103 protein-coding genes, 3 tRNA genes and 2 pseudogenes (1 of these 108 only partly in view) are annotated in these 114,702 nt (G+C 71.3%); 56 read left to right on the forward strand and 52 right to left on the reverse strand.

Annotated elements, in window-relative coordinates; all coding sequences use genetic code 11:
• Positions 1-154: 154 nt before the first annotated feature.
• From leuS to FHS29_RS25970, 4 genes are all read right to left on the reverse strand, one after another.
• Complete coding sequence (gene leuS / locus FHS29_RS25955) at positions 155-2,947, reverse strand: leucine--tRNA ligase (RefSeq protein ID WP_184694874.1); 2,793 nt, start codon at positions 2,945-2,947, stop codon at positions 155-157.
• A gap of 150 nt (positions 2,948-3,097) precedes the next feature.
• Positions 3,098-4,099, reverse strand: a complete 1,002-nt coding sequence (locus tag FHS29_RS25960) for an esterase-like activity of phytase family protein (protein WP_184694876.1) — start codon at positions 4,097-4,099, stop codon at positions 3,098-3,100.
• A gap of 58 nt (positions 4,100-4,157) precedes the next feature.
• Complete coding sequence (locus FHS29_RS25965) at positions 4,158-4,721, reverse strand: Uma2 family endonuclease (RefSeq protein ID WP_184694878.1); 564 nt, start codon at positions 4,719-4,721, stop codon at positions 4,158-4,160.
• A gap of 79 nt (positions 4,722-4,800) precedes the next feature.
• Entirely contained in the window at positions 4,801-5,940 is a 1,140-nt protein-coding gene (locus FHS29_RS25970) for an esterase-like activity of phytase family protein (RefSeq protein WP_184694880.1), read from the reverse strand.
• Positions 5,941-6,050: 110 nt separating this feature from the next.
• Here FHS29_RS25970 and FHS29_RS25975 point away from each other — a divergent pair, with 110 nt between their 5' ends.
• Positions 6,051-6,449 carry an SdpI family protein gene (locus tag FHS29_RS25975; RefSeq protein WP_312865101.1) on the forward strand — a complete coding sequence of 133 codons (399 nt, stop codon included), beginning with the start codon at positions 6,051-6,053 and terminating at the stop codon, positions 6,447-6,449.
• Between the two features lie 81 nt (positions 6,450-6,530).
• Here FHS29_RS25975 and FHS29_RS25980 read toward each other — a convergent pair whose 3' ends face one another.
• Positions 6,531-6,713: a hypothetical protein gene (locus FHS29_RS25980; RefSeq protein ID WP_184694882.1), complete on the reverse strand. Its 183-nt coding sequence runs from the start codon at positions 6,711-6,713 to the stop codon at positions 6,531-6,533.
• A gap of 102 nt (positions 6,714-6,815) precedes the next feature.
• Here FHS29_RS25980 and FHS29_RS25985 point away from each other — a divergent pair, with 102 nt between their 5' ends.
• Positions 6,816-9,221, forward strand: a complete 2,406-nt coding sequence (locus FHS29_RS25985; protein WP_184694884.1) for an ATP-binding cassette domain-containing protein — start codon at positions 6,816-6,818, stop codon at positions 9,219-9,221.
• A gap of 86 nt (positions 9,222-9,307) precedes the next feature.
• On the opposite strand, the gene FHS29_RS25990 is transcribed toward FHS29_RS25985, so the two are convergent.
• Positions 9,308-9,889, reverse strand: coding sequence for a YqgE/AlgH family protein (locus tag FHS29_RS25990; protein ID WP_184694886.1), 582 nt, complete (start codon positions 9,887-9,889; stop codon positions 9,308-9,310).
• 235 nt (positions 9,890-10,124) lie between these two features.
• Between FHS29_RS25990 and FHS29_RS25995 the strand changes: the two genes are divergently transcribed.
• Entirely contained in the window at positions 10,125-11,495 is a 1,371-nt protein-coding gene (locus tag FHS29_RS25995; protein ID WP_184694888.1) for an MFS transporter, read from the forward strand.
• Between the two features lie 100 nt (positions 11,496-11,595).
• On the opposite strand, the gene FHS29_RS26000 is transcribed toward FHS29_RS25995, so the two are convergent.
• Both FHS29_RS26000 and FHS29_RS26005 read right to left on the reverse strand, forming a co-directional pair.
• A complete protein-coding gene (locus FHS29_RS26000) occupies positions 11,596-11,871 on the reverse strand; it encodes a helix-turn-helix domain-containing protein (protein ID WP_184694890.1) in 276 nt (91 codons plus the stop codon).
• Between the two features lie 102 nt (positions 11,872-11,973).
• Positions 11,974-13,401, reverse strand: coding sequence for a CCA tRNA nucleotidyltransferase (locus tag FHS29_RS26005; protein WP_184694892.1), 1,428 nt, complete (start codon positions 13,399-13,401; stop codon positions 11,974-11,976).
• 111 nt (positions 13,402-13,512) lie between these two features.
• Between FHS29_RS26005 and FHS29_RS26010 the strand changes: the two genes are divergently transcribed.
• The 12 genes from FHS29_RS26010 (at position 13,513) to FHS29_RS26065 (ending at position 26,206) form a co-directional block, all read left to right on the forward strand.
• Positions 13,513-14,082 (forward strand): NUDIX hydrolase, encoded by a 570-nt coding sequence (locus tag FHS29_RS26010; RefSeq protein WP_246440863.1) that lies wholly within the window; start codon positions 13,513-13,515, stop codon positions 14,080-14,082.
• Between the two features lie 2 nt (positions 14,083-14,084).
• On the forward strand, positions 14,085-16,340 hold the full coding sequence (locus tag FHS29_RS26015; protein ID WP_184694894.1) for a DUF6049 family protein: 2,256 nt from the start codon (positions 14,085-14,087) through the stop codon (positions 16,338-16,340).
• Positions 16,337-17,968, forward strand: coding sequence for a murein biosynthesis integral membrane protein MurJ (gene murJ / locus FHS29_RS26020; RefSeq protein WP_246440865.1), 1,632 nt, complete (start codon positions 16,337-16,339; stop codon positions 17,966-17,968). The genes FHS29_RS26015 and murJ overlap by 4 nt, the downstream gene beginning before the upstream one ends.
• Before the next feature lie 37 nt (positions 17,969-18,005).
• The gene (locus FHS29_RS26025; RefSeq protein ID WP_184694896.1) at positions 18,006-19,529 is read left to right on the forward strand and encodes a protein kinase family protein; all 1,524 of its coding nucleotides are present in this window, start codon (positions 18,006-18,008) and stop codon (positions 19,527-19,529) included.
• Between the two features lie 51 nt (positions 19,530-19,580).
• On the forward strand, positions 19,581-19,763 hold the full coding sequence (locus tag FHS29_RS26030) for a hypothetical protein (RefSeq protein WP_184694898.1): 183 nt from the start codon (positions 19,581-19,583) through the stop codon (positions 19,761-19,763).
• 45 nt (positions 19,764-19,808) lie between these two features.
• Entirely contained in the window at positions 19,809-20,426 is a 618-nt protein-coding gene (gene sigM, locus FHS29_RS26035) for an RNA polymerase sigma factor SigM (protein WP_184694900.1), read from the forward strand.
• Positions 20,423-21,157 (forward strand): anti-sigma factor family protein, encoded by a 735-nt coding sequence (locus FHS29_RS26040; protein ID WP_184694902.1) that lies wholly within the window; start codon positions 20,423-20,425, stop codon positions 21,155-21,157. Before sigM ends, FHS29_RS26040 begins: the two co-directional genes overlap by 4 nt.
• A 96-nt stretch (positions 21,158-21,253) precedes the next feature.
• Positions 21,254-22,246, forward strand: coding sequence for a thioredoxin-disulfide reductase (gene trxB / locus FHS29_RS26045; protein ID WP_184694904.1), 993 nt, complete (start codon positions 21,254-21,256; stop codon positions 22,244-22,246).
• A 26-nt stretch (positions 22,247-22,272) separates the two neighbouring features.
• The gene (gene trxA, locus FHS29_RS26050; RefSeq protein ID WP_184694906.1) at positions 22,273-22,602 is read left to right on the forward strand and encodes a thioredoxin; all 330 of its coding nucleotides are present in this window, start codon (positions 22,273-22,275) and stop codon (positions 22,600-22,602) included.
• 169 nt (positions 22,603-22,771) lie between these two features.
• Positions 22,772-23,914, forward strand: a complete 1,143-nt coding sequence (locus tag FHS29_RS26055) for an N-acetylmuramoyl-L-alanine amidase (protein ID WP_184694908.1) — start codon at positions 22,772-22,774, stop codon at positions 23,912-23,914.
• A 373-nt stretch (positions 23,915-24,287) separates the two neighbouring features.
• Positions 24,288-25,577, forward strand: coding sequence for an AAA family ATPase (locus FHS29_RS26060; protein ID WP_184694910.1), 1,290 nt, complete (start codon positions 24,288-24,290; stop codon positions 25,575-25,577).
• A gap of 2 nt (positions 25,578-25,579) precedes the next feature.
• Positions 25,580-26,206, forward strand: coding sequence for an RloB family protein (locus FHS29_RS26065; protein WP_184694912.1), 627 nt, complete (start codon positions 25,580-25,582; stop codon positions 26,204-26,206).
• On the opposite strand, the gene FHS29_RS26070 is transcribed toward FHS29_RS26065, so the two are convergent.
• The 3 genes from FHS29_RS26070 to FHS29_RS26080 form a co-directional block, all read right to left on the reverse strand.
• On the reverse strand, positions 26,203-27,198 hold the full coding sequence (locus tag FHS29_RS26070) for a YdcF family protein (protein ID WP_184694914.1): 996 nt from the start codon (positions 27,196-27,198) through the stop codon (positions 26,203-26,205). The genes FHS29_RS26065 and FHS29_RS26070 overlap by 4 nt on opposite strands.
• Positions 27,199-27,228: 30 nt before the next feature.
• Positions 27,229-27,981, reverse strand: a complete 753-nt coding sequence (locus FHS29_RS26075; RefSeq protein ID WP_312865102.1) for an ArsR/SmtB family transcription factor — start codon at positions 27,979-27,981, stop codon at positions 27,229-27,231.
• Between the two features lie 70 nt (positions 27,982-28,051).
• On the reverse strand, positions 28,052-28,684 hold the full coding sequence (locus FHS29_RS26080) for a GNAT family N-acetyltransferase (RefSeq protein ID WP_184694918.1): 633 nt from the start codon (positions 28,682-28,684) through the stop codon (positions 28,052-28,054).
• A gap of 146 nt (positions 28,685-28,830) precedes the next feature.
• On the opposite strand from FHS29_RS26080, the gene FHS29_RS26085 reads away from it, so the two are divergent.
• Positions 28,831-30,150, forward strand: a complete 1,320-nt coding sequence (locus FHS29_RS26085) for an aminotransferase-like domain-containing protein (protein ID WP_184694920.1) — start codon at positions 28,831-28,833, stop codon at positions 30,148-30,150.
• Positions 30,151-30,165: 15 nt separating this feature from the next.
• Complete coding sequence (locus FHS29_RS26090; RefSeq protein ID WP_184694921.1) at positions 30,166-31,110, forward strand: D-alanine--D-alanine ligase family protein; 945 nt, start codon at positions 30,166-30,168, stop codon at positions 31,108-31,110.
• Positions 31,111-31,286: 176 nt separating this feature from the next.
• Here the strand turns inward: FHS29_RS26090 and FHS29_RS26095 are convergent, their stop codons facing one another.
• The 9 genes from FHS29_RS26095 to rpmH form a co-directional block, all read right to left on the reverse strand.
• Positions 31,287-32,264: a ParB/RepB/Spo0J family partition protein gene (locus FHS29_RS26095; protein WP_184694923.1), complete on the reverse strand. Its 978-nt coding sequence runs from the start codon at positions 32,262-32,264 to the stop codon at positions 31,287-31,289.
• Positions 32,261-33,187, reverse strand: coding sequence for a ParA family protein (locus FHS29_RS26100; protein WP_312865123.1), 927 nt, complete (start codon positions 33,185-33,187; stop codon positions 32,261-32,263). Before FHS29_RS26100 ends, FHS29_RS26095 begins: the two co-directional genes overlap by 4 nt.
• 173 nt (positions 33,188-33,360) lie before the next feature.
• The gene (gene rsmG, locus FHS29_RS26105; RefSeq protein WP_184694925.1) at positions 33,361-34,038 is read right to left on the reverse strand and encodes a 16S rRNA (guanine(527)-N(7))-methyltransferase RsmG; all 678 of its coding nucleotides are present in this window, start codon (positions 34,036-34,038) and stop codon (positions 33,361-33,363) included.
• A gap of 159 nt (positions 34,039-34,197) precedes the next feature.
• Positions 34,198-34,656: an NUDIX hydrolase gene (locus FHS29_RS26110; RefSeq protein ID WP_184694927.1), complete on the reverse strand. Its 459-nt coding sequence runs from the start codon at positions 34,654-34,656 to the stop codon at positions 34,198-34,200.
• A 150-nt stretch (positions 34,657-34,806) separates the two neighbouring features.
• On the reverse strand, positions 34,807-35,349 hold the full coding sequence (locus FHS29_RS26115; protein ID WP_184694929.1) for a Jag family protein: 543 nt from the start codon (positions 35,347-35,349) through the stop codon (positions 34,807-34,809).
• A gap of 18 nt (positions 35,350-35,367) precedes the next feature.
• Positions 35,368-36,429, reverse strand: a complete 1,062-nt coding sequence (yidC, locus tag FHS29_RS26120) for a membrane protein insertase YidC (RefSeq protein ID WP_184694931.1) — start codon at positions 36,427-36,429, stop codon at positions 35,368-35,370.
• Between the two features lie 3 nt (positions 36,430-36,432).
• Entirely contained in the window at positions 36,433-36,702 is a 270-nt protein-coding gene (yidD, locus tag FHS29_RS26125; RefSeq protein ID WP_184694933.1) for a membrane protein insertion efficiency factor YidD, read from the reverse strand.
• Entirely contained in the window at positions 36,699-37,085 is a 387-nt protein-coding gene (gene rnpA, locus FHS29_RS26130) for a ribonuclease P protein component (protein ID WP_184694935.1), read from the reverse strand. The genes yidD and rnpA overlap by 4 nt, the downstream gene beginning before the upstream one ends.
• A 13-nt stretch (positions 37,086-37,098) precedes the next feature.
• The gene (gene rpmH / locus FHS29_RS26135) at positions 37,099-37,242 is read right to left on the reverse strand and encodes a 50S ribosomal protein L34 (protein WP_015105868.1); all 144 of its coding nucleotides are present in this window, start codon (positions 37,240-37,242) and stop codon (positions 37,099-37,101) included.
• Between the two features lie 439 nt (positions 37,243-37,681).
• On the opposite strand from rpmH, the gene dnaA reads away from it, so the two are divergent.
• From dnaA to FHS29_RS26190, 12 genes and pseudogenes are all read left to right on the forward strand, one after another.
• Positions 37,682-39,217, forward strand: a complete 1,536-nt coding sequence (gene dnaA / locus FHS29_RS26140) for a chromosomal replication initiator protein DnaA (protein ID WP_184694938.1) — start codon at positions 37,682-37,684, stop codon at positions 39,215-39,217.
• A gap of 1,131 nt (positions 39,218-40,348) precedes the next feature.
• A complete protein-coding gene (gene dnaN / locus FHS29_RS26145) occupies positions 40,349-41,485 on the forward strand; it encodes a DNA polymerase III subunit beta (protein ID WP_184694939.1) in 1,137 nt (378 codons plus the stop codon).
• On the forward strand, positions 41,482-42,432 hold the full coding sequence (gnd, locus tag FHS29_RS26150; RefSeq protein ID WP_281391737.1) for a phosphogluconate dehydrogenase (NAD(+)-dependent, decarboxylating): 951 nt from the start codon (positions 41,482-41,484) through the stop codon (positions 42,430-42,432). Before dnaN ends, gnd begins: the two co-directional genes overlap by 4 nt.
• A 3-nt stretch (positions 42,433-42,435) precedes the next feature.
• Entirely contained in the window at positions 42,436-43,551 is a 1,116-nt protein-coding gene (gene recF, locus FHS29_RS26155; RefSeq protein ID WP_184694943.1) for a DNA replication/repair protein RecF, read from the forward strand.
• Between the two features lie 118 nt (positions 43,552-43,669).
• Positions 43,670-44,170 (forward strand): DciA family protein, encoded by a 501-nt coding sequence (locus FHS29_RS26160; RefSeq protein WP_184694945.1) that lies wholly within the window; start codon positions 43,670-43,672, stop codon positions 44,168-44,170.
• 238 nt (positions 44,171-44,408) lie between these two features.
• Complete coding sequence (gene gyrB / locus FHS29_RS26165; protein WP_184694947.1) at positions 44,409-46,379, forward strand: DNA topoisomerase (ATP-hydrolyzing) subunit B; 1,971 nt, start codon at positions 44,409-44,411, stop codon at positions 46,377-46,379.
• Positions 46,380-46,428: 49 nt separating this feature from the next.
• A complete protein-coding gene (gyrA, locus tag FHS29_RS26170) occupies positions 46,429-48,945 on the forward strand; it encodes a DNA gyrase subunit A (protein WP_184694949.1) in 2,517 nt (838 codons plus the stop codon).
• Positions 48,946-48,970: 25 nt separating this feature from the next.
• Positions 48,971-49,765 (forward strand): DUF3566 domain-containing protein, encoded by a 795-nt coding sequence (locus FHS29_RS26175; RefSeq protein ID WP_184694951.1) that lies wholly within the window; start codon positions 48,971-48,973, stop codon positions 49,763-49,765.
• Positions 49,766-49,840: 75 nt separating this feature from the next.
• Positions 49,841-49,914: transfer RNA gene (locus FHS29_RS26180), tRNA-Ile, on the forward strand.
• 35 nt (positions 49,915-49,949) lie between these two features.
• A pseudogene (locus tag FHS29_RS36350) lies at positions 49,950-50,066 on the forward strand (DLW-39 family protein); the annotation flags it as partial.
• Between the two features lie 39 nt (positions 50,067-50,105).
• Positions 50,106-50,178, forward strand: a tRNA-Ala gene (locus FHS29_RS26185).
• Between the two features lie 124 nt (positions 50,179-50,302).
• Positions 50,303-50,896: a dihydrofolate reductase family protein gene (locus tag FHS29_RS26190; RefSeq protein ID WP_184694953.1), complete on the forward strand. Its 594-nt coding sequence runs from the start codon at positions 50,303-50,305 to the stop codon at positions 50,894-50,896.
• A gap of 60 nt (positions 50,897-50,956) precedes the next feature.
• On the opposite strand, the gene FHS29_RS26195 is transcribed toward FHS29_RS26190, so the two are convergent.
• On the reverse strand, positions 50,957-51,382 hold the full coding sequence (locus FHS29_RS26195; protein WP_184694955.1) for a DoxX family protein: 426 nt from the start codon (positions 51,380-51,382) through the stop codon (positions 50,957-50,959).
• Between the two features lie 127 nt (positions 51,383-51,509).
• Between FHS29_RS26195 and FHS29_RS26200 the strand changes: the two genes are divergently transcribed.
• A complete protein-coding gene (locus FHS29_RS26200; RefSeq protein WP_184694957.1) occupies positions 51,510-52,055 on the forward strand; it encodes a DUF2020 domain-containing protein in 546 nt (181 codons plus the stop codon).
• A gap of 226 nt (positions 52,056-52,281) precedes the next feature.
• On the opposite strand, the gene FHS29_RS26205 is transcribed toward FHS29_RS26200, so the two are convergent.
• Positions 52,282-52,890: a hypothetical protein gene (locus FHS29_RS26205; protein WP_184694959.1), complete on the reverse strand. Its 609-nt coding sequence runs from the start codon at positions 52,888-52,890 to the stop codon at positions 52,282-52,284.
• Positions 52,891-52,984: 94 nt separating this feature from the next.
• Between FHS29_RS26205 and FHS29_RS26210 the strand changes: the two genes are divergently transcribed.
• Both FHS29_RS26210 and FHS29_RS26215 read left to right on the forward strand, forming a co-directional pair.
• A complete protein-coding gene (locus FHS29_RS26210) occupies positions 52,985-53,533 on the forward strand; it encodes a peptidylprolyl isomerase (RefSeq protein ID WP_184694961.1) in 549 nt (182 codons plus the stop codon).
• A complete protein-coding gene (locus tag FHS29_RS26215; RefSeq protein ID WP_221456673.1) occupies positions 53,530-54,399 on the forward strand; it encodes a rhomboid family intramembrane serine protease in 870 nt (289 codons plus the stop codon). Before FHS29_RS26210 ends, FHS29_RS26215 begins: the two co-directional genes overlap by 4 nt.
• A gap of 25 nt (positions 54,400-54,424) precedes the next feature.
• On the opposite strand, the gene FHS29_RS26220 is transcribed toward FHS29_RS26215, so the two are convergent.
• Together FHS29_RS26220 and crgA are read right to left on the reverse strand one after the other, a co-directional pair.
• Positions 54,425-54,838 (reverse strand): PH domain-containing protein, encoded by a 414-nt coding sequence (locus FHS29_RS26220; protein WP_312865103.1) that lies wholly within the window; start codon positions 54,836-54,838, stop codon positions 54,425-54,427.
• A 214-nt stretch (positions 54,839-55,052) separates the two neighbouring features.
• On the reverse strand, positions 55,053-55,319 hold the full coding sequence (crgA, locus tag FHS29_RS26225) for a cell division protein CrgA (RefSeq protein ID WP_184694967.1): 267 nt from the start codon (positions 55,317-55,319) through the stop codon (positions 55,053-55,055).
• 1,196 nt (positions 55,320-56,515) lie between these two features.
• On the opposite strand from crgA, the gene FHS29_RS26230 reads away from it, so the two are divergent.
• Positions 56,516-57,430, forward strand: coding sequence for a class E sortase (locus FHS29_RS26230; RefSeq protein ID WP_312865104.1), 915 nt, complete (start codon positions 56,516-56,518; stop codon positions 57,428-57,430).
• On the forward strand, positions 57,430-57,588 hold the full coding sequence (locus FHS29_RS26235; RefSeq protein WP_015097467.1) for a hypothetical protein: 159 nt from the start codon (positions 57,430-57,432) through the stop codon (positions 57,586-57,588). Before FHS29_RS26230 ends, FHS29_RS26235 begins: the two co-directional genes overlap by 1 nt.
• Positions 57,589-57,592: 4 nt before the next feature.
• Here the strand turns inward: FHS29_RS26235 and FHS29_RS26240 are convergent, their stop codons facing one another.
• Positions 57,593-58,939: an FAD-dependent oxidoreductase gene (locus tag FHS29_RS26240; protein WP_184694969.1), complete on the reverse strand. Its 1,347-nt coding sequence runs from the start codon at positions 58,937-58,939 to the stop codon at positions 57,593-57,595.
• A 66-nt stretch (positions 58,940-59,005) separates the two neighbouring features.
• Here FHS29_RS26240 and FHS29_RS26245 point away from each other — a divergent pair, with 66 nt between their 5' ends.
• A complete protein-coding gene (locus FHS29_RS26245; protein ID WP_184694971.1) occupies positions 59,006-59,650 on the forward strand; it encodes an aminodeoxychorismate/anthranilate synthase component II in 645 nt (214 codons plus the stop codon).
• A 64-nt stretch (positions 59,651-59,714) separates the two neighbouring features.
• On the opposite strand, the gene pknB is transcribed toward FHS29_RS26245, so the two are convergent.
• The 7 genes from pknB to FHS29_RS26280 form a co-directional block, all read right to left on the reverse strand.
• Positions 59,715-61,706 (reverse strand): Stk1 family PASTA domain-containing Ser/Thr kinase, encoded by a 1,992-nt coding sequence (gene pknB, locus FHS29_RS26250; protein ID WP_184694973.1) that lies wholly within the window; start codon positions 61,704-61,706, stop codon positions 59,715-59,717.
• Positions 61,707-61,775: 69 nt separating this feature from the next.
• Positions 61,776-63,185: a serine/threonine-protein kinase gene (locus FHS29_RS26255; RefSeq protein WP_184694975.1), complete on the reverse strand. Its 1,410-nt coding sequence runs from the start codon at positions 63,183-63,185 to the stop codon at positions 61,776-61,778.
• A complete protein-coding gene (locus FHS29_RS26260; protein WP_184694977.1) occupies positions 63,185-64,648 on the reverse strand; it encodes a peptidoglycan D,D-transpeptidase FtsI family protein in 1,464 nt (487 codons plus the stop codon). Before FHS29_RS26260 ends, FHS29_RS26255 begins: the two co-directional genes overlap by 1 nt.
• On the reverse strand, positions 64,645-66,129 hold the full coding sequence (locus FHS29_RS26265; protein ID WP_246440867.1) for an FtsW/RodA/SpoVE family cell cycle protein: 1,485 nt from the start codon (positions 66,127-66,129) through the stop codon (positions 64,645-64,647). The genes FHS29_RS26260 and FHS29_RS26265 overlap by 4 nt, the downstream gene beginning before the upstream one ends.
• A 4-nt stretch (positions 66,130-66,133) precedes the next feature.
• Positions 66,134-67,519, reverse strand: a complete 1,386-nt coding sequence (locus tag FHS29_RS26270) for a PP2C family protein-serine/threonine phosphatase (protein ID WP_184694978.1) — start codon at positions 67,517-67,519, stop codon at positions 66,134-66,136.
• Positions 67,516-67,977 carry an FHA domain-containing protein FhaB/FipA gene (locus FHS29_RS26275; protein WP_184694980.1) on the reverse strand — a complete coding sequence of 154 codons (462 nt, stop codon included), beginning with the start codon at positions 67,975-67,977 and terminating at the stop codon, positions 67,516-67,518. Before FHS29_RS26275 ends, FHS29_RS26270 begins: the two co-directional genes overlap by 4 nt.
• Before the next feature lie 54 nt (positions 67,978-68,031).
• The gene (locus FHS29_RS26280; RefSeq protein ID WP_184694982.1) at positions 68,032-69,210 is read right to left on the reverse strand and encodes an FHA domain-containing protein; all 1,179 of its coding nucleotides are present in this window, start codon (positions 69,208-69,210) and stop codon (positions 68,032-68,034) included.
• A gap of 116 nt (positions 69,211-69,326) precedes the next feature.
• Between FHS29_RS26280 and FHS29_RS26285 the strand changes: the two genes are divergently transcribed.
• From FHS29_RS26285 to FHS29_RS26295, 3 genes are all read left to right on the forward strand, one after another.
• A tRNA-Leu gene (locus FHS29_RS26285) sits at positions 69,327-69,412 on the forward strand.
• A 459-nt stretch (positions 69,413-69,871) separates the two neighbouring features.
• Complete coding sequence (locus FHS29_RS26290; protein ID WP_184694984.1) at positions 69,872-70,648, forward strand: SAM-dependent methyltransferase; 777 nt, start codon at positions 69,872-69,874, stop codon at positions 70,646-70,648.
• A complete protein-coding gene (locus tag FHS29_RS26295) occupies positions 70,642-72,867 on the forward strand; it encodes an ATP-binding protein (RefSeq protein ID WP_184694986.1) in 2,226 nt (741 codons plus the stop codon). The genes FHS29_RS26290 and FHS29_RS26295 overlap by 7 nt, the downstream gene beginning before the upstream one ends.
• Here the strand turns inward: FHS29_RS26295 and FHS29_RS26300 are convergent.
• Together FHS29_RS26300 and FHS29_RS26305 are read right to left on the reverse strand one after the other, a co-directional pair.
• Complete coding sequence (locus FHS29_RS26300; protein WP_184694988.1) at positions 72,833-74,182, reverse strand: purine-cytosine permease family protein; 1,350 nt, start codon at positions 74,180-74,182, stop codon at positions 72,833-72,835. The genes FHS29_RS26295 and FHS29_RS26300 overlap by 35 nt on opposite strands.
• Positions 74,179-75,162, reverse strand: a complete 984-nt coding sequence (locus tag FHS29_RS26305) for a nucleoside hydrolase (protein WP_184694991.1) — start codon at positions 75,160-75,162, stop codon at positions 74,179-74,181. Before FHS29_RS26305 ends, FHS29_RS26300 begins: the two co-directional genes overlap by 4 nt.
• Before the next feature lie 618 nt (positions 75,163-75,780).
• Between FHS29_RS26305 and FHS29_RS26310 the strand changes: the two genes are divergently transcribed.
• On the forward strand, positions 75,781-76,398 hold the full coding sequence (locus FHS29_RS26310; protein ID WP_184694993.1) for a hypothetical protein: 618 nt from the start codon (positions 75,781-75,783) through the stop codon (positions 76,396-76,398).
• Positions 76,399-76,413: 15 nt separating this feature from the next.
• The gene (locus tag FHS29_RS26315) at positions 76,414-77,046 is read left to right on the forward strand and encodes an NAD(P)H-binding protein (protein WP_184694995.1); all 633 of its coding nucleotides are present in this window, start codon (positions 76,414-76,416) and stop codon (positions 77,044-77,046) included.
• On the opposite strand, the gene FHS29_RS26320 is transcribed toward FHS29_RS26315, so the two are convergent.
• Complete coding sequence (locus tag FHS29_RS26320; protein WP_184695495.1) at positions 77,043-78,320, reverse strand: D-arabinono-1,4-lactone oxidase; 1,278 nt, start codon at positions 78,318-78,320, stop codon at positions 77,043-77,045. The genes FHS29_RS26315 and FHS29_RS26320 overlap by 4 nt on opposite strands.
• Before the next feature lie 72 nt (positions 78,321-78,392).
• Between FHS29_RS26320 and FHS29_RS26325 the strand changes: the two genes are divergently transcribed.
• Complete coding sequence (locus tag FHS29_RS26325; RefSeq protein WP_184694997.1) at positions 78,393-79,580, forward strand: amino acid deaminase/aldolase; 1,188 nt, start codon at positions 78,393-78,395, stop codon at positions 79,578-79,580.
• 67 nt (positions 79,581-79,647) lie between these two features.
• On the opposite strand, the gene FHS29_RS26330 is transcribed toward FHS29_RS26325, so the two are convergent.
• Positions 79,648-80,262 (reverse strand): TetR/AcrR family transcriptional regulator, encoded by a 615-nt coding sequence (locus FHS29_RS26330; RefSeq protein WP_184694999.1) that lies wholly within the window; start codon positions 80,260-80,262, stop codon positions 79,648-79,650.
• A 120-nt stretch (positions 80,263-80,382) separates the two neighbouring features.
• Here FHS29_RS26330 and FHS29_RS37105 point away from each other — a divergent pair.
• The 3 genes and pseudogenes from FHS29_RS37105 to FHS29_RS26340 form a co-directional block, all read left to right on the forward strand.
• Positions 80,383-80,447: pseudogene (locus FHS29_RS37105) on the forward strand (hypothetical protein); the annotation flags it as partial.
• Positions 80,448-80,474: 27 nt separating this feature from the next.
• Entirely contained in the window at positions 80,475-81,392 is a 918-nt protein-coding gene (locus FHS29_RS26335) for a family 1 glycosylhydrolase (RefSeq protein WP_312865105.1), read from the forward strand.
• Between the two features lie 36 nt (positions 81,393-81,428).
• A complete protein-coding gene (locus FHS29_RS26340; RefSeq protein WP_312865106.1) occupies positions 81,429-82,193 on the forward strand; it encodes an SDR family NAD(P)-dependent oxidoreductase in 765 nt (254 codons plus the stop codon).
• A gap of 417 nt (positions 82,194-82,610) precedes the next feature.
• On the opposite strand, the gene FHS29_RS26345 is transcribed toward FHS29_RS26340, so the two are convergent.
• Positions 82,611-82,973, reverse strand: a complete 363-nt coding sequence (locus tag FHS29_RS26345; protein ID WP_184695003.1) for a hypothetical protein — start codon at positions 82,971-82,973, stop codon at positions 82,611-82,613.
• Positions 82,974-82,986: 13 nt separating this feature from the next.
• Positions 82,987-83,331 carry a hypothetical protein gene (locus FHS29_RS26350; protein ID WP_184695005.1) on the reverse strand — a complete coding sequence of 115 codons (345 nt, stop codon included), beginning with the start codon at positions 83,329-83,331 and terminating at the stop codon, positions 82,987-82,989.
• A 252-nt stretch (positions 83,332-83,583) separates the two neighbouring features.
• Here FHS29_RS26350 and FHS29_RS26355 point away from each other — a divergent pair, with 252 nt between their 5' ends.
• The 3 genes from FHS29_RS26355 to FHS29_RS26365 all read left to right on the forward strand — a co-directional run bounded on the left by FHS29_RS26355 (position 83,584) and on the right by FHS29_RS26365 (position 86,197).
• A complete protein-coding gene (locus tag FHS29_RS26355; RefSeq protein ID WP_246440895.1) occupies positions 83,584-84,906 on the forward strand; it encodes a helix-turn-helix domain-containing protein in 1,323 nt (440 codons plus the stop codon).
• A gap of 14 nt (positions 84,907-84,920) precedes the next feature.
• On the forward strand, positions 84,921-85,811 hold the full coding sequence (locus FHS29_RS26360) for an aminoglycoside phosphotransferase family protein (RefSeq protein ID WP_184695498.1): 891 nt from the start codon (positions 84,921-84,923) through the stop codon (positions 85,809-85,811).
• Positions 85,812-85,903: 92 nt separating this feature from the next.
• Positions 85,904-86,197, forward strand: coding sequence for a hypothetical protein (locus FHS29_RS26365; RefSeq protein WP_312865107.1), 294 nt, complete (start codon positions 85,904-85,906; stop codon positions 86,195-86,197).
• Positions 86,198-86,327: 130 nt separating this feature from the next.
• On the opposite strand, the gene FHS29_RS26370 is transcribed toward FHS29_RS26365, so the two are convergent.
• Positions 86,328-87,161, reverse strand: coding sequence for an NAD(P)H-binding protein (locus FHS29_RS26370; RefSeq protein WP_184695009.1), 834 nt, complete (start codon positions 87,159-87,161; stop codon positions 86,328-86,330).
• 60 nt (positions 87,162-87,221) lie between these two features.
• Between FHS29_RS26370 and FHS29_RS26375 the strand changes: the two genes are divergently transcribed.
• Positions 87,222-90,299, forward strand: coding sequence for an NACHT domain-containing protein (locus FHS29_RS26375; protein WP_221456643.1), 3,078 nt, complete (start codon positions 87,222-87,224; stop codon positions 90,297-90,299).
• On the opposite strand, the gene FHS29_RS26380 is transcribed toward FHS29_RS26375, so the two are convergent.
• The 4 genes from FHS29_RS26380 to FHS29_RS26395 are packed head-to-tail and all read right to left on the reverse strand — an operon-like array spanning position 90,296 to position 93,195.
• A complete protein-coding gene (locus FHS29_RS26380) occupies positions 90,296-91,318 on the reverse strand; it encodes a CopD family protein (RefSeq protein ID WP_184695011.1) in 1,023 nt (340 codons plus the stop codon). The genes FHS29_RS26375 and FHS29_RS26380 overlap by 4 nt on opposite strands.
• Positions 91,315-91,863 carry a copper resistance CopC family protein gene (locus FHS29_RS26385; protein WP_184695013.1) on the reverse strand — a complete coding sequence of 183 codons (549 nt, stop codon included), beginning with the start codon at positions 91,861-91,863 and terminating at the stop codon, positions 91,315-91,317. Before FHS29_RS26385 ends, FHS29_RS26380 begins: the two co-directional genes overlap by 4 nt.
• Positions 91,860-92,618 carry a YcnI family copper-binding membrane protein gene (locus FHS29_RS26390; RefSeq protein ID WP_184695015.1) on the reverse strand — a complete coding sequence of 253 codons (759 nt, stop codon included), beginning with the start codon at positions 92,616-92,618 and terminating at the stop codon, positions 91,860-91,862. The genes FHS29_RS26385 and FHS29_RS26390 overlap by 4 nt, the downstream gene beginning before the upstream one ends.
• 34 nt (positions 92,619-92,652) lie before the next feature.
• The gene (locus FHS29_RS26395; protein WP_246440868.1) at positions 92,653-93,195 is read right to left on the reverse strand and encodes a hypothetical protein; all 543 of its coding nucleotides are present in this window, start codon (positions 93,193-93,195) and stop codon (positions 92,653-92,655) included.
• 91 nt (positions 93,196-93,286) lie between these two features.
• Here FHS29_RS26395 and FHS29_RS26400 point away from each other — a divergent pair, with 91 nt between their 5' ends.
• Positions 93,287-94,969 (forward strand): BCCT family transporter, encoded by a 1,683-nt coding sequence (locus FHS29_RS26400; RefSeq protein WP_184695019.1) that lies wholly within the window; start codon positions 93,287-93,289, stop codon positions 94,967-94,969.
• Here FHS29_RS26400 and FHS29_RS26405 read toward each other — a convergent pair.
• A complete protein-coding gene (locus tag FHS29_RS26405) occupies positions 94,947-95,381 on the reverse strand; it encodes a DUF6474 family protein (protein WP_184695021.1) in 435 nt (144 codons plus the stop codon). The two genes, FHS29_RS26400 and FHS29_RS26405, sit on opposite strands and share 23 nt — an antisense overlap.
• Before the next feature lie 116 nt (positions 95,382-95,497).
• On the opposite strand from FHS29_RS26405, the gene FHS29_RS26410 reads away from it, so the two are divergent.
• On the forward strand, positions 95,498-97,135 hold the full coding sequence (locus FHS29_RS26410) for a TM0106 family RecB-like putative nuclease (RefSeq protein ID WP_184695023.1): 1,638 nt from the start codon (positions 95,498-95,500) through the stop codon (positions 97,133-97,135).
• A gap of 609 nt (positions 97,136-97,744) precedes the next feature.
• On the opposite strand, the gene FHS29_RS26415 is transcribed toward FHS29_RS26410, so the two are convergent.
• Both FHS29_RS26415 and FHS29_RS26420 read right to left on the reverse strand, forming a co-directional pair.
• Positions 97,745-98,041, reverse strand: coding sequence for a hypothetical protein (locus FHS29_RS26415; protein ID WP_184695025.1), 297 nt, complete (start codon positions 98,039-98,041; stop codon positions 97,745-97,747).
• 401 nt (positions 98,042-98,442) lie between these two features.
• Positions 98,443-99,195 carry an SDR family NAD(P)-dependent oxidoreductase gene (locus FHS29_RS26420; RefSeq protein WP_184695027.1) on the reverse strand — a complete coding sequence of 251 codons (753 nt, stop codon included), beginning with the start codon at positions 99,193-99,195 and terminating at the stop codon, positions 98,443-98,445.
• A gap of 295 nt (positions 99,196-99,490) precedes the next feature.
• Between FHS29_RS26420 and FHS29_RS26425 the strand changes: the two genes are divergently transcribed.
• Together FHS29_RS26425 and FHS29_RS26430 are read left to right on the forward strand one after the other, a co-directional pair.
• Positions 99,491-100,786, forward strand: a complete 1,296-nt coding sequence (locus FHS29_RS26425; RefSeq protein WP_184695029.1) for a UDP-glucose dehydrogenase family protein — start codon at positions 99,491-99,493, stop codon at positions 100,784-100,786.
• Positions 100,787-100,871: 85 nt separating this feature from the next.
• Positions 100,872-102,665 carry a gamma-glutamyltransferase family protein gene (locus tag FHS29_RS26430; RefSeq protein WP_184695031.1) on the forward strand — a complete coding sequence of 598 codons (1,794 nt, stop codon included), beginning with the start codon at positions 100,872-100,874 and terminating at the stop codon, positions 102,663-102,665.
• Between the two features lie 178 nt (positions 102,666-102,843).
• Here FHS29_RS26430 and FHS29_RS26435 read toward each other — a convergent pair whose 3' ends face one another.
• On the reverse strand, positions 102,844-103,173 hold the full coding sequence (locus FHS29_RS26435; RefSeq protein WP_184695033.1) for a hypothetical protein: 330 nt from the start codon (positions 103,171-103,173) through the stop codon (positions 102,844-102,846).
• Positions 103,174-103,406: 233 nt separating this feature from the next.
• Between FHS29_RS26435 and FHS29_RS37820 the strand changes: the two genes are divergently transcribed.
• Positions 103,407-104,336 (forward strand): sensor histidine kinase, encoded by a 930-nt coding sequence (locus tag FHS29_RS37820; RefSeq protein ID WP_312865108.1) that lies wholly within the window; start codon positions 103,407-103,409, stop codon positions 104,334-104,336.
• On the forward strand, positions 104,218-104,862 hold the full coding sequence (locus FHS29_RS26445; protein ID WP_221456684.1) for a response regulator: 645 nt from the start codon (positions 104,218-104,220) through the stop codon (positions 104,860-104,862). Before FHS29_RS37820 ends, FHS29_RS26445 begins: the two co-directional genes overlap by 119 nt.
• Positions 104,863-105,057: 195 nt before the next feature.
• On the opposite strand, the gene FHS29_RS26450 is transcribed toward FHS29_RS26445, so the two are convergent.
• The gene (locus FHS29_RS26450; RefSeq protein WP_184695036.1) at positions 105,058-105,432 is read right to left on the reverse strand and encodes a hypothetical protein; all 375 of its coding nucleotides are present in this window, start codon (positions 105,430-105,432) and stop codon (positions 105,058-105,060) included.
• A 374-nt stretch (positions 105,433-105,806) separates the two neighbouring features.
• Here FHS29_RS26450 and gmd point away from each other — a divergent pair, with 374 nt between their 5' ends.
• The gene (gene gmd / locus FHS29_RS26455; protein ID WP_184695038.1) at positions 105,807-106,796 is read left to right on the forward strand and encodes a GDP-mannose 4,6-dehydratase; all 990 of its coding nucleotides are present in this window, start codon (positions 105,807-105,809) and stop codon (positions 106,794-106,796) included.
• A complete protein-coding gene (locus FHS29_RS26460) occupies positions 106,793-107,677 on the forward strand; it encodes an FkbM family methyltransferase (protein WP_184695040.1) in 885 nt (294 codons plus the stop codon). Before gmd ends, FHS29_RS26460 begins: the two co-directional genes overlap by 4 nt.
• Positions 107,678-107,842: 165 nt before the next feature.
• Here FHS29_RS26460 and FHS29_RS26465 read toward each other — a convergent pair whose 3' ends face one another.
• From FHS29_RS26465 to FHS29_RS26480, 4 genes are all read right to left on the reverse strand, one after another.
• On the reverse strand, positions 107,843-110,254 hold the full coding sequence (locus FHS29_RS26465) for a glycosyltransferase family 4 protein (protein ID WP_184695504.1): 2,412 nt from the start codon (positions 110,252-110,254) through the stop codon (positions 107,843-107,845).
• A gap of 14 nt (positions 110,255-110,268) precedes the next feature.
• Entirely contained in the window at positions 110,269-111,402 is a 1,134-nt protein-coding gene (locus tag FHS29_RS26470) for a class I SAM-dependent methyltransferase (RefSeq protein WP_184695042.1), read from the reverse strand.
• A 143-nt stretch (positions 111,403-111,545) separates the two neighbouring features.
• The gene (locus tag FHS29_RS26475; protein WP_184695044.1) at positions 111,546-112,844 is read right to left on the reverse strand and encodes an alginate O-acetyltransferase AlgX-related protein; all 1,299 of its coding nucleotides are present in this window, start codon (positions 112,842-112,844) and stop codon (positions 111,546-111,548) included.
• Positions 112,841-114,702, reverse strand: partial view of a glycosyltransferase family 4 protein gene (locus FHS29_RS26480; RefSeq protein ID WP_184695046.1) — the 3' portion only. The gene runs 619 nt beyond the window's last position; the window shows 1,862 of its 2,481 coding nt (coding positions 620-2,481); its start codon lies beyond the right edge, outside the window; its stop codon occupies positions 112,841-112,843. Before FHS29_RS26480 ends, FHS29_RS26475 begins: the two co-directional genes overlap by 4 nt.

Here is a 114,702-nt window from a genome sequence, read left to right on the forward strand (position 1 = left end):
CCCCGCCCGTTGTGCCCCCGCGCGCCCCCCGCCCCCGGGGGCCGGGGGGGGGGCGCCGGCCGGGGGGGGGGGGGGGGGGGGGGGGCGGCGGGGCCCCCCCCCCCCCCCCCGGCCCCCCCCCCCCCCCACCGCCGGGCCTGCCGCACCACGTCCGCTACAGCACCACGTTCACCAGCCGGCCGGGCACCACGATGACCTTGCGCGGCTCGCCGGTCAGCAGCTCGGCGACCTTCGGGTCGGCCAGCGCCGCCGCCTTCACCTCGTCCTGCGACGCCGAGGCGGCCACCACCACGCGGGCCTTCACCTTGCCGTTGACCTGGATCGGGTACTCGACGGTGTCCTCCACCAGGTACTTCTCGTCGGCCCGGGGGAACGGTCCGTGCGCCAGCGACTCGGCGTTGCCCAGCTTCGACCACAGCTCCTCCGCGATGTGCGGCGCCAGCGGGGCCAGCAGCAGCACCAGCGGCTCGGCCAGCACGCGGGGCGCGCCGCCGGGGTAGTGCTTGGTGACGAAGTTGTTCAGCTCGATCAGCTTCGCGCCCGCCGTGTTGTAGCGCAGGTTGCCGTAGTCGTCGTGCACGCCGGCGATCGTCTTGTGCAGCAGCCGCAGCGCTTCCTCGGTCGGCTCCTCGTCCGTCACGCGCAGCGCGCCGGTCTCCTCGTCCACCAGGTTGCGCCACAGGCGCTGCAGGAACCGTTGCGCGCCGACGACGTCCTTGGTCGCCCACGGGCGGGACACGTCCATCGGGCCCATCGACATCTCGTACAGGCGGAACGTGTCCGCGCCGTACCGGTCGCACATGTCGTCCGGCGTGACGACGTTCTTCAGGCTCTTGCCCATCTTGCCGTACTCGCGCTTGACCTCCTCGCCCTCGAAGAAGTACCTGCCGTCGCGCTCCTCCACCTGCTCGGCGGGCACCGGCGTGCCGCGACCGTCCCGGTAGGCGTACGCCTCGATGTAGCCCTGGTTGAACAGCCGCCGGTACGGCTCGTCGCCGGACACGTGGCCCAGGTCGAACAGCACCTTCTGCCAGAACCGCGCGTACAGCAGGTGCAGCACGGCGTGCTCGACGCCGCCGATGTACAGGTCGACGCCGCCGGGGTCGTTCGCACCGTGCTCCCCGGTGCGCGGCCCCAGCCAGTACCGCTCGTTCTCGGCGTTGACGAACCGCTCGGTCTCCGTCGGGTCCACGTACCGCAACTGGTACCAGCACGAACCGGCCCAGTTGGGCATGGTGTTGGTCTCGCGGCGGTACTTCCGGGGGCCGTCGCCCAGGTCCAGCTCCACCTCGACCCAGTCGGCGGCCCGGGACAGCGGCGGGGACGGCTCGGAGTTCGCGTCCTCCGCGTCGAAGGTGCGCGGCGAGTAGTCGTCCACGTCGGGCAGCTCGATCGGCAGCATCGACTCGGGCACCGCGATCGGCGTGCCGTCCTCGTCGTAGACGATCGGGAACGGCTCACCCCAGTACCGCTGGCGGGAGAACAGCCAGTCGCGCAGCTTGAACTGCACGGTGCCCTCGCCGCGGCCCTGCTCCTCCAGCCAGGCGATGATCGTCTTCTTGGCCTCGGCGACGTCCATGCCGTCCAGGCTGATGCCGTTGTCCTGGTGCGAGTTGATCGCCGGGCCGGTGCCGGTGAACGCCTCGCCCTCGAAGTCCTCGGGCGGCTGCACGGTCCGGATGATCGGCAGGTCGAACGCCTTCGCGAAGTCCCAGTCCCGCTGGTCCTGACCGGGCACCGCCATGATCGCGCCGGTGCCGTAGCCCATCAGCACGTAGTCGGCGACGTAGACCGGGATGTCCTCGCCGTTCACCGGGTTCACCGCGTGCGCCCCGGTGAAGACGCCGGTCTTCTCCTTGTTCTCCTGCCGGTCCAGGTCGGACTTGCGGGAGACCTCCCGGCGGTACGCGGCGATCGCGTCCGCGTGCTCGGGGGTCGCGATCACGTCCACCAGCGGGTGCTCCGGCGCCAGCACCACGTAGGTCGCACCGAACAGGGTGTCCGGGCGGGTGGTGAAGACCTCGATGTCGTGGTCGCCCACGGCGAACCTCACCCGCGCGCCGTGCGACCGGCCGATCCAGTTGCGCTGCATCGCCTTGACCTTCTCCGGCCAGTCCAGCCGGTCCAGGTCGTCGATCAGGCGGTCGGAGTACGCGGTGATCCGCATCATCCACTGGCGCAGCGACCGGCGGAACACCGGGAAGTTGCCGCGCTCGCTGCGGCCGTCGGCGGTGACCTCCTCGTTCGCCAGCACGGTGCCCAGGCCGGGGCACCAGTTGACCGGCGCCTCGGACAGGTACGCCAGGCGGTACCGGCCCAGCACCTTCTGCTGCTCCGCCCGGCTCAGCCCACCCCAGGCGCGACCGTCCGGCGTGCGCCGCTCGCCCCGCGCGAACTGCGCCTCCAGCTCGGCGATCGGCCGCGCCCTGCCCGCCTCCTCGTCGTACCAGGAGTTGAAGATCTGCAGGAAGATCCACTGCGTCCACTTGTAGTAGCCGGGGTCGATGGTGGAGATCCGGCGGCGCTCGTCGTGGCCCAGCCCGACCCGGCGGATCTGCCGCAGGTAGGTCCGGATGTTGTCCTCGGTGGTCTCGCGCGGGTGCCGGCCGGTCTGCACCGCGTACTGCTCGGCGGGCAGCCCGAAGGCGTCGAAGCCCATGGTGTGCAGCACGTTGCGGCCGGTCATCCGGTGGTACCGGGCGAACACGTCGGTGCCGATGAAGCCCAGCGGGTGGCCGACGTGCAGCCCGGAGCCCGACGGGTAGGGGAACATGTCCTGCACGAACAGCTTGTCGGCGGGGACCTCGCCCTCGAGCGGACCGACCGGGTTGGGCGCGTGGAAGGTGCCGCGCTCCTCCCACTCCCGTTGCCACCGCTGCTCGATCTCGCCCGCCAGCTCGGCGGTGTAGCGGAAGGCGGGCGTCTCAGCCGCCGCGTCGGTGCTCATCTGACGATTTCCCTTCGGTTGCCGGCCCCTGACATGACGAAACCCCCCAGCCCGTGGATGGGCATGAGGGGTTGCCGCGCCGACCCTGTCTTGGTGGGTCCGCGCGGCTAGCTAAGGAGCAGGCGGGCCGTGCTCATGACGTCAACGGTATCAGCGGACCGCGAGGACGATGAACTGGGTGACCTGGGTCGCGCTGAAGTTGTCGTCCGAGACCAGCAACAACGTGCGGTTCGGGCCCCACGCCATGCCCTCCACGTTGTCGACCCGGCTCAACGGGAAGTCGGCGAGGTCGGCGAGCAGGCGCTTGCGCATCGGCTCGGCGTCGTCCAGCGACCGGTCCTTGACGTCCGTCGCGCCGTGCGCGGTGGCCTCGTAGAGCCGCACCTTGTTGCCCACGCCCGGGACGAAGGACCGTTCCAGGACCAGCAGCCGGTCGCCGTCGGGCAGGATCGCCGCGACACCCGTGCCGCCGCCTCCTTCGGCGAACACCGGTTCCTGCCGGTAGGCGTACTGGGCGAGGACCCGGCCCGGCGTCTGCACGGTGATCCGGGAGACCGCGCCGCGGGTGTGGTCGGCGGGCGGGCCGTCCTGGAGGAGCGGGCCTTCGACGGCGGTGACGGTCCTGCCGCGGACCAGGGCCAGGCCTTCCAGGGCCTCGTTGCGGCGGGGACCGGAGTCGGGGCGCATCCGCAGGTTGTCGGCGAGCGCGTACTCGCGGACGAACGCCCCCGTCCGGGTGGCCTCCCGGACCGACGGGTCGACCAGCGTCGCGCCCCGGTCGCCCTCCTGGCTCCAGACGTAGTGGCCGGTGCGCGGGTCGACCCGGATGTCCTCGGGGTCGACGGTGTTCGCCGGGTACTGGACGCCCGCCTCGTCGCGCAGGGCGTGGACGGCGGTGAACGTCGGGACGCCCTTGGCGGAGATCCTCGCCGTGTAGAAGCGGGCGGCGACGCGGTCGTCGCTGATCAGGACGTACTGGCCGGTCCACGGGTCACGGTCGATCCCGGACAGGCCGCCGACCTGCGTGCCCCCGAACGTGGTGCCGTGGGCGAGGACGTGCTCGGCCACGAACCGCACCTCCGGTCCCGCGCCGGCCTGGGTCGCCGGGAGCAGGGCCAGGAGCAGGGCGGGGACGAGCGCGGTCCGCAACATGTGGTCCAGCACAGCAGACCGGGATGACGGGTGGGTGGCGTCGCGGTGACGGGCCGGGTCAGCGCCTGGGCGCGAACAGCACGTCCACGTCCAGCTTCACCGACACGCCTTCGACCACCTGGACCTCCACCGGCTCACCCGACCTCGCCACCGCGACCTCGGTGTAGGCGTTCCCGTCCAGCGCGCTGCACCGGATCACGGGGAGACCGTCCCTCGGCAGCTCCACCAGCCAGTACACCGGCACACCCACCGCGGCGTAGGCGGCGGGCTTCTCCAGCCGATCGATCGAGGCGGTCGACGGGGAGAGCACCTCCACCACCAACCGGACGTCGTCGGACGGGATGCTGGTGGCGTCATCGGTGGTGCACACCACGACGTCCGGGATGTAACCCAGCTGACCCACGCGCACACCGGTCGCGCTGACCGCCTCCAACCCGACTGGAGCCACCGCGTCGTCCAGCAACCGACAGATCCGGTCCGCGACGCGTTGGTGGGGTTTAGCGGGTGCCGCGCTCACGCGGAACCGGCCGTTGGCAAGTTCAATCCGACGTCCTTCTCGCGGCTCAAGGGCTTCCCAGTCGTCCAAGGTGTAGCCCTCGTAACGATGTGCTGTGCTGCTCATGGCCATCACCACCCAACCTTGATCGACAGGAAGCCCTTGCGCCTTGAGTGTGGCACGGAACGACTCACCCGACTTGGCGTCAGCGCACCGCGAGGGCGATGAAGCGGGTGAACTCCTCGGCGGCGAAGTTGTCGTCGCTGACCAGCACGAGGGTGCGCTCGCCGGACGGCAGGCGCGGTCCCCAGGTGAGGCCTTCGACGTTGTCGATCACCGGCAGCGGGAAGTCGTCCAGGTCGGCGACCAGGCGCTTGCGGACCGGCTGGACGGCGCGGTCCTTGAGCGAGGGCACGCCCTTCACGTCGGTGGTGCCCCACAGGTCGATCTCGTAGACGCGCACCTTGTAGTCCGAGCCCGGCACCCAGGAGCGCTCCAGGGTCAGGTAGCGGCCGGGGCGCAACGGGTCGGCGAGGATCGCGGGCACCCCGGTGTCCGGGCCCCACGGACCGGGTTCGGGCTTCGCGAACAGCGGTTCCAGCGGGTAGACGTGCTGGGAGAGGACGTGGCCGAAGCGGGTCTGCACGGTGATGCGGGCCGGTGAACCGCGGTCGACGGTGGACTCCTCGCCGTCCTCCAGCAGGGGTCCTTCGACGACGCTGGTCAGCAGGGCGCCACCGGCGTCGAACGTGATGGCCTCCAGGGCGCGGTTGCCGCGCGGGCCGGTCTCGGCGGCGATCGTGTAGTTGCCGGGCAGCGGCAGGGTGGACTTGTACGCCCCGTCACGGGTGGCGCGCTGGATGGACGGCTGGATCACCGCATCGGTCGGCCGCCACGGGCGGTTGCCCTCCTGGCTCCACCAGTGGTCGCCGGTCAGCGGGTCGACCCGGATGTCCTCCGGGTCGACGGCGTTGGCCGGGTAGGTCGTGCCGTCCGGCGTGCGGAGGGTGTCGGTCCCGGTGACGGCGAGGTCGCGGATGCCGGACGCGTCGACGGTCGCCCTGGCGGTGTACGTGCGGACCGGGTTGGTGTTCGAGCGGTCGTCGCTGATCAGGACGTAGTCGCCGGTGCGGGGGTCGCGGTCGATGCCGGACAGGCCGCCGACGGTGGTGCCCTCGAACTGGAACTTGTGGGGGAGGGTCGCCTGGCCCAGGTAGCGGGCTTTGCCGACTTCGGCCTGCGTCGCGTCCGCCGGTGACGCGGCCGGTTGGGCGGTGGCCGGCTGAGCGGTGGCGGCGGTCGTGGCGACCAGGGCGAGCACCGTCAGACAAGATCGAACTCTCATTGTGCCGAGCCTGCCCGGAACTCCGGGCGCAGCGGAAGCGTGCCTTCGGGTGACCCCGTTCGGCGGACCTGGTTCGGCCCGGGCCGCGGCCCGCGCTTACCCTCGACGGTGTGAACATCGTGCTGCTCGTGGTGCTGGGCCTGGTCGGCGTCGCCTTCGGGACCGTCGGCACCCTGGGAATGCGCGGCCGACTCCACCGCAACCGGTTCTTCGGGGTGCGGACGAAGGCCACTCTCCGTGACGACGAGGCGTTCGGCCTCGCCAACCGGATCGCCGGCGTGCCCAACCTGGTCGCCGGGGCGGTCGCCCTGGTGACGGCGGCGGCCGTGGCCCTGAACCCGGCCACCGCGCTGGTCGTCGGGCTGATCGGGCTGGTCGGCGCACTGACGATCGCGGCAGCCGGCGGCGTGCTGGGCCACCGCGCGGCCGAGGCGATGCCCGAGCCGGAGACCTCGGGCTGCGGTGGCTGCGCCTGCGCCGGCGCGTGCGGGGTCCTGCAGCGCGCCTGACCAGGCAGGGCTCCCACCGGGGTCCTCCCGCGACCGGGACACGACCGCGACACGACTGCGACAGGTCCGCGTCAGTCCGCGTCACTCCGACGACCGGACCGTGACCGGCTGCTCGTCGCCGCTCGCCTTCGGCACCCACTTCACCGGCCTGGTCGGCGTGCCGCCCGGCGGCTGTCTGCGCCACGCGACGCGCGCGACGGCGGGCTCTCCCTCGCGCGCCGCGGAACCGGTGACCGGACGGGTCAGGAATCGAGAAGCGCGCACCCACCGTTCCGCAGCTAGCGTGACCGCTCGAAGCCGGTCGGATCGAGCCAGGCGACGGCGGCGGAGACCGCGAAGGCGGCCCGCGCGACAGATGGAGACACCATGAGCAAGGCCGCGAAGACCGCCCCGCAGTCGCCTGCGCCGCACGTGGCCGACAGCCACGACCTGATCCGCGTGCACGGCGCGCGGGTGAACAACCTCAAGGACGTCAGCATCGAGATCCCGAAGCGCCGGCTGACGGTGTTCACCGGGGTCTCCGGCTCGGGCAAGAGCTCGCTGGTGTTCAGCACGATCGCCGCGGAGTCGCAGCGGATGATCAACGAGACCTACAGCGCCTTCGTGCAGGGCTTCATGCCGACGCTGGCGCGGCCCGAGGTCGACGTGCTCGAAGGGCTGACCACCGCGATCATCGTCGACCAGCAGCGGCTGGGCGCCGACCCCCGCTCCACGGTCGGCACCGCCACCGACGCCAACGCGATGCTGCGCATCCTGTTCAGCCGCCTCGGGCAGCCGCACATCGGGTCACCCCAGGCGTTCTCCTTCAACGTCGCCTCGATCAGCGGAGCGGGTGCGGTCACGCTCGAACGCGGCGGGAAGACCGTGAAGGAGCGGCGCAGCTTCAACATCACCGGCGGCATGTGCCCGCGCTGCGAGGGCCGCGGCTCGGTCACCGACTTCGACCTCTCCGAGCTGTACGACGACAGCAAGTCGCTCAACGAGGGCGCGCTGACGATCCCCGGCTACAGCGTCGACGGCTGGTACGGCCGGATCTTCAGCGGTTGCGGTTTCTTCGACCCGGACAAGCCGATCCGCAGGTTCACCAAGAAGGAGCTTCACGACCTCCTGCACAAGGAGCCGACCAAGATCAAGGTCGACAACGTCAACCTGACCTACGAGGGCCTGATCCCGAAGATCCAGAAGTCGTTCCTGGCCAAGGACAAGGAGGCGCTGCAGCCGCACATCCGGGCGTTCGTGGACCGGGCGATGACGTTCACCACCTGCCCCGGCTGCGACGGCACCCGGCTCAGCGAGGGCGCCCGGTCGTCGAAGATCGCCGGGATCAGCATCGCCGACGCCTGTGCGATGCAGATCAGCGACCTGGCCGCGTGGGTGCGCGAACTGGACGAGCCGTCGGTCGCGCCGCTGCTGGCGGCGCTGCGGCACACGCTCGACTCGTTCGTGGAGATCGGGCTGGGCTACCTCTCGCTCGAACGGCCGTCGGGCACGCTGTCGGGCGGCGAGGCGCAGCGCGTCAAGATGATCCGCCACCTCGGCTCCGCGCTCACCGACGTCACCTACGTCTTCGACGAACCCACGATCGGCCTGCACCCGCACGACATCCAGCGGATGAACGACCTGCTGCTGCGGCTGCGCGACAAGGGGAACACGGTCCTCGTGGTCGAGCACAAGCCGGAGGCGATCGTGATCGCCGACCACGTCGTCGACCTCGGCCCCGGCGCCGGTACGGCGGGCGGCACCGTCTGCTTCGAGGGCACCGTCGAGGGGCTGCGGGCCAGCGGCACCATCACCGGCCGGCACTTCGACGACCGGGCTTCGCTCAAGGAGGCGGTGCGGACGCCCACCGGCACGCTGGAGGTCCGCGGCGCGGCGACGCACAACCTGCGCGACGTGGACGTCGACATCCCGCTCGGGGTGCTCTGCGTGGTCACCGGTGTGGCGGGCTCCGGCAAGAGTTCGCTGGTGCACGGGTCGCTGCCCCGGCTGTCCGGGCCGGCCGGCGAGGGAGTGGTGTCGATCGACCAGGGCGCCATCCGCGGCTCGCGACGGAGCAACCCGGCGACCTACACCGGGCTGCTCGACCCGATCCGCAAGGCGTTCGCCAAGGCCAACGGCGTGAAGCCGGCGCTGTTCAGCGCCAACTCCGAGGGCGCCTGCCCCAACTGCAACGGCGCCGGCGTGGTCTACACCGACCTGGCGATGATGGCCGGTGTCGCGACCACCTGCGAGGAGTGCGAGGGCAAGCGGTTCCAGGCGTCGGTGCTGGAGTACCACCTCGGCGGCCGGGACATCAGCGAGGTGCTGGCGATGTCGGTGACCGAGGCCGAGAAGTTCTTCGGCGCCGGCGAGGCCCGCACGCCGGCCGCGCACGCCGTCCTCGTCCGGCTCGCCGACGTCGGGCTCGGCTACCTCAGCCTCGGCCAGCCGCTCACCACGCTGTCCGGCGGCGAGCGGCAGCGGCTCAAGCTGGCCACCCACATGGCCGAGAAGGGCGGCGTCTACGTCCTGGACGAGCCGACCACCGGGCTGCACCTGGCCGACGTCGAGCAGCTGCTCGGCCTGCTCGACCGGCTGGTCGACTCGGGCAAGTCGGTCATCGTCGTCGAGCACCACCAGGCGGTCATGGCGCACGCCGACTGGATCATCGACCTCGGCCCCGGCGCCGGCCACGACGGCGGCCGGATCGTCTTCGAGGGCACGCCCGCCGACCTCGTCGCCACCCGCTCCACCCTGACCGGCGAGCACCTCGCGGCCTACGTCGGCGGCTGAGGCGAAGCCCTCGCGGCCGATCGGGGTCGGTTCGTGCTCGACCGCGGGCGGGACCGTCGGGTACCCCGGGCGGGCCGGGGCGCACGTCAGTTGCGGCGCACGTCCATCGGGAACGTGGCCAGCAGCGCCGTCGGCATGCCCTGGCGGCGCAGCACCCGGCCCCACAGGTCGGCGTTGGGCGGGGAGAGGACGTCGTCGGGCAGGCCGGGCACCACGATCCAGTCGCCGCGCTCGATCTCGCCGGACAGCTGGTCCTCGCCCCACCCCGAGTACCCCGCGAACACCCGCAGGCCGCGCACCTTCGGGATCAGCGCCTCCGGGTCGGAGTCCAGGTCGATCAGGGCGACCGGGCCGTGCACGTTCACCACGCCCTCGATCGACCGGTGGTCCTCGCCCGTGCGCAGCGCGGCCAGGCACAGCGCCGTCTTCTGCTCCACCGGGCCGCCGATGTAGACGGCCCTGGGCCGGCTCACGTGCGCGCCCCAGGCGGGCAGGACGTCGTGCACGGCGACCTCGCTGGGGCGGTTCAGCACCACGCCCAGGGTGCCCTCGCCCCGGTGGTCGATGATGTAGACCACCGTGCGGCGGAAGTTCGAGTCGGTCAGGCTCGGTGCCGCGACCAGCAGGGAACCCGGTTCGACTTCGGCATCAGGTCGCACGCGCACCATGATCCCAGACGACGCACGTCACACCGGGAGCGGCACATCCGGGTTACCGTTGTCGTTGTAGGAACCGTCAGGCGCCATCGAGTCCCCCGGGCCCAACACAAACCGCCTTCGCGGAATACCGTCCGGCTGGAGCCGCGTAGCGCAATCCGCCGAGAGGCGACCGGGCGCCTGACCCAGGGAGGCCGGACCCGCTGCGGGTCCGGCCTTCCTGGTCGGGAAGGCATAGGCTCATCGGGTGACAAGTGCCGGGACGACCACGGCAAAGCACCACCTGGGTGTCCGGAAGCTCCTCGCGGTCGCGGACTTCCGCAGGCTGTTCGCCACCCGGCTGGCGGCCCAGTGGGGCGACGGGTTGTTCCAGGCCGGTCTGGCCGGCGCGGTGCTGTTCAACCCCGAGCGGCACACCGATCCGCTCGCCGTCGCGGCCGGGTTCGCCGTGCTGCTGCTGCCGTACTCCGTCGTGGGGCCGTTCGCCGGAGCCCTGCTGGACCGGTGGGACCGCCGCCGGGTCCTGGTCGTGGCGAACCTCACCCGTGCCGTGTTCATCCTGCTCACCGCGTCGGCCGTCGGGCTCGGGCTGGACGGCGTCCCGCTCTACACCGCTGCGCTGTTCGTCACCGGCGTGAGCCGGTTCGTGGGGTCGGGTCTGTCCGCGTCCCTGCCGCACGTGGTCGAGCAAGACCACCTGGTGGAGGCGAACGCTTTCGTCACCACCTCCGGCGCCCTCACCTCCGTGCTCGGCGCGGCCTGCGCGGTGGGCCTGCGGCAGCTGCTCGGCGCGGGCGACGGCGGTTCGGCGTGGACCACCGCGTTCGCCGTCGTCGGGTCGCTGACGGCCGCGTTCCTGGCGTCCCGGTTCGCCAAGGGCCGGCTCGGCCCGGACCAGGTGGACGAGCCGAGTCGCACGGTCACCGCCGTGGCGATGGGCCTGCTGGACGGCGGGCGGGCCGCGTGGCGGACGCCGAGCGTGGCCGCCGCGCTGCTGGCGCTGCTCGCGCACCGGGTCGCGTTCGGGGTGTCGCTGCTGCTCACGCTGTTGCTGATGCGCAACGCGTTCACCGACGTCGGCCCGTTCAAGGCGGGCATGGCGGGCCTCGGCGAGGTCGCCGTCGCGGGCGGCGCGGGCATCCTGGTCGCCGGCCTGGTCACCGACCGGCTGGTGGACGTGCTGGGCCGCAAGGGCACGGTGGGCGCGGCGCTGGGGCTGGCCGCCGCCACCCAGCTCGGCCTCGGCCTGCCCATGCTGCTGCCGACGACCCTGGCCGCGTCGTTCTTCCTCACGTTCGCGGGCCAGGTGGTCAAGCTGTGCGTGGACGCGGCCGTGCAGAGCGACATCGGCGACGAGGTGCGCGGCCGGGTGTTCGCCCTCTACGACACCCTGTTCAACGCCACCCAGGTAGCCGCCGTCTCGGCCGCCGCCGCCGTGGTCCCCCTGGACGGCCGGTCTCCCGGCCTGATCATCGCGGCCACCACCGCCTACCTGATCGGCATACCCGCCTACCTACTCCTCTCCCGCCGAGGCGAAGCAGTCTCGCCCAGCTCAGATCACCGACTTTCCCCCCGCCGAAATCGCCGCCCCCCGCCCCCGGCGAGGTCGCGTCGGTAGGTCGTGCCCGGTTCGCCGTGATCACGCCCTTCGATCGCCGCGAACCGGGCACGACCTACCGACTTCCCCGGCGACCTCGCCCGACCCGGCGGGAGCCGGGTCAATCCAATAGAGCACCCCCCGGCACCGGGAGGCGGATGATCCCGGTCTCGTGCGCGAAGACCACCGCCGCGATCCGGTCCCGCAGGTTCAGGATGCGCAGGATCTCGTTGACCACGACACCGACCTGGCGCTGGCTGACCGCCAGCACGCGCGCGATCTCGTGATCCGCCAAGCCCCTCGCCAAGCACCGGAGCACGGCCCGCTGGTGATCCGACAGCGCGGCCAGGCCCTGCGCCTGAGTGCCCCCCTCGGTGGACAATCCCCAAGCGTTCATGCGACACCACCCCCAGTGTGCGTCTGACGCACACAGTCATGGTCTCGCAACTGGCTGTCACTTGGCTAACGGGAAGCGGGTGATACCGACGTCATCCCGGCGTCATCCCGGCGGTTCGATGCCCTCCGACCGCGCCCACGCGAACAGCTCCGCCACGGCCTCGTCGTGGTCCAGCGGCCCGCGGTCCAGCCGCAGCTCCTTCAGGAACTTCCACGCCCTGCCCACCTGCGGGCCCGGCGGCAGGCCGAGCAGCCGCATGATCTCGTTGCCGTCCAGGTCCGGCCGCACCCGCCGCAGGTCCTCCTCGGCGGCGATCCGGTCGATCCGGCGCTCCAACTCGTCGTACGTCCGCTGCAGCGCGTTGGCCTTGCGCCGGTTGCGGGTGGTGCAGTCGGCCCGCACCAGCTTGTGCAGGCGCGGCAGCAGGTGGCCGGCGTCGGTCACGTACCGGCGCACCGCCGAGTCCGTCCACCCACCCGAGCCGTAGCCGTGGAACCGCAGGTGGAGGTACACCAGCTGCGCTACGTCCTCAATGACGTCCTTGGCGTACCGCAGCGCCCGCAAACGCTTGCGGACCATCTTCGCGCCGACCACCTCGTGGTGGTGGAACGAGACGCCGCCGCCCTCCTCGAACCGCCGGGTGTCCGGCTTGCCGATGTCGTGCAGCAGCGCGGCGATGCGCAGCACCAGGTCGGGGCCGTCCTCCTCCAGGTCGATCGCCTGCTCCAGCACCACCAGCGAGTGGTGGAACACGTCCTTGTGCTGGTGGTGCTCGTCGATCTCCAGCTTCATCGCGGGCAGCTCGGGCAGCACGACGTCCGCCAGCCCGGTCGCCACCATCAGCTCCACGCCCGCCCGCGGGTGCGCGCCGGTGAGCAGCTTGGACAGCTCGGCCTGCACCCGTTCGGGGGTGATCCGGCCCAGCTCGCCGGCCATCGCGGTCATCGCCTCGACCACCCGGGGCGCGGGCGTGAAGCCCAGCTGGGACACGAACCGGGTCGCGCGCAGCATCCGCAGCGGGTCGTCGGAGAACGACTCCTGCGGCGTCGCCGGCGTGTCCAGCACCTTCGCGGCCAGCGCCGCCCGGCCGCCGGTCGGGTCCACCAGCACCCGCTCCACCAGGTCGAACGCCATCGCGTTGACGGTGAAGTCGCGCCGCACCAGGTCGCCCTCGATGGTGTCGCCGAAGGTCACCTCGGGGTTGCGGGTCACGCCGTCGTACGCGTCCGCCCGGAAGGTGGTGATCTCCACCGTCTGGCCGCGCTTGGCCGCGCCGACCGTGCCGAACGCGATACCGGTGTCCCAGATCGCGTCCGCCCAGCCGGCCAGCAGCTTCTGCACGGCGGGCGGGCGGGCGTCGGTGGTGAAGTCCAGGTCGCCGGACAGCCGTCCGAGCAGCGCGTCGCGCACGCTGCCCCCGACCAGGTACAGCCGGTGGCCCGCGGCGGCGAACCGCTCGGCCAGTTCGTCGGCCACGGGGAAGGCGCTCAGCAGCTCCACCACGTCGGTGGACACGTTCGTTCCGGACACGAAGAGCCAGCGTACTGGCCGACCCGAGCCGTCATCCCCAACCCGAGTTGATCACCACTGGCAATGGGCCGGCCACGCCCCGTAATCGCTGGTCGGCACTACCATCAGGACATGCCCCACTCGTCCGGTCGCTCCGGCGGTCCCAAGCCGAGGCGCCGGAACCGCCGCCGAGGCCGCCGCCTGAAGACGGTCGACGAGACCTCGGCGGGCGGGCTGGTGCTGGATCCGCTGCGCCGGGCCGCCGCGATCATCGGGCGGCTGGACCGGCGTGGCAGGCTGCTCTGGTCACTGCCCAAGGGTCACATCGAGGCCGGCGAGACCGCGGAACAGACCGCGGTGCGCGAGGTCGCCGAGGAGACCGGTATTGATAGCAGGGTGCTCCAGCCCCTCGGCTCGATCGACTACTGGTTCGTCGCCGAGGACCGCCGGGTGCACAAGACCGTCCACCACTTCCTCCTCGAAGCGCTGGGCGGCGAGCTTTCCGACGAAGACGTGGAGGTCACCGAGGTGGCGTGGGTGCCCCTTGGCGAACTGGACGAACGGCTCGCCTACGCGGACGAGCGGCGCCTGGTGCGCCGTGCCGTCGAACTGCTTGCCGACCGGAACCCGACCGGGCCGGACCGGGCGCCGGCGGCGGCCGGTCTCGACCTGGCCGACGCCAACGTGGACGGAGCGGAGTAGGCGTGAAACGGCTGCTGTCCGCGCTCGCGGCGGCGGGATTCCTGCTCGCCGGCGCACCTGCCGCGGCGGCTCCCTCCGACGGGGGCCGGATCCCGGTCAAGCCGGCGCCCGCCACCCAGGTGTGGGCCACCCGCCCGGCGTCCAACCAGCCCGGCAGCACCGCCCAGCAGTGGCTGCGGCTGGACATCGAGGAGCTCTCGCCCCGGGTGGTCACCCCCGGCGAGGACTCGGTCACCATCACCGGCAAGATCGTCAACGTCGGTGACCGGGACATCTTCGACATCGAACTCCGGCTGGAGCGCGGCAAGGCGCTGACCAGTGAGGAAGCCGTCCGCCAGGCGCTGCGCGAGCCGACCGACGCGGAGGTCGTGCAGCCCTGGTTCACCCGCATCGCCGACGAGCTGCGGATCGGCCAGAGCAAGCCGTTCAGCCTGGCCGTGCCGGTGAACGGGCCGGGCAACACCTCGCTGGACATCGACCAGCCGGGCGTCTACCCGGTGCTGGCCAACATCAACGGCCGCCCCGACGACGGCGGTCGCGCCCGGCTGGCCGCGCTGAGCACCCTGCTGCCGGTGCTCGCGGTACCCGGCGGCGCGACCCTCGGCCCGCCGCCGAACCCGGCGAAGATCACCGTGCTGTGGCCGCTGGCCGACCGCCCCCGGATGGTCGCGAGCGGCCTGGAGCCGGTGCTGACCGACGACGAGCTGGCCAGCTCGCTCGGCTTGGGCGGACGCCTGTACGGCCTGCTCAAGGCCTACGAATCGGCCCTGGACGGCCCGTTGGGGCAGGGCGTGTGCCTGGCCGTCGACCCGGACCTGCTGCGCACCGTGGAGGCGATGAGCAAGGGCTACCAGGTGCTCGACCACGGTCCGGGCAAGGGCCGCAACGAGGCCGGCCTGTGGCTGGCGCAGCTGCGGCTGCTGGCCGGCGGCCGGTGCGTGGTGGCGCTGCCGGACGCGGACGCCGACCTGGTCGCGCTGTCCCGGGCCAAGCTGACCGACCTGTTCGCGCTCGCGGGCCGGGGCGCGGACGTGGTGCGCGAGGTGCTGGGCGTGCAGCCGCAGGCCGGCCTGGCGTGGCCGGAGGACGGCGTGGTCGACCAGCAGACGCTGGACGCGCTCGGCGCGCAGGGCGTCACGTCGCTGGTGCTCGACCAGTCGGCGGTCGCCGGCACGCCCGGCGCGGGCCCGGTGCGGTTGGACGCCGCGGGCAAGCCGGTCACCGCCGTGCGGATCGACGGCATGGTGTCGGACGCGCTGCGCGGCCCGGTCGTGGCCCGGCCGGTGGCCGGCATCACCACGCCCACCGAGACCCGGCCGGTGTCCGTGCAGAACGCGCTCGCCGCGCTCGCCTACCGCACCGTCTTCCAGGGCAACGGGCAGAACGTGGTGATCAGCCCGCCGCGCCGGTGGAACGCGCCCACGGGCGAGGTCAACAAGTTCCTCCAGGTCACCAAGAACCTGGTGGGCACCGGGTTCGCCACCCCGGTCGGGCTCCAGGCGCTGGTCGGCGCGCCGCCGCCGGAGCAGGTGGCGGCGCTGAGCTACCCGGTCGAGTCCGGCGCGCAGGAGGTGGCGCCCACGGTGACCGCCGACGTCGCCAGGTCGTGGCAGGAGCTGCAGCGGCTGTTCGGCGCGATGAGCCAGCAGGACGCGTTCTCCACCGAGCCCGGCGCGCTCATCTCGCCGCTGCGGCTGAGCCTGTTGCGGGCCGTGTCGGGTACGTGGCGCGGCAACGAGACGGGTGCGCGCGCCTCGCTGGACATCGCCGACAAGCAACTCGCCGCGTTGCGCGGCCAGGTCACGGTGAGCGAGCCGGCCAGCCCGATCCTGCTGGCGTCCGGCGACAGCCCCATCCCGGTGACCATCCGCAACCGGCTCGACGTGCGGGTCACCGTGCGGATCACGGTGGAGGACACCCCCGGCATCCTGGCCCGGCAGCTGCAGGACCAGGTGCTGCCCGCGCGCGGCGAGCGGCAGCTCACCGTGCCGGTGGAGGTGCTGCGGTCCGGGCGGTTCCCGGTGCACATCAGGCTGACCACGCCGGACGGCGTGGTGCTGGGCGAACGGGCCCGGCTGGAGGTGTCGTCCTCGGCGTACGGGACGATCACCACCGTCATCACCATCCTCGCCGGCGCCCTGCTGGTGCTGCTGTCCGCCCGGCGCATCTACCGGCGGGCACGAGCCTCGCGGGCCGCCGCCGCGGCGGTGCCGAACGACGCGTCGGGCGTCACGCCGGAGAAGTCGAGCACGAGTTGAGCGGAACAACCACGGTGGTCGAGCAGCAGAACCCCCCGTCGGTGGCCCGGGCCTCCGGCTCGATGGCCATCGCCACGATCGTCAGCCGGGCCTCCGGGCTGCTGTCCAAGCTGCTGCTGATCACCATCATCGGCTCGGGCATGCTCAACGACTCGTACCAGGCCGCGACCACGCTGCCGACGATGATCAACGAGCTGCTCCTGGGCGGTGTGCTCACCTCGATCGCGATCCCGCTGCTGGTGCGCGCCGAGAAGGAGGACGGCGACGGCGGCGAGTCGTACGCGCAGTGGCTGATCACCATGTCCGTCGTCCTGCTGGGCATCGGGACGCTGATCGCGGTCGCCTGCGCGCCGCTGCTGACCGCGCTGTTCACCGGTGACGCGGACAAGGCGAACCCGGCGCTGGTCACCGCGTTCGCGTACCTCGTGCTGCCGGGCATCGTGTTCTACGGCCTGTCCGCCCTGCTGGGCGCCATCCTCAACACCCGTCACGTGTTCGGCCTGCCCACCTGGGCGCCGGTGCTGAACAACCTGGTGATGATCGCGACGCTGGTCGTCTACTGGCTGATGCCGGGGGAGGTCTCGCTCGACCCGGTGCGCATGGGCGAGCCGAAGCTGCTGGTGCTGGGCCTGGGCACGATGCTGGGCGTGGCGGTGCAGGCGGGCGTGATGGTGCCCGCGATGAAGCGCACCGGCCTGCGGTTCCGCTGGCGGTGGGGCTGGGACCGGCGGCTGGCCGAGTTCGGCGGGCTGGCGTTCTGGGTGCTGCTGTACGTGGCGCTCGGGTTCGTCAGCATGGCGGTCCTGACCCGGGTCGCGCTGAACGACGAGGGCGCGCTGGTCGCCTACAACTACCAGTGGCTGGTCGCGCAGGTGCCCTACGGCGTGCTCGGCGTGTCGCTGCTGACCGCGCTGATGCCGAAGATGTCCCGGGCGGCGGCCAAGAACGACACCGGGGCGCTGGTGGGCGACCTGTCGTTCGGCAACCGGATGTCGGCGATCATGCTGATGCCGTTCAGCGCGCTGATGACGGTCGGCGGGCTGCCGATCGGGCTGGCGATCTTCTCGCACGGCGAGTCGGGGCTCGACGGCGGCGAGCGGATGGGCATGGCGCTGGCGCTGTCGGCGTTCGGGCTGGTGCCCTACGCGATCACGCTGCTGCAACTGCGGGTGTTCTACGCGTTGAAGGACGCGCGGACGCCGACGCTGATCCAGGCGATCATCGTCGCGGTCCGGATCGCGCTGCTCTACGCGTTCCTGGAGTTCGCGCCGCGGGACAAGCTCGCGGCCGGCGTGTCGATCGCGATGTCGCTGAGCTTCGTCGTCGGCTGCCTGGTCGGCCAGCTGTGGCTGCGGATCCGGTTGGGCCGGCTGCGAACCGGGTACACGGCGTGGACGATCTGCCTCACCGTGGTGGCGTCCGCCATCGGTTTCGGAGTGGCGGCCGGCGCGGCGTGGCTCGCCGTCCGGCTGCTGGGGACCGAAGGACCGGTCGCCACCGCCTGGGTGCGGATGGTGGTGCTCACGATCGTGGGCCTGCCGCTGAGTTTCGCGTTGTTGGCCGTGTTCCGCGTACCCGAGGTGAAGCCGGTGATGGACAAGATCAGCCGACTGGTGCGGCGCCGATGACCGCGCCGGCGCAGCCGATTCCCGTACCCTCGGGCGCGTGAGCAGCGGCCCGATCCAGAACACCTCGCTGGTACCCGGCGGGGTGATCGGCGACGGCCGCTACCGGCTGCTCGCGCAGTCGGGAATCGACCAGCGCTGCGACGCCCACCTGTGGCGCGCGCGGGACGGCCAGCTCAACCGGGACGTGGCGCTGACCGTCCTGGTCGGCAACCCGACCGACCAGGCGGCGCTGACCCGCGCGAAGCGCACCGCCGAGCGCGCGATGCACGCGGCGAGCTTCACCCACCCCGGCGTGGCGCGGGTGATCGACGTGCTGACGCCCGGCGCGGGGATCAAGTTCGACGAGGGCATCCTCGGCATGGTGGTGGCCGAGTGGACCCAGGGCACCGACCTGATGGACCTGATCGCCGAGGGACCGCTGCCGGCGGGTGCCGCGACCAGGCTGCTGGAACCGCTGGGCGCGGCCATCGAGGGCGCGCACCACGCCGGTCTGGTCCTCGGCGCCGACCACCCGCAGCGCATCCGCGTCACGTCGGACGGCAGGCTGCGGATGGCGTTCCCCGGCCCCCGGCCGGACGCGATCGCCCGGGACGACGTCAAGGGCCTCGGCGCGATCCTCTACCTGCTGCTGACCGGCCGCTGGGCGCTGCCGGGCGGCCCCGAGGGCGTGCCGGTGGCCCCGACCGGTCCCGACGGGGCGGTCGTCGCGCCGAGCGTGCTGCACCCCCACGTGCCGCACGAGCTGTCGTCGGTCGCCGTGCGGTCGCTGGAGGACACCAGCGTCGGCGGCATCCGGACGTCGGCGGCGATCCTGCAGGTGCTCGACCAGATCTCGGAGTCCGAGGCGCAGACGGCGCTGATCAAGCCGGTGCCGGAGTCGTCGGACGACGGTGCGGTGTGGACGACGCAGCGGCCGGAACGCGGCAAGGACCACAAGCGCAAGCTGATGATCAGCGTGGCCGTGCTGGCGATCGCGACCCTGGCCGTGGTCGTGTGGCTGGGCGTGCAGATCGTGAGCTTCTTCAGCGACGAGCCGACCAGGGGCGGCGGGCCCACGGTGGTGATCGGCCAGTCCACCCCGCCCGGCTCCGGCCAGCCGGCGCCGCCGGCCCCCACCCCGGCCGGCCCCGTGCGGCCCGCTTCGGTGGGCGTGTACGACGTGACGAACCAGCCGGACAACGCCAACCGGGCCGACCGCGCGGTGGACAACAACCCGACGACGGTCTGGCAGACCGAGAACTACTTCCAGCCGTTCCCGTCGTTGAAGCCGGGCATCGGCCTCATGGCGTCGTTCGCCGAGCCGGTCAAGCTGGCTTCGGTGACCGTGACGTCGCCCAGCGAGGGCACCGTCGTGGAGATCCGGGTGGCCGCGTCGGAGAGCGCCCCGCTGGAGGAGACCAAGGTCATCGCCACCGCGACGCTGTCGGCGGGGCAGACCCAGATCCAGCTCAACGACCACGAACCGACCCCGCACCTGCTGGTGTGGGTGACCAAGCTGGCGGGCAGCGGGCGCAACAACAAGTCCGAGATCGCCGAGCTGGTCTACGCGCGGGCCCAGTAGCCGCCGACGCGCCATCCGCTCCACCACGCCCGCGAGAGGAACAACCCCGCCATGTCGTCCCCGTCCCCGCAGCACCCCACGCCCTACCTGCCGCTGGCGGCGCTGGGGCTCGCGGTGTCCGTGGCCGTGATGGACGGCGACTCGCTGCTGTGGCTGCGCATCGCCCTGCTCGTCTTCGCGGCCGTCGTGCTGGTGGTGTGGGCGGTCGGCTACCGCCGTCGGCGGCTGCACTGAACGGGTGATAGGAGCGGCGCTGGTGAGGGCCGATACCCTCTTTCCGTGACCGCCGCAGCCAGCTCGGACGCAGACCTCATCGCGGCGCACGCCGCCGGAGACCCGCACGCGTTCTCGGAGCTGGTGAAACGGCACCGAGATCGGATGTGGGCGGTCGCGCTGCGGACGCTGCGCGATCCCGAAGAGGCGGCGGACGCGCTGCAGGAGGCGTTCATCTCCGCGTTCCGGGCCGCCGCGAGCTTCCGGGCCGAGTCGCAGGTCACCACGTGGCTGCACCGAATAGTCGTGAACGCCTGCCTGGACCGGATGCGCAGGCGGCAGACCAGGCCGACCGTGCCGCTGCCGGAGGCCGGGCCCGGTGAGCCGGTCGCGCCCCGGGACGCGATGGCGGAGCGGGAGACGCGGCTGGTCGTGCAGGACGCGCTGGCCGAGCTGCCGGAGGAGCAGCGCGCGCCCATCGTGCTGGTGGACGTGGAGGGCTACTCCGTCGCGGAAACGGCCCAGCTGCTCGGTATCGCCGAGGGCACGGTCAAGTCGCGGTGCGCGCGGGGCCGCGCGAAGCTGGCCAAAGTTCTGGGTCACCTCCGGAACCAGAGTGCAGATGCGAACGTCCCAGTGACCGATGTGCAGGTGCAACAGGGACGTCAGTTGGAGGAACGATGACCGGCAATGTGCGGCGCTCCGGGCCGCCGTGGTCCGTCGACCTGCTGGCCGATCTGCACGCAGGCGTCCTGGACCCGCGGAGCGAGGCCGAGCTGCGGGCGATCGTCGCGAACGACCCCGAGGCGCGGGAGGTCCTGGCCGCCCTGGACGCCACGCTGGAAGACCTGCGTGGGTTGCCGCCGATCCCGATGCCGCGTCAGGTCGCCGAGCGGATAGACGCCGCGCTGGCCGAGGAGGCCCGCCCGGTCGCCCCGGTGGTCGACCTGGCCGCGAAGCGGCGCAAGAAGCAGCTGGGCTGGGGCGCGGGGCTGCTCGCGGCGGCGGCCGTGGCGGTCGGCGTGGTGTTCGTGTCGACGCAGGGGAACACCGACTCGTCGCCGCCCGGTGACAACCAGGCGCAGCCCCCGGCCGCGACGAACACGCCGGTGACGCAGCGGCTCGCGGTCAAGGGCAACGACTTCGGGCCGGTGTTCGGCGACGTGCTCAAGGCGCAGAACTACGGCCCCCTGGAGAACCAGGAGAAGCTGGCGGGCTGCCTGAAGGGCGGGGACATCGTCGGCTCGAAGCCGCTCGGCGTCAGCCCGATCACCCTGGACGGCCGGGACGCGGTGATGGCGATCATGCCGGGTGGCAAGCCCGGTGCGTTCCAGATCGTGGTGCTCGACCCCGAGACGTGCGGCCCGGACAACCCGAACGGTGTACTGGCGAAGTCCAACATCACCCCGGAGTAGTCCACCTCACCCGATCGACGCGGAATCTCCGCACCCTACGATCCGTTGAAGGCAGTGCAGGCCCAGTGCCTGTCACGCGACTAACGGAGGTCGAGGGTGTCGGACGTTCGGAACCTGATCGTCGTGGGATCGGGGCCCGCCGGGTACACCGCGGCGGTCTACGCAGCGCGCGCGCAGCTCGAACCGCTGGTGTTCGAGGGCTCGCAGTACGGCGGTGCGCTGATGACCACGACCGAAGTCGAGAACTACCCCGGCTTCCGGGACGGCATCATGGGCCCCGACCTCATGGAGCAGATGCGGGAGCAGGCGAAGCGCTTCGGCGCGGAGCTGCGCGCCGAGGACGTGGAGAAGCTGGAGCTGACCGGGGACGTCAAGTACGTCCACGCCAACGGCACCCGCTACGCCGCGAAGACGGTCGTGCTCGCCATGGGCGCGGCGGCCCGCTACCTGCACGTCCCCGGTGAGCAGGAGCTGCTCGGCCGGGGCGTGTCGGCGTGCGCGACCTGCGACGGCTTCTTCTTCCGCGACCAGGACATCGCGGTGGTCGGCGGCGGCGACTCGGCGATGGAGGAGGCGACCTTCCTCACCCGGTTCGCCCGGTCGGTGACGATCATCCACCGCCGGGAGGACTTCCGCGCCTCCCGGATCATGCTGGAGCGCGCCCGGTCCAACGAGAAGATCAAGTGGCTGCTCAACGCCGAGGTCGTCGAGGTGGTCGGCGAGGGCACGGTGTCCGGCGTGAAGACGAAGGACACCCGGACGGGTGAGGTGACCGAGCACCCGTTCACCGGGTTCTTCGTCGCGATCGGTCACGACCCGCGCAGCGAGCTGGTGCGCGGACAGGTCGACGTGGACGACGCGGGCTACGTCCAGGTGGAGGGCCAGACCACCTACACCAACTTGACCGGCGTCTTCGCCGCCGGTGACCTGGTGGACCACACCTACCGGCAGGCGATCACCGCCGCCGGTTCGGGCTGCTCCGCCGCGATCGACGCGGAGCGCTGGCTCGCCGAGCACGGGACGCCGGAGGCCGAGATCGCCGCCGAGCACGTGGGCGGCGGCTACGGCGAGCCTGTCGCCACCAGCTGAGAACCATTCCGACAGAGGAGAACACCATGGCAGGCTCCACCGTGCCCGTGACCAGCGACACGTTCACCGAGAGTGTCTTGCAGAGCGAGAAGCCCGTGCTGGTCGACTTCTGGGCGACCTGGTGCGGCCCGTGCAAGATGGTCGCGCCGGTGCTGGAGGAGATCGCGGCCGAGCACGCCGAGAAGATCACCGTCGCGAAGCTGGACATCGACGCCCACCCCTCGATCGCCCGCGACTACCAGATCATGTCGGTGCCGACGCTGATCCTGTTCCAGGGTGGCCGTCCGGTGAAGCAGATCGTGGGCGCCAAGCCGAAGGCCGCGCTGCTCAACGACCTGTCCGAAGTCCTCTCCTGACCGCAACCCACCCGTGGCCCGTCCGTCCTACCAAAGACGGACGGGTCACGCTTTTGTGGCTGGGTAACCACCGGGAGTAGCCCTGCGAGAAGCACCAGCGCACGCAAGGCACAATAGGGCGTCAACTCGAACGCCGGCAGCTGTCGGCGCCATAGCGAACGAGGGGTACATGCTGCTACTCCGCCGCGGAGATTTCGGACCGGACGTCGCCGAGGTCCGGGCCACGCTGACGAAGCTCGGGTTGCTGTCCGATCCGCAGCCGTCGCAGGTGTTCGACCTCCCGGTCGAGCACGCCGTCCGCGCGTTCCAGCAGCAGCGTGGCCTCATCACCGACGGCATCGTCGGTCCGGCCACCTACCGCGCGCTGCGCGACGCGACGTTCCGGCTGGGCGACCGGCCGCTGGCGTTCCTGATGTCCCAACCGGTCACCGGCGACGACGTCTTCGCGCTCCAGGAGCGACTGCTGGAACTCGGCTACGACGCCGGTCGGCCCAACGGCGAGTTCGGCCAGCAGACGGAGCAGGCGCTGCGCAGCTTCCAGCGCGACTACGGCCTGATCGCGGACGGCATGTGCGGTCCGGACACGGTGCGCGCGCTGCGCCAGCTCCAGCCGAAGGTCAGGGGCGGGCGGCCGGTGTTCCTGCGCGAGCAGGAGCGCGTCCGCAAAGCGGGTCCGCGGCTGTCCGGCAAGCGCATCATCATCGACCCGGGGCACGGCGGGCAGGACCGCGGCGTCGTGGTGGACGGGGTGGCCGAGGCCGACGTCATGCTCGACCTGGGCAGGCGGCTGGAAGGCAAGATGGCCGCCACCGGCATGGAGGCCCTGCTCACCCGCGGGCCCAACCACTGCCCCGACGAGGGCGCACGGGCCAAGTTCGCGAACGAAGCGGGCGCCGACCTGATCCTCTCCCTGCACACCGACGCCAACCCGTCGCCGCTCGCGTCGGGCGTGGCGACCTTCCACTTCGGGACGGGCAACGGCACGTCGTCCACGGTCGGCGAGGCGCTGGCGGGCTTCATCCAGCGCGAGATCGTGGCGCGGACGGGCATGCTGGACTGCCGGACGCACCCCAAGACCTGGGACATGCTCCGGATGACGAGGTGCACGGCCGTGCGGGTCGAGGTCGGGTACCTGAGCAACCCGGAGGACCGCGCGCGACTGGCCAACCCGTCGTTCCGGGACGTGGTGGCCGAGGGCATCCTGGTCGCCGTGAAGCGGCTGTACCTGCTGGGCAAGGACGACCAGCCGACCGGCACGTTCACGTTGAGCGACCTCGTGCGGCACGAACTGACCACCGGGCAAGCCCGCTGACCGGCTGACCCCTCGGGCCGATTCCGCCCCTGATCAGGACTCATGCGCTGGTGGCGGCACCAGCGTCGAACGCCGTGAAACCCGAACGCCCCACCACCGTCCGCAGCAGTGATCCGGGCGCGGGACTCCGCGAAGCCCGCACCCGGATCAACCTCAACGCCGACGAACTCGCCGGGCGGGCTGGAAGGCCGGATCAGCCGAGACCGCATCCCCAACCTCGCCAAGGAACGCGACCTGGGCCACGGCGTTCCCATGGCTCAACGCCCCTGATCAGCCCTACCGCGCACCTCAAGTGTCGACAACTGGCGGTTTTCGACCATACTTGACGAAATCAAGGCTCTGACCGCCTCCTGGACGACCGAGAGGGACCACCGTGCTGATCCGGTTCGAGGTGGCGAACTTCCGCTCGATCCTGGATCCGGTTGAGTTCTCCATGGTCGCGGTCGACCGCGACCGCCCCGAAGCACGCCCCGTACCGAGCCTGAACGAAAGCCTCCTGCCCGTAGCGGCGATCTACGGTCCCAACGCCTCGGGGAAGTCGAACGTCGTCGCCGCGTTCGACTGGCTCGCCACCGCAGTCAGGCATTCGCTGCGGCTCTGGGACGAACAGATTCCCGTAGAACCGTTCGCCTTCGCCGGCGGCTCCGAACTCTCGTCGGAGTTCACGGTGGAGTCGATCATCTCAGGTGTCCGCTACGAGTACGTGGTCGAACTCGACCAGCACCGGGTGCGTTACGAAGGGCTGTTCCACTACCCGGAGAAGAAGCGCCGACGGGTCTTCGAGCGCGAGGGCGAAGACCTCAAGCTCCAACGCGGTCTGGGCCACCTCTCGGGCACCCGGGAACTGCTCACCCCTCGAACGCTCGCGCTCACCATCGCCCGGAGGTTCGACGAGCCTCTGGTCTCCGACTTCTACCGCGACCTGACCAGGACGCAGGTACGCGGGTTGAGATCGCGCAACCGCCAGTTCCCGCTATCCCCGGGGATGTCCCGACCGACCCGTGCCTGGTTCGACGATTCTTCGGAACGAACGCAGTTGCCGCTGCCCGGTCTGGATGACGCGCTCAAGTCCGCACAAGAGGATCGTGCTCAGGCCTTGGCGATGCTGCGCATGGCCGATCTCGGAATCGACGATGTGGTGATCGAGGGCGAACACTTCGCACCGGCGGCCGACGGTGGGCGAGACCCTGGCTCGCGGCGGCGGATTCGCCTCGTGCACCGCACTGCCGATGAGCGCGTGCCGTTCGAACTGGAAGACGAGTCCGAAGGCACCAGGACCTGGTACCGCCTGATCGGGCCTGTGCTCACCGCGCTCCGACATGGCTCGCTGCTGCTGTTCGACGAGCTCGACGCGAGTCTCCACCCGACGCTGTCCGCGCAGCTGATCGGCCTGTTCCACGACCCGAAGACGAACCCCGAGGGTGCCCAACTGATCTTCACCTCGCACGACACCAGCCTGCTCAACCACCTCAACCGCGACGAGGTCTGGCTGACCGAGAAGACCGAGAAGGGCACCACCAGGCTGGGCGCCTTGGCGGAGTTCGCCGGGGAACGTGTGCGGAAGTCGCAGAACCTGGAGAACGCCTACCTGCACGGCAGGTTCGGCGCCCTGCCGGACGTCGACCGCACCGAAGTGCTGCGGGCTCTGGGACTGATCGGCTGACGATGACCCGCAGGAGGACCGGCGGCAAGGATCTCCGCCGCAAGACCGCCACCAGGCCGGAACGCAAGACCATCGTGGTGTTCTGCGAAGGTGTCGCGTCCGAGCCGGACTACATCAACGGCCTGAAAAGACTGCCCGAGGTTCGCGGTAACACCGCGATCAGCATCGAGATCGACCCCGGGCAGGGCGTGCCGCTCACGCTGGTGAAACTCGCGATCGAGCGCGCCGCCGACAAAGAGGTCGACGAGTGCTGGTGCGTCTTCGACGTCGAATGGCCCAAGCAGCACCCCAACCTCCAGCAGGCCATCCGGTTGGCGACCGACAACGGCATCAGGCTGGCCGTCTCGAACCCCTGCTTCGAGCTGTGGCTGGCGCTGCACTTCGAGGACTGCACCGCCCACCAGGACACCCCGGAAGCTGAGCGGCGCAGTCGTCACCTCGAAGGACGCACTGGGAAACGCATCGACGCTGACCGGTACATGCCACTCCGGAACACGGCCTCGGCACGCGCTTCGGCGTTGGCGCGGCGTCATGCGCGAAACCACACCGAGTCGCCGCACGACAACCCGTCGTCCTCGATGTACGAGTTCCTGGCCGCGATCGAGCCACCTCGCCCGGCCTCGGGCTAACGCAGGACCAGCAGCAGGTACAGGGCCACGAGCAGGCCGGGCAGCACGGTGTGCGTGATCGGGTGGCGGGCCAGCAGGGCCACGAACTCGCGCAGGAACGCACTCGGCAGGAAGTACCAGGCCGTCCGTGACCCGATGACCTCCAGCCGCATCCGCATCCGCCGCGCCAGCACCGCCGTCCGGAACACGTGGAAGTTGTTGGTCACCGCGACGGTTCGGCCGGTGTGGCCGCGTTCGGTCAGCAGCGCCCGGCTGTAGCGGAGGTTCTCCTCGGTCGTCGTCGCCCGGTCCTCCAGCACGATCAGCTCCTCCGGGACGTCGCGGCCGATCAGGTAGCGGCGCATCGCCGTTGCCTCCGAGACGTCCTCATCCGCCCCCTGGCCACCGGAAACGACCACCAGCGGTGCGTGGCCGGCCGCCACCTCCCGGCGGAAGACGGCGGCTGCGCGGTCCAGGCGGCTGGCCAGCAGGGGCGGCACCCGTGAGCCGTTGAGGCCCGCGCCGAGCACGATCACCGCGTCGAAGCCGGTCCGGCGGCCGGTCTTGCCGTAGATGATCGAGTACAGCAGCAGGCTGACGAACAGGAACGCCACGTAGGCCGCGACGATCACCAGCGACCCGACGACGGCGTGCACCCAGGTCCGCTCGTCGGCCAGGGCGAGCACGAAGAACGCCACCAGGACGATGATCGCCACGCCGGTGAGCAGCGACAGCAGGTTGGCCAGGCCGCGGCCCTCGCGGCGCAGCATCACCACGCCGTTGACGATCAGCGCCACCGGCAGCACCAGGACCGCGCCCAGCACGCCTACCAGCACCGCCCACCCGATGGCGTCGTCCAGCCACACCGGCAGGTCGTCCCGGGACACCAGCCACAGGAAGGCGAACACCAGGGTCAGGCCGAGCCAGACGGCGTTGGCGATCCGCCGTCGGTCGCGACGCACGCCCAGGACGAACAACACAGCCGACAACACGGCGATGATCGCGTAGAGCACGACGTCAAACTAGCCCGATCACCCCCGGTCTCACGTCGTCGGCATCTCCCACGGGAGCGACGGCAGCACCTGCCCGGTCTCCAGCAGCGACTTCAGGTTGGACAGCACGGCGGCCCACCCGGCGGCGGCCTGCGCGCGCTCGGCTTCGTCGACGAGGTTCTCGTGGGTCACGGTGAGCCGCACGATCTCCCCGTACGGCTGCACGAGGAACGTGACGGTGGACGTCGCCTGCCCGCCCTCCGGCTCGCGCCAGGTGGTCACCAGGCGGCGCGGCGGGTCGCTCTCCAGCACCTCGCCCACCACGTCGTCGATGCCGGAGCCGTCCGCCCGGCGGTGGACCCACGGGGAGCCGACCTGCCAGTCGGAGACGTTGTGGTGGCCCCAGTAGGCGGCGGTGAGGTCGGCGTCGGTCAACGCCTCCCAGACCTTCTCCGGGGTGCTCCGGATGTAGGTCACGTACACGAACTCCGGCTTCATGGCGGCCTCCGCCTGTCGTTTGATCGCACTCAGCACCCCGAGGCGGGGTTGCTCGAACCGCTCGATCCACCGTTGCTGGATCTCGTGGATGGGCACCGGGTTGAGGTAGTGCAGCTTCTCCCGTCCCCGGCGGACGGTGGTGACCAGGTTCGCGGCCTCCAGCACGCCCAGGTGCTGCGTGGCGGACTGCCGGGTCATGCCCAGCCGCCGGCACAGCTCACCGAGCGTCTGGCCGTTCTCCTCGCGCAGCCGGTCCAGCAGGTAGCGCCGGGTCTCGTCGGCCAACGCCTTGAACACCTCGTCCACACCCACAGTAATGCAGGCATTTACCTGCATGTCAAGCCGCCCGAAAGGAACCGCAGGTCGGAGCGGTAAATCAGACGGGGCGGAAGCTCGGTTCGGCCGTCGACACGGTGACCGTGCCGAGCAGGCGCTCCAACGCGGCCTCGACGTCTTCCTTCCACGAGGAAGCGCTGCGCAGCTCCAGCCTCAGCCGGGGCCAGCGCGGGTGCGGTCGCACGGTCTTGAACCCGACCTGGAGCAGGAAGTCGGCCGGCGTCACGCACGACCGCTCGTCCTCGGACGGCCGGTTGTCCCCGAACGCCTCGATGGCCTTGACGCCGCGCCGGGTCAGGTCCTTCGCCACGGTCTGCACCAGCACCCGGCCGAGCCCGCCGCCGCGGAACTCCGGCAGCACCTCCAGGCCGGTCATCAGCACCGCGTCGGGGCTGGCGGGGGAGGTGGGGAAGGCCGAAGACCTGGGCACGGCGGCCGGCGGCGCGTAGAACACCGAACCGGCCGGGATGCCGTCGGCGTAGATGATCCGGCCGCACGAACCCCATTCGAGCAGGACGCTGGACACCCAGGCTTCCTTCTCGAACTCGGTGTCGCCGTACTCCTCGGCCTGTTCCCGCAGGTGGGGCGCCAGTTCCCAGAACACGCACGTCCGGCTGTGCTTGGAGAGGTGCTCCAGGTTGTCCAGCGTGACGCCCACGACGCGTCGCGACACCCCGACCTCCCAAGCCCCCGGTGAAAACCCCCTATCAGGATAGGCGGATGTGACCCCGGTCTGGAAGGCGGATGCCCCGAACGGGACGGCGGTTACACTCAGCCGGGAACAAACCCGCCGGTAACCGCTACTACGTCGGAGTTCCCGTGAACGTGCCCGTTCAGCCTGCGAAGCAGGGAGCCAGGAGTCTCGATCCCCATCTGCGCCGGTACGCGGCGCGCACGGCGGGGATGACGGCATCGGAGATCCGGGCGCTGTTCGCGGTGGCAAGCCGACCCGAGGTGGTGTCCCTGGCGGGAGGGATGCCCCACCTGGCGGCGCTCCCCCTGGACTCCCTGTCGGCGGAGGTCGGCGACCTGATCGCGTCCGACGGCCTGGTGGCGCTCCAGTACGGCTCCGCGCACGGCGTGCCGGAGCTGCGGGAGCAGATCTGCGACGTGATGGCGCTGGAGGGCATCAACGCCCATCCGGATGACGTCGTCGTCACCGTGGGCTCCCAGATGGGCCTGGACATGGTCACCCGGATCTTCTGCGACCCCGGTGACGTCGTGCTGGCCGAAGGTCCCTCGTACGTCGGTGCGCTCGGGTCGTTCGCGGCCTACCAGGCGCAGGTCGTGCACGTCGCCATGGACGCCGACGGCTTGGTGCCCGCGGCGCTCGAGGAGGCGGTCCAAGCCGTCGAGCGCGCCGGTCAGCGGGTCAAGTTCCTCTACACGATCCCGAACTTCCACAACCCCGCCGGGGTGACGCTGGCCGTGCGGCGGCGAGCCGAGGTGCTGGAGATCTGCCGGTCGCACGGCATCCTGGTCGTGGAGGACAACCCGTACGGGCTGCTGGGCTTCGACGGCGTGACCTACCCGGCGCTGCGGTCCACCGACCCGGACAACGTGGTCTACCTGGGCTCGTTCTCCAAGACGTTCGCGGCCGGCCTGCGGGTGGGCTGGGTGCTCGCGCCGCACGCGGTGCGGGAGAAGCTGGTGCTCGCCGCCGAGTCGGCCACGCTGTGCCCGCCCACGCTGAACCAGCTCATCGTCTCCCGCTACCTGTCGACGCACGACTGGAAGGGTCAGGTCAAGACCTACCGGGAGGCCTACCGGGAGCGCCGGGACGCGGCGATCTCGGCCCTGGAGCAGCACATGCCGGTTGGTTCCACGTGGAACAAGCCGAACGGCGGGTTCTACGTGTGGCTGACCGTGCCCGAGGGCATCGACACCAAGGCCATGCTGCCGCGTGCCATCACGCAGCGCGTGGCGTACGCGTCCGGCACCGGGTTCTACGCGGACGGGCTGGGCAGCAGGCAGCTGCGCATCTCGTACTGCTACCCGACGCCGGAGCGGATCCGGGAAGGCGTGCGCCGGCTGGCGAACGTCATCAAGGACGAGTTGGAGCTGCACGAGACGTTCGGCCCGACCGGCACCTCGCGCTCGGTCTCCGGACCGCAGACCCCCTCGCCCGACACCGCCTGATCAGGAGAAGAGAAGTTGTCTGACCGCTGGGTCGCAGTGCTGTCCGGTGGTCTGTCGCACGAGCGGGAGGTGAGCCTGCGATCCGGTCGCAGGCTCTCCGCCGCGCTGCGTTCGGCGGGCCTGGTCGTGGAGGAGTGGGACGCCGACGCCCGACTCCTGACCCGGCTGCGCGACCACCGACCCGACGCCGTCGTGGTGGCGCTGCACGGGGGAGAGGGCGAGAACGGGTCGGTGCAGACCGTCCTGGAACTCGTCGGGGTGCCGTTCGTCGGCACGGACTCGCGGGCGTGCCGCCGGGCGTGGGACAAGCCGACCGCCAAAGCCGAGATCGCGCGGGCCGGGCTGACGACGCCCGAGTGGACCGTCCTGCCGCACGCGACGTTCCGCGAGCTGGGCGCGCAGCCGGTGCTGGACGCGATGGTGGAGAAGCTCGGCCTGCCGCTGATGCTCAAGCCGGACCAGGGCGGGTCGGCGCTGGGTGCCCAGGTCGTGCGGGACGCGGCCGAACTGCCGACGGCGATGGTCGGGTGCCTGGCGTACGGGGACACCGTCCTGGCCGAGCGGTACGTCGAGGGCGTCGAGGTGGCCGTGGTGGTCATCGACGGGCCGGATGGTCCCTACGCCCTGCCGCCGGTCGAGATCGTGCCGGAGAACGGCGTCTACGACTACACCGCCCGGTACACGGCCGGGCTGACCGACTTCCACGCGCCGGCGCGGCTGGACGAGAAGGCGGCGCGGGCGGTCAGTGAACTCGGGGTCGCCGCGCACCGGCTGCTCGGGTTGCGGGACGTGTCGCGGACGGACGCGATCGTGGCGGCCGACGGCACGGTGCACTTCCTCGAGGTGACCGTGTCACCCGGACTCACCGAGACCTCGCTGATGCCGATGGCGGTCGAAGCGGCCGGCCAGTCGATGGGGGAGATCTACGCGGGCCTCGTGGAGCGCGCTGTTTCACGTTGAACCTCGCGACGCCACCGCGAGGTCGCGTCGGCCGTCCGCCGCCCACCCCGCGGTGATCACGCTTCTCGATCGTCGCGGGGTGGGCGGCGGACGGCCGACTTCCAGGCGACCGAGCCTCGACCCGCCGGAGGCGGGTCAATTCAACACTGTCACCGTGACGTAAGTCCCGTGGGTGATCACACGTCCGTCGAACGTGTCCGTTTTGCCGCTTCCGGTGACATCAGGTGGATGATGCGTTCAAGATCGTCCACCGAGCCGAACTCGACCACGATCCGGCCCTTCCGCTGACCCAGCTCGACCTTCACCCGGGTGTCGAAGTTGTCCGACAGCCGCTCCGCCAGCTCCTGCAGTCCCGGCGCCTGGATCGGCTTGCGCCGGGCCTGCTTCGCCTTCGCGGGCTCGGCCGACTTCGCCAGCGTCACCGCTTCCTCGGTCGCCCGGACCGACATGCCCTCGGCCACGATCCGGGTCGCCAGCTCCTCCTGGACCCCCGGATCCTCCAGCCCCAGCAACGCCCGCGCGTGACCCGCCGACAGCACGCCCGCCGCCACCCGCCGCTGCACGGGGAGGGGCAGCTTCAGCAGCCGGATCGTGTTCGTCACGACCGGGCGGCTGCGACCGATGCGGTCGGCCAGCTCCTCGTGCGTGACGCCGAACTCCTCCAGCAGCTGCTGGTACGCCGCCGCCTCTTCCAGCGGGTTGAGCTGGACGCGGTGGATGTTCTCCAGCAGGGCGTCGCGCAGCATCACGTCGTCGGCGGTGCTCCGGACGATCGCCGGGATCGTCTTCAGACCGGCCAGCTGGGTGGCCCGCCAGCGGCGTTCACCCATCACCAGCTCGTAGGTGCCCGGCCCCGCCTCCCGCACCACGATCGGCTGCATCAGCCCGAACTCGCGGATGGAGTGCTCCAGTTCGCGGAGCGCCTCCTCGTCGAAGACCTGGCGCGGCTGCTTCGGGTTCGTCCGGATCGACGTGACCGACAGCTCCTGGTACACCGCGCCGGCCACTTCACCCGACGGCGACGCGTCGGGGGAGGGCGCAGGGGTGGTGCCGTTCGGAACCGCCCGGATCTGGGTCGGCGCACCCACCGGTGGACCGCTCGGGATCAGGGCCGCGAGACCGCGACCGAGGCCACCCTTGCGCTGCTCCGTCATGCCGACCCCATCCCCGCGCCGTACTCGGCGATCTCCCGTGCCGCGTCGAGGTAGCTCATCGCGCCCCGTGAGCCGGGGTCGTAGGTGAGCACCGTCTGACCGAATCCTGGTGCCTCGGAGACCTTCACGCTGCGCGGGATCACCGTCTTGAGCACCGTGTCGCCGAAGTGGCCGCGCACCTCGCTGGTCACCTGGTCGGCCAGCTTGGTGCGGCCGTCGTACATGGTGAGCAGGATGGTGGACACCAGCAGCGTCGGGTTGAGGTGCGCCTGGACGAGTTCGATGTTGCGCAGCAGCTGCCCCAGACCCTCCAGCGCGTAGTACTCGCACTGGATCGGGATCAGCACCTCCTGGGCCGCGACCATCGCGTTGACGGTCAGCAGGCCGAGCGACGGCGGGCAGTCGATGAACACGTAGTCCGGGCGGATCGGGTCCAGCGCCTCCGGGCTGAGCGCCTCCTTGAGCCGGGACTCGCGGGCCACCATCGAGACGAGTTCGATCTCCGCGCCCGCCAGGTCGATGGTCGCGGGCACGCAGTACAGGTTGGGGGACTGGTTGCTGACCTGGGCGGCCTCCGCGACGGACATCTCGCCGATCAGCACCTCGTACACGGACGGCGTGCCGGAGCGGTGCTCGACGGCCAGCGCGGTGCTCGCGTTGCCCTGCGGGTCCAGGTCGATCACCAGGACCTTGAGCCCGTGGATGGCCAGGGCGGCGGCCAGGTTCACCGTGCTGGTGGTCTTGCCGACGCCGCCCTTCTGGTTCGCCACGGTCAGCACGCGGCGGTGGCTCGGCTTGGGGAGTTGGGAGGAGTCGGGGTGCAGCACGCGGGTAGCGCGCGCTGCTTCCTCCGCGATGGGGGTCCACACGGTGCTGTCTCCTGCGTTGTCGTCCGTGCCGTTGCCGTTCGGCCCGCCGGGGATCGGTCCGCCGGGGATCGGTCCGTTCGCGTTCGGTGCTCCGCGAGCCGGTCCGGTATCGGGGCGGAGCACTGCGCCCGCCCCCACCACGCCCTCCGGCGCGGTTTCACGTGGAACACCGGCCGCCTGGAACACCGGTTGCAGCGGGTCGGGCTGCCGGGGGTCGGGGTACACGGTCACCGATCCTTCCTTCCGCGGCGCGCGCCGTCACGGCGGCTCGCCTGCTCCTCGCGCTCCACGAGCACGACCGTCGTCGGCAGTTCGAGTACATCGCCGCCACAGGTGGTGACCCGAGCGCCGGTTCCCCCGGCCCGCCGCACCGCCTGGGCGTCACGTTCCAGTTCCTCGGCGGCGCTCTCGCCCTTGAGCGCCACCAGTTGACCGCCCGGACGCAGCAGCGGCAGGCACCACCGGGCCAGCCGCTCCAGCGGAGCCACGGCACGGGCCGTCACGACGTCGCTGTCCGCCAGCCGTTCCCGCACCGCCGCCTCCTCGGCCCGTCCCCGGAGCACCTCGGCCGTCAGGCCGAGCGCGTCGACCACCTCGGTCAACCACGCGACCCGCCGTGCCATCGGCTCCAGCATGGTCAGCTGGAGGTCGGGGCGGGCGATCGCCAGGGGGATGCCCGGCAAGCCCGCGCCCGAGCCTACGTCCACCACCCGGCAACCTCGGGGAAGCAACTCCGCGACCACGGCGGAATTCAGCACGTGCCGCTCCCAGAGGCGGTCGACCTCGCGCGGGCCGATGAGCCCGCGCTCGACGCCGTGCTCGACGAGCAGGTCCGTGAAGGCGACCGCCTTGGGGTAGTGGTCACCGAAAACCCGCTTCGCGCGGTCCTCCAGAGCTGCGGCCATGTCTCCGTCGTTTCACGTGAAACCACGCGGCGGTGGTCAGCCGGTGGGTTGATGGGGGGCGTCCACGGGGGCGCCCGGCGCCCCACAGATGTGCCGACGCCCACTATGACGGATCACCCCGGCGACACGCCAAATCGACGTGACGAGATCGACCGTGTTTCACGTGGAACGAGCGATCCGGCCGTCCCGCGGTCGGGTCCGGTACATCTCCAGCCCGATGTCGACCGACTCGACGTGGTCCAGCGCGGGCACATCTTCGAGCGGGAACCAGGCCGCTTGGTCGGTCGTCCCGCCCACCTCGTAGGTCAGATCGCCGCCGACGACCTTCGCCTCGTACAGGATGCGGATCCGGTGGTAGTCCAGGTCGACCCCGTCCCGGTTCAGCGGGCCGTGCACGTTCTGGATGCCGAGCAGCCGTCCGACCTCCGCGCGGTAGCCGGTCTCCTCGAACACCTCGCGGATCACCGCGTCGTACGGGTCTTCGCCGTGGTCCACGCCGCCGCCCGGCAGGATCCACCTCGGCCGCTCCGGCCCCAGCCACCGCGACAGCAGGATGCGGCCGTCGTCGATGATCACCGCGTACGCGGCGACGCGCAGCTTCCGGATGATCTCAGTCATGACCGGACCGTTTCACGTGAAACCTGAGGAAGGGAAGTCTTTCGGTTGAACCCCACTTCGGCGGCGGCCGGGGCTGCGACAGGACGACAGCACGAAAAAGCGCCTCCTGGTTTCACGTGAAACCAGGAGGCGCTCTCCGTCGAAACGGGGTCAGGGCTTGGGCAGCACCACGACCCGGCGCTGGGGCTCCTCGCCCTCGCTCTCGCTGTGCACACCCGCCACCGACGCGACGGCGTCGTGCACGACCTTGCGCTCGAACGGGGTCATCGGGTGCAGCCGCACCTTCTCCCCGGACGCGAGCACCTTCTCCGCGGTGGTCCTGCCGAGGTCCGCGAGCTCCGCCCGTCGACCCGCCCGCCAGCCGGCGATGTCCAGCATGAGCCGGCTGCGCACGCCGGTCTCCTGCTGCACGGCCAGCCGGGTGAGCTCCTGCAAGGACTCCAGCACGGTGCCGCGCGGACCGACCAGCTTCTCCAGGTCGTCACCGCCGTCGATGCTGACGATCGCCCGACCCGCTTCGACATCGAGGTCGATGTCGCCGTCGTAGTCGAGCAGGTCGAGCAGCCGCTCCAGGTAGTCCCCGGCGATGTCGCCCTCCTGGACGAGCAGGTCCTCCGAACTCCCCGACCGCGCCGGCGGGGCTTCGTCAGCCTCCGGCGTGTCCACGTCGGTAGCCTGCAACGTCTCCGACACGATGTCTCCTCTCCAGGGTCAACGACGCCTCTTGTTGCCCTGCTTCTTGCCCGCGGATCGGTCTGGGCTCAGACCGGGAATCTCGGTGGACGGCTTGCCGTTCGCGGCGGGCTCGTCCGAAGGTGGCGTGTCCTGCTTCTCGGCCTCGCCCGCCGGCTTCCCGGCGGGCTTCGCACCCGCCGCGGACTTCGCACCCGCCGCGGACTTGGCGCCGGGCGCCGGCTTCGCGCCCGGCCTCGGCGGCTTCACACCCGGCTTGGGGGCGAGCGCCTGGCGCTGCTGCGTGGCCGCTTCCTTCTTCTCCGCTTCCTCGCGGTCGATGCGGTGGTACACGAAGTACTGCTGCGCCAGCGTCCACGCGTTGTTGCTCAGCCAGTAGAGCAGGATCGCGATGGGGAAGAACAGGCCACCGACCAGCACGCCGATCGGGAAGATGTAGAGCGTCAGCTTGTTCATGATCGCGGTCTGCGGGTTGTCCGCCGCCGCCTGCGTCTGCCGGGCCACCGAGTGCCGCGCGGTGAAGTGGGTGGCGATCGACGCGACGATCATCATCGGGATCGCGACGTAGAGCACCGAGGTGCGCTCGGTGGCGAACTGCGCCAGCTCGCGCTCCGGCATGGTGATGAAGGTCGACAGGTTCGCGCCGAACAGCTTGGCGTTGACGAACGACTCCACGCCCTTGGCGTCGAAGAAGTACACCTCGCCCCAGCCGGGCTTGAACGAGCGCAGCACGTGGAACAGACCGATGAACACCGGGATCTGCACCAGCATCGGCAGGCAGCCGCCGAGCGGGTTCACCCCGTGCTCGGACTGGAGCTTCTGCATCTCCTGCGCCTGGCGCTGGCGGTCGTTCGCGTACTTCTTCTTGATCTTCTGGAGCTCGGGGGCGAACTCCTGCATCTTGCGCATCGACCGCACCTGGCCGACGAACGGCTTGAAGAGCAGGGCGCGCAGGGTGAAGACGAGGAACACCACCGACAGCGCCCACGCGAACCCGCTCGCCTCGCCGAAGATGTGGCCGAACACCCAGTGCCAACACCACAGGATGAAGGACACCGGGTAGTAGATGAAGTTGAGCACTGGCTACTCCTCGGCAGGAAGGTCGGGGACCGTGGTCCGCCTCGGCGGAACGGGGTCCAGGCCACCAGGGTGCCAGGGTCCGCAGCGGCCCAGCCGGCGGATGGCCAGCCAGGAGCCGCGCAGCGGACCGTGGACGGTCAGCGCCTCCACCGCGTACGTGCTGCAACTCGGGTGGAAACGGCAGGTCGGGGGCAACGCGGGGGAGATGAACCGCCGGTAGAAGTTGATCGGCAGCAGCAACGCCCGCGTCACGGGGCTCACCCGCTCGGTCATCGCAGCAGCCTGCGCAGCGCGGCGTCGAAGTCGTCGGCCAGCTCGGCGCTGGTCGCCCCGGCCGCCGGCGCGAGCGCGCGCACGACGAGCGACGACCCGGTGGGCAGCCCGGCGAGCCGGTCCCGCACCACGTGCCGCAGCCTGCGGCTCACCCGGTGCCGGACCACGGAGTTGCCCACGGCCTTGCTCACGACGAAGCCCACCTTGGACTCGTCCAAGGTGGGCTGCGCCGACGGTGGTGCTGCCGGGTCCGCCGGGGTCGGTGCAGTGAGCCCCGGCATCAGGGCGTGCACGACCAGCCGGGGCCGGCCGGCCCGGCGGCCTCGGCGGACCACCAGGCCGAAGTCCTGGCTGCGGGTCAGCCGGTTGGCCGCCGGGAGCACGGCGCTGCGGCGATCAGGCGGACAGCTGCTGGCGGCCCTTGCTGCGACGGGCGGCCAGAATGGCGCGACCGGCGCGGGTGCGCATACGCAGCCGGAAGCCGTGCGTCTTCGCGCGGCGGCGGTTGTTGGGCTGGAAAGTGCGCTTACCCTTGCTCACGGTCGGACTCCCGTTGCTGAACGTCTGTGGTCGTCCCCGGCGGGTCCATGGGCGCGCGCAAAGAGCGCGCCTCGCAAGCGGAGACCGGTCCAGGGTACGCAGCCCCGGGGGCGGGACTCAAATCGGGGTGGCCGGTAGGGTGGCGCCGACCGCGTCCGGCGAGGTGCCGGGCAGGTAAAGCGCTTGCGACGACCTGCGTCTTGTGGCATGGCCCCGCGCCTTGTTAGCGTGCTGCCTTCGCGGGTTGCCGTGGGCCGACGGAGTCTCGCCGCACGCACCGCCCCGGTGTTCGGAAAGCAACGAGGGGATCGCTGCGACCGACGCGCGTTCGTGCACAGTTGTGGATAACTCTGTGGATGCCTCTATTCTCCGTGTCCACGTCGTGGCAGTCCCCGGGGGCGGGCCGCGGGGGAGTCACCGAGGGGAGGGGAGCGCGGAGGTGTCCGACCACCAGACCGATCTGGGTCGAGTGTGGGAACAGGTCGTGCAGGAGCTGGCTGCCAGCACGTTGTCCCCGCAGCAACGCGCCTGGATGCGCGTGACCCGTCCCATCGGTCTGCTCGACGGAACCGCGCTGCTGGCCGCGCCGTCCGACTTCGCCAAGGAGGCGATCGAGCGCGCCCTGCGCGAGCCGATCACCGCGGCGCTGTCCCGCAGGCTGGGCCGCGCGGTGTCCCTGGCGGTGAAGGTCGACTCACCCGAACCGGTGAACGGTCCGCCGACCACGCCCATCCCCGTGCCGGCGGTGGCCGCGGTCGCGGTCGTCCCGAACGGCGTGCCGGAGCTGTCCCTCGTCGGCGAGGAGACGGACACCGACGAAGAGGTCGACGAGGAAGGTGACGCGCTCGCCGCCGTCACCGAGATCTGGCCGACCTTCGGCGGCGGCGCGCCGAGCGGCACCCCGTTCACGCGACCCGCGAACCCCGCGTCGTCCCAGACGAGGCTGAACGAGAAGTACAACTTCGACACCTTCGTGATCGGCGCGTCGAACCGCTTCGCCCACGCCGCCGCGGTAGCGGTCGCCGAGGCCCCGGCCCGCGCGTACAACCCGCTGTTCATCTGGGGCGAGTCCGGTCTGGGCAAGACGCACCTGCTGCACGCGGTCGGGCACTACGCCCAGCGGCTGTTCCCCGGCATGCGGGTCCGGTACGTGTCGACCGAAGAGTTCACCAACGACTTCATCAACTCCCTGCGCGACGACCGCAAGGTCGCGTTCCAGCGCCGCTACCGGGACATCGACGTGCTGCTCGTCGACGACATCCAGTTCCTGGAGGGCAAGGAAGGGACGCAGGAGGAGTTCTTCCACACGTTCAACACCCTGCACAACTCGAACAAGCAGATCGTGGTCTCCTCCGACCGGCCGCCCAAGCGGCTGGAGACGCTGGAGGACCGCCTGCGCACCCGGTTCGAGTGGGGCCTGATCACCGACATCCAGCCGCCCGAGCTGGAGACCCGCATCGCGATCCTGCGGAAGAAGGCCGCCCAGGACCGCCTGGCGGCGCCCGCCGAGGTGCTGGAGTTCATCGCGGCCCGGATCGAGCGCAACATCCGCGAGCTGGAAGGCGCCCTCATCCGGGTGACGGCGTTCGCGTCGCTCAACCGCCAGCCGGTGGACGTGCAGCTGGCGGAGATAGTGCTGCGCGACCTGATCCCGGACTCGCACGCCCCGGAGATCACCGCCCCGACCATCATGGCGGTCACCGCGGAGTTCTTCAGCGTGAGCATCGACGACCTGTGCGGCCCCGGCAAGACGAAGGTGCTGGCCCAGGCCCGGCAGATCTCCATGTACCTGTGCCGGGAGCTGACGGACCTGTCGCTGCCCAAGATCGGGCAAACGTTTGGCGGCCGGGACCACACCACGGTCATGCACGCGGACAAGAAGATCCGCAAGGAGATGGCCGAGCGCCGCCGGGTGTACGAACAGGTGCAGGAACTGACCTCGCGCATCAAGCAGCGGGCCCGCCACACCCCCTGAGGCCCGCTCCGACCGACCTTCGGCTCAGATCGTCGGCCCGGTTCATCAGCCCGGTTCATCAGCCCGGTTACGTCCACGATCACGGCCGGTTTGCCGTCGTCTCGTCGTCTCGTCGTCTCGGCGCGCCCTCCATCCGCGACCGCTCGGCTCGCGTTCCACGGGTGTCCCCGGCCCACGACGGCCCGGTCCGACTTCGGCCACCGTCCCCGCCCGCCACCGGCCGCCCGCCACCGGCCGCCCGCCACCGGCCGGCCCCACCTTCCCCACGCATCCCCCGCAGCCGACCGCCTGGCCGGAACCCCCCGGCGGTCCCCGCGTGCCCGGCCGCACCCGGGCGCGGACTCGACGCCCGGGTGCGGCCGGCGACCGCACCCGGGCGCGCGGCGTCGTTCCCCCGGGGCGGGCGCGCCTGCCCCGGCCCGCCGACCGCCCGCCCGATCCGCCTCCCCCGGGTGACCGGTCGGTGTCCGGGCGCCCCCGCCGGGGGCCCGATCGCGGGTTCCGACCGCGCCGCCGGACGGTCCCCGACCTCGCCGGAACGCCCGCCGCCGGGCCCCGATCCAGGTTTCCCGGCCGGTATTCCAGGTAAATCAGGGGTGACGAGTTGTCCACAGGCCCGGCAAAAGCGCCGTTCGGGGGAGATCCAGGCCACGATCACCCTGTGCAGCACCCGGGTACAACTCGGCCCACACCCGGGGATGCACCCGGGGACAACTCGGCGGATCTGTGGACCGAACGGAGCACGCCGGTAGTTCTCCCCGGGGGCGGCGACTTGTCCCCGGGTGCCGACCCGTGTTCGTCCACACCTCCGCGCGGGCGATCACCTGCGAGAACGCCTGTTGTCCACACAATCCACAGCCCCTACTGCTGTTGCTGTTGTCTTCCCTTGAAGAGAAGAACAAAGAAAAAACAGGCGGGGGTCGGTCCCGGGGACAGCGCCCCGCCCCGGGTGGAACCCGGGTGTGGCCCCGAGGTGACGAAGCCCGCCCCGACGCTCTACGGTGGAGCCTCCGCGCCGAGGGTCGGAACCGTCGACAGCGATCCGGCGAGGGACGCGGCTCCCCGAACCCCCACCGCAACGCTTGCTGCTGTGGGTCATGCCGACTTGAGGAACTTGGGAAAGGACGCCTCATGAAGATCCGCGTCGAGCGCGACGGCCTGGCCGACGCCGTCGCCTGGGTCGCGCGCAGCCTGCCGTCCCGGCCGTCGGTGCCGGTGCTCGGTGGGGTCCTGCTCGATGCCGGGGCGGAGGACGGGTCCGGTGAAGCGCTCACCGTCTCCGGGTTCGACTACGAGGTGTCCGCCCAGTGCGGCGTCCCGGCGACCATCGCGGACGGCGGCAAGGCCCTGGTCAGCGGCCGACTGCTGGCCGACATCACCAAGGCGCTGCCGAACCACCCGGTCGAGATCGCGGTGGACGGCTCCCGGATGACGATCAGCTGCGGCTCCGCGCGGTTCAGCCTGCCCACCATGCCGGTGGAGGACTACCCGCAGCTGCCGTCCATGCCGCAGCTGATCGGCGAGCTGCCGGGCGAGGTGTTCGGCGAGGCCGTCTCCCAGGTCGCCGTCGCGGCGGGCCGGGACGACACGCTGCCGATGCTGACCGGTGTCCGGCTGGAGATCGGCGAGGGCAAGCTGACACTGGTCGCGACCGACCGGTTCCGGCTGGCGATGCGGGAGTTCCCGTGGCAGCCGGACGAGTCGCTCGGCGAGGTCGCCGTGCTGGTGCCGGCCAAGACGCTCAACGACTCGGCGAAGACGCTCGGCGCGTCCGGCGCGAAGATCGAGCTCTCGCTGGCCGCCAACGACGGGCTGCTCGGCCTGTCCGGCACCGGCCGCCGCACCACCACCCGGCTGCTCGACGCGGACTTCCCGAAGTACCGCCAGCTGCTGCCGACCGAGCACAGCGCCGCCGCGGTGATCGAGGTCGACTCGCTGGTGCAGGCGATCAAGCGGGTGTCGCTGGTCGCCGAGCGCGGCACGCAGGTCCGGCTGGAGTTCGTGGACGCGAGCCTGCGGCTGTCCGCCGGCGGCGACGACGAGGGCAGCGCGGAGGAAGAGCTGCCGGTCGACTACACCGGCGACGCGGTCACCATCGCGTTCAACCCGACGTACCTCCTCGAAGGGCTCCAGGCGGTGCGCACCCCCCGGGCCCACCTGTCGTTCACCACGCCCAGCCGCCCGGCGCTGCTCAAGCCGGTGGACGAGGATGGCAACGTGGCGCCGGGCTACCTCTACCTGCTCATGCCCGTGCGCCTGCCCGGCTGACCAACCACCGAACCCCAGGGGAGACAACGACCGTGCAGCTTGGACTCGTCGGCCTCGGCAAGATGGGCTTCAACATGCGCGAGCGGATCCGCCGCGCAGGTCACGAGGTGGTCGGCTACGACCGCAACCCCGAGGTGACCGACGCCGACTCGCTCGCCGACCTGGTGGGCAGGCTCGAAGCGCCGCGCGTGGTGTGGGTGATGGTCCCGGCCGGTGACATCACCCGGCAGACCATCGCCGAGCTGGGCGAGCTGCTCAGCGCGGGCGACCTGGTCATCGACGGCGGCAACTCGCGCTACACCGACGACTCGAAGAACGCGGAAGCCCTGGACGCCAAGGGGATCGCGTACGTCGACGCCGGCGTGTCCGGTGGCGTGTGGGGGCTGGAGAACGGCTACGGACTGATGGTCGGCGGCGAGGCCGAGCACGTCGAGCGGGCGATGCCGATCTTCGACGCGCTGCGGCCGGAGGGGCCGCGCGAGGAGGGCTTCGCGCACGCGGGCAAGGTCGGCGCGGGCCACTTCGCGAAGATGGTGCACAACGGCATCGAGTACGGCCTGATGCAGGCCTACGCGGAGGGCTTCGAGCTGCTGGAGGCCTCCAAGCTGGTGGAGAACGTGCCGGCCACCATCAAGGCGTGGCAGCGCGGCACGGTGGTCCGGTCCTGGCTGCTGGACCTGCTGGTCCGCGCGCTGGACTCGGACCCGGAGCTGGACGACCTGCGCGGCCACGTGGAGGACTCCGGCGAGGGCCGGTGGACCGTCGAGGAGGCGATCAACCACGCGGTGCCCGCGCCGGTGATCTCCGCCGCGCTGTTCGCCCGGTTCGCCTCCCGGCAGGACGACTCGCCCGCGATGCGCGCGGTCGCCGCGCTGCGCAACCAGTTCGGCGGCCACGCCGTGCAGGCTGCCGGTCCCACCTCCGGTTCCGGCTCCACGCAGAGCTGAGCGTTGTACGTCCGGCACCTGCAAGTCGCGGACTTCAGGTCGTGGGAACAGGCGGACCTGGCGTTCGAGCCGGGGGTGAGCGTGCTGGTCGGGCGCAACGGCCAGGGCAAGACGAACCTGGTCGAGGCGCTGGGCTACGTGGCCACCCTCGGCTCGCACCGGGTCGCCACGGACGCGCCGCTGATCCGGCACGGCTCGGCGCGCGCGGTGGTGCGGGCGGCGGTGGTCAACGAGGGCCGCGAGCTGCTGGTGGAGCTGGAGATCACCGCGGGCAAGGCGAACCGGGCGCGGATCAACCGCGGTCCGGTGCCGCGCCCCAGGGACGTGCTGGGGATCCTCCGCACGGTGCTGTTCGCGCCGGAGGACCTGGCGCTGGTGCGGGGTGACCCGGGCGAGCGGCGCAGGTTCCTGGACGAGCTGCTGACCAGCCGGTCGCCTCGGTACGCCGGTGTGCGCGGCGACTACGACCGGGTGCTCAAGCAGCGCGGCGCGCTGTTGAAGAGCATCCGGTCGGTGCGGTCGGCCGACCTGGGCACGCTCGACGTGTGGGACGGGCACCTGGCCCGGCTCGGCGCGGAGCTGCTGGCGGGCCGGCTGGAACTGGCGGCGGACATCGCGCCGCACGTGGCCCGGTCGTACGCGGAGGTGGCGCCGGAGTCGCGGCCCGCCCGGATCGCGTACCGGTCGAGCCTGGGCGATGCTTTCCCGGGCACGCACGACCGGGAGCCGCTGGAGGAGGCGTTGCTGGCGGAGTTGCAGCGGGTGCGCGGGCAGGAGATCGAGCGGGGCGTGTGCCTGGTCGGTCCGCACCGCGACGACCTCGACCTGGTGCTCGGCGACCTGCCGACGAAGGGCTACGCCAGTCACGGAGAGTCATGGTCGTTCGCCTTGGCGCTGCGCCTGGGCGGGTACCAGATGCTGCGCGCCGAGGGGGCGGAACCGGTGCTCGTGCTGGACGACGTGTTCGCCGAGCTCGACCGCGGCCGGCGCCGGCAGCTGGCGCAGGTGGCGGCCGCGGCGGAGCAGGTGTTGATCACCGCGGCGGTCGCGGAGGACGTGCCGGAGGAGCTCGACGGAGCCCGGTTCGAGGTTCGCCACGGGGAGGTGCACCGTGCCTGACGAGCTAGGCCAAAAGGGTGTGACACGCGGCACAACTGGGGACAACCCTGTGGATGGTGTGGATAACTCGGCCACCGATCGGCACATATCCACACCTGAAGTCGCTCAAGAGGGTGGATTGAAGGGATCGGACCTCGCTCGGGCTGCCCTGGAGGCCGCTCGGGCGTCCGCGAAGGAACGCGGTTCACGGGTCGTCCGCAAGGGTGTGCAAGGTGCCGGGGTGCGCCGCCGGCGGCGTCGCTGGTCGGGGCCGGGACCGGACGACCGCGACCCCCAGCCGCTGGGTCGGGTGGCCTCCCGGATCGCCGCCGACCGGGGTTGGACGGAACGGCTGGCGGGCGGACAGGTGTTCGCGCGGTGGGGAAAACTGGTCGGAGAGGACGTGGCCGAGCACGCGCAACCGGTTGCGTTCAGTGACGGTGAGTTGACCGTCCAGGCCGACTCCACGGCGTGGGCCACCCAGTTGAGGCTGTTGCAGCGGGAGCTGCTCAAGCGCATCGCGGCGGGCGTCGGGGTCGGCGTGGTGCGCAGGTTGAAGGTGCAGGGCCCGGCGGCGCCCAGCTGGCGCTACGGCCCCAGGCACGTCCCCGGCCGCGGACCACGTGACACCTACGGGTGAGCCGCGCCAGGGCGTCAGCGGCGATTCTGTGGCCCGATGAGCGTCCACCAGCCGATTCGCACCCCTTGAACCGCCGGCCGGCCCCGGCTCCTTCACTTCCGGCCGTCTGTGAGCAAGCCAGAGGTGTCCTTGATGGGTTTCTGGACGTCCCGCCCAGTAGAATCGAGGGGTACAGCGTGACCGCAGCGTCGCACCCTCCGGTGGCGAGTCGCTTGAAGTCCGAGGAGACACCAGGCCCGTGGCAGCCAAGAAGAATGAGTACAGCGCGTCTTCGATCACCGTCCTAGAGGGCCTGGAGGCGGTCCGCAAGCGGCCCGGCATGTACATCGGGTCGACCGGCGAGCGCGGTCTGCACCACCTCATCTGGGAGGTCGTGGACAACTCGGTGGACGAGGCCATGGCCGGGTACGCGACCATCGTGGACGTGACGCTGCTGGCCAACGGCGGTGTCCGGGTGATCGACGACGGCCGCGGCATCCCGGTCGGCATGCACCCCGTGGAGCAGAAGCCCACCCTGGAGGTGGTGCTGACCAAGCTGCACGCGGGCGGCAAGTTCGACAGCGACTCCTACGCGGTGTCCGGCGGCCTGCACGGCGTCGGCATCTCCGTGGTGAACGCGCTGTCGACCGCGATCGACGTAGAGGTCAAGACCGACGGTTTCACGTGGAACCAGCGCTTCGAGGCCAGCAAGCCCGCGCACGAGCTGCGCAAGGGCGAGCCGACCGAGGAGACCGGCACGTCCATCACGTACTGGGCGGACCCGGACATCTTCGAGACCACCGAGTACAACATCGAAACCATCTCCCGCCGGTTGCAGGAGATGGCGTTCCTCAACAAGGGCCTCACCATCGTCCTGCGCGACGAGCGGGTGCAGGAGACCGACGAGGAGGCAGACGCCGAAGGGCACGTGGCGGCGGTGCGCGAGCGCCGGTTCCACTACCCCGGCGGCCTGGAGGACTTCGTCCGCCACATCAACCACACCCGCGAGGCCGTGCACGAGAAGGTCATCTCGTTCGAGGCCAAGGGCGAGGACCTCGAGGTCGAGGTCGCGATGCAGTGGAACACCGGCTACACGCCGTCGGTCTACACCTTCGCCAACACGATCAACACGCACGAGGGCGGCACCCACGAGGAGGGCTTCCGCGCCGCGCTGACCCGGGTGGTCAACGAGTACGCGCGCGAGAAGAAGCTGCTCAAGGAGAAGGACACCAACCTCACCGGCGACGACATCCGCGAGGGCCTCGCCGCGATCATCTCGGTGAAGCTCAAGGAGCCCCAGTTCGAGGGCCAGACCAAGACCAAGCTGGGCAACAGCGAGGCCAAGTCGTTCGTGCAGAAGTCCACCAACGAGCACCTGGCGGACTGGTTCGAGCGGCACCCGAACGAGACCAAGGTCATCGTCACCAAGGCGGTGTCCTCCGCGCAGGCCCGCATCGCCGCGCGCAAGGCCCGCGAGCTGGTGCGCCGCAAGGGCGCGCTGGACATCGGCGGCCTGCCCGGCAAGCTCAAGGACTGCCGCTCCACCAACCCGGAGGAGTGCGAGATCTACGTCGTGGAGGGCGACTCCGCGGGCGGCTCGGCCAAGGAGGGCCGGGACTCCATGTTCCAGGCGATCCTGCCGATCCGGGGCAAGATCATCAACGTGGAGAAGGCGCGCATCGACCGCGTGCTGAAGAACAACGAGGTCCAGTCGCTGATCACGGCGTTCGGCACCGGCATCCACGAGGACTTCGACCTGTCGAAGCTGCGCTACCACAAGATCGTGCTGATGGCCGACGCCGACGTCGACGGCCAGCACATCCGCACCCTGCTGCTGACCCTGCTGTTCCGGTTCATGCGCCCGCTGATCGAGCACGGCCACGTGTACCTCGCGCAGCCGCCGCTGTACAAGATCAAGTGGCTGCGCCAGGAGCCGGAGTACGCCTACACCGACCGCGAGCGCGACGGTCTGCTCGCCGAGGGCCTGGCCGCCGGCAAGAAGATCGGCAAGGAGGACAACATCCAGCGCTACAAGGGCCTCGGCGAGATGAACGCCGCGGAGCTGTGGGAAACCACCATGGACCCGGCCAACCGGGTGCTGTTGCAGGTCACGATGGACGACGCGGCCACCGCCGACGAGTTGTTCAGCGTGCTCATGGGCGAGGACGTCGAAGCGCGCCGCTCGTTCATCACCCGCAACGCCAAGGGCGTCCGCTTCCTCGACGTCTGAGTCCGGCCCCGCTGCCCGTAGCCCGCCGCAGGAGAAGGAAAGAAGAATCGTGACGGAGACGACCCTGCCCCCGGATGGCGACCGCACCGAGCCGCGCGACATCCAGCAGGAGATGCAGAACTCGTACATCGACTACGCGATGAGCGTGATCGTCGGACGAGCCCTGCCCGACGTGCGCGACGGCCTCAAGCCCGTCCACGTCCGCGTGCTGTACTCGATGTTCGACTCGGGCTTCCGCCCGGAGCGCAGCTACAACAAGTGCGCCCGCGTGGTCGGCGACGTGATGGGCAACTACCACCCGCACGGCGACTCGGCGATCTACGACGCGCTGGTCCGCCTCGCCCAGCCGTGGGCGCTGCGCTACCCGCTGATCGACGGCCAGGGCAACTTCGGCTCCCAGGGCAACGACCCGGCAGCCGCGATGAGGTATACCGAATGCCGGCTCACGCCGCTGGCCATGCACATGCTCGCGGACATCGAGGAAGAGACCGTCGACTTCCGCGACAACTACGACGGCCGCATCCAGGAGCCCACGGTCCTGCCGTCGCGCATCCCGAACCTGCTGATCAACGGCAGCTCGGGGATCGCGGTCGGGATGGCCACCAACATCCCGCCGCACAACCTGCGCGAGGTCGCGGCCGGTGTGGTGTGGGCGCTGGACAACCCCGAGGCGCCGGACGAAGAGACGCTCGAAGCGATGATCGAGCGGGTCAAGGGGCCGGACTTCCCGACCTACGGCCAGATCCTCGGCACCGCCGGCATCGAGGACGCGTACCGCACCGGGCGCGGTTCGGTGAAGATGCGCGCGGTCGTGGAGATCGACGAGGACGCCAAGGGCCGCACGATCCTGGTCGTCACCGAACTGCCCTACCAGGTGAACCCGGACAACCTGGTGGAGAACATCGCGAACCTGGTGCGCGACCAGAAGCTCAACGGCATCGCGAACATCGCCGACGAGTCCAACCGGCGCAGCGGCATGCGCATCGTCGTCACGCTCAAGCGGGACGCGGTCGCCAAGGTGGTGCTGAACAACCTCTACAAGCACACCCAGCTGCAGTACTCGTTCGGCGTGAACATGCTGGCCCTGGTCGACGGCGTGCCGCGCACGCTGCGGCTGGACCAGATGATCCGGCACTACGTGAAGCACCAGATCGAGGTCATCGTCCGGCGCACGCGCTTCCGGCTGCGCAAGGCCGAGGAGCGGGCCCACATCCTGCGCGGCCTGGTCAAGGCGCTGGACCACCTCGACGAGGTGATCGCGCTGATCCGCCGGTCGGACACGCCCGACGTGGCGCGCACCGGCCTGATGCAGCTGCTCGACGTCGACGAGATCCAGGCCAACGCGATCCTGGAGATGCAGCTGCGCCGGCTGGCCGCCCTGGAGCGGCAGAAGATCGTCGACCAGCTGGCCGAGATCGAGCTGGAGATCGCCGACCTCAAGGACATCCTGGACAAGCCGGAGCGGCAGCGCGCGATCGTGCGCGAGGAGCTCATGGCGATCGTGGACAAGTACGGCGACGACCGGCGCACCAGGATCGTGCCGTTCGACGGCGACGTGTCGATGGAAGACCTGATCGCGGTCGAGGACGTGGTCGTCACGATCACTCGGACGGGCTACGCGAAGCGCACCAAGACGGACCTGTACCGCTCGCAGAAGCGCGGCGGCAAGGGCGTGCAGGGCGCGCAGCTCAAGCAGGACGACATCGTGCAGCACTTCTTCGTGTGCTCCACGCACGACTGGATCCTGTTCTTCACCAACAAGGGCCGGGTGTACCGGGCCAAGGCCTACGAGCTGCCCGAGGCCAACCGCAACGCGCGCGGCCAGCACGTGGCCAACCTCCTGGCGTTCCAGCCGGACGAGGAGATCGCCCAGGTCATCCAGATCAAGAACTACGGCGTCGCGCCCTACCTGGTGCTCGCCACCAAGAAGGGGTTGGTGAAGAAGTCGAAGCTGTCCGACTTCGATTCCAACCGATCGGGTGGTCTGATCGGCATCAACCTGCGCGAGGACGACGAGCTGGTGGGCGCGGTGCTCTGCTCGGCCGAGGACGACCTGCTCCTGGTGTCCGCCGACGGCCAGTCCATCCGGTTCCACGCCAGCGACGAGGCGCTGCGGCCGATGGGTCGGGCCACGTCCGGCGTGCTGGGGATGCGTTTCAACAGCGGTGACGAGCTGCTGTCGATGGGTGTGGTCCAGGAGGGGCTGTTTGTTTTGGTGGCCACCGATGGTGGGTACGCCAAGCGCACCCCGATCGAGGACTACCCCGTCCAAGGTCGCGGTGGCAAGGGTGTGCTGACCATCCAGCACGACCGCCGGCGTGGGAGGCTTGTCGGCGCACTCATCGTCGAGGTCGACGACGAGCTGTACGCCATCACCTCCTCCGGCGGGGTCATCCGGACCAGCGCCGTGGAGGTGCGCAAAGCGGGCAGGCAGACGAAGGGCGTCCGGTTGATGAACCTCGGCGAAGGGACCACTCTCATCGCGGTGGCACGCAACGCCGACGAGACCGGAGACGTCCCCAACAGTGACGGCGGGGACCAGGCCGAGGCCGAGCCTGCCAACTAGCGCAACGAGAGGTTGAGGACTGCTCGTGACTTCACCCGAGAAGCCAGAGGACAAGACCACGGTGATCACCCGGCCCGGCGCCGAGGCGACACCCGAGCAGCCGGCGGCGCAGACCTCGTCGGGTGCCGACGCGGTCGACGGGCAGGACGCGCCCGCCGCGCCGCCGCCCTGGCAACGGGTGACCAGTGACGCGCAGTACGGCGAGGCGCGCCAGGTGGGGCCGGGCGACCCGGCCCCCGAGCAGCCGGCGGCGGAGGGCGGGTCGCAGCCCGCGTACCCGGCCTCCGACCCGGACACGGTGGCGGTGGCCCGCCCGGCGATCACCGGGACGGCCGCCCGCCAGGCGGCGGACCAGGCCGGGTCGGGTCAGGCGGGCTCGGCGCGCACCTCGGTGAACCTGGGTGCCGCGAACGGCCGGCCGGCGGCGTCCGGGTCGGCGTCGCGGCGACCGGGTCGGGGACCGCGCCGGGCGAGCCTCCAGGTCAAGCGGGTCGACCCGTGGTCGGTGCTGAAGCTGGCGCTGGTGCTGAGCGTGGCGCTGTTCTTCGTGTGGCTGGTCGCGGTCGGCGTGCTGTACGGGGTGCTGAACGGCATGGGCGTGTGGGACAAGATCAACAACACCGCCAACGACCTGTTGCAGGGCAACGAGTCGTCCGGTGACCCGTTGATCAGCGCCGGGCGCGTGTTCGGCGTCGCGGCGATCGTGGGGGCGGTGAACATCGTGCTGTTCACGGCGTTGGCGACGGTCGGCGCGTTCGTCTACAACGTGTCGGCGGACCTCGCGGGCGGCCTGGAAGTGACCCTGTCCGAGCGCGAGTGACGGGGGAGTGGATCAAGACCCCCCTGATTTGGGGCCACGACAGAGCTTCGTGTACTGTTGCCGTCGTTGCCCCGAGGGCCTATAGCTCAGGCGGTTAGAGCGCTTCACTGATAATGAAGAGGTCGGAGGTTCAAGTCCTCCTAGGCCCACCGGATGTTTCGCAGGATTGCAGAGGGGAACTGCTGTGAAGAAGATCATCGCACTTGTCGCCGTCGCCGGTGCGGTCCTGTTCTTCGTCAAGCGCAACCGCTCGGCCAAGGCCGACGCGGACCTGTGGCGCGAGGCCACCGCTCCGACCGACTGAACCCGCGAGGGCGGTTCGGCTGCCGCCCCTCGTGAGGGGGACGTAGCTCAATTGGCAGAGCACCGCCTTTGCAAGGCGGGGGTTAGGGGTTCGATTCCCCTCGTCTCCACGCGCTTTGAGCGAGGTATGTCCGCGGACTGAGCGGACCTGCCTCGCTCGTTGTGTTTCCGGGGGGTCGCCACCCCCCGGTCCAGCCGGCGGGCTCCGGCTCCCGGACACCCAGGAGGTCGGCTGTGGCCGGTTCGGTGACGTGCGGCATCGGGGTGTCGGTCGACGGGTTCGTCGCCGGGCCGAACCAGAGCGCGGACGATCCGCTCGGCGAGGGCGGCGAGCAGCTGCACCGCTGGATGTTCGAGCAGGCCGACCAGCACGCCGCCGAGATCGAGGCGCTCGTGTCGGCGGGCGCGTACATCATGGGGCGCAACATGTTCGGCCCCGGTCGCGGGGAGTGGGACGAGTCCTGGCGCGGCTGGTGGGGCGACGAGCCGCCGTACCACGCGCCGGTGTTCGTGCTGACCCACCACCCGCGCGAGTCGGTGGAGATGCGGGGCGGGACGACGTTCCACTTCGTCACCGAGGGGATCGGACGGGCTTTGGAACGGGCGCGGGCGGCGGCGGGCGACGAGCACGTCGCCATCGCGGGTGGCGCGTCCGTGGTGAACCAGTACCTGGCCGCCGGGCTGGTGGACGAACTGTGGCTGCACATCGCGCCGGTCGTCCTGGGATCCGGTGAGCGGCTGTTCGAAGGGGTCGGGTCACCGACCCTGGAGCCGGTGGAGGTGCGCACCACCGACCTGGTCACCCACGTCCGCTACCGGGTGTCCTAGGACGGGGCACAGCGCGCGGCGGCCCGTGCTCCCCGGCGGGGAACACGGGCCGACCGGTCACTACGCGCTGGCCAGCGAGGACGACGTGTGCTGCTGCCTGCGCGAGGCGATCACCCGGTCGAGCGCGAACGCACCCGGACCGGTGAACACCAGGAGCAGGAACACCCACGCGTACACCGCGGCGAGCTCCCCGTGGTTCTGGATCGGCAGCAGCCCTTCCGGCTGGTGCACCACGAAGTACGCGTACGCCATCGCACCCGACGAGATCAGTGCGGCGACGCGCGTCCCCAGGCCGACGACGATCAACGCGCCGCCGACGAGTTCGATCAGCCCGGCCGGACCCGCCGGCCAGGACGTGATGGACACCGCACCCTTGGCACCCAGAACTCCGAACAGCTTCTGGGCCCCGTGACACACGAACAACACGCCGACGACGATCCGGAACAGCGCTAGAGCGTGATCACGACCGCGGTCTAAGACGTTCATCTTGGGTCAGTCCTCACATCGCAGGGCGGCCTGGCAGGGGTAAGGACAAGCTAACCCCGATGACGTTACGTGCATAGGTCGTCACCCTGTCGATTCGCTGTTGGAATTCTGATTGACTGATCACCCTATGAACCGAGCGCTGCGCAACGCCCTGCCGTCCTTGCTGGTCCTCGGCGTGCTGACCGCGTGCGGCAGCGGGGAACCGGCCGCCACGAAGACGTCCACGCCCTCGCCGAGCACGCAGAACACGCAAACCTCCGCCGGCCCGCCGCCCGTACCGGAGCCGACCGGTGATGGGACGTGTCCGTATTTGGAATCGGCGTTCGTCGCCGAGGCCAACGGGCAGCTGGTCCGGAAAGTGCGGCTGTCCGCCGACCGGCCGGACCCGGCCTGTTTCTTCTACGCGGACGCGACCGACGTGCAACTGTCGGTGTGGGTATTCCACGGCGATCCGAAAACGGCGAAAGCCGTGGTGGACCGGGCCGCGCCGGTCGCCGAGTCCAGCCCGGCGAGCGCGCCCGCGGGGTGGGCCGGCGGGGCGCTGGCGGTCGGCGAGGGCGCGGTCTACGCGGTCGCCAAGGACGGCGACGCGGTGGTCGTGAACAGCAACCAGAAGCAGACCATCAAGGCGAAGCGGATCGCCGAGACGGTGATCGGCAACCTCGGCCTGTGACCCTCGGCCGGTGACTTACGGCTTGCGACCCACTTGCCGGTGACTCGACCGGTGACTTACGGCTTGCGGCCCCGACCGTCGAACCACGACTCGGTGACTTCACGCCGGTGACCCACGCCGGCGCCTACCACGGCGGTGATCCCGCGTCGGTGCACACCGGTTCGCGGACAGGGATCCGCGCCCGCCTCCGGAGTCGGGGCGGGCGCGGGTTCGTGCCGGGGGTCGCCTAGCTGCGGTCCTTCACGCTGTTCTCGGCGACGTGACCGTTGCGCGCGGCGTGGTCGGCGACGGGCTTCTCCGGAGTCGGCTCGACGACCTCCTCGACCTCCTCCAGGTGCACCTCCTGCGGCCTGCGGGTCAGCGCCACGTAACCGGCGACCGCGCCCGCGACCAGGATGCCGAGCACCCACGGCCACTTGCGGCCCTTGGGCTTCTGGGACGCCGCGTAGTCCTTGCGCGCCTGCTTGGCGGCCTTGCGCACGTCCTTCGCGCGGGACTTGGCCTCCTTGCGGGCCCGCTCGGTGGCCTTCAGGACGTCCTTGCGGACACCCTTGGCCTTCTTGGCGAGCTGCTTGCGCCGCTTGCGGGTCGACTTCTCGACCTCTTCGGCCTTCTCGACCAGCAGGCCCGCGCGGTCCGCGACCACACCGCGGAGGTGGTCGGCCGTGACACCGCGCTCGGCGAGCTTGCCCTCGGCGCGCTCTGCCCAGGTGACCGCCGCGTCCGCACTGGCGTGGCCGGCGCGCACGGCGCCGCGGCGCACGGCGCGCAGACCCGTGCCGACCGCCTTGCCAACCGACTCCCCGGCTCGGGTCATGGCGTCTACCTCATCCATATCGCGCTCCACAAGCTGTCGGTCAGTCACGACTTGGCTATACCCATCCTGCCCCTTCCCGAACCCCCACGCTGCCGGATGGCACGATGGGGGTGTGGCAGACAGCAACGACTCCCTCGTCGGGACCAAGGTGACGGCGACCCTGCACACCTCGCAGGGCGACATCCGGATCACCCTCTTCCCCGACCACGCTCCCAAGACCGTGGCGAACTTCGTCGGCCTGGCGGAGGGCACCAAGGACTACTCCGAGGCCAACGCGCGCGGGGAGGCCACCGGTCCGTTCTACGACGGTGCGGTCTTCCACCGCGTGATCGCCGGCTTCATGCTCCAGGGCGGCGACCCGACCGGCACCGGCCGCGGTGGCCCCGGCTACAAGTTCGCCGACGAGTTCCACCCGGAACTCCAGTTCAACAAGCCCTACCTGCTGGCGATGGCGAACTCCGGGCCCAACTCGAACGGTTCGCAGTTCTTCATCACGGTCGCGCCCACCACGTGGCTGAACTTCAAGCACACCATCTTCGGCGAGGTCGCGGACCAGGAGTCGATCAACGTGGTGAACAAGATCGGCAACCTGCCGACCGGCGCCGGCGACCGCCCGGTCACCGACGTGGTGATCGAGAAGGTCTCCGTCGAGCGCGCCTGACAGCCGTGAACCAGCCTGTCGTCCCCGGTGACCCGGTCGGAGCCCCCGCCTGCGTGCGGCACCCCGACCGGGTCACCGGGTTGCGCTGCACCCGGTGCGAACGCCCGGCGTGCCCCGAGTGCCTGCGGGAGGCCTCGGTCGGGTACCAGTGCGTCGACTGCGTGTCCGAGGGTCGGCGCACGGTCCGCCCGGCGCGCACCTTCGTCGGGGCGGAGCTGTCCTCCCGGCTGATCGTGACGCCGGTGCTGATCGCGCTGAACGTGCTGCTGTTCGCGGTGACCGCGGTGCAGGCGGGCAGCGTGATGGGCAACCAGAACTCGCCGTTCTTCGCGGAGTTCTTCCTGTGGCCCGCCGGGGTGTACTACGGCGAGTGGTGGCGGCTGTTCACCTCCGGGTTCCTGCACTTCGGACCGGCGCACCTGGCGTTGAACATGATCGCCCTGTACGTGCTCGGGCGTGACCTGGAACCGGTGTTCGGCAAGGTCCGGTTCCTGGCCGTCTACCTGGTGTCGCTGCTGGGCGGCGGGGTCGCGGTGTACCTGTTCGGGGCGGTGAACACGCCCGTCGCCGGCGCTTCCGGCGCGGTCTACGGCCTGATGGGCGCGATGCTGGTGGCCGTGCTGCGGCTCAAGCTCAACCCCGGCTCGGCGTTGGGCGTCATCGGGTTGAACCTGGTGCTCAGCTTCACGCTGCCGGGCATCTCGCTGCTCGGCCACCTGGGCGGCCTGGTCGTGGGCGCGGCGGTGACCGCGGGCCTGGTCTACGCGCCGCCCGCCCGCCGGAACGCGTGGCAGGCGGGCGCGGTGGCGGCGGCGTTCGCGCTGCTGGTCGTGATGGCGTTCGTGCGGACCGGGCAGCTGGGCTGACGCTCCCTCCGGCACGTGCCCGCGTTCAGGGCCTCATGGCGTGCAGGACGTCGGCCACGTCGCGCGGGTCGGTCCCCAAATCCATCAGGGTCAGGACGTACAACTGCTCGTCCTCGCCCCGCTGCCAGTCCAGCTCCAGCGTCGACACCTCGCGGCCGAGCCGCCGGGTGTGCGCGAGCTTCACCTTCACCTCGTGCCACGGCAGGTGCCGGGAGCCGGTGACGGTGCGGACGGTCAGGCCGGTGTCGTCCGCGGTCAGCTTCGGGCGCAGCAGCGTGCCGTAGGCGGCCAGAGCGGCCAGCAGCGCGGTCGCGGTGCCCAACAGGACCCTGGTGGTCGCTTCGGCGCTCAGGGAGGCAGCCAGGAGGGCGAGCGCGGCCAGGATCCAGGCGAGGACCACGACGGCCGGTCTGGGGGACCAGGAACGGGGTTCGGTCACGCCTTCGAGTGTTCCGCATGTGGACAACTGGAGGGCTCTACCGGGGCTTGTGCAAATTGGCGCAAAGTTGTCCACAGGAGTTGTCCCCATTGGGGATGAGTTACACCCCTGTGCTTCGGTGACCGTCCGGTGAACTGGGTAAACTACCGGGTAACGTGCGACGACCCGGACGTGTGACACGTCCGGGTCGTAGGCCACGTGGCGTAGCGTGTGGTCAGCGCCACCGCATGGTCATCAGCAGGCCGACGATCATCAGGGCGAACCCGACACCGAAGTTCCAGCTCCCGAGGTCCATCATCACCGGGACCTTGTCACCCGCGATGTAGTTGACCACCAGCCACGCCAGGCCGAGCAGCATCATGCCGAGCATCACGGCGATGTAGACCGGGTGCGACGGACCGGCCGCCTTCACCTTCACCGGGGTGCGGCGATCGGCCGGCGCCGTGTAGACGGCCTTCTTGCGGACCTTGGACTTGGGCATGCTGTCCTCGCCTGACGGGGTGGATGAGCCTCCAGTGGCGCGAGTTCACGTCCACTGCTGGATGAACACGTTAACGTAACCGAGCAGGTCGCTGAAGCCTGTGTAGTTCTGGCACGTTCGGACCGGGAGGTTTTTCGGTGAGCTACGACCCGCCCCCGCCGCAAGGCGGCCCGTCGGGCCCGCCGCCTGGCCGACCGCCTCGTCCCAGGCCAGGGCCCCCGCGCCCGGCGCCGCCGCCGGTCGCCCCGGAGGAGGTCACCCGGAACTCGCCGGCCGGCTGGGACGAGCCTTCGGCCCTCCGCCCGCCGACCCCGCCCCGAGGACAGCCCCGGTCGGGTGAACCCCGCCACGAGGCCCGGCACGCCGACTCCTCCGCACCCCGGCCCCACACCCCACCGGACCGCGCGCCGGGTGGCCGCCGGGCAGCTCCGGAGACGGGTGGTTTCGGCGGGTCGCTCGGGGGGTCGCTCGCCGGGGCCGACGAGCGCGGGTACCGGGGCCGGTACGCCGATGACCCGGATGTCGTCCCGGGTGGTTACGGCGGTGCCACGGACTCCCGGTCCGGCCGGTACGCCGATGAGGTCGACGCTGTCCCCGGCGGCTACGGCGGTGCCACGGACCCCCGGTCCGGCGGGTACGCCGCTGACGCCGACGTTGTCCCGGGCGGCTACGGCGGTGTCGCAGACTCCCGGTCCGGTCGGTACGCCGCTGAGGTCGACGCTGTCCCGGGCGGCTACCGCAGCGCGGCCGACACCCGGTCCGGTCGGTACGCCCCGGACACCGGGCCTGGCGGGTTCCGCCGCCCCGTTCCCCCCGCGGGTGGACCAGGCCGGTTCGACGGCCCCGACCCCTCACCGCTCAACCGGCGGCTGAACGGCGAGCCGGACCAGAGCTTCCGCGGCGAGGCCCGGGGTGGCGAGGCCCGGAGCGGCGATCCCGAGCCGCTGTCACCCGGCCGCCGACCCCGCCCCGGTCCGCCGCCCGCACAGCCACTCGCGCAAACACCGGCACAGCCACTCGCACCGTCGGCGGTCCCGGCGGACGCCACCCGCTACACGAACGCGTTCTCCGGCAGCCTCCCGCCGCCTCCGCCGCCCGCCGGTCTCCCGCCGGCCGGCCCGCCCCAGGCCGGTGCGCCGCGCCCGGCGCGCCCGCGGCCTCGCCCCGTCGACCCGCCCACCGAGGTCATCGCCCGGGTGGAGGACGACTACGACGCCGCGGACCGGGACGCCGAGGACTACGAGGACGAATACGAAGACGACTACTACGACGACGACGTGGCCGACCACGAGGACGAAAAGCCTCCGGCCCCGGAGGACAGCACCGCGCGCAAGACCGTCCGCACGGTCGGCGAGCTGCTGATCACCGCGGGCCTGGTGATCCTGCTGTTCGTCGTCTACGAGGTCTACGTCACCGACCTCATCTCCGCGGGCAAGCAGGACGACGCGACGCACGCCCTCGACGACCAGTGGAACGCCAACACCGTCGAGCCGGCCGACGCCCAGCGCCAGGCCAAGTACGACCTGATCGAGGGCCAGGCGTTCGCCAAGATGTACATCCCGGTGTTCGGCCCGGACTACAAGTTCTCCGTGGTGGAGGGCACCACCGACAAGCACCTCGAGATCGGTCCCGGCCACTACGTGGACACCGCGCTGCCCGGCGACCCCGGCAACTTCGCGGTCGCCGGGCACCGGGTCGGCAAGGGCGCCCCGTTCAACGACCTGGACCTGCTCGACTCGTGCGACGCGATCGTGGTCGAGACGCAGACCCAGTGGTTCGTCTACCGGATGCTGCCCAAGTCGGGTGAGGTCGCGAATTGGGCGCAGAGCCCCAAGGCCAAGGACCCGAAGTGCGCGAAGGTGTCGCCGCTGGGCGGCTCCTACGACAAGACGGTCGGCCAGGAGGTCGTGCTGCCCTCCCAGGGCGAGGTGATCAACGCGATCCCGCACTTCACCGGCACCGCGCCCGAGGCGCAGCAGGTGGCGCTGATGACGCTGACCACCTGCCACCCCCGGTTCTCCGACAAGCAGCGGCTGATCGTGCACGCGGTGCTGGCGCAGGGCTACCCCAAGGCGCCCGGCTTCGTGCCCGAAGAGCTCAAGGAGCAGTGATGTACGGCTGGATATGGCGCCACCTCCCCGGACCGCTGCCGGTGCGCGTCCTCGAAGCACTGGTCCTGGTGGCCGGGGTGGTGGCGCTGCTGATGTTCGTCGTGTTCCCGTGGGCGGAGCCGAAGCTGCCGTTCAACAACGTGACGACCGCCCAGTAGGGCGTCAGGACCGGGCGACCGCCGTCATCGTCTCCCGGTCCACGACCTTGATCCGCTCCCGGCCCCGCTCGGCGCCGAGCGCGAGTTCGTGCGCGTCGAGCTTGCGCCAGCCGTCCACGGTGGTGAACGGCACGGCGCGCTGCTCCAGGAACCGCACCACCGCGTCCGGGTCGGCGACCGGGGCCTCGGGCAGCCCGGGGGCGTCCGCGAGCAGGCTGGTCACGGTCTCCAGCGCGTCGCCCTTGGTGTGGCCGATCAGCCCGATCGGGCCGCGCTTGATCCACCCCGTCACGTAGACGCCGGTGATGGCCTGGTCGTCCAGGTCGAGCACCCGGCCGGCCTGGTGCGGCACGGTGCCCGAGGTGTGGTCGAACGGCAGGTCCGGCAGGTGCGTGGAGAGGTAGCCGACCGCCCGGTACACGGCCTGGACGGGCCAGTCGGTGAACTCGCCGGTGCCCGCGACGCTGCCGTCGCCCACCAGCTTCATCCGCTCGGTGCGCAGGCCGACCACCGCGCCGTCCGCGCCGAGGACCTCGACCGGGGCCTCCAGGAAGTGCAGGTGCAGCCGGCGCGGCCGGTCGCCGACGTCGCGGATCGCCCACTCCTGGAGCGTCTTCACCACCATCTCGACCTGCTTGTTGGACCGGATGGACGCCATGCTGGCGGCGCAGAAGTCGATGCCCTCCGGGTGCACGACGACCTCGACGTTCGGCGAGTGGTCGAGTTCGCGCAGCTCCAGCGGGGTGAACTTGGCCTGGGCCGGGCCACGCCGGCCGAACACGTGCACGTCGGTGACCGGGCTGGCCAGCAGGCCCTGGTGGACGTTGTCCGGGATCTCCGTGGTGAGCAGTTCGTCGGCGGTCTTCGCCAGGATGCGGGCCACGTCCAGCGCCACGTTGCCGACGCCGAGCACGGCGACCCGCGAGGCGGTCAACGGCCAGGTGCGCGGCACGTCCGGGTGGCCGTCGTACCAGGACACGAAGTCGGCCGCGCCGTGCGAACCGGCCAGGTCGATGCCGGGGATGTCCAGCGGCCGGTCCTTCTCGGCGCCGGTGGAGAAGATCACCGCGTCGTAGAACTGGCGCAGCTCCTCCAGCTTCACGTCGACGCCGTACTCGACGTTGCCGAAGAACCGGACCTCCGGGCGGTCGAGCACCCGCTGGAGGGCGTTGACGATGCCCTTGATGCGCGGGTGGTCGGGCGCGACGCCGTACCTGATCAGGCCGTACGGGGCGGGCATGCGCTCGAACAGGTCGATGCGGACGTCGGCGTCGGACTTGATCAGGGTGTCGGCGGCGTAGATGCCCGCCGGGCCCGCGCCGACGACGGCGACGCGCAGTGAACGTGTCATACTTCCAGGTTAGGTGAGCCTAAGCTGCCTTCTGGCGAGAGGTTGGTCACGGCTACCCTGGTGGACATGCGCGTGCTCGTGGTCGACAACTACGACAGCTTCGTCTACAACCTCGTCCAGTACCTGGCCCAGCTGGGGGTCGAGTCCGTGGTGCGGCGCAACGACGCCGTCGAACTCGACGAGATCGACGGCGTCGGCGGCGTGCTCGTCAGCCCCGGCCCCAGCACGCCCGAGAAGGCGGGCAAGAGCATGGACGTCATCCGCCGCTGCGCGGACCGCGGCGTCCCGGTGTTCGGGGTGTGCCTGGGCCACCAGGCCATCGGCGCGGTCTGGGGCGGCACCGTCGACCTCGCGCCCGAGCTCCTGCACGGCAAGACCAGCGTCGTGCACCACGGCGGCGTCGGCGTGCTGGCCGGCGTGCCCACCCCGTTCACCGCCACCCGGTACCACTCGCTGACCGTGCTGCCGGACACCATCCCGGACGAGTTCGAGGTCACCGGCCGCACCGAGACCGGCGTGGTGATGGCCATGCGCCACCGCGAGCTGCCGGTGGAGGGCGTCCAGTTCCACCCGGAGTCCGTGCTCACCGAGGGCGGTCACCGGATCCTCGCCAACTGGCTCAAGGTGTGCGACTTCGAGGTGCCCGAGGGCACCGTGGCCCAGCTGGAGAACGGCATGAGGCAGCTCGCCGCGGCAGCCGGCCGCATCTGACCCCGCCCCACGCGAGAGGCCCCCGCTCCGGTCCGGAGTCGGGGGCCTCTTCCGCGTCGCGGGACTACCTGGTCGGCCCGCCGGTGCCGCCGACCTTGAAGTCGAACAGGATCACGTTGATCCGGGCGTTCTTCGCGACCGCCGCCTCCGGCTTGATCTCCGTTTCGGCGATCTTCTTGTCCTGGTTCAGGTCGTTGGTCGGGGTCCGGTTCGACACGTTGAGGTCACCGGTCCAGCCGAGCTGACCGAGCTTGGCCCGCGCCTGGCCCTCCGTCATGCCGGTCAGGTCCGGCATCAGGAACTGGTTGCCCTTGGACACGCTCAGCGTGACCAGGGTGCCCTTCTCGGCCCGGCCGGGCGCCGGGTTCTGGGCGACCACCTCGCCCTGGTCCCGCGGGCTGTCCACGTCCTTGGTCTGCACCTTGAACCCGTTGCCCTCCAACGTCTCCCGCGCGCGCTGGATCGTCTGGCCGGTCACGTCGGGCAGCTGCACGGTGTCCGGGCCCTTGCCGATGAACACGGTGATGGCGCTGCCCTTGGCGGCCTTCGTGCCGGCGCCGGGGTTCTGGTCGGCGACCTTGCCGATCAGCCTGTTGTCCTCCACCTCGACCGTCTCGGTGGACTGCTTGAACACCCACTGCGCTTCTTCCAGCTTCTTCTGCGCGTCGACGGGCGACAGGCCCTTCACGTCGGGCACCTCGACCTGCTCGGCGGGTGCGCCGACGATCAGCTTGACCTTGTCCAACTTGGCGACCTCGCGGCCGATCGGCGGGTCGGTCTCCAGCACCTTGTCGATCTGCTCGGCGGTGCACGTCGGCTCGGGGCCGGGCTGGCACGGGCGCGTCACCATGCTGGCGTCCAGGCCCAGCCTGCGCAGCTCGTCCAGCGCGGCGGCCGAGGTCTGGCCCTTCACGTCCGGGATCGGGAACTTGGTCGAGCCCGTGTTGCCGCCCTTGTCGGCCAGCAGCGACGCGGTGATCCAGGCGGCCAGCGCGAGGACCGCGATGCACAGCAGGACGACCAGCGTGATCATGATCGTCTTCTTGCGCCGGGCCCGCCGCTCCTCCTCTTCCTCGGCCACCGGGTCGTAGTCGTCCGGTTCCGCGCGCAGCGCCGACGGGCGGTGCCTGCCGCCGGCGGCCGCCTCGGTGCGCGGCGACTGGTTCAGCACCGCGGTGCGGTCCTCGGGCGTCATCACGGCGGGCGCGGACGGGCGCTGGCCGGACAGCACGCGCACCAGGTCCGCGCGCATCTCGGCGGCCGACTGGTAGCGGTTCGCCGGGCCCTTCGCCATCGCCTTGAGCACGATCGCGTCCAGCGCGGGCGTCACCTTCGGGTTCAGCGACGATGGCGGCTTCGGGTCCTCGCGCACGTGCTGGTAGGCCACCGCCACCGGCGAGTCCCCGGTGAACGGCGGTTCACCGGTCAGCAGCTCGAACAGCACGCAGCCCGACGCGTACACGTCCGACCGGGCGTCCACCGCCTCGCCGCGCGCCTGCTCCGGCGACAGGTACTGGGCGGTGCCGATCACGGCCGCCGTCTGGGTCACCGCCGCCTGGCCGTCGTGCACGGCCCGCGCGATGCCGAAGTCCATCACCTTCACCGCGCCCGAACGGGTGATCATCACGTTCGCGGGCTTCACGTCCCGGTGCACGATGCCGTGCCGGTGGCTGAAGTCCAGCGCCGCCGACACGTCGGCCATGATCTCCATGGCGCGCTTGCCGGTCAGCGGTCCCTGCGTCTTGACGATGTCGCGCAGCGTCCGGCCGTCGACGAACTCCATCACGATGTAGGGCAGCGGGCCGTACTCGGTGTTCGTCTCACCGGTGTCGTAGACGGCGACGATGGCGGGGTGGTTCAGCGCCGCGGAGTTCTGGGCCTCCCTCCGGAACCGCTCCTGGAACTGGGTGTCGCGGGCGAGGTCGGCACGGAGCACCTTGATCGCCACGTCCCGGCCGAGCCGCACGTCGCGGCCCTTGTGGACCTCCGACATGCCGCCGTAGCCGAGGGTCTCACCCAGTTCGTAGCGGTTGGAGAGCAGTCGCGGAGTGCTCATCAGTGCTTCGTCCCGCTCCTCGTCAACGGTCCTGCCATCGCTTCCGTCCGCCTTCGTACCGTTCGGGCGTTACGTCGGTACACACGTCACCGTCACCCGTGAGCCGATCGCAACCTCGCCCGTCGGGCTCAGATCCATCACCAGGCACCGCTCCTGATCCCTCGGCGCGCCACCCTGTTCGGCGTGCACCTCGGGCTCCAAGCCGTACCCGGAGAGCTTCTTCGCGACCTCGTCGGCCGGGCGGTCGACGAAGTCGGACTTCGTGATCGTGACCTTCGGTGTGCCGGGGATCCGATCGGTCGAGTCCTGCGCGGTCGTGCCGGCGCTCGTGGCACCCGGCCTGCCGGCCCCGCCGGGCACCTCTTCTTCCTTGCCGATCGCGCGCAGGATGACCACGCCTAGAACCAACAGCGCGGCCACCAGCACAGCGACCATAACCCACAGCACGGCCCTGTTGCGCCCCGGTGGGCGCGCCGGCGGCGGCAACGGTCCGAAAGCGCCCGTGCGCGGAGTGTTCACCTGCGGCGGTACCGGCTGCATCCCCGGTCGGGAGGCCGGCTGGCTCACCGGCACGCCCGGCGGGGTGAGCTGCGCCATAGGGGCCGGCCCGAGGGCCATGGCGAACCCGGTCGGCGCGGGCAGCGGCTGCCCGGCGCGCACCGCGCCCACCGCGGCGGCGAACTCGCCCCCGTTGCGGTACCGCTGGCGCGGGTCCTTCACCAGGGTCGCCTCGATCAGCGCGCGCGGGCCCGGCGGCACGTCCGGCGGCAGCGGCGGGGCGATGTCCCGGATGTGCATCATGGCCACGGTCACCGCGTTCTCGGACAGGAACGGCCGGTGCCCGGTCAGGCACTCGTAGCCGCACACGGCCAGCGCGTACACGTCGCTGGCGGGCTCGGCCGCGTGGCCGAGGGCCTGCTCGGGGGCGATGTAGTGGGCGGTGCCCATGACCATCCCGGTGTGCGTCACCGGGGCGGCGTCGGCTGCCTTCGCGATGCCGAAGTCGGTGATCTTCACCGTGCCGTTCGGGGTGACCAGGATGTTGCCCGGCTTCACGTCCCGGTGCACCAGGCCGCGCTCGTGCGCCGCCTGCAACGCGTTGCCCGCCTGCTCCAGCACGTCCAGCGTGCGGTCCGCGCCGAGCCGGCCGCGCGCGATGATCGCCGCCAGCGGCTCGCCCTCCACCAGTTCCATCACCAGGTACGCGGTGTCCTCCGGCCCGTCGGGCACGGACGCCGTCTCGCCGTAGTCGTGCACCGCGGCGATACCGGGGTGGTTCAGCGACGCCGTGGTGCGCGCCTCGATCCGGAACCGGTTGAGGAACTCCGAGTCGCCGGACAGCTCCGCCTTCAGCACCTTCACCGCGACCTTGCGGTCCAGCCGGGTGTCGGCCGCTTCCCAGACCTCGCCCATGCCACCCACCGCGATCCGCTTGGACAAGCGGTACCGCTCGGCGAGCAACTGGCCGGAGGTCAGCATCAGCGGCTCCCGAGATAGGCGCCGACGACCGCGCGGCCCAGCGGCGCGGCGACCCGGCCCCCGGTCGCGGCCAAGCCCGCGTCACCGCCGTTCTCCACGATCACGGCGATCGCGATCTCCGGCTTCTCGGCCGGCGCGAACGCCACGTACCAGGCGTGCGGCTTGGTGTTCTTGACGTTCTCGCCGTGCTCGGCGGTGCCGGTCTTGGAGGCGATGGTCACGCCGGACAGCTTGCCGCCACCGGCGGTGTTCTTCTCCGACTCGACCATCATGTCGCGCAGCGCGTGGGCGTGGTCGACCTTCATCGCGTCTTCGACGTCGTCGCCCTTGTCCTCGCTGATCACCTGGAGGTCGGGGGCGAGGATCTTCTGCACCAGGTGCGGGCGCATCCGCACGCCGCCGTTGGCGATGGTCGCCGCGACCACCGCGTTCTCCAGCGGTGTCACCAGCACGTCCCGCTGGCCGATGCCGGTCTGGTAGACCGCCGGCCGCTCCGTCATCGGGCCGAGCCGGGAGGTCTCCACCGGCATCGGGATGTTCAGGTCCTGGTCGTCGAAGCCGAACTTCGCGGCGGCCTTGCGCAGCTTCTCCGGGCCCAGCTGGTCGGCCAGCACCGCGAACGCGGTGTTGCACGACTTCGCCAGCGCCTCCTGGAGGGTGGCGGTCACGCCGTTGCCGCAGTTGGTGTCGTTGTAGTTCGGCAGCGGTGTGTTGGTGCCCGGCAGGGTGATCACCGGCCGGCCGTCGACCTCGCTGTCCTTGGTCTTGCCCTCGGCCAGCGCGGCGGCGGCCACGATCAGCTTGAACGTCGAACCGGGCGCGTAGAGCCCGGCGATCGAGCGGTTGAGCATCGGCAGGTCGCCGTCCGGCGCGTTCAGCGCCTTCCACGCCGCCATCTGCTCTTCCACGTCGTGGCTGGCCAGCGCGTTCGGGTCGTAGGACGGGGTGGACGCCATGGCCAGGATCTCGCCGGTCTGCGGCCGGATCGCCACCACCGAGCCGTTGACGCCCTGGAGCTGCTCGAAGGCGACCCGCTGGAGCGCCGCGTCGATGGTCAGCTGGAGGCTGCCGCCCTTCGGGTCGCGCCCCGTGATCAGGTCGGACACCCGGCGCGCGAACAGCCGGTCGTCCGAGCCGTTGAGCAGGTCGTCCTCGGCCCGCTCCAGCCCGCTCGAACCGTAGACCGTGGAGAAGAAGCCGGTCACCGGGGCGAACGCCGCGCCCTGGTACTTGCGCAGGTAGCGCAGCCGGTCGGTGGTCTTCTCCACGGTCGCCAGCGGCTCGCCGCCGGCCGCGATGATCTGGCCGCGCTCGCGCGAGTACTGGTCCAGCACCACCCGCCGGTTCAGCGGGTCCTTGCGGTAGTCGTCGGCCTTGATGACCTGCACGTAGGTGGCGTTCGCCAGCAGCAGCAGCATCATCGCCATCATGGCGAGGCCGACCCGGCGGAGCGGTTTGTTCATTTGGGACGCTCCACCATGACAGTGAACTGGTCGGCGATCGCGGGCTGCTGCGGACGCGGCTTGGGCGTCGTCTTCGGGGCGCGCGCCGCGTCCGAGATGCGCAGCAGCAGCGCCACGAGGATGTAGTTCGCCAGCAGCGACGAACCGCCGTAGGACAGGAACGGCGCGGTGATGCCGGTCATCGGGATCAGCTTGGTGACACCGCCGACGACGATGAAGATCTGGAACGCCACCGCGAACGCCAGGCCGCCGCCGAGCAGCTTGCCGAACGTGTCCCGCACGGCCAGCGCCCCGCGCATGCCGCGCATCGCGAACACGGTGTAGATCAGCAGCACCGCGGCCAGGCCCACGAAGCCCAGCTCCTCGCCGATCACCGCGGTGATGAAGTCGGTGTTCGCCTCCGGGATCTGGTCCGGCCGGCCACCGCCCAGACCCGCGCCGAACAGGCCGCCGGTGCCCAGGCCGAACAGCGACTGGACGATCTGGTAGCCCTTGTTCGCCGCGTCCGCGAACGGGTCCAGCCAGTTCTGCACCCGGATCTGCACGTGGCCGAACATCTTCCACGCCGCGACCGCGCCCACGCAGAACATCACCACGCCGAGCACCACCCACGCCGCGCGTTCGGTCGCCACGTAGAGCAGCACGAGCACGATGCCGAAGAAGAGCAGCGAGGAGCCCAGGTCCTTCTGGAGCACCATGATGCTCACGCCGACCAGCCAGGCCGCCACCAGCGGGCCCAGGTCGCGGGCGCGCGGCAGGTCCATGCCCAGCACCCGGCGGCCGGCGGTGGTGAACAGCTCCCGCTTGGACACCAGGAACGCCGCGAAGAACACCATCAGCAGGATCTTGGCGAACTCACCCGGCTGGATGGAGAACGCGCCGAAGCTCAGCCAGATCTTCGCGCCGTTGATCTCCGGCGCGATGAAGCTGGGCAGCACGCCCGGCAGCACCAGCGCCACCAGGCCCAGGAACCCGCACGTGTAGCCGTAGCGGGCCAGCGTGCGGTGGTCGGACAGCACCTTCAGCGCGGTGCAGAACAACACCAGCGCGATCGCCGTCCACAGCACCTGCTTGGGCGCGGCGGGCGACCACACGACGCCCTTCGGCAGCTTCACGTCCGCCATCGCCAGGTCGATCCGGTGGATCATCACCAGGCCCAGGCCGTTGAGCAGCGCCACGCACGGCAGGATCACCGGGTCCGCGTAGGGCGCCCACCTGCGCACCGCGAAGTGCGCCACGGACAGCAGGCCCAGGTAGGCCAGGCCCAGCCACACGATGCGCATGGTCAGTTCCTGCTCCTGGTTGGCCTCCACCAGGATCAGGGCGATCGTCACGAGCAGGGCGGCGAACGCGAGCAGGAAGAGTTCGCTGCCCCGTCTGGTGGGCGGCTTCAACCCCGGCGACGTGCTCGACGCCGCGGGCGGAGTGCCTCCCGCCGCCGCGGGCGGCGTGCCCTGCGCGCCGGGGACCGGCGAACCCATACGTCTACTGACCCTTCCGGCAGTCCGTGCCCGGCTTCTGCACGGGCGAGGGCACCGGTGTGCCCTCCGGAGTGGTGGACGTGGTCGGCTGGACCGGGGTTGCCGACGGGTCGACCGGAGTGGTGGTCGTCGCCGGGCTGGTCGTCTGCTCCTTCGGGCAGAACGGCAGCGTCTGCTCGGTGCGCAGCCGGCGGATGGCCTCCCGCGCGCCCTCCAGCCCGTCCACGTCGGTGATGCCGTTGCGCACCACGTCCCTGGTGGCCACCTTCAGGTCGTCCACCGTGATCGGCTCGCACGCCTGCGCACCCGGCGGGCACGAGCCCTCCACCAGGGTGTGCAGCTCGAACCCGAAGACGCTGCCGGTGACCCCGCGGAACACCGACACCTGGCCGTCCGGCCCGGCGCCCACGTAGTACTGGCGCAGCACGTACCAGCGGGTGCCCAGACCGGCCGCCACCAGCAGCAGGAGCAGGAACACCACCAGCGCCAGCGCCTTGATCCGGTTGCCGCGCGACCGGCGCGGGTCCACCGGCGGCGGCTGCGGCTCGGCCCGCTGCGGGATCGGCCGGGGCCCCGTTATCGAACTCGCCCGCGAGGCGGGCGAGTCGGGGGGAGGCGGGTCGTCGCTGCCGTCACCGGCCGCGCCGCCCAGTATCGGGGCGTCCTCCCCGAAGTCCACGTCGACCACGTCGGCGATCACGACCGTCACGTTGTCCGGCCCGCCGCCCTTGAGCGCGAGCTCGATCATCCGGTCCGCGCACGCCTGCGGGTCCGGGATGCGGATCGCCTCTTCCAGCGTCTCCATGCTCACCACGCCGGACAGCCCGTCCGAGCACAGCAGGTAGCGGTCGCCCGGCCGGGCTTCCCGCACCATCAGCCGGGGCTCCACCTCGTGCCCGGTCAGCGCGCGCAGCAGCAGCGACCGCTGCGGGTGCGTCGCCGCCTCCTCCTCGGTGATCCGGCCCTCGTCGATCAGCGACTGGACGAACGTGTCGTCGTGCGTGATCTGGGTGAACGTGCCGTTGCGGGCCATGTAGGCGCGCGAGTCGCCGATGTGCACCATGCCCAGCCGGTTGCCCGCGAACAGCACGGCGGTGAGCGTGGTGCCCATGCCGTCCAGGTCGGGGTCGGACTGCACGAGCTCGGAGATCGCGCCGTTGCCGGCGATCACCGCCTCGCGCAGCTGGCCGAGCAGGTCGTCGCCCGGTTCGTCGTCGTCGAGCGGGGCCAGGGCGGCGATGACCACCTTGCTGGCCACCTCGCCGGCGGCGTGGCCGCCCATGCCGTCGGCGAGCGCGAGCAGGCGGGGGCCCGCGTACACGGAGTCCTGGTTGTTGGAACGCACCAGACCCCGGTCGCTGCGGGCCGCGTATCGAAGGACGAGGGTCATGAGCGCAGCTCGATCACCGTTTTGCCGATTCGGATCGGGGAGCCGAGCGGGACGCGGAGTGGGGCCGTGACCTTCGCCCGGTCGAGGTAGGTGCCGTTCGTGGAGCCCAGGTCCTCCACGTACCAGTCGGTGCCGCGCATGGACAGCCGCGCGTGCCTGGTCGACGCGAAGTCGTCGTCCAGCACGAGCGTGGAGTCGTCCGCGCGCCCGATCAGGATCGGCCTGCCGTCCAGGGAGATGCGGGTGCCCGCCAGCGCGCCGTGCGTGACGACGAGCTGCCGGGGCGCTTTGTTGCCCTTCGCGGCCTTCTTGGCGCCTCTACGCAGACCCGGCGTCGGAACGCGCAGTCCCGACGCCGCGTACAGGTCGGACCGGACCACCCTCAGCGCAGCCAACACGAACAACCAGAGCAGGACGAGGAAGCCCGCTCTGGTCAGCTGCATCACCAGCTCTGGCACCGGTTGTAACCGCTCCTGCCTTGAGTGCCGTCACGCCTTCGCCCGTCTCGACCGCTAGCCCTGGGTGCGGAAAACCAGTGAAGAGTGGCCGATGCGGACGACGTCGCCTTCCGCGAGCTGCCAAGTCTGCACCGGAGTGCCGTTCACCGTGGTGCCGTTTGTCGAACCGAGATCAGCGAGCATGGCACTGTGCCCGTCCCAGGTGATCTCCAGGTGCCTCCTGGACACGCCGGTGTCGGGCAGCCGGAAGTCGGCCTCCTGCCCGCGGCCGACCACGTTGCCACCCTGCTTGAGGTTGTAGGTGCGGTTCGAACCGTCGTCCAGGTGCAGCGTCGCGGTCAGCTGGCGCGGGCCGGACTGGACCGCCGGCGGGGCGTAGCCCTGCGACGCGTCCGGGTAACCGCCCTGGCCGTAGCCCTGGTCGTAACCGGGCTGGCCGTAGCCGGGCTGCTGCCCGTAGCCCTGGTCGTAGCCGGGCTGAGGTTGCTGGCCGTAGCCCTGGTCGTAGCCCTGCTGGCCGTAGCCCTGGTCGTAACCGGGCTGGCCGTAGCCGGGCTGCTGCCCGTAGCCCTGGTCGTAGCCCTGCTGACCGTAACCCTGCTCGTAGCCCTGCTGCTGTTGGCCGTAGCCCTGGTCGTAGCCGGGCTGCTGCTGCTGCCCGTAGCCCTGGTCGTAGCCGGGCTGCTGCTGCTGGCCATAGCCCTGGTCGTAGCCCTGCTGCTGGCCGTAGCCGCCCTGCGCATAGGGGTCGTAGCCGGGCTGGCCCTGTCCTTGTCCGTAGCCGGGAGGCTGGCTCATGGATCCGTCTCCTGCAGTGCGAGGTGGTGCTGACCGTCGGCTGTCAACTTTCACGTCGGGGTCGACGGACGAGCTGGTTCGGAACTGACCGGTGTGCAGCGCGTCGGAGCGCTCCAAGGAGACTACGACGTCACCATAGGTATCCCATCCGCTCTCTTCGAGGTGCTCCCGGATGGAGTCACCGAGAAGCTGGGTGATGCGTAGTTCATCCTGGCCGTCACCGGCAAGCCGATCGTGGTCCTGGGGGCCCAGCAGGACCTGGTAGTGGTTCGGTGCGAGCAGCCTGCCACCCGCGAGCTCGCGGATGTTGACCTCGGCTTCCCGGGCGAGGGCCTGTGCCACTTCCTGCGGGACGACGTTGCCGCCGAACACACGGGCGAAGGTGTTGCCGACGATGCCTTCCAGACGGCGCTCGAAGCGCTGTACGAGGCCCACGGCAACCCTCCGACTCGGTCGACTTCCAACCCCGATCGTATCCGGGGTGACGTGCCGGTACACGGGGCAATTGGTAACCCGGACGAGCGCCGTGCTAGTGTTCTCCACGTCGCTCCGGGCGAGTGGCGGAATGGCAGACGCGCACGGTTCAGGTCCGTGTGTCCGAAAGGACGTGGGGGTTCAACTCCCCCCTCGCCCACCAAAGGGCTGATGGAAATCAGCCCGATCGGACCGGTGTTTTCCGGTTTCGAGTCGAGATAGCGGTTCGACGAGGCCCCGCGGTTGCGGGGCCTCAGTGCTGTCCGGGGTCCTTCGGCGGCCGGTGCGCCTGTGGCGTAGACCACTCGTTCGGGCTAGTGGGGCGGGTCGGGCCGGTACGACCGATCGGTGAGGGGCAGGGTGGGCGTCGCCGGGTTCCGGAGGGTTCCGGGCCGGCATCGGTCCGATCCCGGGGTACCCGTTGACGACTCGCGCACCGCTGCGAAGCGTGTGATCCGCGTTACGTCCGTTCCGGTCGGAATCGTCGGTGCCCGACACCAGCGCGTCGGTGCGGCGGCTGTGGTGATCTTCGTCGCAGTCGGGTGAGCGTTGCTTGCGTTGTTGGTGTGAGAAGTCGGGCCGGCGCTTGCCCCGTGCGGGGTGGGCGACCAGGGTTTGGGCAGTGAGCACCGAGGTTGGCGAACCCACGATGGCCGGGGTGTACGACGGTCTGCTCGGGGGGATCGCCAACTTCGACCCGGATCGGCGCCTGGTGGAGGAGATCGGGAAGCTCTCCTCGTCGCCGCAGCGGTTGGAGCGGGAGAACCGGGCGTTCCTGCGGCGGGCCGTCGGGTACTGCGCCGAGGTCGGGGTTCGGCAGTTCCTGGACCTGGGGTGCGGGGCGCCGCGGGACGACTCGGCGTTCGCGTTGGTGCGCGGGTTGGGCTGCCGGGTGGTGTGCGTGGACGTCGACCCCGAGGTGGTGGCCCACACGACGTTGGCGGTGGACGGCATCGACAGCGCCGGCGTGGTGGAGGCCGACTGCCGGCGGCCGGAGGCGGTGTTCGGGGCGGACGCGGTCCGGTTCGGGCTGGACTTCGGGCTGCCGGTGGCCGTGCTGATGGTGTCGGTGTTGCAGTTCGTGCCGGACGCGGACGACCCGGCCGGGGTCGTCGCCGGGTACCGCTCGCGGCTGGCGCCGGGGAGCGTCGTCGCGGTGTCGCACCCGAGTGCGGACGGCGAGCCGGTGCTGCACGCGGTGGCGGCGATGTGCCCCGGCCGGCCCACGCTGCGGACGCGGTCGGAGGTGGCGGCGCTGTTGCCTGCGGGACGGGTGGTGGAGCCCGGACTGGTGCCGGTGCCGGACTGGCGGCCGGACGACGGCCCGGTCGGCGGTGCGGTGAGCGGCCCGGTCGGCGGTGCGCGGTACCCGTACTACGCGGCGGTGGTCCAGTGCTGAGCACCGGGGAGCACGACGCGTTCCGCAAGCTGATGAAGCGGTTGCGGGAGGAGCAGGGCCGGTCGTTCCGGTCGTTGGCCGAGCACACGAACTACGACCCGAGCCACCTGGCCGGGGTGGAGCGCGGCCGGCGGTCGCCGAAGCTCGACCTCGCCGAGCAGGTGGACCGGGCGCTGGGCGCGGGTGGGCGGCTCATCGCGACTTTGCGGCGGCGGCCCGCGCAGTTGTCGGCGGTGGTGAGCCCGTTCGTGGGACGGGAAGAGGAACTCCGGCTGCTGCACGAGGCGGTGGACGGCGACCGGACCGACGGGTCGCCCCGGGTGGTCGTCGTGGAAGGGCCGCCCGGCGTGGGCAAGACGAGCCTGGCGCTGCGGGTGGCGCACGACGTGAAGGAGCGGCACCCGGACGGGCAGGTCTACGCGAACCTGCACGGCTACTCGCCGGCGCGGGCCCCGGCGCACCCGGCCGACGTGCTGGAGGAGTTCCTGTCGGCGTTGGGGCTGCGGGACATCCCGCCGGGCCTGGACGAGCGGGCCACCACGTTCCGCTCGGTGCTGGACGGCCGGCGGGTGCTGATCGTGCTGGACAACGCGGCGCGGGTGGAGCAGGTGGAGCCGCTGCTGCCGGGGTCGGCCTCGTGCACGGTGCTGGTGACCAGCCGGCGCGAGCTGACCGGGCTGGCGGTGCGGAACGGGGTCACCAGGCTGACCGTGCGCCCGATGACGCCGGTCGAGTCGACCACCCTGGTGCGCGGTGTGATCGGGGAGCGGGCCGCCGCCGAGCCGGAGGCGGTGGACGTGCTGGTGGAGCGGTGCGGGCGGCTGCCGTTGGCGCTGCGGATCGCCGGGGAGTGGGTGGCCCGGCGTCCCGGTCACGCGGTGCACGACCTGGCGGCGCGGCTCGCGGACGAGCAGCACCGGTTGGACGGCCTGGACACCGGGGACCGGTCGACCGCGATGCGGGCGGTGATCGGGTGGTCCTACCGGGAGCTGCCGGAGCAGGCCGCTCGGCTGTTCCGGCTGCTGGGCCTGTACCGGGGGGTGCACTTCAGCGTCGACTCGGCGGCGGCGTCGGCCGGGTTGCCGCACGAGGTGACGCGACGGCTGCTGGAGGAACTGGCGTCGGTGCACCTGGTGGAGCCGTGTGCGCCGGGCCGGTACCGGCTGCACGACCTGCTGCGGGCCTACGCGGCCGAGCAGGCGGAGGTCGCCGAGTCGGAGGCGTCGCGGGAGGCGGCTGTCCGCCGGTTGGTCGAGTGGTACGTGCACACCGCACGGGCGGCCGGGCGGATGCTGGCCCCGCACCGGGCGGTCCCCTTCACCCTGCCTCGCGTGTCGGAGGGGGTGGAGCCGGCCAGGTTCGTGTCCGACCTGACCGCGCTGGCCTGGTGCGACACCGAGTCGGACAACTTCGCGCCGATGATCCGGCTGGCCTACCGGTACCGGCAGTGGACGCCGGCCTGGCAGTTGGCCGTGGTGCTGTGGGACTGGCTCCAGGTGCGCAAGCCGTTGTCGGTGTGGATCGAGACGCACGAGGCGGCGTTGCGGGCGGCGCGGCGGGCGTTGGACGCGGAGGCGGACGCCTGGGTGTGCACGAACCTCGCGCAGGCGTTCCACCAGCAGCGGTGCTTCGACGCGAGTCGGGCGCGGTACGAGTACGCGCTGGAGGTGCGGCGGCGCCGGGACGACCTGCACGGGCAGGCCTGGACGTTGGCGGGGCTGGTGTTCCTGTCCGTGGACGAGAGGCGGATGGCCGAGGCGCTGGACTGCGCCGAGCAGTCGTTGCGGATCTTCGCCGAGGTCGGCGACCAGGAGGGCACCGCCGAGGTGCTGCTGGCGCGGGTGGACGCGTGGCGGGCGGGCGCGCCGGACCGGGTCGGCGAGGCGGAGGAGCAGGTGCGCGAGGCGTTGGGGCTGTTCGAGGCGCTGGAGATCCACGACGGGCAGGGGCGGGCGTGGCTCAAGCTCGCGGCGCTGTTCGAGGAGCGCGGTGAGCTGGTGCAGGCGTTGCAGGCCGCCGGGCGGGCGCTGGACGCGTACCGGCGGGGCGGGGACCGGCGGGGTGAGGCGGACGCGTTGCTGCGGCAGGCGGACCTGCTGGACGCGGCCGGGCAGTCGGGGCGTCCGGAGCGGGAACAGGCGTGGGAGCTGTACGACCTGCTGTCGGATCCGCGTGCGGACGAGATCATCCAGCGGGTGCAGTCGGTCCGGCCGGAGTGACGGGTCTCCGCGGGCGCAGGACCGTGGTGGTCAGGGCGGTGTAGAGGGCGGCGGCGACGAGGAATGCCGTTGCCGCGCCGAGGAAGTGACCGGCGATCGTCGCGGCGACCAGCGCGGAGGTGCCGGCCGGGTTGACGCGGCCGTAGCCCCCGTCCGGGTTCGTCAGGTCCGGTGCCGAGTAGCCGTCCCGGCGGTGCAGCAGGAGGTCGGCGACGAAGATCGCGGACCAGGCCGCGGCCACGGTGCCGAGCGCGGACAGGAACGCCTGCCACGGGCCGAGGAAGTCCGGTGCCCGGAACACCACGTAGCTGCCGAAGGCGACGACCAGGACGGCGTCGACGACGACCGTGAGCGGTCGGCGGATGCGCACGCCCAGGGCTTGCAGCGCCAGGCCGGACGAGTAGACGCCGAGCGTGCCGGACGCGACCAGGCTGAGCAGCACTGCGGTCAGGAACGGCAGCAGGAACCACGTGGGCAGGCGGTCGGCCAGGGCGCCGATCGGGTCGGTGGCGGCGGTGGCGGCCAGTTCGGGGTCGGCGCTGAGCAGGACGCCGGCCGTCATCAGGACCAGCGGGGCGAGCGCGCCGCCGAGCGCGGTCCAGCCGGCGACGGCGCGCGGTGACGACGTGCGGGGCAGGTAGCGGCTGTAGTCCGCGCCGCCGGTGATCCAGCCCAGGCCGGTCGCGGCGGCCACCAGGGCGACACCACTGAGGATCGCGGTGGCGCCGCCGCCGGTCGGCAGGTTCGCCGGGTCGACGCCGGGCAGCACCATGGCGAGGTAGCCGGCGGTCATCACGGCGAGGGCGACGGTGATCCACCGGTGCACGCGCGTGATCACGTGCAGGCCGTAGACGCCCAGGACCACCGATGCCCCGGTGACCAGCACGAACCCCAGGACGAGGGACAGCCCGGCGTTGACGCCCAGGCGGGTGAGGACGGTGCGGGCGGACAGCGCGCCCAGGGTGACGGCGAGGGTTTCCCAGCCGATCAGGGCCAGGTAGTTCAGCGCGCCGGGCAGGGCGTTGCCGTGCACGCCGAACGCGGCGCGGGAGAGCACCATGGTGGGAGCGCCGCCCTTGGTGCCGGCCACCGCGACCAGGCCGAGCAGCGGGTACGACAGCAGCACGCCGAGGGTGATCGCGATCAGCGCCTGCCACCAGCCCAGGCCGAGCGCCACCACGTACACGCCGGTCGTGACGCCGTAGATGCCCAGGTTGGCGGCGGCCCACGGCCAGAACTGGCGGCGCGGCGTGCCGTGGCGCTCGGCGTCGGTGATCCAGTCGATGCCGGTCTGCTCCACGGTCCACCTGCTCATGGCGGCGATCCTCCCGGACCGCCGGTGAGGGTGCGCAGGAGGCGGCGGAGCACCTCGTCGGTGCGGGCTTCGAGCACCACCTCGACCGGTGGTCTGGGCGGCAGCGCCACGCCGAACCGCACCGGGCGCCGGTCGGTGAGCAGCCGGCCCCGGCAGTGGCCGGCGGTCTCGCAGGTGACCTCCAGTTCCTGGGTGACCAGGGCGAGGCCCGGGTCCAGCGCGATCGCGGCGGCCACCACGTCGTCCAGCCGGCAGCCCCGCCGGCCGTGCTCCTCGGTCTGCGCGTCGACGTAGTGCCCCATCCAGTCGGCGACCCGGCGGGCCGGCGGCGTGCTCGCGGCCTCCACCGCCGCCACCCAGCCGGCGTCCGCCCAGGCCCCGGCGGTCGCGTCCACCGGGACCAGGGTCAGCGGGAACCCGGCGGCCAGCACGTGCTCGGCGGCCTCCGGGTCGTGGAAGGCGTTGGCGTCGGCGAACGGCGTGACGTTGCCGTGCTCGGTGAACGAGCCGCCCATCCACACCACCCGGCGGAGCAGTCGCGGGAGGCGGGGCTCCAGGTCGAGCGCGAGCGCGAGGTTGGTCAGCGGGCCGAGTTCCAGCACGGTCAGCTCGCCGGGGCGGTCCCGGGCCAGCCGCACCAGTTGCTCCGCGGCGGACTCCCGGACCGGCGTCCCGGCCGGCGGCGGGCCCGCCCGGCCGCCCAGCCCGTCCGGTCCGTGCACGACCTGGCCGCTGAGCTCGGGCGCGGGCTCCCGGCCGTTCCACATCCGGGTCGCGCCGACCGCGACCGGCACCCGGTCCCAGCCCACCAGCTCCAGCACCCGCAGCGTGTTCACGGCGGCGGCCTCGGCGGGCAGGTTGCCGTGCACGCTGCCGGCCGCGACCAGGTCCGCCCGCAGGCCGGCCAGGTGGATCAGCGCGAGGGCGTCGTCCAGGCCCGGGTCGGTGTGCACGACGAGCGGGTGGCGGCGGTTGTCCATGGCGGTCCATGGTGGGCGCGGACGGGCGGCGGGTCACGCGTGCGCGCGTTTTGACCACGACTGACCACGCCACCCGATTCCGGTGCGGCTCGCGGGCCTGCATAGTTGCCGGTGGACCGGCCCGTCAGCGTGGGGGTGTTGACGGTTCCGGCGAGGCGGCCGGGGACTCTCCCCCCTGTGCCGCCGCGGTGGTGCCCGGCGGGACGGATGGGGGCCTGCCCCGCCGGGCACGCCGAACCCCCGTCCCGGTGTCCTCGGCCGCTGGGCGGCAGGTTTCCGGTGCTCGGTGGGCGGTCGGTCGATTTGGGGCGGTGAACGGTCGGTCCGCCGGCCGTCCTCGCGGTGGCGTGGGTCACTTCCGGGGCCGGCGCACGGCTCGGCTGAGCACGCTGAGCACGTTTTTGCGGGGTTTCGGGTCCGCCATGTCACCCGGACGGCAGCATCGCCGGGCCGAACTCCCGAAAAGCGGTATCGACCGGTCACCGATCGGTCCGCGCCGTCGATCGCAGGCACCCGCTGAGCCGGCGGGCGGCAGGGTAGCCGGGTGGTAGGCCTTATGCAGAGCACGAGTCGAAACGCGGCGGGCCCAACCGCCGTGGTTGCCGAGGAGGCCCTGGCGTGAGCAGCACACCAGCACGGATCGCGGACACCGGCGAAGCACGGGCGCTGTCGTCCACCGCGATCCCGGTTCCGGAACTGCCCGGCTCCGTGGCGGAGTTGGCGGCCGCCGCGGCCGTGCGGCTCGGCTGGCACGGGGTGGTGCTGCCCGAGATGGTGCTGATGGGGCGCAAGGTCGTCGTCGTCGCCGAACTGCTCGCCGACGCGCACGCCGAGCGGGTGTGCCTGGGCGCGGACCCCGAGTCGGACCGCACCACGGTGTCCACCTGGGTGTGGCCCGAGATGGACGGCCGGGTGCCACCGGCCGCCGTGCGGATCGTCGGGGTGCTGGCGGTGGCCCGTCACTGGCGGACCGCGCTGGCGTCGGCCGTGCCGTTCGCCCGGTTCGGCAACGCGGCGGCCGTGCTGCCCTCCTCGGTCGCGTTCACCCACGACTACCTGGCCAACTGCCTGCCCCGGGTCCGTCGGTACGGCGTGTCCGTGCTGCTGGCGGACGAGGAGTGCGACCTGTCGACGGACGTCGCCGGCCGCAACGAGACCGTGCCGGTGGAGGACACCGCGACCACCCGTTGGGTGAATGAACTGGTCTACGAGCAGCTGCTGGTTTCCGCGTCCTGATCTACCGTCGGTCACATGCACCTGGTGATCGCGGGCGGGCACGGCAGGATCGCACTGCTGGTGGCGGAGTTGTCGGCCGGCCGGGGTGACCGGGTCACCTCACTGGTGCGCAACCCGGACCACTTCGACGACGTCCGCGCCACCGGGGCCTCCCCGGTGCTGTGCGACCTGGAGGCGGTGAACGTCGCCCAGGTCGCCGCGGTGCTGAGCGGGGCGGATGCCGCCCTGTTCGCCGCCGGTGCGGGGCCGGGCAGCGGCGTGGCGCGCAAGGACACCGTGGACCGCGCGGCTTCGGCGCTGTTCGCGGCCGGTGCGCAGGCGGCCGGGGTGTCGCGGTTCGTGCAGATCAGCACGGGCGGCATCGGCCGGGTGACCGGCGACGAGGTGTTCGACGCCTACCTGGCCGCCAAGGGCGCCGCCGAGGAGGACCTGCGGGAACGCCCGTTGGACTGGACGATCCTGCGGCCGGGTCGGCTGCTCGACTCGGCGGGTACCGGGCTGGTGACGCTGGCCGAGACGCCGTTGAGCGGGTCGGTCCCCCGTGCGGACGTGGCGGGTGTGGTGGTCGCGCTGCTGGACCGCCCGGCGACCGTCCGCCGGACCTACGAGTTGATCTCCGGGACGACACCGATCGAGTCGGCGTTCTAGCCGAGGACGCGGTCCAGGTAGCCGTTGGTGAACTTGCCGTCGGGATCCACCTCGGCGCGCACCCGGCGGAAGTCCTCGAAGTGCGGGTAGACCGGGGCCAGCGTGGTCGAGGTCCGGCTGTGCAGCTTGCCCCAGTGCGGCCGGCCGCCGACCGCGGTGGCGATCTTCTCGAACGCGTCGAAGTACTGCTCGTACGGCATCCCGAGGTACTGGTGGACGGCGATGTACGCGGTGTCGCGGCCGTTCGCGGTGGACAGCCAGATGTCGTCGCCCTGGGCGACGCGCACCTCCACCGGGACGATGACGCCGTGGTCCAGCCGGGCCACCGCGGTGCGCAGCTCGCGGAGCACGTCGTGCAGGTCGGCGCGCGGGACGGCGTACTCGGACTCGACGAACCGGACGCGGCGGGGCGTGACGAACACCTTGTGCGACACGTCCCGGTAGACGCGCTCGGAGACGAGGTTGCCGCAGACCCGGTTGAGCGTCCTCGTGGTGCGCGGTACGGCTCGGGCGATCCGGCAGACCAGGCCGAACGCGCCGTTCTCCAGCACCTCGTACTCGTAGAAGCGGCGGAAGCGGGACAGCGGCGCCGGCTCCTCGTCCACCCGGTTGTTGCGCTTCACGATCACGTCGTCGCTGTGCGGGAACCAGTGGAACTCGACGTGGTCCTCGACGGCGGTCAGGTGGTCGAACTCGTCGAGCACCTGGTCCAGCCGACCGGGGGACTCCCTGGCGTGCAGCACGAACGCCGGCACGCAGTGCAGGGTGACGGTGCTGATCACGCCGAGCGCGCCCAGGCCGACGCGGGCGGCGTGGAACAGGTCCGGGCGCTCCTCGGCCGAGCAGCGGACCTGCTCGCCGTTCGCCAGGACCAGCTCCATGGCCGTGATCCGGGTGGCGAGGCCGCCGAGCTTCGCGCCGGTGCCGTGGGTGCCGGTGGACGTCGCGCCGGCGATCGTCTGCGCGTCGATGTCGCCGAGGTTGGGCATGGCCAGGCCGAGGCCGTCGAGCAGGGCGTTCAGCCGGCGCAGGGTGGTGCCGGCGCGGACCGTGACGAGGGGGCCGGAGACGTCGGCGATGCCGGTCCACGCGTCCAGGTCCAGTGCCACCTGCGGGGCGGCGGCGATGTCGGTGAACGAGTGGCCGCTGCCGCGCGGGCGCACGCTGCTCGCCGCGGCGACGGCCTCGGCGATCGCGTCGGCGCTCGCCGGGTGCTCGACCCGGTGTGGATTCGCGGACGCGGTGCGCGCCCAGTTCGTCCACGGCGTCGCCATGCCCACCTCCGGTGTGACGGGATCCACGAACCGTAGGTGAAACAGATTCACCTTTCAAGTACCGTGAGCCACATGCAACCCCGTAGCCGACTCGACGGCGCGACGAAGGAGTTCGACCCCCCGTTCGCCGTCGTCGACCTGGACGCGTTCGACCACAACGCGGCCGACCTCGTGCGCCGGGCCGGCGGGAAGCCGGTGCGGGTGGCGAGCAAGTCGGTGCGGGTCCGCCGGCTGCTGGAACGGGTGCTGGCGCGGCCGGGGTTCGCCGGGGTCATGTGCTACTCGCTCGCCGAGGCGTTGTGGCTGTCGTCCGAGGACGTGTGCGACGACCTGCTGGTCGCCTACCCGACGGTGGACCACGGGGCGTTGCGCGCGCTGGCGTCGGACGAGGAGGCGCGGCGGCGGGTCACGATCATGGTCGACTCGGTGGAGCACCTGGACCTGGTGTCCGCGGCGTTGGGTGCCGGGCACCCGGAGGTGCGGGTCTGCCTGGAGCTCGACGTGTCCTGGCGGCCCGCGCCCGGCCTGCACGTCGGGCCACGTCGATCGCCGGTCCACACGGCTCGGGACGCCCGGGTGCTGGCGGAGCGCATCGGCGAGCGAACCGGGTTCCGGCTGGTCGGGGTGATGGCGTACGAGGGGCAGATCGCCGGGCTGGGTGATTCGCCGCCCGGCCGGCCGGTGCGCGGGGTGGCGCTGCGGTGGATGCAGCGCCGGTCGGCGGCCGAGTTGGTCGAGCGGCGGGGTGCCGCGGTGGCGGCGGTGCGGCGGGTGGCGGACCTGGAGTTCGTGAACGGTGGCGGGACCGGGAGCCTGGAGGTCACCGCCGCCGACGCCTCGGTCACCGAGCTCGCGGCCGGGTCGGGGTTGGTCGGGCCGACGTTGTTCGACGGGTACCGGGGGTTCCGGCCGCGGCCGGCCGTGCTGTTCGCGCTGCCGGTGGTGCGGCGGCCCAAGCGGCAGGTGGCGACGTTGTTCTCCGGCGGGTACATCGCCTCCGGGACGGCCACCGCCGACCGCCAGCCGACGCCCTACCTGCCACCGGGGTTGAAGTTGCTGCCGCTGGAAGGCGCGGGCGAGGTGCAGACGCCGGTGGCGGGCAAGGCCGCGGACTCGCTGGCGTTGGGTGACCGGGTGTGGCTCCGGCACGCCAAGGCCGGTGAGTTGGCCGAGCGGTTCACGCACTACCACGTCGTCAAGGGGGACGTGGTAGTGCGGACCGTGCCGACCTACCGGGGTGAAGGGCGGTCGTTCGGCTGAGCCGTCGTCCGGCTGGGTGGCTGTACGGCTGAGCCGTCGTTCGGCTGGGTGGTTGTCCGGCTGGGCCTCAGTCGGGCAGGCGGGTCGAGAGGTAGCCGCGGACCAGGACCTTGGCCTCGTCCAGGATCCGCTGGTCACCGGCCGGGTCACGGCGGAAGGCCAGGTTCAGCACGCCGTCGGCGGCCTCCACGGCGATCGAGATCGGCAGCTGGAGCTCGGCCAGCGGGATGTCGAACTTGGCCGAGATCATCTCCGCGATCCGGTCCGAGATGACCGTGTTGTTGTCCCGGCGGTCGTCCAGCAGGCGCATGTCGACCACGTCGCCGAAGTGCAGCTTGCTGAACGCGGGCACCTCGCGGTGCATGGACACGTACACGTCGAAGATCGAGTCGACGGCGTCCCACCAGTGCTCCAGGGTGGTGGACGTGAAGCGGCCGTCCACCGTCTGGATGAACTTCTCCAGGTTGCGCAAGGTCAGCGCCTGCACGACGGCCCGCTTGTCCGGGAAGAACTGGTAGAGCGAGCCGACCGCCACTCCGGCGCGTTCGGCGATCAGTGTCGTTGTCACGCCGTCGTAGCCGACCTCCTCGATGAGCGAGGCACAGGCTTCGAGCATCCGCTCGACGCGCTTGGCGCTGCGCTGCTGCACCGGCTGCCGGCGCAGTGGGGTCGTACTCGTCACGGCGACTCCTGGTCGATGGGTTGCGGGATTCCATAGTGCCCGCTCCTGGACGACCGCACTTCCAGTTGCGGTGCAACACGCCTACGATCCGAATTACTTTCATGTTCTGGGAGGCCTCGCGTGACCTTGCCCGACGGGTTCCTCCGGGGTGTTTCGACCTCCGCGTTCCAGGTCGAAGGGGCGTTGCGGGAGGACGGGCGGGTCCGGTCGGTGTGGGACGCGTTCCCCGCTTTCGAGGGCTGTACCACTGGGACGCGCCGGCTTCCGTTGAAGAAGAGGGCGGTTGGCTCAGTCGGGATACTCCTTTCCGGTTCGCGGAGTACGCGTCGCGGGTCGGGGAGCTGCTGGCGGACCGGGTCGCGATGTGGATCCCGGTCAGCGAACCCGCGATGGTGACGTTGCTCGGGTACGCGACCGGGCAGCGCGCGCCGGGCAAGGCACTGCTGTACGACGCGCTGCCCGTTGCCCATCACCTGAACCTGGCGCACGGGCCGGCCGTGTCGGCGTTGCGCGACTGCGGGGCGCGGGCGGTGGGGACGGCCGACAACGACACGCCGGCGTGGGGTGACGGGGATGGCGGTGAGGAGGCGGCTGCCGCCTATTCATCGCTGCACAGCTGGCTGTTCGCCGACCCGGTGCTGGTCAGGAGCTACCCGGCGGACCTGGCCGACCGCTTGCCGATCGTGGACGGCGACCTGGCGATCGTCTCGCCGGAACTCGATTTCTACGGCGTGAACTACTACAACCCGACGCGGCTGCGAGCGCCGTCGCCGGGCAACCCGTTGCCGTTCCAAGGTCGGCGGGCTGGTCGGGGTCAGCCAGATGCTGGGGACGGTGTCGGGGCATTCGTGGTGACCGTGCTGGTATCCGGGGTGGCGGACGGGTACCTGGCCTGCGCGGTGGTGGTCGTGGCGGGTGCGTTGGCGTTCGTGGTGCTGACGCCGGACGCACGGCTGGCGGTTCGGCCCGCCTTCGAGTGGCGCGGGCTGTGGGTCTCGCCCTGGGCGGCACTCAGGTCGGTGGCGTTGGGCGGAGTGGGTTGGGCAGGGCGGAGTAGGGCGGGGAAGGGAGAGAGGGAGGAGAGGGCGCAAGGGAGAGGGGGCGGGGTTGGTCTTGGTGGTTCGGAGTAAGGGGTTCCAGTGCGGTTGGCAGGTCGGACGGTTGTCGTGACAGGGGCGTCGCAGGGGATCGGAGCGGCGGCTGCGGAGACGTTGGCTCGGCGTGGAGCGGTTGTCCTGCTTGTGGCCCGGAGCGCCGAAGCGCTCGAATCCGTCGTTGAGCGGGTCTCACATTTCGGTGGTCGTGCGGTGGCGTTGCCCGCGGATCTGACGGATGTCGACCAGATCCGTACGTTGGCCGAGCGGGTGGTGGCGGAGTACGGGGCGCCGGACGTGTTGGTCAACAACGCCGGGGCGGGGCGGTGGTTGTTCCTGGACGACACCCCGGCGGACGAGCTGGCCGCGATGACCGCGTTGCCGTTCGGTGCGGCGTTGCGGCTGACCAGGGAGTTCCTGCCGGGGATGCGGCAGCGCGGATCGGGGTGGGTCGTCAACGTGAACTCGCCGGTGTCCCGGCTGCCGATTCCGGGCGCCACCGGGTACGCGGCTGCGCGGTATGCGTTGCGGGGCTTGACGGCTGCGCTGCGGCAGGACCTGCGGGGGACGGGCGTGGGGGTGAGCGAAGTGGTGCCGGGGAAGGTGAGCAGCCGGTACTTCGTGAACAACCCGGGGGCGGAGGAGCGGATCCCCGGGGTGGCGCGGCTGATCCCCACGGTGACGCCGGAGCGGGTGGCCCGGGAGATCGCGTTCGTGGTGGAGCGGGAGCGGGCTGAGCGGGTGTTCCCGTGGCAGCTCAAGGCGTTCGAGGTGTTCGGGAGGGTGCTGCCGGGGGTGGCGGGGTATCTGACCTGGCGTACCGGGGTGCATCGCTGAGGGGGCGGAGGGTGGGAGTGCGGCGAAGGAGCTGAGTGATCACAAGCAGGCGCTCGCCGCTGGGCAGGCCATACGGGGAGAACGCGGGGGTGACGGGTGTGCTGCGCACGGCGTTCGGTGGGTGCTTGCTCGTGCGTGCTTGCTCGTGGGTGGAAACGGCCCCGATGCCGTGGGTGGAAACGGCCCCCGATGCCTGCGCGGGAGGGGCAGGCATCGGGGGCCGGGGTGGTGCCCGCGGACCAGTGCCGGTCGGGGAGGGAAGGTGCACAGCACCGGCCCGCGGATGTCTTCGTGTTCAGTTGTGGCCGGCCGGCGGTCCGTTCGTCGCGGTCGGGGGTTCGCTCGTCCCGGACCGCCGGCCAGTAGGCGGGTGCTCGACCGTGTCGCGTCGGGGGAACGACAGGTCGGGGCCGCCCGTCAGTGGGCTCGAAGCACCGCGGCACGTCTGGTCCTGGTGACCGGAGGGGTCACCAGGGCCGAGCGCAGGTGTCGAGCCGGGCGCGGGGCCAAACCGCCCGCGACCAGGTGTTCGTACGCGGCGCGCCACACCGGGCAAGGGCTCTTCTGCTGGCGCCAGCGACCCGAGCACTCAGGGCAGTTGCCCTTCTCGTCCGGTTCGTGGGCGGCCAGCAGGGCCCGCCATCCCTCGGTCAGCCGAGGGAGCTCGGATCGTGCCACCGACAGCAGGGACGGGGCGTCGGCCTCGTTGGCCAGCTCGGTGAGCAGGTCCAACCTCTCCCACACCGCGTTGCGAAGAACTTGTCCGAGGATCTCGTCCACCGAAACGTCACCGTCACCTTTCCGCCTGCTCGGCGGCTTCGCGTAGCGCTGCCCTGAGCTGTACGAGTTGGTCTGCCGACAGCACCGCCGTCTCGCCCGGCGGGCCGACCAGGACCACGCGGCCCTGGTCGACCAGCACGGTGAGGCAGCGCTCCCGGTCGACCACGTCGCTGCAACGAATCCGCCACCAGCGACGCTGCCCGGTCGAGCCGCGCCATCCGGAGTCGAGGTCGGTCGACTCCTGGACAGTTGTCGGAGCAGGAGAAGGGGCCGTGGCGACGGCGCGCGCTGCCGGTCCACCTGTGGTGGTCACCGCCCGCTCGATCAGGTCCACTGCCGGGTTCCTCTCCGTACTCACTCGCTTACCGGAACTTAGATTGCGATGATTCAACCCGGATCGGGACGTCATAGCGCTGGCCGGTGGCCGTTCCACGGTAAGCGGTCAGTGGAGTTCGGCAGGGCCGATCAGCCTCGCCGATCGACACTTCCTGCACTTGGGGGAGTGCCCCTACTCTGCCGTTGACGCCCAAGGGACTGTGAGGGGGCGCAATTGAACACCACCGGTTCGCAAGGCTCTCCTGTTACACCGGACGTCTGGGACCAGCAGGAGATGCGGGACGCGCTGGCCAGGCGGGAGATCAGCTCGGTGTACCGGCTGCTCCGACGGCACGGCGTGTCCCAGCGCCAGATCGCGGCGCTCACGGGCCAGTCGCAGTCCGAAGTGTCGGAGATCCTCAAGGGTCGTCAGGTCATGGCCTACGACGTCCTGGCCCGGATCGCCGCCGGCTTGGGTGTCCCCAGGGGATACATGGGCCTCGCCTACGACGAGGCCACGGCAGTGCGGGTGGCCGCGACCGCGGAGGCACCCCAGTCTGAGGAGGACGAGTCGGTGAAGCGAAGGAAGTTCCTCGCGCACGCCGCCGCCATCACCGTCGGCGCGGCCGTGTTCGGTACGGACTCCGGGTCTTGGGCTTCGTCGCCCGCGCAGACTCCGGCTCCCGGCCGCATCGGCATGACCGACGTGCGACAAGTCGAAGCGGCCACGAGGGCGCTGCGCACCTTGGACTACCAGTACGGCGGCGGCTCCTGCCGCGACGCCGTGGTCGCGCAGCTCTCGTGGGGTCAGCAGATGCTCGGCGCGAACGCCACGGACCTGGTGAAGGAGCGGCTCTACGTCGCCCTCGCCGACCTGCACAACCTGGCCGGCTGGACGTCGTTCGACACCGGCCTCTACGACTCGGCGCGCAACCACTTCGGCCAGGCACTGGGTCTGGCGAAGCAGGGTCGCAAGGAAGAGCTGGTGGCGAACATCATGTACCGGATGGGTCGCGTGTACCTGCACCAGAACGCGCCGGACGACGCGCTGAAGGTGTTCCAGCTGGGCCAGCTGGCGGCGCAGAACTCCGGTTCGGAGCTCGCGGTCGGCATCCTGTGCGCGAACGAGGCCTGGGCCTACGCCAAGATGGGTTCCGACGACCAGGCGCTGAAGCTGCTCGGCCGGGCGCGCGACGAGTTCGCGCGGGCCAACATCAGCGAAGCGCCGGCGTGGGCGAAGTTCTTCGACGCCAACGACTTGTCGGCGATGATCGGCACGGTGCACACGGAGCTGGCGCAGACCGTGGACGCGAAGTACACGCGGACCGCGATCCCGGCCCTGTCCAAGGCGATCAACGGCTACGGCGAGGACATGAGCCGCAGCCGGTCGTTCAACCTGACCTCGCTGTCGATCAACCACCTGCTGGAAGGCGACATCGACCACGGCGCGAAGATCGGCCGGCAGGCGATCGACCTGTCCGAGGGCCTGAAGTCGGTGCGCACCAAGGACCGCATGAAGCCGTTGCAGCACGAGGCGGAGAAGCGCCGCAACAACCCCGACGCACGTGAACTGGCCGACCGGGTCGCCAAGTTCACCGGCAACGACAGCGCGGCCTGATCCTGGAGGTCGGGCTGGACGGCAGGTTCACCCCCGCCGCGCTGACCGCCGTGTTGGAGCGGCTGTGCACACCGCTGGGCTTGACGCACCGCGACGCCCGGCTGGTGAAGTTCACCTCCAACGCCGTGTTCGACCTCCCCACCGACCGGGTCGTGGTGCGGATCGTCGGATCGATGGCGTTGCGGCACCGGGCCGAGAAGGTGGTCCGGGTCGCCCGGTGGCTGGCCGCGCACGACGTGCCCGCGGTGCGGCTGGTCGAGGAGTTCCCGCAACCGCTCGCCGTGGGCGGGCACCTGGCGACGATCTGGCACACCGTGGCCTCGGACGGGGCCCCGGTCGACGGCCGTGACCTGGGACTGCTGTTGTGCCGCATCCACGAGCTGCCCGCGCCGCCGTTCGAGCTGCCGCGCTGGTCGCCGTTGGACGACGTGCGCAGGCGCATCGCGGACGCCGAGGAGCTGTCGGCGCCGGATCGCGAGTACCTGGAGGAGCGGGTGGCCGTGCTGGAAGCGCGGCTGACCGACCTGCCGACCGTGCTGCCGGAAGGCGTGGTGCACGGCGACGCGCACCTGGGCAACCTGATCCCCAGCCCCGACGGGCCGGTGATCTGCGACTTCGACTCGACCAGCATCGGGCCCCGGGAGTGGGACCTGAGCACCCTGCCGGTCGGCGTGGCGCGCTTCGGCCACCCCGCCCACTGGTACCGGCAACTGGCCCGCGTGTACCGGTTCGACGTGACCCGGTGGGCGGGCTTCGCGGTGCTCCGGGACGTGCGGGAACTCAAGCTCACCACCAGCGTCCTGCCGATCCTGCGCAGCCACCCGGAGGTGCGCGACGAGTTGCGCCGACGCCTCCAGGCACTGCGGGTCGGGGACACCACGACTCCGTGGACCCCATACCGTTGACCCGGTGGGAGTTGGGGAACGAACCGGTAACACTCGGGCCGTCGATTCCGACTCACGCAAAGACGGGGACGGGTGAGTGCGGTGAGGTGCGCGTGATCGGACAGCTGGTGGGTGCTCGGCGCTGGCGCACGAAGCGCGCGCTGAAGGCTGCGCGGATGCTCGACGAGGTCGTGGACACCCAGTTGCCGCTGCTGGCCTCGTTCGACGAGGACCGGCGCCGGCGCTCCGCCGACTACCTGGCCGAACTGGTCAAGCTCGCCCAGGACTACCGGTACTTCGCGCACGGCTGGATCGACGCGAAGGAGCTGGACCGGCGCGGCCACCAGGCGATGGCCAAGCTGAACAAGCTCCGCGAGGACCCTACGGCGCGACTGATCACCGACTAGACCGCTCGGCGCAGCTCACCGCACCGAACGGTCCATTCACCGATCATCGCCGTTCGAGGTCTCATCCACTGATCAGCACCGGCCGAGGCGTCGGCCGATCTCCGGCTCCGCGGGGCCGGCGGCCGTGTGGTCAGCGGTCGGTGGACCACGTTCGTGCGGCGTAGTCGGCGAAGTCGACGGGTTCGCGGCCGGTCACGTCGGCGACTGCGGTGGTCGTCCGCGCGGCGGGCGGTCGGGCGTCGGTCGGTTGGGCGGACTCGACCAGGCGTTGGAAGGCCGCCACCTCCTCTTCGGTCTGGTCGGCGGGCATGCCGAGGGCTGCCTGTTGGGCCCGGTAGTCGTCGGGCGAGCCGCGGAAGGTCAGGGATCGGCCGGACGCCCGCCCGATGAGGTCGAGTGCCTCGCCGAACGTCAGCGCGCGCGGCCCGGTCAGCTCGTAGGTCTGCCCCTCGTGGCCGTCCTCGGTCAGCGCGGTCGCCGCGACGGCCGCGATGTCGTCGGCGTCCACGAACGCCTGTGCCAGGTCGCCGACCGGCAGGGCCAGTTCGCCGGCTTCGACCGCCGGGCGGAAGAAGCCCTCGTCGAAGTTCTGGTTGAACCAGTCCGGCCGCACGATCGTCCAGGCCGCGCCGGAGGCCTTGACGGTCGCCTCGGCCGCCAGCAGCCGTTCGTCCCGCATCGCCTCGATGCCGCGGCTGGACAGCAGCACGAGCCGCCGCACGCCCTGGTCGACGGCCTCCCGCACGAACGCCGGATCGATCGGCAACTCGTGCGGAGCCATCAGGTACATGCTCCGGGCACCGGTCAGCGCGGGGCGCCAGGTGTCCGCGTCCGCCCAGTCGAACCGCACGTCACCGTGCCGGGACGCGCCCCGGACGGCGTGCCCCCGCGCCTTCAGCCGTGCGACTACCCGGCGGCCGGTCGAGCCGGTGGCGCCCAGGACCAAGATCGGTGTGGTGTCCATGCTCCGATTAGAGCAGGGGGGTACGACATTTTTGCGGGGACGGTCTCCGGGCTGTCGGTTATGCATCTGTCGAGTGCGGGGGAGGCGGTCATCGTCGGTCTGGAGAGCGCAGCGCTGAAGCTGGGCACGACCATCGCGGCGCACGCGGCGAAGTTCTGGTTGCAGCGGCGGAAAGCCGGGTTCGAGCGCGGCGCGAGCCTGGCGGAGTTGGCGCAGGCGGAGCTGAGAGGGCCGTTGCAGCAGCGGAAGCTGGAGAACCTGGTGGAGAGGATCGGCCAGCAGGTTGCCGAGCAGTTGGCCCCGGTGCTGGAACAGCGGTTCGGCGGCGTGCCGGGGAACGAGGTCGAAGCCGCGCTGGCGGCGGTGGTCGACGTCCTGGCGGAGGTGGACCTGTCCGACGAAGCGCTCCTGGCCGCTGACGCCGACGCCGAGATCCTGGCGCAACGGATTCGCGAGCAGTTCCCCAGACGGGCCGCGCTGCTGTCCGAGGAGGCCGGGCGGTTGCACGAACTGGCGCTGGACCAGGCGTGCCGCCACCTGGTGCAGGTGGTCCGCTACCTGCCGTCCTTCCAGCCGGCCGCGTTGGCGGAGGCGTTGAGCCGGTTGACCGCGCAGTCCGAGCAATTGGAGTCGCTGCTCTCCCGAACTCCCACGACCAGCCTCTACGCCCCGCGCGGGGTGGACCGTGACGAGGCTTTCCGGGTCGAGTACCTGAGCAGGTTGGCGGCGAAGCTGGACCGCCTGGAACTGCTCGGGCTGCCCGGCGACGAGCAGCCCACGCTGGCGCTGACCGTGGCCTATCTGAGTCTCAGCGTGTCGGGCGCCGCTGATCGGACGCGGCCGCGGCGCGGTGGTCGGGTACAGCCGGAGAGCTGGTTCGACCCGTTGGCGAGAACGCGGGACCAGGACGCTGAAGGTGTCCCGGTGGAAGCGGCGATCGGCGACGAGTCGAGGGTTCTGCTGCGCGGTGACGCCGGTTCGGGAAAGACGACGCTGCTCGATTGGCTGGCGGTGCGGGCCGCGCGGGACGAACTCGGCGGGGCGCTGGGCGACTGGAACGACTGCGTCCCGTTCGTCATCCGACTGCGGACCTTCGCCGAGGGCGACCTGCCGAACCCGGAGCGTTTCGTCGCGCAGTGCACGCCGATGATCGTGGAAGTCATGCCGGAGGGCTGGGTGCACCGGCTGCTGAAGACCGGGCGGGCCATGCTGTTGATCGACGGCGTGGACGAGGTGCCCGCGGCGCGGCGCCGAACGGTGAAGTCGTGGCTGCGGGATCTGCTGCTGACCTTTCCCGACACCCGCGTGGTGGTGACCGCCCGGACGGCCGCCGCGGACAGCCGGTGGTTGGCCGAGGAGGATTTCCGCGCGGTGACCCTGGAACCGATGAACCCGGGGAACATCCTCGACTTCGTGGCCCGCTGGCACCAGGCGGCGGAACTGTCCGGCGCGGAGGTCGCCGAGGCGGAACGCCGACTGCGCGGCCAGTTGGAACGGCCGCACCTGAGGCAGCTCGCGGCGAGTCCGCTGTTGTGCGCGATGCTGTGCGCGTTGAACCTGTCGCACCGATCCGAACTGCCGCGCAACCGCATGGACCTGTACGCCAAGGCGTTGGCGATGCTGCTGCACCTCCGTGACGCCGAACGCGGCATCCCGGGATTGCTGGGTGACACGGAGAAGCGGGTCCTGCTGCGGGATCTGGCCTGGCGGCTCACGTTGGCGAACAAAGTCGAGCTGTCGACGGCCGATGCGCTCGGCCACATCGCGCGCAAGCTACCCGGGATGCCGAACGTGGCGATCGAACCGGAACCGGTCTTCGACCACCTGCTGGAACGGAGCGGGGTGCTCCGGGAACCCGTTCCGGGACGGGTCGACTTCGTGCACCGCACGTTCCTGGAGTACTTGGCGGCCGACGAGGCGATTCAGCAGCACCACGTCGACACGCTGATAGCGCACGCGCATCTGGACACGTGGTGGGAAACCGTGGTGATGGCGTGCGGCCACGCCACGGCGAAACAGGCGAGCGACCTGCTGACGGGCATTGTGGATCGCAGCGAGAACGAGCCGACCAGGGCCCGGCACCTCAGGTTGTTGGCAGCGGCGTGCCTGGAGACGGTGCGGGACATCGCGCCCGAGGTGAGCACCCGGGTGGACACCATGGTCGAGCGGAAACTCGTCCCGCCGCGCAGCCTGCCGGAGACCGGCTCACTGGTCGCGATCGGCCACCGCGTGCTGCGCTACCTGCCGAGAAGCCTGGAAGGGCTGTCCGAGGCGAAGGCGGTCGCCACCGTCCGGGCCGCCGCGCTCACCGGCACGGTCGACGCGCTGCCGCTGCTCGCCGGATACGCGCGGGATCCCCGGAGCGCGGTGCACGTGGAGCTGGGTCGTGCGTGGCCCTACTTCGACCCGGAACGCTTCGCCGACGTGGTGCTGTCGAATTCCCTGCTCGGTGGTGGTCGGTTGACCATCTCATCCAGGAAACTGATCCCCTACGTACACCGACTGCCCGCGTTGACCGCACTCGCGATCCGGCTGGACTTCCACGAGGTCATCGAGCGCCTGGACTTGTTCGCCGGGGTTCCGAACCTGGTGGAACTGGATGTGCGGGTCGACGCGTGGCGGTCGCACGACCTGGGTTTGCTCGGCGAGCACCGGAGTTTGAAGCACCTGCGCGTTTTCGGCCTGGACATCACCGAGGACCTCTCACCCATTGCCGACCTGCCCGAGCTGGGATACGTCTCTTTGCACGGCTACGCGGACCGGGGTCTGGCCGGCGTCGATCGCCTGGACGACATCTACTCGGTGAACCTCTTCCGGCCGGTCTGCGGTCGGCACCTGGCGAATGCCGCACGGGTGTTCGGCCGAGCGAGCTTCATGAACCTGTCCGGGTTCGACCACCTGGAGCTGGACGCGTTGCCGTCGTCGTTGTCCGAGCTGATGCTGCAGAACACCACCCTGGACGACATCGGCTCGATCGTCGAGCTCACCGGGCTGAAGCGGCTCTCCATCTCGAACAACGTGAAGTTCGACTACGACCTCACCCCGCTGGCCCGGCTGGAGCTGGAGGAACTGCAACTCGCCGACGGGATCGACTACCGGGGCCTGGAACGCCTCGGTGCGAAGATCCGGGTGGTCTAGGCGACCGGGGCGCGCGAGAGGATCACGGCGAGGCCGAAGGCGATCCCCATGATGGTCACCTCGACGGCCGCCCACCCCACGATCGCCGTCGTCCTGTGCTGGGCGATGTGCGGGAGCATCCGCCAGCGGATGTTCGCGCCGAGCAGTGCCAGAAGTCCGGCGCAGACGATCTTGCCCACCAGGATCAAGCCGTACGAGGTGGTGAACAGGGACACCGGCAGGGAGACCACCGGGTTCAGCGCCAGCTCGAGCAGGCCGTTGAACAAGCCGGTGACCGAAACCAGGACGAGGCTGATCGTGGCCAGTCTGGAGAACTTGGGCAGGGCTTCCGCGAGCAGCCCCCGGCGGTGGGCCACCAGCACGACCAGGGCGGCCAGGCCGCCGGTCCACGCGGCTGCGCCCAGGACGTGCAGCTCCATGGAGATCATGGAGTAGTCGTGGTACTTCCAGTTCGACGCGTGACCGGTCACCGGCAGCGGCAGCAGGCCGAACATGGAGATCAGGATTCGCAGTTCGGCGGGGACGGTCTCGCCCTTGCGGACGGCGAGGATGCCCACCCACAGGTAGTTCAGCGCGCAGACCGCGCTGAACAGCAACCCCTGACCCGCGCCGACCCGCTGCACGTAGTCGACCACCGATCCGATGGTGACGGTGACGTCCGGGCGGGTTTCGTAAGCCCTGATGACGATCGACAGCAGGGCGGTGAAAACCCACACGGCCGCCGCGATGACCGCCCCCGGGCGCGCCAGGCGCATCACCGGTTCGGTCAGGTTGGGGCGGCTGAACCCCAACAGCTTCGGCAGCAGGCTGAGGCCCACCACGGCCGTTGCCGAGAGGTCCAGCAGGGTCCGGACGAGAGGGTGCGCGAACCGGACCACCACCCCCGGTTCGGCCACGCCGACCACTTCCGGCGTGGTCGACAGGCCCAGGCCGAGGAATACGCCGAGTGCCCCTCCGACGAGGAGGCCGGCGACGACCCAGTACCTGGTGGTGGGGGTGGTGGTCCGGTTCACGGTCATCGCCTGGCGTCCTCCTTGGCTCCGCCGCGGAGCGCGAAGTACACGCCTCCGCCGAGGAGGATCACCGCGCCGACGATCCAGACCCAGATCGGCACGCCGCCGCCGCTCTCGTCGGTGGCGGTCGCCTCGGTGGCGGTCGTCGCCGGGGCCGGGGTGCCGGTGCCCGCTTTCGTGGTCTTGAACTTCAGCGAACCGGTCACCGGGTGGCCGTCGGCCGACAGGATCCGGTAACCGACGTCGTACTCGGCGGCCGGACCCAGTGGCCGCACCTTGAACGTCACCGAGTTGTTCTTCACCGTCGGTTCACCGTCGGCCTGCCACTGGGTGTTCTCCGGGCCCCGGACGGTGATGGTGTTGAACTTGTCGCCCGCCTGGACCGGCTGGTCGAAGGTCAGGGTGATCTCCGCCGGGCCCGCCTCCAGCGCCTGGCCGTCCTTCGGGTCGCTGCTGACCAGCACGTTGTGGGCGAGTGCCGGGCCGGCCGTGGCCAGCGCCGCGCCGCCCGCGAGCAGGCAGGCCAGCAGCAACGGGAGTGCGCGCCTCATGCTGACGGCTTACCCGCCGCGCGCCGCGACCGCAGGACGGCACCCGCGCCGAAGCCCAGGCCCAGGGCACCCACCGCGAGGCCCGCGCCGCCGAGCCAGCGGGCGGTGTCGTCCGTCGTGGTGGACGTGGCGTGGCCGTCGTCCTTGGTGGTGGCGGCGTTGGTCGCCTCGCCGTGGCCGCTGCCGTCCTTCTTCGCGACCAGCTTCAGCACCGGCGCGGGGCGCTCCGGCTCCTCCGCGCCCTCGGCGGGCGGCGGGGTGTTCCAGTCCACGACCTCGCCGTTGTCGTAGGTCTGCTTGGTGGGCATGACCAGCTTGTCCGTGTTGTCCGGCAGCGGGCCGACGGACAGGTCGAACTCGTTGAACTGGCCGGGCTCGATGCGGACGCCGGGGTCGGCCGTCCAGACCACCGTGCGGACGGCTTCGGTGACCTCGCGGCCGTGGCTCTTGACCGGCGTGTCTAGCTTCGCCTTGACCGTTTCGACCTTCCAGCCCGGCGTGGGCTTGGTGCTGACCGACGCCAGCGGGTACTCGGCGGGCAGGGTCAGTTCGAGCTTCACCGTGCCGTTGGCGGGCCGCTCGTTGGGCACCCGCAGGGTGACCTTGGTGTAGCCGCCCTGCACGGCGTCCTTCGGGGTGGACGCGGTGACGTGCGCGGACGCCGGGCCCGCCGTGCCCAGCGCGAGGAACGCGGCGATCGCGAGCACGGCGCCGCCCTTGGCGAGCGTGCGCACGCCAAAACGATTTGTCGACATGAAGTTGTCGCTCCTGATTACCAGAGGGTGTGTGTCAGCTGACTCGGGTGATCAGGACTGCGGGTGGCCCTCTGCGGCCGTTCACCCGCCGCAGCAGCACGGCGGTCAACGTGTCGAAGCCGGTCGGCGCGGGGAGCGGACCCGCTCGGTGCGCGGTGGGGACGAACGCGCACAGCACCGGCACCAGCCGGGACACCGCGGTCGCCAGCGCCGCCAGGGCGCTGTCGGCACGGGCCAGCAGCAGGCCGGTGAGCAGGGCCGCCACCACGTGCGCGGCGGTCATGGCCACCGGGCTGAAGCCCAGCCCCGGCCCCTCGGCCACGTGGTTGCCCAGGTTGAGCAGCGCGTGCTGGCCGAGCTGCGCCACGCCCAGCGTGCCCAGGATCGTCCACGGCCGGCGCCCGCGCTCGGCCGTCGCCGCGCCTCCGAACGCCACCAGCACGGTCAGCGGCAGCGCGGGCGCGAACTCGGTCACGTCGCCCCCGGCCGCCCCGTGCGCGGCCACGCTGAGTGCCGCCGACGTCACGGCCAGCAGAACGGCCCGCGCGAGGCGGGTCGGGGCCGGACGTCGGGTCATGCACAGAGCGTAGGAGAACACCGCTCGAAGGTGTGAGGCACTCTTGACGATCACAGGTTTGCGTTGGTCCGAGTGGTGGTAAGGGGTACCCGTGAAGAGGCCTGACCATGCCATCGAACAGCCCTTGCCGGGCGAGCCGGGACGATCCGCAACGAGCGAGCGGGCGGCCGACCGCCCGGGACGCGTGGACCCGGTGGTCTTCGGGGTCGCCGCCGCCGTGGCACTCGGCTTCCTGGCGTGGGGCGTGTTCGGCACCGGCTCCCTCGCCGCCGCCTCGAAGACCGCGCTGGCCTGGGTCATCGGCCACCTCGGCTGGGCGTTCGTGCTGGTCGCCTCGGGTTTCGTGCTGTTCGCGCTGTGGCTGGCGATCAGCCGCTACGGGCGCGTCCCGCTCGGTCGGGACGACGAGGAGCCCGAGTTCAGGACGGTGTCGTGGGTCGCCATGATGTTCAGCGCGGGCATGGGCATCGGACTGATGTTCTACGGCGTCAACGAGCCGCTGTCGCACTTCGTGAAACCGCCTCCGGGCACCGCGCCGGGCGGCACCGACGAAGCGCTCCAGACCGCGATGGCCACCACCCTGTTCCACTGGACCGTGCACCCGTGGGCGATCTACGCCGTCGTCGGCCTCGCCATCGCCTACGGCAGCTTCCGGCGCGGTCGCAGCCAGCTGATCAGCGCCGCGTTCGGTCCGCTGCTCGGGCGGCACGCGTCCGGGCCCGCCGGTCGGGCGATCGACGTGCTGGCGATCTTCGCCACCCTGTTCGGCTCGGCCGCCTCGCTCGGCCTGGGCGCGCTGCAGATCGGCAGCGGCCTCACCGTCGCGGGCTGGAGCGTCGGCAACGCGGTGCTGGTGGGCATCATCGCGGTGCTGACCGCGGTGTTCGTCGCGTCCGCCGTGTCCGGCGTGGCCAGGGGCATCCAGTGGCTGTCGAACACCAACATGGTGCTCGCCCTGGTGCTCGCGGCGTTCGTGTTCGTGGTCGGGCCGACGGTGTTCGTCCTCGACCTGATCCCGGTCGCGATCGGCGACTACTTCCGCGACCTGGCCGACATGGCGGGGCGGACGGCGGCGTCCGGCGGCGACGCGACCCAGGCGTGGCTGTCCGGCTGGACGATCTTCTACTGGGCGTGGTGGATCTCGTGGACGCCGTTCGTCGGCATGTTCATCGCCCGGATCAGCCGGGGCCGCACCATCCGGCAGTTCGTGACGGGCGTGATCGGCGTGCCCAGCGCGGTGAGCCTGGTGTGGTTCTGCGTGTTCGGCGGCACCGCGATCTTCGAACAGCGGCACGGGACGGACCTGGCGGGCGAGGCGTCGCCGGAGGGCCAGCTGTTCGCCCTGCTCGACGGGTTCCCGCTGGCGGCGGTCTCCGGTGTGGTGGTGATCCTGCTGGTGGCGATCTTCTTCGTGTCCGGCGCGGACGCCGCGTCGGTGGTGATGGGGACGCTGTCGCAGCGCGGTTCCATCGCGCCGACGAAGGGCGTCGTCGTGTTCTGGGGCTTGCTGACCGGCGCGGTGGCGGCGGTGATGCTGCTGGTGGGCGGCTCGAACGCGTTGACCGGGTTGCAGAACCTGACGATCATCGCCGCCCTGCCGTTCGCGGTGGTGATGGTCGGGCTGTGCGTGTCACTGGCCCGCGACCTGCGCAGCGACCCGATGATCCGGCGCGAGGAGCGGGTGGCCGAGGTGATGGACGAGGTGGTGCGCGGGCCGGAGGAGACCGCCCTGCTGACCGTCGAGCAGGTCGTCAGGACACGCCCAGGCGCTTGAGCAGGTCGGCCTCCAGCGCGTCCAGGTCGGTGCCGACGGCGCGGTGCGCGGCCCTGCGGCGGGCCGTCGGCATCCGCTCGGCGGCGCGCACCGCGGCCAGCAGCTGCGACAGGCGCGACTCGGTGGACCCCACGTACGCCGGGTCCTCGGTCCGCAGCTCCTCCAGGGCCTGGCCGAACCCGGCGATCCGGGCGTGCAGCCGCGCGCCGTGGCCCGAGTACCGGGTCAGCTCGTCCACCGGTACGCCGAGCCTGCGCGCCCGGTAGTGGTCGTAGCGGTCGCTCACCAGCGCCGCCGCGCGGACGGCCAGCGGCGCGACCACCGGGATCAGCGCGGGTGCGACGACCTTGGCCACCCCGACCAGGTTCCTCGCCCGGCCGGCGGTGAAGCCCTTGCCCCGTTCGCGTGCCATTGCCGCCACCTCCTGCACCGAACCCTAGAGGTCGGACGGGAGTCGCGCACGGAAGATCCACTCCGGTCCATCAGGTTGCTCGTACAAGCGTCCCGGCGGCGGCATACCCTCTTGCCGTGACTTCCCAGGTGCAGCTGGACGCCGGCGTGGTCACTCGTTGCCGGCGGCGGGTGCACCTCGAACACGATCCAGCCATGCGAGAGGTGCCCAGGGCCGCGCCGGACCCGACCGGCCAGCTGCGCAAGGCCGACGCCACGGAGCACCGGCGGGCGGTCGCGGCGGCGCTCGGGCGGACCGCGGGCTCGGAGCTGATGGAGATCCCGCAGGACGTGCCCAGCGCCGACCGGGAACGCGTCACGGCCGCCGCGATGCAGGCAGGGGTGCGCTACATCTGGGGCGCGGCACTGCCCCGCGACGTGCGCGGCGGGCGGCGCGGCGGGATCGACCTGCTGGTCAAGGCCGACACCGGGTACGTGCCGGTGCTGGTGGTGCGGCACAAGGTCACCGATCCGGGGACGGGGGCGCGGACGTCGCCGCTGTCGCACCCGCTGCCCGGCGGCGCGCGGGTGGACCCGCTGCGCAAGGTGCGCCCGCAGCCGCGCGACCAGCTCCGGCTGGCCCACGCCCAGCGCCAGTTGCAGGCGGCCGGGTTCGCCGCGGCGGGCCGGTCCTACGGCGGGGTCGTCGGGATGGACGGCGACGTCGTGGTGTGGCACGACCTGGAGGCGCCCACCTGGCCCGGCGGGCGCACGGCGCTGGCCGAGTACGACTCGCGGTTCTCCGACCGGCTCGCGGTGGCCACGGCGGCGGCGACCGGCGCGGACCCGCTGGCCCGGCCGTCCCGGATCGTGGAGTGCCGCAGCTGCCCGTGGTGGCCGGTGTGCGAGGTGGACCTGCGGTCGGCGCGGGACGTGAGCCTGGTGGTGCGCGGCGAGGACGCGGTGGCGCTGCGCAAGGCGGGCGTGTCCACCGTGGACGACCTGGCCGCCCTGGACCCGGTCGGGAAGCAGGTCACCCCGTTGGTGGGGATGCTGTACTCCGATGCGGTGATCTTGGCGCGGGCGTGGCTGCGCGACCTGACCGTGGTGCGGCGCGCGCCGTCCATGGACGTGCCGCGGGCGGACGTCGAGGTGGACGTCGACATGGAGAGCTTCGGCGACCTCGGCGCGTACATGTGGGGCTGCTGGCTGTCCGGCGCGGACGTCGGCGAGGAGCACGGCTACCGGGCGTTCGCGACCTGGGAACCGCTGCCGTGCGACGACGAGGCGCGGTCGTTCGCCGAGTTCTGGAGCTGGCTGACCGGCGTCCGGCTGCGCGCGCGGGCCCGCGGCCTGACGTTCCGGGCGTACTGCTACAACGAGCTGGCGGAGAACCGGTGGCTGCTCGGGTCGGCCGAGCGGTTCAGGGGCCGGCCGGGGATCCCGACCGTGGCGCAGGTCCGGGAGTTCATCTCGTCCGACTCGTGGGTGGACCTGTTCGGGATCGTGCAGGAGCAGTTCCTGTGCGCGCACGGCAAGGGGTTGAAGACCATCGCGCCGGTGGCGGGGTTCTCCTGGCGCGACCCGGAGGCGGGCGGCGAGAACTCCATGCGCTGGTACCGCGACGCGGTCGGGATGGACGGGGCGCCGCCGGATCCGGTGCAGCGGCGGCGACTGCTGGAGTACAACGAGGACGACGTCCGGGCCACGCACGCGTTGCGGGAGTGGATGACGTCGGACGCCATGGCCGGGCTGCCGTTCGCGGGCGACCTCTAGCGCGGACCACCTCCGGCCGAGCACCGTTCCGCGAGTCTTGGCGCGCGAGACGCGCGTTCGGGCGGGGTGTCCGGCGAGTTCGGCTCCGGTGCGCGCGTTGTGAGGCCGAAGGCGAGCCGCGCGCTCGGAGCGCGACTCGCCCGGTGTCGGCAGTCCCGATCAGCCTCGGCTAGCGCGGAGCCATGCGGAGGGCGCCGTCACAGGGGGCACATCAACCCCGGAGAGGCCGCGCGGACTTGCGGTGCAGGCGGGGCCTGTGGCGACGACCCTTGCTGAGGGGATGTCCGATCGAAGTGCAGGCTGCTTACGGGTGCGGTCCGATCGTCACAATCGTGAGCTGATCTTTCTCAAGGCCGTAGATCCACCATATCCGCCAAGCCGAGGGAGTCTTGTTCTCGACGTAGGACTCCCATAGTTGAGTGCCGTTCGGCCCTGGCACTGACTGGTATGGGTGCGAGCGCAACGCCGGGTAGCGCGGACCCAACTCCTCTAGTTGGGCCAGCGCTTTCCGGATCTTCTTGAGCTTCTTGGCGTACTGCTGCTTCCCTCGAAGCTCCTCTAGAACTGCTGAAGCCTCGGCGGTGTACAGGAGTTCGTAGGGTGGAGCGCTCACTCGTCCTCTTCGTCGATCTCGACGTCAGCGGTGACCCAGTCGAGCTTCTGCACCTTGCCCTCCGCGGCGTCTGCCAGGCCGCGGAATAGCGATGCCCTCAGCTCGTCGTTCTCCCAGACCATCAACTCCCGCTTCGGGATGCTGGCCAGCGGGGTGAGCAGGATAGCGCCTTCGTCGTTGATCGACACAGCGTAGCGGTCGTCCTTGTGGACTCCTGCCTTACCGAATGCGATGCGCGAGCGCTCGTCGGCGGCTACTTCGGCGATGGGGCGGAATCCTTCGAGTGTCGTCATGGTGAGCCCCTCGATCAAGTTGCGAGCTGGGTCAGGCAAGCCGTCACCGTTGCGGCAGTGACGCGCTGTGAAAGCCGGGATGCTCCGCGACACAGTGTCCGGCCGACCCTCGTCAAGGATGGGTGCGTCGCAGTGTCGGTGGTGGCTGGTTGGTGTCGGCGCTGTCTTCAGGCTAGTGACATGTGGGCAAGTGGGCAATACCCCATCCTGTTGACTGTCACACAACGCTGAGGGGTGGCGGATGGTTCCCGACGGAGCCGTTGATCTTGGGGCGGGGCACTTAGTCGAGGTCGGATCAGGCGCAGGTGCCGTCTGCGCGAGTTGGCGAACGGCCCGTCCTGATCCGTGCTACTGACCCCGACGAGGGAAGTGGGTTGCCCAGCACAGACCGGCCGCGCCGGCTAGCGCGGAGCCATGCGGAGGGCGCCGTCCATCCGGATGACCTCGCCGTTCAGGTAGTCGTTCGCCACGATCGCCACCGCCAGCTGCGCGTACTCCGCCGGCAGCGCCAGCCGCTTCGGGAACGGCACGCCGGCCGCCAGGCCCGCCCGGAACTCCTCGGACACGGTGGCCAGCATCGGCGTGTCCACGATGCCCGGCGCGATGGTCATGACCCGCACGCCCACCGACGACAGGTCACGCGCGGCCGGCAGGGTCATGCCCACCACGGCCGCCTTGGACGACGCGTAGGCGACCTGGCCGATCTGCCCGTCGTAGGCCGCGATGGACGCGGTGTTGATCACGACGCCGCGCTGGCCGTGCTCCAGCGCCTCGGTCTTGCCGATCGCCGCCGCCGCCAGCCGCAGCACGTTGAACGTGCCCACCAGGTTGACGTCGATGACCTTGCGGTACAGGTCGAGCGGGTGGGGGCCGGCCTTGCCGACGGTGCGGGTGGACGGGCCGATGCCCGCGCAGTTCACCACGATCCGCAGCGGGCTGCCGGAGCCGGCGGCGGTGTCCACGGCGGCCTGGACGTCCTCCTCCGAGGTGACGTCGGCGGCCAGGTAGGTGACGCCGTCGACGGGTTCCGCGTCGTCCACCCGGATGTCCAGGGCGAACACCGACGCGCCCTTGGCCGCCAGCGCCCGCGCGGTCGCGTTGCCCAGACCGGACGCGCCGCCGGTGACGATCGCCGCGGTTCCCTCGATCTCCATGCTGCACCCTCCATCGCCCAGCGACTCTGCCGGGACTGGAGGTTAACGGTCGTTCAGCGGCTTGTGGTCGGAGAAGTGCAGCAATGCGACCAACGGCACGGCCGCGAGCATCGCCAGTCCCGCGAACAGCAGCGTGATCAGCACGAGTTCCATACCTGCACCTTGCTCCTGAGCAGGGTGGTTCCGCGTCCGCCGCAAGTGGGTTTCGGTCTACACCCGGGGGACTACCTACCTCACTCTCCGCATACAACTCCAGTTCGTCCCACGGCCAACTTCGGCTGCGACCGTCTGCGACATGTTCGTCCGACGGATCGCGGTCGTGGGAACGGGTTACGTGGGCCTGACGACGGGAGCCTGCCTGGCCTCCCTCGGTCATCGGGTCGTGTGCGCCGACGTGGACGCGCTGAAGGTCGCCCGGCTGCGCGCCGGGCAGGTCGACATCCTCGAACCCGGCCTGACCGAACTGGTCGACGAGGGCCGGGCGGCCGGGCGGCTGGCGTTCGTGGAGGGCGCGCGGGCGGCGGTGGCGGACGCGGAGGTCGTGTTCCTGTGCCTGCCGACGCCGATGGGCGCGGGCGGCGCGGCCGACCTGACCGCGGTCGAGTCGGTGGCCCGTGACCTGCGGGAAGTCCTCCCGTACGGGACGGTCGTGGTGTGCAAGTCGACCGTGCCGGTGGGCACGTCGACGCGGGTGGCGGCGCTGCTCGGGCGCGAGGACGTGGCCGTCGTGTCGAACCCGGAGTTCCTCCGCGAGGGCAGCGCGGTGCGGGACTTCCTGCACCCGGACCGGATCGTGGTCGGCTCCGACTCGCCGCAGGCCGCCGAACGGGTCGCGGCGCTGTTCGCCAAGCTCGGCGCGCCGACCGTGCTGATGGACGCGGCGAGCGCGGAGATGGTCAAGTACGCGGCCAACTGCTTCCTGGCGATGAAGCTGTCCTACGTCAACGCGGTCGCCGAGCTGTGCGAACTGGTGGGCGCGGACGTGTCGTCGGTGACCGACGGCATGGGCTACGACCGGCGGATCGGCCAGTCGTTCCTCCGGCCGGGACCGGGCTGGGGCGGGTCGTGCCTGCCCAAGGACACCCACGCCATGGTGCGGATCGCAGAATCCGTGGGCGTCGACTTCGCCCTCGTCCGGTCCACCATCGAGACGAACCGGCGGCAGCAGCGGCGGGTGGTGGACAAGGTGCGGGACGCGGTCGGCGGGACGCTGGCGGGCGCCCGGATCGGCATCCTCGGCCTGGCGTTCAAGGCCGGCACGAACGACCTGCGCGACTCGCCCGCGCTGGCGGTGGCCGAGCTGCTCGCGTTCGAGGGCGCGGAGCTGGTCGCGCACGACCCGGAGATCCGGCAGCCGCTGGTCGGGATGACCGTGGTGGACGACCCGTACGCGGCGGTGCGGGATGCCGATGCGGTGGTGTTGCTCACCGAGTGGCCCGAGTTCCGGACCCTGGACTGGGTGCGGGTCGCCGGCCTGATGACCGGCGCGGTGGTCCTCGACACCCGCAACCACCTGGACGCGGACGCCCTGCACCGGGCCGGTCTGGCGCTGGGCGGACCAGGTCGCCGGCAGCCCGCCGCGGCGAGCTGAGAAGGTTTCCGATCTGCCCCTCCATCAGGCAACGATCCAGTTAGCAGGGTTAACGAAAGGCGGGACGCCCACGTAGGTTGTCCGCGTGTTCACAACCCGCCCGGAACTCGTCGGCACCCACGGCATGGTCGCGTCCACGCACTGGCTCGCCTCCGGTGCGGGCATGGCGGTGCTGGAGGACGGCGGCAACGCGTTCGACGCGGCCGTCGCGGCCGGCTTCGTCCTGCAAGTGGTCGAACCGCACCTGAACGGACCGGGCGGCGAGGTGCCCGTGGTGTTCGCCGCCGCCGGCGAGACCACGCCGCGCGTGCTGTGCGGACAGGGCGTCGCGCCGGCCGCGGCGTCCATCGGGCACTACCGGGACCTCGGGCTGGGCCTGGTGCCCGGCAGCGGGCTGCTCGCGGCCACCGTGCCCGGCGCGTGGGACGGCTGGCTCACCCTGCTGCGCGACTACGGCACCAAGTCGCTGCGGGACGTCCTCGGCTACGCCATCGGGTACGCGCGCGACGGGTTCCCCATGCTGGAACGCGCTTCCGCGACCATCGGCCTGGTCGCCGAGCTGTTCCGCGAGCACTGGACGTCCTCGGCGGCGCTGTGGCTGTCCGGCGGGCAGGCGCCCCGGCCGGGCGAGCGGTTCCGCAACCCCAAGCTGGCCGACACCTGGGAGTGGCTGCTGGCGGCCGGCGAGGCCGCCGGGTCGGACCGCGAGGCGCAGATCGAGGCGGCGCGGCGGGCGTGGTCGCAGGGGTTCGTGGCGGCGCAGGTGGAGGAGTTCTGCCGGACCGCCTACCGGGACGACTCGGGCCGTGACCACGCCGGCCTGCTGACCGGGGAGGACATGGCCGGGTGGCAGGCGTCCTACGAGGACGCGGTCACCGCGGACTTCGGCGACTGGACGGTGGCCAAGGTCGGGGCGTGGTCGCAGGGGCCCGTGCTGTTGCAGCAGTTGCTGCTGCTGGAGGGGTTCGCCGACCGGCTGTCCTACGTGGACGGCGTGCCGACGGCGGAGACCGTGCACCTGGCGGTGGAGTGCGCCAAGCTGGCGTTCGCGGACCGTGAGGCCTGGTACGGGGACAGCGGCGACGTCCCGCTGGGGACGTTGCTGTCCCGGGAGTACGCCGAGGCCAGACGTGGCCTGGTGGGCGACACGGCGTCACTGGAGCTGCGCCCCGGCTCACCTGACGGGCTGAAGGCGGTGCTCGCCGGGCACGTTCTGGCGGGTAGTCCCGTTGCCGGGGAAGAAGGAGGCGGCGCCCTCGGCGAACCGACGGTCTCGCGGACCGGCGCGGTCAAGGGCGACACCGTGCACGTCGACGTGGTGGACCGCTGGGGCAACCTGGTGTCGGCCACCCCGTCCGGCGGCTGGCTCCAGTCCTCGCCGACCATCCCGTCCCTCGGGTTCTGCCTGGGCAGCCGGGCGCAGATGTTCTGGCTCGACGAGGGCCTGCCCAACTCGCTCGCACCGGGCAAGCGGCCCCGGATCACCCTGTCGCCGTCGCTGGCCCTGCGCGAGGGGCTGCCCGCGCTGGCCTTCGGCACGCCCGGTGGCGACCAGCAGGACCAGTGGCAGCTCGGGTTCTGGCTCGCGCACACGGTGGGCGGCCTGAACCTCCAGGAGGCCATCGACTCGCCGATGTGGCACACCAACGCGTTCCCGAGCTCGTTCTACCCGCGCGGGTGGACGCCCGGTGAGGTGGTGGTGGAGTCGCGCCTGGGTGCGGAGGCCATCGGGTCGCTGCGGGAGCGGGGGCACTCGGTGCTGGACTCCGGGGCGTGGACGCTGGGGCGGATGTCGGCCGTGGCGCGGGACGCCCGGGACGGTCTGCTGCGCGGTGCGGCCAACCCGCGCGGGAACCAGGGCTACGCCGCGGGTCGCTGACCCCGGCTCTCGAAGCCGGGCCGGTTCGACAGGAGCCGGGCCGGTTCGCGAGAAGCCGGGTCCGTGGCGTCGGGTCGTGACGCCGCACCACCGACGTACCCGCGCACTGCGCGAGGGGTTGGAACGGCCCCGGCCCGAGGGGGAGGGGGCCGGGACCGTTCCGGCTGGGGGGTGCGGGTCAGATGTCCGCGCCGAGGTCGACGTCCGAGGGCGCGGCGCTGTTGTCGTAGCCCAGCAGGGACGAGACCGTCTGACCGTCGAGGTTGGTGACCACGGCCTTCGCGTTCGGGTTCTGGAGGTTGAGGAACTTGATCTTGCCCGCGCCGTCGGTGGTGTCGATCGCGGCGATGTCGTCCACGCCTCCGACCTTGCCCAGCTCGGTGTCCAGGTCCGGGGCGGACTGGAGGTCGGCACCGGCCGCGCTGGCGGTTCCGCTGCCCAGGCCGAGCATGACGGCGGCGCCGCCGAGGGCGACAGCGGCCCCCGCGATGGTCTTCCTGAGGTTCATGTGGCGGAAAGTTTCGTAGTCCGGGGGGTCGGATCAAGCTCGCTAATTCGTCCGAGTGGACTTCTTCACCCGGACCGGTGATCCACACCGCCCCGACCGGTTGGGCGGCGATCTCCGACGCGATCCCCGGCGGCAACCCCGGCACAGGACCCCGGCGTACGACGGCTGACGTACCCGGGAAGCCCGCTCGGCGGCCGATGTCGTGCCCGGTGGCGCTCCCGTACGGTCGAGCCGTGGCTTGGCTGGCGTGGGTGTGGTTCGCGGCGACGTTCGTGCCGCTGCTCTGGCGTCGGCGCTTCCCGGTGGCGGTCATCGGCGTCACCGGGGTGTCCACCTGGCTGTACTACGTGACCGGGCACTGGGGGCCGCTGATCGCCGCACCTGCGATCGCGGTGCTCTCCCTGCGACGGGTGCGCGTCGCCGAGCGGCGGGACCGGCAGGTGGAAGAGGAACGGCTGCGGATCGCCCGCGAGGTGCACGACGTGGTCGCGCACAGCCTGGCGATGATCAACGTCCAGGCCGGGGTCGCCGCGCACGTCGCGGACCGGCGGCCGGAGGAGGCGGTGAAGGCGCTCAAGGCGATCAAGGAGGCGTCCGGGCACGCGTTGGACGACCTGCGGGCGACCCTCGGCGTGCTGCGCAGCGGCGAGGGGACGACCCCGGTCCCTTCGTTGAGCAGGCTGGACGAACTGGTCGCGCCGGTGCCGGCGGCCCGGGTGGTGGGCGAGCCGGGCGAGCTGCCGGCGCCGGTGGACGCGGCGGCCTACCGGGTGGTCCAGGAGTCGTTGACCAACGCCATGCGCTACGCCGCCGACGCGTCCGCCATCACGATCACGTTCCGCCGCACCGGGTCCGCCTTGGAGCTGACCGTGCAGGACGATGGTTCGGGCACGTCCGCACCGCAGGGCGCGGGCACCGGGCTGCGGGGCATGCGGGAACGGGTGGAAGCGCTCGGCGGCGAGCTGCGGGCGGGGCCGCGCGACGGGGGCGGGTTCGAGGTTCGGGCGGTTCTGCCGTGGGAGGTGGCGCGTGATCAGGGTGGTGCTGGCCGACGACCAGGTGCTGGTGCGGGCGGGTTTCCGACTGCTGCTGGACACCGAGGACGGGTTCGAGGTGGTCGGCGAGGCGGGCGACGGGGCGGAGGCGCTGCTGCTGGCCCGTGAGCACCGCCCGGACGTGGTGGTGATGGACATCCGGATGCCGGGCACCGACGGTCTGACCGCGACCCGGGACGTCTGCGCCGAGCTGCCGGACGTGAAGGTGCTCGTGCTGACCACGTTCGACGTGGACGAGTACGTGTTCGAGGCGCTGCGCGTCGGGGCGTCGGGCTTCCTGCTCAAGGACACCGACCCGGTGGAGCTGCTGCGCGCCCTGCGGGTGGTTGCCCAGGGTGACGCGCTGCTCGCGCCGAGCGTCACCCGTCGCCTGATCGAGGAATTCGCGGCGCGTCCCGAGCACCGCCGGCCGGACCCGAAGGCGCTGCGCGAGCTGACCGCGCGGGAACGGGAGATCCTGGCGCTGGTCGCCGGTGGCCTCTCGAACGAGGAGATCGCCGAGCACCTCGTCATCAGCCCGGCCACTTCCCGCACTCACGTGAGCCGGGTGATGACGAAACTGGGGGCGCGGGATCGGGCGCAACTCGTGGTGCTCGCCTACGAATCCGGTTTGGTCAGCCCGCGCCGCCCATAAGCCGAGAGTATGAGGAATTGTTATAGCCCCGGTAACCGACCGTATCGGTCGTTTTGGTCTTCCATTCCGGCGGCTTGTCGAGAGGGTGCATATTCCCACTACGGAAAGCGATGAGCGTGCCGGGAAATTGTACTCAGGGTGACCACGGCGACAAGCCCCGCGTTGTTCGCGCGGGGCTGGGATCGGGTGGGAGGCTCAGGCGATAGCGCCCGGCGGCAGCTTCAGCTTGAACGGCAGCGTCGTCACGACGGCCAGATCGGAGGCCGTCCGCTTCATCAGCGTCGGCGCGTTGCGGGCCCCCGGCTCCGGCAGGTCGAGCAGCCGTTCGACCGCCTCCACGAGCGGACCCTCGTAGATCCAGACCGCCTGGGCGGCCCGGGTGCTGTCCCGAACCGCAGGTAGGCGGCCCGCGCGGGCCTCGGTCTCGGACCAGAACAGGATCGAGTCGATGAAGCCGCGGCGTTGTTTGAACGCCATGATGCGATCGAGCTGCCCGTCCTCGTCCCGGAGGTGGAGGAACTGAAAACCGCTCTCGCGCAGCTCGATGACCTTGCTGAGTGCGAGATCCATGACGCACCTACCTCTGTTGTGAGGTCCCCTAGCAGGCACAGGTCTGGTGACCCGAAAAAGATCGTACGGCAAGCGCACAATCCGCCATAGGGCCTAGGTGGACGTTGTTGTCCCAATGTGGCCACGATCCCGGGCGGTTTTCGATACGGACCGCAGCGTCCGAACGGTGCGGAACGAAAATGCGACCGCTCCCAAGGTGACCAGGCTCACAGCAAGCCACATCTGAGTCTCCGGTCGGTCGGGTTGCCCATGTCATCGGAACAGACGTCTCGCATGGGAGCGGGGTTGCCTGCCCTCCCCACCGCCAACCGCTACCTCGGTAGGCTTGCCGGATCGGGTGAGGGGGTGCGCGGGGCCGCCGCTATCCTTGCTCGGTGGCGCGTGCATTGATCACCGGTATCACCGGACAGGACGGCCGATACCTGGCCGAACTCCTGAACAGCAAAGGGTACGAGGTCTTCGGCCTGGTCAAGGGTCAGAACAACCCCCGTGCGGAGTTGGTGCAGCAGGAACTGCCGTTCGTGGAGATCGTGTCCGCGGACCTCCAGGACCTGACCAGCCTGATCGCAGCCGTCGAGCAGACGCAGCCCGACGAGGTGTACAACCTCGCGGCCATCTCGTTCGTGGCGCTCAGCTTCAAGCAGGCCGAGCTGACCGCGAACGTCACCGGCCTGGGCGTGCTCCGGATGCTGGAGGCCATCCGCATGGCCGGCGGCAGCACCAACAACCCCATCCGGTTCTACCAGGCCTCCAGCTCCGAGATGTTCGGCAAGGTCCGGGAGACCCCGCAGCGCGAGACCACCCCGTTCTACCCGCGCTCGCCGTACGGCGTGGCGAAGGTCTTCGGCCACGACATCACGGTCAACTACCGGGACAGCTACGGCCTCTACGCCTGCTCCGGCATCCTGTTCAACCACGAGTCGCCCCGCCGCGGCCTGGAGTTCGTCACCCGCAAGATCACCAACGCGGTGGCGCGGATCAAGCTCGGCCTGCAGGACACGCTGGTGCTCGGCGACCTGGAGCCGCGCCGCGACTGGGGCTTCGCCGGCGACTACGTGCAGGCCATGTGGCAGATGCTCCAGCAGGACCAGCCGGACGACTACGTCATCGCGACCGGCCAGACGCACAAGGTGCGCGACTTCGTGGCCGCCGCGTTCACCCACGCGGGCATCGAGGACTGGGAGAAGCACATCACCCAGGACCCGCGCTTCTTCCGCCCGGCCGAGGTGGACCTGCTGGTCGGCGACGCGTCCAAGGCGCACGACGAGCTGGGCTGGAAGCCGGAGGTCGACTTCGCCGGCCTCGTCGCGATGATGGTCGACCACGACCTCGAGGTGGAAGCCCGCAAGGCCGGTATGTCGTGATCTCGTACGCGCAGAACGGGGAGGACGTCGTGCTGGCCCGCCTGTTCCACGGGCGGACCACCGGTCGCTACGTCGACGTCGGCGCGGCCGACGCCGTCGAGGACTCGGTGACCAAGCACTTCTACGACCTGGGCTGGCGCGGCATCAACCTGGAGCCGATCCCGGCGCAAGCCGACCGGCTGCGACGGGCCAGGCCCGACGACGTGACCCTGGCCGTCGCCATCGGTGCGGAGAACGGCACCGCCACGCTGCACCTGGTCGCCGACCGGTCCGGTTGGTCCACCCTGGACTCCTCGCTCGCCTCGGCCTACCGGTCGGAGCTGGCGGTGGAGGAGGTGGAGGTCGAGGTGCGGACCCTCGCGGACGTGCTCGACGAGCACCCCGGACCGGTCGACTTCCTGAAGATCGACGTCGAGGGCGCGGAACAGGCCGTCATCGAGGGCGCGGACTGGGACCGGCACCAGCCGCGCGTGGTGGTGGTCGAGGCGACCGAGCCGGGCTCGCCCAAGCCCAACCACTCGGGTTGGGAGCCGCTGATGACCGCGGCGGGGTACCGGTGCGCGCTGTTCGACGGCCTCAACCGGTTCTACGCGCGGGAGTCCGACGCGGAGGCGCTCGACGTGCTGGCCGCTCCGGCGAACGTGTTCGACGGGTTCGTGCGGGCGGAGTTCGCCGACCGGCGGGCCGCCCGGGTGGCGGAGATCGGGTACATCCGGCGGCTGGAGAGCGCCGTGCACGAGGCGCAGGAGGCGCGCGCCAAGGACGCCGCGCACATCGACGAGCTGCGGGTCGCGCTGAGCGAGGCCGAGGTGCAGCTGGGCAGGGCGAACCGGCGGCTGGCGGCGCTGGAATCGCGCCTGGTGGAGCTGGAGATCGGCTGAGCGGTCCGGTCAACCGACTGGTCCGGTCTGCCGATCGGTTCGATCAGCCGACCGGTCCGGCCGGCCGAGCGATCCGGGGCGTGGCTTCGGGCGCCGGTTGGTGCTCCGGTGGGCGACCCGGTCAGGCCCGACCCGGCCGCACCGGGTCGGGCGTCCGCGGAGCGGTCACTTGGCGCGGATGTCCCGGTGCACGCCGCCCAGGTGCAGACCGGTCCGGTAGATCTCGTGCACCCGTTCGCGCATCACGGCACCGACCGCGTCCGCCCCGCTGTGCGCCCGGATCGCGTCACGCGCCCGCGCACCCATCCGCGCCCGCAGCTCCGGGCTGTCGGCGAGCCTGCGCAACCACCCGGCGGCCTGCGCCACGTCCGGCTCGGCCCACAGCTGCCCCGGCCGGTACCAGTCGGCGAAGCGGTTGTCGTAGCGGTGGTCCTTCTCGGTGATCGGCCTGATGTCGTAGCCCACGGTCGCCGCCGCGCCGGGCGGCATGAAGTCGGTGTTGCCGCCGTAGCCGGTGGCCACCACGGGCTTGCCGAGCATCATCGCCTCCGCCATCCCCAGGCCGTAGCCCTCGGAGCGGTGCAGTGACGCGTAGACGTCGCACGACGCCAGCAGCGAGTCCATCTCCGGCCGGCTGAGGTCGTCGGCGACGAGCGTGCCGTTCACGCCCGCCACCGCGTCCGACAGCGCCGCCGCCATCAGCGGGAAGATGTCCAGGTCGATCGCCTTGATCACCAGGTGCGCCTTCGTCCCGCGCTCGTGCGGCGGGAACGCCCGGCGGAACGCGTCGATCACGCCCCACGGGTTCTTCCGCGCGTCGCTGGACGAGGAGCTGAACGTGAACAGCACGACGAACGCGTCCTCGTCCAGCCCGAACCGGGCCCGGTCCGGGGTCGCCTCGACCTCGGGGATCACGTTGGGCACCACCGTGATCGGGATGTCGGTGACGGTCCGGAACGCGTCACCCACGAACGACGACACCACCCACAGCTCGTCCAGCCGGGGCAGCTGGACCAGGGTGTAGTCCAGGATCTCCGGCAGCTCCCACGCCCACAGCGCGATCGTGTACCGGTCGAGCGAGCTGTCCGGGATGAGCTGGAACTCGTTGAGGTTCACCATCCACAGGTCGACCGGGTAGTCCTTGCCGCCGCGCAGCTCGGACAGCTCGCGCGGCACGGCGACGGTGCGGACCGGCGCGCGCGAGTTGAACTCGGTGTAGGTGAGCCCGACGTCGGTGCCCAGCAGTGCCGTCCCGGCGCGCCGGAAGGACTCGGACAGGCCGGTCGTGGCCCGCATGTCGGCGAACAGGTTCACGCCCGCGGTGGCCGACCGTTCCACGATCTCCACGTTGCTCAGCGGCTGCCGCTTCGCGCCGACGCCCACCGGTGCGTCGATCCCCGGTGCGTGAGCGCCGTCGGCCGCGGTCTCCAGGGCCTCGCGGTACTGGCGCGCGACGACCGGCCAGGACGCGGCCCGCGCGACCCAGTCCCGGGCCAGCCCGCCCGCCGAACGGGCGCGCTCGGGCTCGGTGACGACCTGCTCCAGCAGCGCCGCCAGCCCCTCCGCCTCGGCCCGCGGCTCCGTGGGCACCCGCCAGCAGAACTCCTCGTCGTAGTGCCGGTTCTGCGGCAGGTCGCTGGTGATCACCACCCGGCCCGCGCCGAACGCCCGCATCATCACCGCGCTGGTCTCGCCCGCCGTCGGCCAGCGCAGGTTCACCACCGCGTCGGTCGCGCCGATCAGCTGCTCGAAGTCGTCCTTGGCCGGGCTGAGCTCCATCCGCACGGCGTCCGCCAGCCCGTACTGCTCCAGCGCCCGCACCACGTCGGCGTGCACGTCCGGGTAGTCCACGTGCCCCGCGATCAGCAGCCGGGCGTGCGGCCACCGCCGCCGCACCTGCGCGAACGCCAGCACCACCACCAGGATCCGCTTGATCCGGTTGAAGCCGCCGAACACCCCGAACACCACGTGGTCGTCGTGCCAGCCGAACCGGGCGCGCACCGACGCGCGGTCGGCGTCGTCCCGGACCGGGGCGCCGGAGTTCACCACCGCCACCGGCAGACCCGGGTACCGCGTGCGCAGCCGTGCGGCCGAGTACGGGTCGTGCACGATGACGCCCCGGCTGGCGGACACCAGCCGCCGCTCCATGGTCAGCGTCATCGCGTCCAGGTAGCGGGGCCCGTCCGCCTCCACCGCCGGCCACCCGTTGAGCAGCGCCGGGTCCTGCGGGTCGCCCCAGATCGGGCCGTGCGCGAACGCCACCTCGTCCCGGAAGCCCCGCGTGCCGATCCCGCCGTGGTAGCCCTGGGTGAAGTCCAGCAGCGAGGTGTCGTGCAGCACCACCACACCCGGCACGGCCAGCGCCTGCCGGTAGATCCACGAGTGCACGCCCGCGTGGTTGCCCATCTGGTACACCGGCAGCCCGTCCGCCTCGGCGGGCGTCACCAGCGGGACCGGCGCGGAGGCGTCCGCCGACCGGGACACCGCCGACACCGCCACCTCGTCGGCCAGCGGTCCGAGTAGCTCGTAGGTGTAGTCCGCGATCCCGCTGCGCTCGGGCGGCAGCGGGCTCCACATCCCGACCCGCACGGTCACGTCCACGCGAGCAGGCAGTACCGGCCGGCCCGCGCCGAGTCCGGGGCCGCGGTCGCGGGCCAGCCGTCCAGCGGACCGCTGTCCGGGTACCGGACCTCGACCCGGCAGAACCCGGCCACCTCGGCGAGGAACCGCAGGAACGTCGGGTGCACCGGCCGCTGCGCGAACGGGTCGACGTGGAAGTCGGCCATGCCCGGCCCGTCCGGGTTCGGCGTCTCCAGCAGCAGCACGCCGCCCGGCTTGAGCGCCTGCCCGGCCAGGTCGAAGAACCGGGACAGCGAGGCCGCGTCCCGCCGCTCGACGAACCGGAACGCGGTCACCGCGCCCAGCGAGCGCTTCGCGGTGCGCGCCAGCACGTCCAGCGGATCGGCCTCCTCGACGGACAGCCCCAGCTCACCGCAGTGCTTGACGACGAACCGGTTGGCCGACGCCCCGGACGCGGGCACGTCCGCCGACCGCAGCACCTCCAGCCACTCGCCCCGGCTCGGCGACACGTCCAGCACGGGTCCGTGCGCGGCCCGCACTACCGGCAGGTACGCGGCGCGCGCCGAGCGCGTGCCGTCCACCGGCCCGTCCAGCAGGTGCGCCACTGGCAGTTCCAGCGCCGACGACCGGTCCGGCGCGGCGGACACCTCGGCCGGCCGCGGCGCGGCGGCCCGCGCCTGGTCCAGGAACAGGTCGAGCTGGGCGTGCCGCAGCCGGGTGTCCAGCGCGGCCGAGTCGAGTTCGGCCAGCCGCCGCTCGATCCGGTCCAGCCGGGCGCCGATGTCGTCGGCCGCGGTCTCCCGGTCCACCAGCCGCAGCCGCAGGTCGGTCACCTCGGTGCGGATGCCGCCGATCGCCGCGTACAGCCGCTGGTTGAGGCCCGCCATGATGTTCTGGTCGGCGGTGCGCAGCTTCTCCACCTCGGCGGCGAGGTCCTCGCTGGCCGCCGCGCGACCGCCGCCCTGGCTGAGCGCGTCGACCGCGTCCCGTACCGCGAGGTTGAAGTCGACCTGCCACTTGAGCTGCCGCTTCCACAGCAGGCGCAACAGGAATCTGCCGAACAGGTCCCGCGAGCGCAGCGGCAGGTTGAGGTTCCGGTGCTTCTCCAGACGGACGATGGCGTCCGCCAGGCGTGCGTGCGACATGGACCGTCCAACGAAGGCGAAGGCGATGCGCCGACGAGAAGGCGCCGGCTAGCGGCAGTCTAGGACAGCCGCCGCGGCCCTCGAGCCCGATCGCCGCAACCGAGTCGAACGCCACGCCGGGCCAGGTCGCCGCCGGGCCGTGGTCAGCGGATCGGCTTGGCCTTGAGCTCCTTGACCACGGCGTCCGCGATCACCGGGTTGAGCAGGCTCAGCGAGCCGGACACCAGGCTGCGCTCGGCGACCTCGACCACCACGGTCGACTTGTCCGCCAGCATCTTCCCGGCCGCCTCGCCGCGGTCCGCCGCCAGGTTGCCGTGGTGCATGATCGTCAGGTCGCCGAACACGCTGCCCAGGTACTTGGTGGTGCGGATGGTGAACGAGTCGCTGAGCATCCCCACCCGGTAGCCGTACGTGCCGGGCCCGGTGGCGGTGTTCAGCCGGATCGGGGTGGTGAACTCGCGGGGGGTGCTGTCGCGCGTCTGGTTCGTCCTGCCGTCCGGGCGGATCAGGTACGACAGGCCGGTGGTGGTGCCGGTCCGGCCGATCAGCGGCGGCAGGTCGGCCGCCGCCTGCCACGCCGGCCCCTCGTCCACCCGCCACTTCGAGCTGATGCCGGGGCGCAGCTCCTCGGCGATCCGGCGGGCCATCACGACGCCGCCCTCCTCGCCCCAGTGCGCGTCGACCGGCCCGTACACCGGGGTGCCGAGCCGTTCGCCCCAGTCCTTGAGGTCCTTGCGCACGTCGAGCAGGTAGTCCTCGCCCGCCACGGCTTTCCAGAACTCGTCCACCACCTCGCGGTGGCACTCCCGGCCGGGCAGGTCGGCGGGCAGGTTCTGCGGGTACAGCGTCGCCTTGTCCGGCGCGATGACCACCACGAACCGCCGGCCGGACGAGGTCACGCCGTCCCGCAGGGCCCGCATCCGCTGCATGACCTCGTCCGTGGTGAGCGCCTGCGAGCAGTGCCCGGCCAGCTCGTTGCCCAGGTACAGCCAGCCGTTCGTGCCCTCCACGACGTCCGGGAACGTGACCGGCGGCCGTTTCGGCTTCGCGGGCTTCGAGGTCTCGGTCGGGATCGGCGGACCGCCCGTGTCCGCCTTCGGTCGCGCGGGGGGCTCGCCGAACACGCCCCGGCTGATGTCGTCGTAGAGGCCGATCGCCTGCTCGCGCAGCGGGAGGTGGTCCGACGCCCAGCCCTGGAGCCGGGAGATCTCGGTGACGCCGGGGAACGCGGTCAGCGCCCGGTTCTCGAACTCGCGCGGTCGCACGCCCAGCACGAACGCCACCGCGGGCAGCGTGAGGAACACGACCGCGCAGATCAGGGACAGGCGTTGGGTCGCGCCGTGGCGGGGGCGGTGCAGGGCGTGCTCGGTCGGCAGCAGCGACTCGTGCACGGGCGGCAGCACGAACTTCGTCTCGGAACGGGACTCCTGGTGAGCGGTCATCGCCGGTCCAGTATGGCTTCCACCCGGCCCAGCGCGTGCCGGATCGGACCGGCGGCCGGGCCCAGCACCCGGCGGGCGGCGCGCACCAGCGGCGGGCGGTGCGGCGGCGTGGTGCGGGCCAGCCACGTGCGGTGGGCGGCGTCGAGCCGGGTCCGCAGCCAGGCGGCGGCGGCGTCGAACGACCGGGTGCGCAGCAGGTGCTCGCGGGCGGCGAGACCGCGGCGGTGCGCTTCGTCCGGGTCGTCGGCGATCTCCCGCATGGCCCGCGCGGCGGCGTCCAGGTCGGGGTCGGCCCAGCGGGCGTTCGGCTGGTACGGGGGCCAGCCCTCGCCCACCTCGGTCATGGTGTGCGGGACCGGCCAGCCGACGGCGGGTGTCACGAACTCGCTCGTGCCGCCGTAGTCGGTGGACACCACGGCCAGGCCCCGCATCATCGCCTCGGCCACGGTCAGCCCGAAGCCCTCGCTGCGGTGCAGCGACACGTAGGCGTGGCTGGTCGCGTACAGCTCGGCCAGCTCGCCCGCACCCAGGTAGCGCTCGACCAGCGTGATGCGCGGGTCGTCGGCGGTCATCAGCCGCAACCGCTCGGCCGCCCCGGTGTGGAGATGGGCATTTGTCGATTTGATGACCAGCTTGACGTCGGTCCGCCCGGGGAACGCCCGCTGGAACGCCGTCACCACGCCCCACGGGTTCTTCCGCTGGGCCGTGCTGTTGAAGTCGAACGCGAACAGGAACCCCGTCGTCTCACCGGGTCGCCGGGGCTCCGCGCGCACCGGAGCGCGCTCCACCACCGGGATCGGCACGGTCCGCACCGGCACCGGCGAGTGCGGCTCGACCGCCCGGCGCACGAAGTCGCTGACCGTCCACACCTCGTCCACGAAGCCGAAGTGGTGCATGGTCGCCGGGAACTCCGCCAGCTCCCACGCCCACAACCCGATCCGGTAGCGGCCGTGCCCGACCTCCGGGTCGGCCTCCAGCAGCGGGCGGGTGAAGTCGCCGTTCACCGTGATCAGGCTGACCGGGTACCTGGGCCGCCCCACCGAGTCCGGCGCGGCGACGCCGGTGCGCGCGGTGCCCCGGACCGAGTGCTCGTCCACCACCGACACGTGCGGGATGCCGGCGGCCTCCACCACGTTGAGGATGACCCGGCCCATCTCGCCGATACCCAGCTCGGCGGTGTGGTAGCCCGCGACGTTGACGCCGAACGCGTCGACCGGCGGCGCGACCTCGCGGGGCGGCACGGGCAGCGCCCAGGTCGGGATGCCCTCGTCGACGCCGTGGCGGGTGCACCAGTCCCGGAAGCCGGGGTCCAGGGCGTCCAGCGGGCGGGGGAAGGCGGCGCGCAGGTCGATGCGGGACTGCCACACGCCGTGCAGCAGGCGGTTCATGCCCGAGGCGCGTTGGGCGGGCGTGGCGGGGGAGGTCAGCCAGGCCTTGAACGCGCTGCCGTCGCCGTCGAACGGGTGCGGGGGGAGGGTTTTCGGGCGGGTGTCCAACGGGTCCGGCTCGGCCGCCGCGCGGAGGGCGTCCTTGAACACCTCGCGCATGGTGGGGGTGATCTTCTCGCCGTCGCCGTCGCCGTCGGTGCTGCCGTTGGTGCTGCCGTCGGTGCTGGTGCCGGAAGCGCCGAAGGTGTCGAAGTTCGAGGCCCGGGTGGGTCTCCGGGGCGCCAGGTCGTAGACGGCGCGCCACTCGGGGCGTTCGGACAGCAGGACCCGGTCGTGGTCGCGTGCGGCGAGCCAGGGCTGCTCCGGGTCGTGGCCGGTGAAGTCGATCAGGCGGGTGCCGGCGGGTTCGCGTTCGTGGAGGTTCCACGCGGCCACGCCGATGCCGGGGTCACGCGCCACCCGGTGTTCGA

Origin of the sequence: Saccharothrix tamanrassetensis (genome assembly GCF_014203665.1) — a bacterium.
GTDB lineage: Bacteria > Actinomycetota > Actinomycetes > Mycobacteriales > Pseudonocardiaceae > Actinosynnema > Actinosynnema tamanrassetense.

What these genes read in the sequence shown, in the direction of transcription:
- leuS (WP_184694874.1), bottom strand. Translation starts at nt 2,947, where the DNA reads ATGAGCACCGACGCGGCGGCTGAGACGCCCGCCTTCCGCTACACCGCC.
- FHS29_RS25960 (WP_184694876.1), bottom strand. Translation starts at nt 4,099, where the DNA reads ATGTTGCGGACCGCGCTCGTCCCCGCCCTGCTCCTGGCCCTGCTCCCG.
- FHS29_RS25965 (WP_184694878.1), bottom strand. Translation starts at nt 4,721, where the DNA reads ATGAGCAGCACAGCACATCGTTACGAGGGCTACACCTTGGACGACTGG.
- FHS29_RS25970 (WP_184694880.1), bottom strand. Translation starts at nt 5,940, where the DNA reads ATGAGAGTTCGATCTTGTCTGACGGTGCTCGCCCTGGTCGCCACGACC.
- FHS29_RS25985 (WP_184694884.1), top strand. Translation starts at nt 6,816, where the DNA reads ATGAGCAAGGCCGCGAAGACCGCCCCGCAGTCGCCTGCGCCGCACGTG.
- FHS29_RS25990 (WP_184694886.1), bottom strand. Translation starts at nt 9,889, where the DNA reads ATGGTGCGCGTGCGACCTGATGCCGAAGTCGAACCGGGTTCCCTGCTG.
- FHS29_RS26000 (WP_184694890.1), bottom strand. Translation starts at nt 11,871, where the DNA reads ATGAACGCTTGGGGATTGTCCACCGAGGGGGGCACTCAGGCGCAGGGC.
- FHS29_RS26010 (WP_246440863.1), top strand. Translation starts at nt 13,513, where the DNA reads ATGCCCCACTCGTCCGGTCGCTCCGGCGGTCCCAAGCCGAGGCGCCGG.
- FHS29_RS26030 (WP_184694898.1), top strand. Translation starts at nt 19,581, where the DNA reads ATGTCGTCCCCGTCCCCGCAGCACCCCACGCCCTACCTGCCGCTGGCG.
- FHS29_RS26040 (WP_184694902.1), top strand. Translation starts at nt 20,423, where the DNA reads ATGACCGGCAATGTGCGGCGCTCCGGGCCGCCGTGGTCCGTCGACCTG.
- trxA (WP_184694906.1), top strand. Translation starts at nt 22,273, where the DNA reads ATGGCAGGCTCCACCGTGCCCGTGACCAGCGACACGTTCACCGAGAGT.
- FHS29_RS26055 (WP_184694908.1), top strand. Translation starts at nt 22,772, where the DNA reads ATGCTGCTACTCCGCCGCGGAGATTTCGGACCGGACGTCGCCGAGGTC.
- FHS29_RS26065 (WP_184694912.1), top strand. Translation starts at nt 25,580, where the DNA reads ATGACCCGCAGGAGGACCGGCGGCAAGGATCTCCGCCGCAAGACCGCC.
- FHS29_RS26095 (WP_184694923.1), bottom strand. Translation starts at nt 32,264, where the DNA reads ATGACGGAGCAGCGCAAGGGTGGCCTCGGTCGCGGTCTCGCGGCCCTG.
- rsmG (WP_184694925.1), bottom strand. Translation starts at nt 34,038, where the DNA reads ATGGCCGCAGCTCTGGAGGACCGCGCGAAGCGGGTTTTCGGTGACCAC.
- FHS29_RS26110 (WP_184694927.1), bottom strand. Translation starts at nt 34,656, where the DNA reads ATGACTGAGATCATCCGGAAGCTGCGCGTCGCCGCGTACGCGGTGATC.
- yidD (WP_184694933.1), bottom strand. Translation starts at nt 36,702, where the DNA reads ATGACCGAGCGGGTGAGCCCCGTGACGCGGGCGTTGCTGCTGCCGATC.
- dnaN (WP_184694939.1), top strand. Translation starts at nt 40,349, where the DNA reads ATGAAGATCCGCGTCGAGCGCGACGGCCTGGCCGACGCCGTCGCCTGG.
- FHS29_RS26195 (WP_184694955.1), bottom strand. Translation starts at nt 51,382, where the DNA reads ATGAACGTCTTAGACCGCGGTCGTGATCACGCTCTAGCGCTGTTCCGG.
- FHS29_RS26200 (WP_184694957.1), top strand. Translation starts at nt 51,510, where the DNA reads ATGAACCGAGCGCTGCGCAACGCCCTGCCGTCCTTGCTGGTCCTCGGC.
- FHS29_RS26205 (WP_184694959.1), bottom strand. Translation starts at nt 52,890, where the DNA reads ATGGATGAGGTAGACGCCATGACCCGAGCCGGGGAGTCGGTTGGCAAG.
- crgA (WP_184694967.1), bottom strand. Translation starts at nt 55,319, where the DNA reads ATGCCCAAGTCCAAGGTCCGCAAGAAGGCCGTCTACACGGCGCCGGCC.
- FHS29_RS26235 (WP_015097467.1), top strand. Translation starts at nt 57,430, where the DNA reads ATGTACGGCTGGATATGGCGCCACCTCCCCGGACCGCTGCCGGTGCGC.
- FHS29_RS26240 (WP_184694969.1), bottom strand. Translation starts at nt 58,939, where the DNA reads ATGACACGTTCACTGCGCGTCGCCGTCGTCGGCGCGGGCCCGGCGGGC.
- FHS29_RS26245 (WP_184694971.1), top strand. Translation starts at nt 59,006, where the DNA reads ATGCGCGTGCTCGTGGTCGACAACTACGACAGCTTCGTCTACAACCTC.
- pknB (WP_184694973.1), bottom strand. Translation starts at nt 61,706, where the DNA reads ATGAGCACTCCGCGACTGCTCTCCAACCGCTACGAACTGGGTGAGACC.
- FHS29_RS26255 (WP_184694975.1), bottom strand. Translation starts at nt 63,185, where the DNA reads ATGCTGACCTCCGGCCAGTTGCTCGCCGAGCGGTACCGCTTGTCCAAG.
- FHS29_RS26260 (WP_184694977.1), bottom strand. Translation starts at nt 64,648, where the DNA reads ATGAACAAACCGCTCCGCCGGGTCGGCCTCGCCATGATGGCGATGATG.
- FHS29_RS26265 (WP_246440867.1), bottom strand. Translation starts at nt 66,129, where the DNA reads ATGGGTTCGCCGGTCCCCGGCGCGCAGGGCACGCCGCCCGCGGCGGCG.
- FHS29_RS26270 (WP_184694978.1), bottom strand. Translation starts at nt 67,519, where the DNA reads ATGACCCTCGTCCTTCGATACGCGGCCCGCAGCGACCGGGGTCTGGTG.
- FHS29_RS26300 (WP_184694988.1), bottom strand. Translation starts at nt 74,182, where the DNA reads ATGAGCAGGTGGACCGTGGAGCAGACCGGCATCGACTGGATCACCGAC.
- FHS29_RS26305 (WP_184694991.1), bottom strand. Translation starts at nt 75,162, where the DNA reads ATGGACAACCGCCGCCACCCGCTCGTCGTGCACACCGACCCGGGCCTG.
- FHS29_RS26315 (WP_184694995.1), top strand. Translation starts at nt 76,414, where the DNA reads ATGCACCTGGTGATCGCGGGCGGGCACGGCAGGATCGCACTGCTGGTG.
- FHS29_RS26320 (WP_184695495.1), bottom strand. Translation starts at nt 78,320, where the DNA reads ATGGCGACGCCGTGGACGAACTGGGCGCGCACCGCGTCCGCGAATCCA.
- FHS29_RS26325 (WP_184694997.1), top strand. Translation starts at nt 78,393, where the DNA reads ATGCAACCCCGTAGCCGACTCGACGGCGCGACGAAGGAGTTCGACCCC.
- FHS29_RS26355 (WP_246440895.1), top strand. Translation starts at nt 83,584, where the DNA reads ATGCGGGACGCGCTGGCCAGGCGGGAGATCAGCTCGGTGTACCGGCTG.
- FHS29_RS26370 (WP_184695009.1), bottom strand. Translation starts at nt 87,161, where the DNA reads ATGGACACCACACCGATCTTGGTCCTGGGCGCCACCGGCTCGACCGGC.
- FHS29_RS26375 (WP_221456643.1), top strand. Translation starts at nt 87,222, where the DNA reads ATGCATCTGTCGAGTGCGGGGGAGGCGGTCATCGTCGGTCTGGAGAGC.
- FHS29_RS26380 (WP_184695011.1), bottom strand. Translation starts at nt 91,318, where the DNA reads ATGACCGTGAACCGGACCACCACCCCCACCACCAGGTACTGGGTCGTC.
- FHS29_RS26385 (WP_184695013.1), bottom strand. Translation starts at nt 91,863, where the DNA reads ATGAGGCGCGCACTCCCGTTGCTGCTGGCCTGCCTGCTCGCGGGCGGC.
- FHS29_RS26390 (WP_184695015.1), bottom strand. Translation starts at nt 92,618, where the DNA reads ATGTCGACAAATCGTTTTGGCGTGCGCACGCTCGCCAAGGGCGGCGCC.
- FHS29_RS26395 (WP_246440868.1), bottom strand. Translation starts at nt 93,195, where the DNA reads ATGACCCGACGTCCGGCCCCGACCCGCCTCGCGCGGGCCGTTCTGCTG.
- FHS29_RS26405 (WP_184695021.1), bottom strand. Translation starts at nt 95,381, where the DNA reads ATGGCACGCGAACGGGGCAAGGGCTTCACCGCCGGCCGGGCGAGGAAC.
- FHS29_RS26415 (WP_184695025.1), bottom strand. Translation starts at nt 98,041, where the DNA reads ATGACGACACTCGAAGGATTCCGCCCCATCGCCGAAGTAGCCGCCGAC.
- FHS29_RS26420 (WP_184695027.1), bottom strand. Translation starts at nt 99,195, where the DNA reads ATGGAGATCGAGGGAACCGCGGCGATCGTCACCGGCGGCGCGTCCGGT.
- FHS29_RS26425 (WP_184695029.1), top strand. Translation starts at nt 99,491, where the DNA reads ATGTTCGTCCGACGGATCGCGGTCGTGGGAACGGGTTACGTGGGCCTG.
- FHS29_RS26435 (WP_184695033.1), bottom strand. Translation starts at nt 103,173, where the DNA reads ATGAACCTCAGGAAGACCATCGCGGGGGCCGCTGTCGCCCTCGGCGGC.
- FHS29_RS26450 (WP_184695036.1), bottom strand. Translation starts at nt 105,432, where the DNA reads ATGGATCTCGCACTCAGCAAGGTCATCGAGCTGCGCGAGAGCGGTTTT.
- FHS29_RS26465 (WP_184695504.1), bottom strand. Translation starts at nt 110,254, where the DNA reads ATGTGGAGCCCGCTGCCGCCCGAGCGCAGCGGGATCGCGGACTACACC.
- FHS29_RS26470 (WP_184695042.1), bottom strand. Translation starts at nt 111,402, where the DNA reads ATGTCGCACGCACGCCTGGCGGACGCCATCGTCCGTCTGGAGAAGCAC.
- FHS29_RS26475 (WP_184695044.1), bottom strand. Translation starts at nt 112,844, where the DNA reads ATGACCGCTCACCAGGAGTCCCGTTCCGAGACGAAGTTCGTGCTGCCG.